The sequence below is a fragment of the Rhodococcus sp. NPDC059179 genome, assembly GCF_042754885.1.
Taxonomy (GTDB): domain Bacteria; phylum Actinomycetota; class Actinomycetes; order Mycobacteriales; family Mycobacteriaceae; genus Rhodococcus_G.
Map to the genome: position 1 here is coordinate 55,970 of NZ_JBHZBV010000010.1, position 85,798 is coordinate 141,767.

Below are 85,798 nucleotides of genomic sequence, written 5' to 3' on the forward strand. Positions count from 1 at the left end.
GGCGGCGTCGAGCGGTCCGGCGATCTCGAAGGCCGTGCCGAGCCACGATCCGTGTTCGGGCACCGTGGTGCCGGCTGCCTCGCGAAGTCGGGCCTCGTGGACGTACGACACGGGCCTCGGATCGTCGAACCACGGTGACGATCCGGCGTCGAAGGGCGCGGACGGGAGCCACTCGGTGAGGGTGCCCGCGGAGATGGGGTAATCGACGAGTTCGGTGAATTCCATTGGCAGCATCCAATTCTTGCGAGTGGTGTGCTGACGGATGGGTAGGGCGACGCTGCCCCGCCCGCCGGGAAGTCTACCGGCGGGCGGGGCAGTGTGCAGGTTTCGATCAGACCGTGAGGTGCCGCTTGATCCGGGTCAGCATCGCGGACATGCCACGAAGTCGGAGCGGGCTCACCGCCTCCGCGAGGCCAAGCGCCGAATAGAAGTCGGCGGGGACATCGAGAATCGCCTTGGCGCTCTGTCCGTCGAGGCCCTGATGCAGGATCGACGCGAAGCCCCTCGTGGTCGGCGCCTCGGGCGGAGCACTGAAGTGCAGGCGCACGTGCTCCCGATCGGTGGCGTCGACCGAGAGGAACAGCGGCGACTGGCACTCCGGTACCGGCTCCATCGCCGCCTGTTCGAGCTCGGCGGGCAGATCGGGCAGTTCGCGGCTGAACTCGAGCAGCAACTGCAGCTTCTGCTGGCCGTCGACGGCCGCGAAGTCATCGACGATCTCGGCGAGCGGATCGGGCAGGCTCATGCGGAAACGGGGACCTCTCCGGGCTGGTCGCCCTTGGCGATCGGGACCCGCACCGCGTTGCCCCATTCGGTCCAGGAGCCGTCGTAGTTGCGGACGTTCTCGAAGCCGAGCAGGTGCGTGAGCACGAACCAGGTGTGGCTCGACCGCTCGCCGATCCGGCAGTACGCCACCACGTCGTCGGTCGGCGCGTAGGCCCCGTAGATCTCCTCCAGCTCAGCCCGCGTGCGGAATCGGCTGTCCGGCGCCGCGGCCTTTGCCCAGGGGATCGACGCGGCGGTGGGGATGTGGCCGCCGCGGAGCGCGCCCTCCTCCGGGTAGTCGGGCATGTGGGTGCGCTCACCGGTGTACTCCTGGGGCGAGCGCACGTCGATCAGCGGTCCCTTGCCGAGGTGCCCGAGGACGTCGTCCTTGAAGGCGCGGATCGCGACGTCGTCACGCTCGACCACCGGGTACGAGGTGGGAGTGTTCTCGGGCACGTCGAGGGTGGTGCCGCGGTCCTCCGCGATCCACGCATCCCGTCCGCCGTCGAGCAGGCGCACGTCCTCGTGGCCGAAGAGGGTGAACACCCACAGCGCGTAGGCCGCCCACCAGTTGCTCTTGTCGCCGTAGATCACGACGGTGTCGTCACGGCTGATGCCCTTGCGGCTCATCAGCTCCGCGAAGGCCTCGCCGTCGATGTAGTCGCGGGTAACCGGATCGTTGAGGTCCAGGTGCCAGTCGATCTTCACCGCGCCGGGGATGTGGCCGACGTCGTAGAGCAACACATCCTCGTCCGACTCGACGATCTTGACGCCCGGCGCCCCGATGTGAGCGCCCAACCACTCGGACGTGACCAGTCGGTCGGGATGGGCGTACGCCGCGAAGGAGGGGTTGGGGTCGGGCGCTACGGGCACTGTGGATCTCCTGAGGCAGTGTCGGATGGTGCAGGTCCGCCGTCGATTCTAGACGTGGCGGAGCCGCAGTACCGACTGAGCGGTCCGGGGACGCTAGCGAGACCCCCACAGCTCGGACACGCCGATCCCGACGTCACCGAGCAGTCGTCGCACCAGCGGCAGCCCGATGCCGATCACACTCGAGGGATCGCCCTCGATCCGGTCGATGAACCAGCCGCCGAGGCCGTCGAGGGTGAAGGCGCCCGCGACCTGCATCGGTTCGCCCGATTCCAGATAGGCCTCGAGGTCGTCGCCGGACGGGGTCCCGAAGTGCACCACGGTGGCACTGTCCGCGCTCGCCTCGCCGACGGTCACGCCGTCGCGGACCCGCAGCACGCAGTGTCCGGTGAGCAGGGTGCCGCTGCGGCCCATCATCGAACGCCAGCGGGACCGGGCGATGTCGGCGGTGTGCGGCTTGCCCTGGAGGGTGCCGTCGATCAGCAGCATCGAATCGCAGCCGATCACCACCGCGTCCGCGGCGACGTCCGGCGGCAGCTCCTGGAGCACTGCCGTGGCCTTGGCCCGCGCGAGCTCGGTGACCACCCGCGACGGCGTGGCCGACGGCCCCAGTCCCGCCTGGACTGCGTCCTCGTCGACGCCGGAGACCAGTACAAATGGCTCGACCCCGGCCTTGCGCAGCACGGTCAACCGTGCCGGCGAGGCCGAGGCCAGGACGAGCGTTGTCACCGACGGTTCGGGTACGCGTACGGGGACAGGGGGGCAGCGCCCCGGTGCATGCCTGCGGGGTCGCCCCAGCGCTCGGCAGGACGGGTGTCGGCCGGAGATTCCTCGGCGCCGGAGGCGGCGGCGAAGACCGTCACGAGTGCTGCCACCTCGACGTCGGTCGGTGCGCCCTTGACCACCTTGATGACCGGCAATTGAGAGCCTTCGCTGTCGGCAGCCACGATGTCGACCGTAGCGGAGTCCACGGCCTCCGCGGCTGCGGAGAGCACCTCGACGTCTTCGAGTGTCGTTTCCCTCGTCGCTGTCATAGCGGGATGTTCCCATGCTTCTTGGGCGGAAGGGAAACCTGCTTGCGTTCGAGCAGGCGAAGCGCCGCCACGATCTGACCGCGGGTGTGGCTCGGCGGGATGACCGCGTCGATGTAGCCGCGCTCGGCCGCGACGTACGGGTTCACCAGGGTGTCCTCGTACTCGTTCTGCAGCTTCAGGCGCAGGGCGTCGACGTCGGCGCCGGTGGCCTCGGCCTCCTTGAGCTGCTTGCGGTAGACGAAGCCGACGGCGCCGGAGGCACCCATGACCGCGATCTGCGCGCTCGGCCACGCGAGGTTCAGGTCCGCGCCCATGTGCTTGGAGCCCATGACGTCGTACGCGCCGCCGTATGCCTTCCGGGTGATGACCGTGATCTTGCCGACCGTGGCCTCGCCGTACGCGTAGAGCAGCTTGGCGCCGCGGCGGATGATGCCGTTGTATTCCTGCTCCGTGCCGGGCAGGAAGCCGGGCACGTCGACCAGGGTGATGATCGGGACGTTGAAGGCGTCGCAGGTGCGGACGAACCGGGCGGCCTTCTCGGAGGCGTCGATGTCGAGGCAGCCCGCGAACTGCATCGGCTGGTTCGCGACGATGCCGACGCTGCGGCCGTCGACGCGGCCGAAGCCGACGATGATGTTGGCGGCGCGCTCGGCCTGGACCTCGAGGAACTCGTCGTCGTCGAGCAGGCGGCGGATGACCTCGTGCATGTCGTACGGCTGGTTCGCCGAGTCCGGGATCAGGGTGTCGAGCTCGAGATCCTCGGCGGTCAGCGAGTCCTCGATCGAGCCGACGATCGGATCGGACGGGGCCAGGCGCGGCGCGGCGGCCTGGTTGTTGCTCGGCAGGTAGCTGAGCAGGTCCTTGACGTAGTCGAGGGCGTCCTGCTCGCCGGAGGCGACGTAGTGGGCGACGCCGGACTTGACCATGTGGGTGTGCGCGCCACCGAGGTCTTCCATGGTGACGTCCTCGCCGGTGACGGTCTTGATCACGTCGGGTCCGGTGACGAACATCTGGCTGGTCTGGTCGACCATCACGACGAAGTCGGTGAGCGCGGGGGAGTAGACGTGTCCGCCCGCGGCCGGACCCATGATCAGCGAGATCTGCGGGATGACGCCGGAGGCCTGCACGTTGCGGTGGAAGATCTCGCCGTAGAGGCCGAGCGAGACCACGCCCTCCTGGATGCGGGCGCCCGCACCCTCGTTGATGCCGACCAGCGGCCGGCCGGTCTTGAGGGCCAGGTCCATGACCTTGACGATCTTCTCGCCGTAGATCTCACCGAGGCTGCCGCCGAACACGGTGGCGTCCTGGGAGAAGACGCAGACATCGCGACCGTCGATGGTGCCGTAGCCGGTGACCACGCCGTCGCCGAACGGGCGGTTCTCGGCGAGGCCGAAGTTCACACTGCGGTGCCGTGCGAGGGCATCGAGCTCCACGAAGGAGCCCTCGTCGAGCAGCGCGGTGATGCGCTCGCGGGCGGTCAGCTTGCCCTTCGCGTGCACGCGCTCGACGGCGGCTTCACCGCTGGGGTACTTCGCCTCTTCCTGACGTCTGCGCAGGTCGGCGAGCTTTCCGGCCGTCGTGTGGATATCAGGGGTGTTTGTCGCCTCTGGCGCAGTGGGCTCCTGGACACTGGTCATGGGGACAGAGCTTATCCAGCCGGTCTCAGGGCCCGTTGACCGAGGTCACGTTGCGTTCAATCATTGAACCCAAGCTACTGGCCAGTACGAAATTGTGATCCCTGTCGCCGCGGGCCGAGTCCTAGGCTGAGCGGCATGTACACCGATCTGAACCGGCCCCCGCTCGTCGTCGATGCGTTGCGCAAAGCGCTGGTGCGCGGGACCGGTGGCGACCCCGACGCCTTCTATTCGACTCTGGACGTGGTCGCCGAGACCGGTTCGACGAACGCCGACCTGTTGGCGAGGGCGGCGGACTCCGCCCTCGACCGCGCGGTGCTGATCTCGGAGTTTCAGGACCACGGTCGCGGCAGGCACGCCCGCGCCTGGGTGGCGCCGCCGCGGTCGTCGGTCTCCGTCTCGGTGTTGCTGCGGATGCCGGGGATCGACCCCGCCGACCTGGGCTGGCTCCCGCTGCTCGCGGGGGTGGCCGTCGTCGACGCGCTGCGCTCGGTGGCCGAGGTGGATGCCGCGCTGAAGTGGCCGAACGACGTGCTGATCGGCGGCAGCAAGGTGGCGGGCATCCTCGCCGAGGTCGCCTCGACCGCGCCGGTCCCGTCGGTGGTGCTCGGCATCGGCCTGAACGTGAGCCTCACGGAGGCGGAGTTGCCGGTGCCGACCGCGACCTCGCTCGCGCTGGCGGGCGCCGCGACCACCGATCGGGACACCGTCGTGCGTGCCCTCCTGCGCGCGCTTGCCGCGGAATGGTCGAGGTGGCATCGGAATGGTTGGGACACAAAGGCGCTCGCCGTGGCATACCGCGAGCGGTGCGCCACCATCGGGCAGCGCGTTCGTGCCGAACTGCCGGGCGGCCGCGAACTCGTGGGCACCGCGAGCGGGATCGACGGGCAGGGCCGGATCGTGATCAGCCCGGACGGCGGGCGGGAGCCGGTCGCGGTTTCCGCGGGCGACATCACCCACCTGCGTCCGCACGAATGACGCGGGGATGACAAAAGAATGAGGGTGCGGGCCAACGGGCCCGCACCCTCATTTCGATTGCCGCAGTGGGGCTAGTCGTTGTCCCACGTCGCGATGGCCCAGATGACGACCACGTCGAGGGCGATGATCAGGATCGACCACCACGGGTAGTAGGGCAGCCACATGAAGTTGGCGATGATCGACAGTGCCGCCAGGAAGATGGCCGCGATCCGCGCCCAGGTCGCGCCGGTGAGCAGGCCGAAGCCGGTCAGCGCGATGAGGATGCCGACGATCAGGTGAATCCAGCCCCAGCTGGTGGTGTCCAGCTGCCAGGTGTACTCCGGCCCGACGACCAGGACGTTGTCCTTGGCCAGCGCGGAGATCCCCTGGAAGACCTGGAGGATGCCCACGGTCAGCAGCAGGACCGCCGCCGCGATCGAGCCTCCTGCCGCGAATCCCTGCTTGACGCTGTTGTCCGCGCGGTTTGCCGTCATAGCTGTTCCTCTCTCATATCTGGGAGTGGTGCTTCGACAAGCAGTGTGGGTCCTGATCTGCGTTCCTGCCTCATCCGTGGTGGGTGAAGCGTGCGTGGCGCGGTCGGTGCGAGGCTCACTGCGAACGACGGTGCGATCCAGGAAGGGACACTGATGACGAGCTATCCGGGAGGACCGGCAATGCCCGGCACCCCAGGGGCGCCCGCGGGCTGCACGCGCGGTATTGCGGCGGGCAAGTTCTGGGCGGGCGCCGGCGCCGCGGCGCTGGTCGCCGCGCTGAGCGCGCTGGTGGTCACGGTGGTCTTGCGGGTCTTCGACCTGATGCCGCTCGCGCCTGCCTGGCTGCCCGAGACGACGGTCGCGGTCCGGTTCGCCGTCCTGGGATTCGTCGGCGCGCTGATCGCCGCCGCGCTGCTCTACGTGCTGTTGCTGACCACCCCGGGTGGTGATTCTTTCTTCGGCTGGATCGTCGGACTCGTCACCCTCGCGCTGGCGGTCCTGCCGTTCGCCTACGACGCGGCTACCGGCGACCAGATCGCCACGAGTCTGGTCCACCTCGCCATCGGGCTGCCGATTCTCGGCCTGCTCCCCGGTGTCGCCGATCGAGCCGCGGTGTGGCAGTGAGTCAGTCTGTCGCCAAGACGCTCGTGTCCGCTCCACCCTCCCCGGTGCCGCCCTCGACCCTGCCGCGCGGTCTGATCGTGCTGCTCGGCCTCGCGGCGGCGGTGGTCGCGATCGCGGGAACCAGGGCCTTCGCCGGGATCGTCGGGCCGGTGTTCCTGGCGCTGATGTTGGTGGTCGCGGTGCAGCCGCTGGGCGACTGGTTGCAGCGCAAGGGCGCCCCCAAATGGGTCGCGGCGCTCGCGTCCCTGACCGCGGTCAACCTGATCCTGTTCGGTCTGGTCGCGGCGCTGGCCTTGTCGGTGGCTCAGTTGGCCACGCTGTTGCCGCAATACGCCGACAAGGCCAACGCGCTGATCGCCGATGTGCAGGGGTGGCTCGCCACGCTCAACGTCGGATCGGAAGAGGTCGACAAGGCGCTCTCCCACATCGACTTCGGCAAGGTCGTCGGGCTGCTCGACGACATCCTGGCCGGGCTGCTTGGCGTGTTCTCGAACCTGTTCTTCATCTTGGCGCTGTTGATCTTCATGGCGATGGATGCAAGCTCGTTCGGTGAGCGGATGCGTGCGGTGGCCTACTCGCGCCCCGATATCGCCTACGCCTTCTCGTCCTTCGCGAGCGGCACCCGCAGCTACCTCGTCGTCTCGACGGTGTTCGGGCTCATCGTCGCCGTGATCGACGCGGGCGCGCTGTGGGCGATGGGCATCCCGCTGCCGATCCTGTGGGGACTGCTGTCCTTCATCACCAACTACATCCCGAACGTCGGCTTCGTCGTCGGGTTGATCCCGCCCGCCCTGATCGCCCTGTTGGAGGGCGGTCCGATGCTGATGCTCTGGGTGATCGTGGTCTACAGCGTCATCAACGTCATCATCCAGTCGGTGATCCAGCCGAAGTTCGTCGGTGACGCCGTTGGGTTGTCGGTGACGCTGACCTTCTTGGCGCTGGTGTTCTGGGGGTGGGTACTCGGCCCGCTCGGCGCACTGCTCGCCATCCCGATGACCCTGTTGGTCAAGGCGCTGCTCCTGGACATCGATCCGTCGACGCGGTGGGCCAACGCCCTGATCGCCGGTTCGCCGCCGACCGCGGAGGAGCTGGCGACGGCCGAGGCGGAGGCCGCGAAGGAGGCCGAGAAGCTGCATTCGCAGGCCGAATCCGCGGTCAAGGATGCGGTCGGCGGCAGCGCCTAGTCGATACGATTCCGCCATGGGATACCCGGAGGACGCCCTCGCCTCGGACGAGGAACTACTGCTGCATCGACACCCGCATTGGAAGATGCTGGTGCTGCCCGCGGTGACGTTCATCGTGGCGACGGCGCTCGCCGGGTTCGCGCTCGGGCTCGCCCAGGATCGACTCGACGGGACCGCACGTTCCGTCGCGCTGATCCTGGTGGCGGTCGCCTGGGTCGGGATCGTCGGATGGCGGTGCGTCGGACCGCTGTTGAGTTGGAAGTTCACCCATTTCATCGTCACCGACCGCCGGGTGTTGATCCGGCACGGCGTGATCACCCACACCGGGATCGACATCCCGATGGGACGGATCAGCAACGTGCAGTTCCGACACGGGCTGGTCGACCGGATGTTGCGGACCGGCACCCTGGTGATCGCCTCGGCGGCGGACGATCCGCTGGAGTTCGACGACATCCCGGACGTGCAGCGAGTGCACTCGCTCCTCTATCACCAGGTATTCGACGCGATGAATCTTGATTTCGGTCCGCCGACGGATCGCGGAGTGGGCGCTCCGTAGGCTGGGGTGGTGACAGCCGTATTGCTTGCCGAAGACGACGAGGCGATCGCCGCTCCGCTTTCCCGCGCCCTTGGCCGGGAGGGCTACGCGGTTACCGTCGAACCGACGGGTCCGGGGACCTTGGAGCTCGCGTTGAGCGGGTCGTTCGATCTGTTGGTCCTCGACCTCGGCCTGCCAGGGATGGACGGGCTCGAGGTGTGCAGGCAACTGCGCGCGGGCGGCTCGGACCTCGCGGTACTGATGCTGACGGCGCGTACCGATGAGGTCGACTTCGTGGTTGGCCTCGACGCAGGCGCCGACGACTACGTGGGCAAGCCGTTCCGGTTGGCCGAGCTGATGGCCCGGGTCCGGGCGCTGATGCGCCGCAGCGGTGCCTCCGAGGACACCGCGATCGCGGTGGGTGACATCCGGCTCGAACCGGCCGCCCGGCGCGTGCTCGTCGGGGGCTCCGAGGTCATCCTCGCGAACAAGGAATACGAGCTCCTCAAGGTCTTGCTCGACCACGCGGGGGAAGTCGTCTCACGCGATGTCATCCTGCGGGAAGTGTGGGGCGATGCGGATCTGCGCGGATCCAAGACCCTCGACATGCACATGTCGTGGCTGCGCCGGAAGATCGGCGACGAGGGTCCGGTTGCCGAGCGGCGAATCGCGACCGTGCGGGGCGTCGGCTTCCGGCTGAACACCTAGCCGGGCGCAGACGTGCGCCGTCGAATCCTGCTCTCGATCCTGGCCGTCGTCATCCTCATCGCGCTCCTGCTTGGGTTGCCGCTGATGTACACCGCCTGGTTGTGGGTGGAGGACCTCGCCAGGGGAGACATGCAGCACAGGCTCGACAGGCTGGCCGCGGAGATCGTCTCGCAGGAGGGCGAGCAGGGGGTGATCGTCGGCGCCCTCGACGCGGCACCGCTCCGGTTGGCGGTCCCGGACGGGGCCAAGCTCACGGTCATCTACCCGATCCCCGGCGACGTCGAGGTGCAGGTCGACATCGGCGAGTCCACGGTCGAGAACCCCTTGATCGAATCGCTGTCGATGGGCCGGTCCGGTGCGCTGCGCCTCGAGGCGTCGTCGGATTGGATGCGGTCGATGCAGCGCCAGGCGGTCGGGGCGGTGGCGCTGGTCGTGCTGGCCTCACTCGGGGCGGGGGCGGCGGTGGCGTCGGTGACCGCCCGGCGGCTCGCCGATCCTCTTCGGGACGTCGCGGACCGGGCGGCCAGGCTGGCGGAGGGCGACTTCCGCAAGGACCCGCGCAGGCACGGCATCGCCGAACTGGATCGCGTGTCGGACGTGCTCGATGCCGTCACCGTCGAGATCTCGGGGCAGCTGCAGCGCGAGCGGGCGCTGGTCGGTGACGTCTCCCATCAGCTCCGCAGCCGGCTCACCGCGGTGCGGCTGCGGCTCGACGAGCTGTCCGGGCACCCGGATCCGGCGGTGGTCGACGAGGCGACGGAGGCACTGGCCCAGGTGGACCGTCTGACGGAGGCCATCGACGAGCTGGTGCGGACGTCCAGGACGGCGGGCGGCGGCCCCGAACCCATCGTGGTGCTGCGGGAGCTGGCCGCCGTGGTCTCCGAATGGCAGCGGCCCTATCAGGACGTCGGCCGCGCGTTGGTGCTGCGCGGCGAGCCGGCGGTGATGTCGACGGCCAGGTCCTCACGGCTGCGCGAGGCCGTGTCCGTGCTGGTCGACAACGCGTTGATGCACGGCGGTGGCGCCTGCACCGTGTCGGTCCGGTCGGTACCGGGGGCGCCCGGACACGAGCCGATGGTCTGTGTGGAGGTCTCCGACGATGGCGAGGGCGTCAGCGACGTACTGGCCCCGCACATCTTCGACCGCGGGTTCTCCGGCGGCGGCTCGACGGGCGTCGGTCTGGCACTGGCCCGTGCCCTGGTCGAGGCGGACGGCGGCCGCCTCGACCTGCAGCGCAGGCGTCCCGCGGTGTTCGCGGCGTTCCTGCCTGTCGCGCCGGACGCGGAGCCCCGCTAGCGCGCCTTCGGCGCCTCAGCTGTGGCCGAGCTCTTCCTCGGCGAGTTCCTCCGGCGTCGGATCGAAGTCGGTGGAGCCGCCTGCCGCGCCCCTGGCGTTCTCCTCGGGGAACGCGAACCGCCGCAGGGCCCAGAACCGGAAGACCATCTGCAGCAGGTTGCCGATGATGTAGTTGAGCACGAAGTCGACGAACAGCAGCGTGGTCAGGTTCTCCTGACTCTCGCGGATGTCGAAGACGTTGTTCGCGATCCACAGCGGCGCCGCGGCGATCAGCACGCCGACGCCGCTGATGGTGAAGAACAGCAGCGCCTCGTGATGGCGTTCGCGGCCGCCGCGGTTCTTGAAGGACCACTCGCGGTTGAGGATGTAGCTCAAGATCGTGGCCATCACGCCGGAGATGATCTTGGCGACGACGGGCTTCTGTTCGAGGATGGTCAGGCTCAGCGAGTAGAAGATCGCGAGGTCGAAGACCATGGTCGTGCCGCCGACGATCGCGAACTTGATCAGCTCGTGATGGCGGAGGACCACGTCCCGGAAGGGCTGGGGTACGCGGCTGACCGCCTGATCGACTAAAGACACAACGACTGAGTGTACGAAAGCGGACAGCGAACCGGCGAACTGACACTCCGATCGCAGGTTCGGACGCTGCCATGACACCATTGACTGCCGTGAGCGTCGATTCCGGATCCCAGCACCGCCCCAGCACCCCCCGCGGCCCGAAGGCCGGATTGCCGGTGGTCGCGATGATCGGCGGCGGGCAACTCGCCCGGATGACCCATCAGGCCGCGATCGAACTCGGGCAGAGCCTGCGAGTGCTCTCCGGCGGCCCCGACGAGCCCGCGGCGAAGGTGTGCGCGGACGTCGTGCTCGGCAGCCACACCGACCTGGACGCGCTCCGGGCGGTCGCCGTCGGTTCCAGCGCGCTGACCTTCGACCACGAACACGTGCCGACCGAGCACCTCGAGGTCCTCGTCGCGGAGGGCGTGAACGTCCAGCCGCCCCCGCGGGCGCTGATCTTCGCGCAGGACAAGCTGAAGATGCGGCGCAGGCTGGCCGAGCTCGGAGCCCCCGTGCCTGCCTTCGCGGAGGTCACCTGGCCGGGCGACGTCGTCCGCTTCGGGGACGAGCACAACTGGCAGGTCGTGATCAAGGCGGTCCGCGGTGGCTACGACGGGCGCGGCGTGTGGATGCCAGCCGACTCCGACGAGGCCGAGGCGATCGTCACCGAGCAGCTCGACATGGGCGTGGCCCTGATGGTCGAGCAGAAGGTGTCGATGCGGCGCGAGCTCTCCGCGATGGTCGCGCGGTCGTCGTTCGGGCAGGGTGCCACCTGGCCGGTGGTCGAGACGGTGCAGCGCGAAGGGCAGTGCGCCGTGGTGATCGCGCCCGCACCGGAGCTGTCCAATGCCCTCGCCATGCAGGCCGAGCAGTTGGCGCTGCGCATCTCCTCGGAGCTCGGCGCGGTCGGGTCGATGGCCGTGGAGCTGTTCGAGACCACCGACGGCCGGCTGGTGGTGAACGAGCTGGCGATGCGCCCGCACAACTCGGGGCACTGGACCCAGGACGGCGCGCGGACCTCGCAGTTCGAGCAGCACCTGCGGGCGGTTCTCGACTACCCGCTCGGCGACACCAGCCCGACGGCGCCGGTCACGGTGATGGCGAACGTGCTCGGCGCGGACGCCGTCCCGGAGATGAGCATGGACGAGCGCCTGCATCACCTGTTCGCCCGGATGCCCGACGTGAAGGTTCACCTCTACGACAAGGGTGAGCGTCCGGCGCGCAAGATCGGGCACGTCAACGTGGTCGGCGGCGCGCAGGGTTCGATCGCGGACGAGGCGTACGTGGCGGCGGTGCGCGAGCGCGCCGAGCGGGCGGCGCACTGGCTGTCGCACGGGGAATGGACCGACGGATGGGATGTACACGGTGAGTGATTCGAATGGGCCCGCAGTCGGCCTGATCATGGGCAGCGACTCGGACTGGCCGACGATGGAGGCGGCCGCGGAGGCCCTCGCCGAGTTCGGGATCCGGTTCGAGGTCGGAGTCGTCTCGGCGCACCGGACCCCACAGCGCATGCTCGATTACGCACGCGACGCCGCCGACCGCGGCATCAAGGTGATCATCGCTGGCGCGGGTGGGGCAGCGCACCTGCCCGGCATGGTCGCGTCGGCCACCCCGCTCCCGGTGATCGGGGTGCCGGTGCCGCTCAAGTACCTCGACGGAATGGACTCGTTGCTGTCGATCGTGCAGATGCCTGCCGGTGTGCCGGTCGCGACGGTGTCGATCGGTGGCGCGCGCAACGCCGGGCTGCTGGCGGCGCGGATCCTCGGCGCCTCGGACCCGGCGCTGCGCGCCGCGATGGCGAAGTTCCAGGCTGGGCTCGAGTCGATGGTGCTGGAGAAGGACGCGGCGCTGCGCGCGAAGTTGTTGGACTGAGGCAGGTTCGGTCAATCGGCTGACCGGGGCGCACCCACCGGGTTAGATTGCGTTGCCTGATTACGTTTGACGTTGCAACGAATCTCCCGGGAGTGTCCTCATGCCTGCGCCGCTTGACGAATACCCGATCCACCAGACGCCGCTGTCGATGGCGCGGGTCGCCTCCAGTGACAAGAACTTCTACGACCGGTCCTACTTCAACGCGATCGACACCGAGGGCGAGCTGTTCCTGGTGAGCGGGTTCGGTGTGTACCCGAACCTCGGCGTCACCGACGCGTTCGCCACCGTCCGCAAGGGTGATCGGCAGTGGGCGGTCAAGTTCTCCGATGCGCTCGAGCAGCGGTCGATGAACCTTGCGGTCGGCGGCTATCGGATCGAGGTGCTCGAGCCGCTGCGCAGGCTGCGGATGGTCTGCGAGGGCGACGGCGAGGGCGGCCTCGGGTTCGACCTCGCCTGGGAGGGCTCCGGTCCCGCCGTCGAGGAGCAGCCGCACCTGCTGATGAGCAAGTTCCGGCCGACCCTGGACGCGTGTCGCTTCGCGCAGACCGGCACGTGGAGCGGCGTGCTGGCGGTCGACGGTGAGGACGTCGTGGTCAGTCCGGATCGGTGGATCGGCACGCGGGACCGGTCCTGGGGTATCCGCCCGGTCGGCGACGGGGACCCCGCCGGTCGGCTCGCCGACGAGCCGTCCGAGGGCTTCTGGTGGATGTACGTGCCGCTGCGATTCGAGGAGTTCTCGATCATCGTGATCCTCCAGGAGAATCCCGACGGCTTCCGCACGCTCAACGATGCGACCCGAGTGTGGAACGACGGTCGGATCGAGCAGCTCGGCTGGCCGCGCTACGACATCAAGTACCACTCCGGGACCCGTCGGCCGTTCGCGGCCACGCTGCATCTGACGGCCGCCGACGGCAGCCCGCTGACCGTCGAGGTCACCCCGCGCAACGGTCTCGCGCTGCACGTCGGCGCGGGCTATGGCGGCGACCCGGAGTGGACGCACGGGCAGTGGCGGGGTCGCAACTGGAGCTCGCGATCGGTCTACGACCTCACCGATCCGGCGATCGCGGCACGAATTCCCTACGGCGTCAACGAGTATCCGGCCAGCGTCACCTGCAACGGGGTGCCGGGGGCCGGCATGTTCGAGCACGCGAGCATGGGCAGGCACGATCCGACCGGCTTCGCGGACTGGTCCTAGGCGGCTTCGCCGCCTGTGAGTACTTCTGGCCCTCGTGCGGGCCAGAAGTACTCACAGGTGCGTAGCGCCTTTACGCTGTGCTCATGCCCGACGACACAGACCGGTTCCGGCTCCAGGTGGTGTCGGAGGCGCTGCGGCTGTTCGCCGAGAAGGGCTACGAGGCGACCAGCGTCGACGAGATAGCCGAGGCGGCGGGCATCTCACGGCGGACCTTCTTCCGGCAGTTCCGGTCGAAGGAAGACGTGGTGTTCGCCGACCACGAGATCCTGCTGGATCAGGCGCAGGAGTACCTCGCCGCCGAGCATGACGATCCGTGGGATGCGGTCTGTCACGCGGCCATGCTGGTGTTCGAGCGGTTCTCGCACTGGCGCGACATCGCGCAGCGGCGATATGCGGTGGTGCACGAGGTGCCCACGCTGCGGGATCGGGAGATCGTGACCGGGTTCCGGTACGAGCGATTGTTCGTCGACTATCTGCGCCGCGCGCTGCCCGACGAGCCGGATCTGTCGATGGTGCAGTTCTCCGCGTCGGTGACCGCCACGCACAACTACCTGCTGCGGCGGATGGTGCGCGACGGCGCCGAGACCACCTCCCAGGATCTGCGCGCGGCGTTGGCCGACATCCGGAGGGGCGTCGGTCACGGCGGCGAGCCGCCCGTCGGTCACGGCGGCGAGGCGGCCACCGACACGGACGGCGAGATGGTGGTGGCGGTGTTCCCGCGTGGCACCTCGCCGCGCCTGGTGGCCGAGCTGCTCCGGCGCAGGCTCGAGGGGGAGAACTAGGTCGTGGCACTCGGTGCCGCGACGTGGCACGTCGTACCCCGGCGTGGGTCGGATGCGTGCGGTATGATGACCCGTGAATGGCACTGAGTGCCGCGCCCCGAGACTTTCACGAGGAGCATCCAGATGGCTGGCAACCCCGACTTCGACCTGTTCAAGCTCGCTGACGAGCACGACGAGCTGCGAGCCGCGATCCGCGCACTGTCGGAGAAGGAGATCGCGCCGTACGCGAAGGACGTCGACGAGAACTCCCGGTTCCCCGAGGAGGCGCTCAAGGCGCTCGTCAACTCCGGCTTCAACGCCATCCACGTCCCCGAGGCATACGACGGCCAGGGCGCCGATTCCGTGGCCACCTGCATCGTGATCGAGGAGGTGGCCCGCGTCTGCGGTTCGTCCTCGCTGATCCCCGCCGTGAACAAGCTCGGCACCATGGGCCTGATCCTGAACGGCTCGGAGGAGCTCAAGCAGCAGGTGCTCCCGTCGCTCGCCGCAGGCGAGGCGATGGCCTCCTACGCGCTGTCCGAGCGGGAGGCGGGCTCCGACGCCGCCAGCATGCGCACCCGCGCCAAGGCGGACGGCGACGACTGGATCCTCAACGGGTCCAAGTGCTGGATCACCAACGGCGGCAAGTCGACCTGGTACACCGTCATGGCCGTGACGGATCCCGACAAGGGCGCCAACGGCATCTCCTCCTTCATGGTCCACAAGGACGACGAGGGCTTCGTCGTCGGACCGAAGGAGAAGAAGCTCGGCATCAAGGGCTCGCCCACCGCGGAGCTGTACTTCGAGAACTGCCGCATCCCCGGTGACCGCATCATCGGTGCGCCCGGCACCGGCTTCAAGACCGCGCTGCAGACGCTGGACCACACCCGTCCGACCATCGGCGCGCAGGCCGTCGGACTGGCGCAGGGCGCGCTCGACGCCGCCCTCGCGTACACCAAGGACCGCAAGCAGTTCGGCAAGTCGATCGCCGACTTCCAGGCCGTGCAGTTCATGCTCGCGGACATGGCGATGAAGGTCGAGGCCGCTCGACTGATGGTCTACACCTCGGCGGCCCGCGCCGAGCGTGGCGAGAAGAACCTCGGGTTCATCTCCGCCGCAGCCAAGTGCTTCGCCTCCGACGTCGCGATGGAGGTGACCACCGACGCCGTACAGCTGTTCGGCGGCGCCGGCTACACCACCGACTTCCCGGTCGAGCGGATGATGCGCGATGCCAAGATCACCCAGATCTACGAGGGCACCAACCAGATTCAGCGCGTCGTGATGTCGCGCGCGCTGCTCAAGTGAGCTGACGGGTAAGAGTCCCTGTGGCCGGTGAGCGAGCTCACCGGCCACAGGTGTCTACGCTGGATCCATGTCCCGATTCCCGCTGAGCGAGCGCTGGTACCAGTGGAGCGCCGAGCACGTCGTCGGGATCGACCGCACCATCGCCGGGCTCCTCGCGCTCCTCGGTGTGGCGGCGTCGGTCGGCGTCGGGTGGGACGACGTGGTGATAGCCCTGGGCCTCACGGTGCCATTGGCCTGGCGTCGCATCCGGCCGGTCGCGGCCGCGGCGGTGGTCGCGCTCTTCTCGGTGGCGTATCTGATCATCACGAGTGATCAGACCAATCTCGTCCTGCCCGGCATCTGCGTTCCGATCGCGCTGTACGCGCTCGCGGCATACGGGCCGAGGTGGGCGAGCGGATGGGGCCTGGCCTCGGCCATCGTGGGTGTGACCGTGGCCGGCTTCCGGTATTTCGGCGGCGAGCAGTCCACGTGGCAGGCGCATGCGTTCCTGATCGCGTTCCTGATCGTGTATGTCGCTGCGGTGTGGGCGTTCGGCGACCTGCGCCGGGTGCGCAACCAGGAGGTCGAGGGGCTGACCGAGCGGGCGCGACTGCTCGAGCTCGAACGCGCGCAGGAGGCGGAGATCGCCGCGATCAATGAACGCACCCGGATCGCGCGGGAGATGCACGACATCGTCGCGCACTCGCTGACGGTCGTGATCGCGCAGGCGGACGGGGGCCGCTACAGCGCCAAGTCCGACCCCGAGGCCGCGATCAGCGCGCTGGAGACCATTTCTCAGACCGGAAGGCAGGCGCTGACGGACATGCGCGCGCTGCTGTCCGTGTTGCGCGAGGACCGCCCGCGTGAGTACTCCTCCACCCCAGGGGTTTCCGATATCGACTCGCTGATCGAGGAGGTCGGCAGGGGTGGACTGGAGGTGCAGCATACGGCCGAGGGCGCGCGTCGCGCGTTGTCCACCGGCGCCGAGCTCACGGCCTACCGGATCGTGCAGGAATCGCTGACCAACGTGCTCAAGCATGCGGGTCCTGCGGCCAGGGTGCAGGTCACCGAGCGCTGGACCGATGATGTGCTCGAGCTGACGGTGGTCGACGACGGCAGGGGAGCGGCCGGTGCGCTGATCGAGCCCACGGCCGGCGGACAGGGCGTGCTCGGGATGCGCGAACGGGCTGAGTTGTACGGCGGGAGTTTCGAAGCGGGGCCCTCGGTCGGCGGCGGCTACCGGGTGCACACAGCGTTGCCATATTCGAGAGGGGCATGACATGTCCGATCCCGCACCGGGTCCGATCAGGATCGCGATCGTGGACGATCAGCAGCTGGTCCGGGCCGGCTTCCGGATGGTGATCGACTCTCAGCCCGACCTGAGCGTCGAGGTGGAGGCCTCGGACGGCGAGCAGGCGCTGCGTGAGCTCGCCCGCACCCCGGTCGACGTGGTCCTGATGGATGTGCAGATGCCGAACCTGGACGGGATCGAGGCCACCCGACGCCTGACGGCACTCGAGCACTCGCCAAAGGTGGTCGTACTGACCACCTTCGACAACGACGAGTACGTGGTCGCCGCGATCTCCGCGGGCGCCAGCGGATTCCTGCTCAAGGACGCGCAGCCCGAGGATCTGCTCGCCGCGCTGCGGACCGTGTACCGCGGTGACGCGGTGATCGCCGCCCGGTCCACTCGGCGGCTGCTCCAGCATGTGGGTCCGATGCTGGCAGGGGCGTCCACCGCCGTGCGGCCCCGGCTGCCCGACGACCTGACTCCCCGGGAGTCGGAGGTACTCGAGGCGATGGCGCACGGATTGTCGAACACCGAGATCGCGGAGAAGTTCTTCGTGTCCGAGGCGACGGTGAAGACGCACGTGGGACGGGTGCTGGCGAAGACCGGGTCCCGGGACCGCGTGCAGGCGGTGGTGTTCGCGTATCAGACCGGTCTGGTGCAGCCGGAGGACCTGCTGCGACGACCGGACTGACCTCACCACTCTTAACCCGGAGATCACCTCCTCGCGCGTCGACGCCTCCGCACAACCCGGACCGCCTCGTCCGCGACTTCGTCCAGGTGCCGGTACACGTCGTACGCGGCATACCGCAAGACGAGCCAATCATCGAGAAGGAGCCAGTTCTGGCGCCTTCGATCCTTGCGGAACACCTCGGGTTCGCTGTGAAACTCGCGGCCGTCGATCTCGACAATCGTGCGAGAGCGCTCGTCGACGAAGTCGCAAAAGTACGCGCCGACGGGGTGGTTGGGTTCCAGCTTGCAGCGGCGGGCGGCCAACGCGCGGCCGAACATTCGCTCCGGTTCGGAAGCTGCCCAGCCGGCGGCGGCGTACAGCTGCCTGCGCTGCTCTCGAACGCCGACGCGGCCGTCGTCCTGCTCGCACATCAGTTGCAGCTTTCTGGGGTTCACCGAGGTCCGGATGTGCGCATCGACCAGGGCATCTGCCTCGCGCGGGGGCAACACCACCACCGAATCCAGCATGGCGCGTTCGGGATCCACCGTCGGCATGGCCCACGCCGTGGTGACATTCTCTGCCGAGACCGCTCGTCGGTAGAGCCGGAGCCAACTCGGCGGCCGGACGCTGACGGGGGAGGGCACGGACGCCTCGATGGTGGTGGGGGCCGGAAGCATGTTCCAGATCCAGGCCGCTGTGCGGTGGCTCAGCACCGCAGTGGGCTGCCACAGAAGGACCGCCGAACAAAGTGCGTGCGGGGTGGTTTCGGTGATGCAGTAGATCCCCGGCAGCAGGCGCGTGTAGCGGCCACTGCGGCATCGGTCGTGGATGGTGCTACTGGCGACGCCTGCATCGAGCAGTTCGTCTCGGGTCCGTACTCCGAAGGGATTCATGGTGTGACCTTCGCGCCTCGGTCGGATGTCGAAGGGTGGCGCCCTGGGCCGATGCGCGCGCCTGTGGATGAATTCCGGGGTGTGGATAAGCCGGACTGAGCTCACACTTCGTTGCGGAATTGGCAGCTTTCGCGCATCAAGGCGACAAAGTGTGAGGATTCTCCGGCCCCGCGTCCTACCCCGGTATGACGCCGCCGCACCGAGAATCCGACCCCACGCCGACGCGCCCGGACGGCAGTCGTTCGTAGCGTCGAATCCATGAACGCACCCACCATCACACGTACCGCCGCCGTCCGTGCGGTCGGCCTGAGCAAGAGCTACGGCGAGGGAGAGGCGGCCGTGCACGCCCTCGACGGTGTGCACACCGAGTTCGCGGGCTCCGCCTTCACCGCGATCATGGGGCCGTCGGGCTCCGGCAAGTCCACCCTCATACACTGCCTTGCGGGGCTCGACACGGCGAGCTCCGGCCGGGTGTACCTCGGGGAGACCGAGCTGACCGGGCTGACCGATCGGGAGCTGACCGAATTGCGTCGCTACCGAATCGGATTCGTGTTCCAGTCCTTCAACCTCCTGCCGGTGCTCACGGCGGAGGAGAACATGCTGCTTCCCATGCGGTTGGGCGGGGTGGACCCCGACCCTGCATGGTGGTCGGAGGTGGTGGGGCGGCTCGGGCTGGGCGAGCGGTTGGCCCACCTTCCGCACGAGCTGTCCGGAGGCCAGCAGCAGCGTGTCGCGGTCGCGCGGGCGCTGCTGCCCCGACCGGACGTCATCTTCGCCGACGAGCCGACGGGCAACCTCGACTCGCGATCGGGCACAGAGGTTCTCGGGCTGCTGCGGTCGAGCGTCCGGGAGTTCGGCCAGACGGTGGTGATGGTCACCCACGACCCGGTGGCGGCGTCCTACTCGGACCGTGTGGTGCTGATCGCGGACGGGCGGATCGCAGGCGAGATCGACAGCCCGACCACCGATTCGGTGATCGAGACGATGCGCGAGCTCGGGGCCCGCACATGCTGAGGCTGACCATCGCCCAGGCCCGCGCGCATTTCGGGCGGTACCTCGCCGCGATGCTCGCGGTGCTGATCGCGGTGGCCTTCGTCGTCGCGACCCTGGTGTTGAGTTCGACGGCCACCGCAGGCGTCACCAATTCACTTGCCGGACAGTACCGGAGCACCGACCTCGTGGTCACCGGCCTCGGGGACGGCGCGCAGGCCCAGCGGGCGGCGGAGGCGGTCCACTCGGTGCCCGGCGTGCGGGCGGTGACCATTGACGTCAGTACTCCGGTGAAGGTGACGGGGGCAGGAGAGGGGAAGTCGTTCGGTACGGCCACCTCGTTGGCCGCGGACGCGGGCCTGCGCTGGCAGAATTTGTCCGACGGCCGCTTCCCGAGTGCCGCGGGGGAGATCGCGGTCGGCTCGAATGCCGACCTGCCCATCGGAACCCGCGTCTCGGTGACGGCGCAGGGCGAATCCGCCGGCTCGGATGTGGCCCAGGCCACTGTCGTCGGCGAGGTGGACCTCGACGGCACCGCGCAGCGGATGGAGGGCATCTCCGTCTATGCGGCGGCGGCGGATATCGAGGCGTGGACCGCGGGACAGGCCGGCCGTGAGTTGCGCGTCGCGGGCGGAGACGAGGCGACCGTCGCCGCGGCACTGCCGCCCGGCGTCACGGTGACGACCGGTGCCGAGCGGTCCGCGGAGGTCTCCGCGACCTTCCTCGGCAGCAGCGACATGCTGCGCAACGTCCTGCTGGCGTTCGGTGCGCTCGCCGTGGTGGTCTCCGGTCTGGTCATCGCGAATACGTTCGCGGTGCTGCTGGCCGCTCGAACCCAGGAGTTGGCCTTGCTCCGCTGCGTCGGCGCGACCAGCGATCAGATTCGCCGCAGCGTGCGCATCGAATCGCTGGTGGTGGGTCTGGTGGCCTCGGCGGCGGGTCTTGCGGCGGGGGTGGTCATGGCGTGGACCGTCACCAAAGTCGCAGGCGCACTCGATGTTCCCGTTCCGCTGGACCATCTCTCCGTTCCGCCCACCGCGCTCGCGGTCGGCCTGCTGGTCGGTGTGGTCGTGACCTATCTGGCGGCGGTCGCGCCTGCCCGTGCGGCCACCGGCGTGTCGCCACTGGCCGCCCTGACACCCGCCGAGGCCAAGCCCGAACCCGTGCGGACGTCACGGTTGCGGCGGCTCGGGGGCGTGGCTGGGCTGCTCGGCGGCACCGCGGTGCTGACCGGCGGGGTGCTCGGGAAGCAGGTGCTGGTGGCTGCCGCGGGTGCGCTGCTCTGTTTTGTCGCGGTGGTGCTGTTGTGCCGGTACATCGTTCCGGCGACGGTGGCCGCGTGCGGCAGGGCGCTGGGGCGGGTGTCGGGCCCGTTGGGGCAGTTGGCGGCGGGGAACGCCGGACGTAATCCTCGTCGCACCACGGCCACCGCGACCGCGCTGCTGATCGGCGTCACCGTGACCGCGACGATGATCGTCGGGATCGCGACCGTCAAGGCCAGCGCCCCCCGCGCGCTGGACGAGCAGTTCCCCGTCGACGTCACGGTGAGCGGGTCCGGGTTGCCGGCAGGCCTGGGTGGCCGGCTCGACGGGGTGGACGGGGTCACCGCGGTCGCGGGGCTCTCACGGGGTGACGTCAGCACCTCGTCGGGTCGAGAGCTTGCGGTTTCCGGGGTCGACCAGGACGAGGTGGCGGCGGCGTTGCGCGTGTCGATCGCGCTACCGAAGCCCGGCCAGATCGCGCTGTCGCCAGACCTACTCGGGGAGCTGGGTGCGCGCCAAGGGGAACCGTTCGAGGTCCGCGGCGACGGCGCCGTCCGGACCCTGACGGTGGTGTCCGGCGTGGAAGGACAACCGTCCCTGATGGCACGCGAGGATCTGGCGGCGATGTCGCCGAGCACCACGGTGGAGTCGCTGTGGATCCGGCTCGCGGACGGTCTTTCCGACGACCAGATCGCCGCCGCGCAGAGAGACGTCGCGGACCTTGCCACCGACGTCGTTCCGACAGCGGAGATCGGTGGTGCCGTTTCCATGCGCGCCGCCCTGAGTTCGGTGCTCGACACGATGCTGATGATCGTGGTGGGCCTGCTGTCGGTGGCGATCCTGATCGCGGTGATCGGGGTCGGCAACACGATGGCACTGTCGGTGATCGAACGGCGGCGCGAGAGTGGGCTGCTGCGTGCGATCGGTGTCACCCGGGCGGGACTGCGGTCGCTGCTGATCCAGGAGGCGGTGCTGGTCTCGGTGGTCGCGTCGGTGCTCGGCGTCGTGCTCGGACTGGTCTTCGGGTTGGCGGGCACGGCTTCGGTGTTCGGCGTCGAAGACCTGGTGTTGCCGTCGCTGCCCTGGCTGCAATTGGCGGCGACCGTTCTGATCGGCGGGATCGCCGGCGTCATTGCGGCGCTGCTCCCGGCCAGGACCGCGGCGAAGGCGTCCCCGGTGCAGGCCATGGCGGCCTAGGGCGTGTCTCCCAATCCCCATTTCGGCGCCCCTGACGTCCAATCGCCGCCCTGCGGCGTTGTCGTCGTCGCCGATACAACAGCGGTATCGGCTCCTCCTCCGCCTTGCCGGACGACGATTGTCTCGTCAGGTGCATCCGAGAGGGATTAGGAGACACGCCCTAGCCTGGACGGGTGCCCGCTGCTCTCCGCTCACTGCGACGCGAGGCCCGGATCGGTCGACTTCGACTGGTCCGGGCCTCGCGGGGCAGCGCGGGGGCGATGGTGGCGACGGTGGCTGCGTTGGTCTACGCGGCGGCGCTGCGCGCCCGGATCAGCTTCGACGAGGAGTTCGACCTGTTCGTCTGCGCCGGAATGCGTTTCGGTTTCGCGAGGGGTGGGACCACCATCGGTGGGGTCTACCTCACCCGCAGGAACACCGGTACCGCAACACTGCGTCACGAGGCGGTCCACGCCGAGCAGTGGGCCCGGCACGGCCTGGGATTCGCCGTCCGGTACCTCATCGAGGAGATCCGGCATCCGATGCACCGCAACCGGTTCGAGATCGAGGCCGGGCTGGTCGACGGGGGTTACGGCCGCCAACCCAAGGGGCGGTCGACCTAGGGCATGGTCCTCGCCGGTTCCCGCGCGGTAACTCGGTGTCGCCGAAGTGCCGTCTTCCCATTCTCGCGCGACCGTCGCATGCTGGCATCGGTTACGAAAAGGAACTAGGGCGGGAGCTGGTTGTGAAGGTGACGTCGTTCGCTGAGCTCGAGGAAGAATTCGCCGCGTTCGTCGGGTCCATCGTCTACGCGACGATGGTCACGGTGGACCGCAAAGGTCGGCCGAGGACGCGGGTGCTCATCCCGGTCTGGGAGGTCGTCGACGGCCGTCCGGTCGGCTGGTTGGCCACGTACAGGACTCCGGTCAAGGCGGCGCACATCGCCGGGAACCCGCACACGAACTTCTCTTACTGGGCGCCCGGCAACAATTCCGTCGCGGTCGACACGGTCGCGGAATGGGTCGAGGACCCTGCCACCAGACGCCACGTGTGGGACCTCTATCGCAAGACCAGTCCGCGCGGGGCAGGATACGACCTCGGCAACTTCTGGCGGTCTCCCGACGATCCGACGCTGCACGTCCTGAGGCTGGATCCGTGGCGGATCCAGGTGATCCGGGGACGGGACCTGCGCGGCCGGATCTGGACGCCCAGTCACGCCACGGATCGACTCAGCGTCGCACCGTGATCTTCTCGGTGGCCACCCGGCGGGCCATCGCGTCGTCGCTGGGGTTGGCGACCTGGACCAGCGAGGCACCCACACCCAGGACGGCGATCATGCCGTCGATCAGTTCCGTCGCGGTGTCCCAGCCGGAACTCGAGAGCACGCGATCCGCGCGGGCGATGGACTGGGCAGCGGCGGAGTCCGTTGCCGCCGTGAGCACCTCGGCGATCGACAACCCGTCGAGCGCCGACCGGGCTCCACCGTCGGGCCGGAACTGGTCGCCGTGCACCCGCACCGAGGTGGCGTAGTCGGTGACCCCGACAGGCAGCCCCTCCGCGGGGCGACCGAACGCGTCCAGCGAGAGCACCGCGACCTCCGGCACATCCTCGACCTCGGCGAGTCGGTCCGCCGAGACCATCGCGAGTTCCGCGTCGTCGTCGGGGGAGAGGAGCACCTCGGCGCCCGCCCACCAGCAGCCGAGCAGCACGGCCGCGCTCTGCCAGTGCGCGGGTAGCAGCACGCAGATCCGGGCGCCAGGCAGCAGACCGAACTCGTCGCGAATCAGGTTGGCGGTCTTGGCGGCCCAGTTGGCGAGGGTGAGCGCGGACAGTTCGATCCGCTCACCGCTGGCGTCGTCGTAGTAGGTGATGCGCGGGCCTGCCGGGTCCTGCTGCAGGATCGGATCGAGGAGGGCCGCAGTCAGGTTGGTCACGGACGTGTTGGGGTCGGGCACTTCCGCCGCCGTTCTCGCTAGTTGACGCACCGGGGACCCTTGGTCCCGGCGTCGATTGCCGGGCCTGGGGGTGCGGGGGTGGGGCTGGTGCCCATGTCGACGATATCCGAGGTCGGTGCCGCGGCGGAGTCGGAACCGGGACCGGTGTAGTCGGCGGCGATGAGAACTTTGACGGCGCCCGTGGAGAGCGAGTCGTCGGCGACGATCTGCAGGCCACCGAGCGCGGCCGCGACGGCCTTCGCCGCGTCGGAATCGGTGTCGGCTGCGAGGACACGGCTCGTGCTCACCGTGGTTCCGGTGTTGTTGCCGACGACACCCTGCGCGTAACCCTGCGCGGTCAGTGCCTCGGACACCCGGGACGCCAGCCCGCCGATCCCACTGTCGTTGGACACGTCCACGGTGACCTTCGAGGTGTCGATCGACGGCGGTTCGGCGCTGTCTGTGGTGTCGACCTCGCTATCGCCCACCAGTCCGGCTACGAACGTGCGGACGGCCTTCGGATCGACCTGCACGATCGATTCGCCGTAGTCGGTCATCGCGTTGAGATCGACCACCGGGATGGTCTGGAACTTGACCTCGCCGCCAGCCAGCCCCTGCAGTTGGCGAGCGAAATCGATGATGTCCCAATCCTCGTCGAGGACGACCGAACGCTGCACCGCCGAGCTCAGCTGTGCGAGCTTGCCCGGATTGCTCAGCGTCTTGGCACCCAGGACCTCGTGAACCAGCGACGCCATGAACACCTGCTGGCGCACGATGCGGTCGAGGTCGCCGCGCGGCAGGTCGTGCCGCTGCCGGACGAACGACAGTGCGTTCGATCCGGTGAGGGTCTGTTCGCCCGCAGGGAATTTCGCGCCGGACATCCACTCGTCGACCGGGTTGTTCAGGCACACGTTGACGCCGCCCACCGCGTCGGTGAGCAGCACGAAGCCCAGCAGCCCGACCTCGGCGTAGTGGTCGACGGTGATGCCGGTGAGATTGGCAACCGACTTGATCAACGCCTCACGGCCGGCCTGGGTGGCGCCCGTGTCGGCGGCGTCCTCGGACTCGCCCTCGTCGATCAACCGCTGTCGTTCGGTGGCCCTGGTGGCGCCGAAGGCCGCGTTGATCTTCGAACGGCCGATGCCGGGGACCTCGACGTAGGAATCGCGTGGGATCGAGACGGCGGTCGCCGAGCTGCCGTCGGTCGGCACTCGGATCAGCACGATGGTGTCGGTGTTGTCGGCCTCGGCCTCGCCTGCCCTGAGTGAGGCGAGTTCGTCGGCAGAGAGCGGATTGCCGTGCGCGTCGGTACGACTGTCGGTACCGACCATGAGGATGTCGACCGCGCCGTCCTTGCCGCCGTCGCCAAGCGCCAACCGGGCGGTCGCGAGATTCGACGCGAGCGCATCGACACTGCGCCACGCGAATCCGGTGATCAGAAGTACCAGGACGGAGGCGGCGGCGACGGCGATCTGGACCCGGCCGAAGGCGGGACGCCTCGCCGTCTGAGCTCCTTCATTGTCCGGCACCTGATGCCCCCCTCTTCCACGCATGTGGTTGTCCCGACCGAGGTCCAGGCTACTTGTGGGGACGCGCCGTTCCGGTGTCCGTGCACCGGCGTGCCAGACTTTCCGGTGTGAGAAAGATCGTTGTAACAGGCGCAGGTGGCCAGCTCGGCACGCAGTTGCTGCGACGCGGAAGCGCGGCCGGCCTGGACGTCGTCGGATTCGGGTCGCGAGAACTGGACATCACCGATGGTGGGGCGGTCGACGAGGTGGTCGAGCCCGGCACAGTCGTCATCAATTGCGCGGCATACACCGCCGTCGATGCGGCCGAGTCGGACGAACAGGCCGCGGGGCGGGTGAACGCCGTCGGGCCGCGGAATCTGGCGACGGCGACCGCGCGTGTCGGCGCCCGTCTGATCCACATGTCGACGGACTACGTGTTCGCGGGCGACGGGATCACTCCGTACGAGTCCGACGCGGCGACCGCGCCCCGGACCGCCTACGGGCGGACCAAGCTCGACGGCGAGCGCGCGGTCCTCGCAGTGGATCCGAATGCCCTTGTGGTGCGCACCGCCTGGGTGTACACCGGCGTGGGTGCCGACTTCGTCGGGGCGATGCTGCGACTGCAGCGCGAACGCGACACCGTCGACGTGGTCGACGACCAGGTCGGGTCGCCGACCTTCGCGGGCGACCTCGCCGACGGGTTGTTGCAGTTGGCGGGCATTCCGGAGGTGCCGGGCGGGGTGCTGCACGCCACGAACGCCGGACAGGCGAGCTGGTTCGACCTGGCCAGGGCGGTGTTCGCCGGGGTCGGAGCCGACCCGGAGCGGGTGCACCCCTGCACCAGTGCCCAGTTCGTGCGGCCCGCGCCGCGTCCGGCGTATTCGGTGCTGTCGGACGCGTCCTGGGTGCGCGCCGGACTGACCCCGCTCCGGCCGTGGCAGGAGGCGCTGGAAGCGGCCCTGGCGCAGTTGCCGCCGGCCAGCGACTAGTCTTGCCGGCGTGAGTTCGCAGCTGGCCGTGGTGACGGTGACCTATTCGCCGGGCAAGCATCTTCAGAGTTTCCTGGACACCCTCGAGGGGGCGACCGAGTCGAAGACCCAGGTCATCATGGCCGACAACGGGTCGACCGACGGTGCTCCCGAGGCGGCCCTTGAGGCCAACTCGAATGTGCGGCTGCTGCGCACCGGGGGGAACATCGGCTACGGCGGTGCCATCAACCGCGCGGTTGCCGAGTTGGACTCCGACGTCGAGTTCGTGGTGATCGCCAATCCCGACCTTCGCTGGGGCGCAGGCTCCATCGACGTGCTCCTCGAGGCGGCGCAGCGTTGGCCGCGCGCGGGCGCGTTGGGCCCGCTGGTGCTGGAACCGGATGGCAGCGTGTACCCGTCGGCGCGTCAGGTGCCCGGCCTCGTCTCGGGTGCAGGCCACGCCGTCCTCGGCAGCGTCTGGCCCTCGAACCCGTGGACTCAGCGGTACCGGCAGGAGAACGAGCAGGTGTCCGAGCGACCGGTGGGGTGGCTCTCGGGATCCTGCCTGCTGGTGCGTCGAGCCGCGTTCGACTCGATAGGCGGATTCGATTCCCGCTACTTCATGTACATGGAGGACGTGGACTTCGGCGATCGGCTCGGCCGTGCGGGCTGGCACAACGTGTTCGTGCCGTCGGCCGAGGTGACCCATGCCAAGGGACATGCGGCAGGGCGGCATCCCGAGCTGATGCTGCCCGCGCATCACCAGAGCGCCTACCGCTTCCAGGCCGATCGGCACCCGCACTGGTGGCAGGCGCCGTTGCGATGGGCGCTGCGGGGCGGTTTGGCCGTGCGGTCGAAGGTGGCCGTCGCAGCGGCGGTACGGAGCAGGGCAAAGAACGAGGGGACCGCAGACGATGGGGAGTGACGCAGTGGAGAACCAGTCGAACGTGGATGCGGTAGTCCTGGTCGGGGGCAAGGGCACACGGCTGAGGCCGCTGACCCTGTCCGCGCCGAAGCCCATGCTGCCGACGGCAGGGCTGCCGTTCCTGCAGCATCTGCTGGCGCGTATCGGTGCGGCCGGGATCAAGCATGTGGTGCTCGGCACCTCCTTCAAGGCGGAGGTCTTCGAAGAGTACTTCGGCGACGGGTCGTCGATGGGTCTGGAGATCGAGTACGTCACCGAGTCCGAGCCGCTCGGCACCGGCGGCGGCATCAGGAACGTGCTGCCCAAGCTCCGCGCGGACAACGTGATCGTGTTCAACGGCGACGTGCTCGGCGGAACCGACCTGCGGGCCGTGCTCGACACGCACACCCGCACCGAGGCGGACGTGACGATGCACCTGGTCCGGGTGGGGGACCCGCGGGCCTTCGGGTGCGTACCGACCGACGAGGACGGTCGCGTCACCGATTTCCTGGAGAAGACGCAGGATCCGCCGACCGACCAGATCAACGCCGGCTGCTACGTCTTCAAGCGCGAGATCATCGAGAAGATCCCCGCCGGACGCCCGGTGTCGGTGGAGCGTGAGGTTTTTCCCGGGCTGCTCGGCGACGGACGTCGCGTCTTCGGGTACGTCGATGCTTCGTACTGGCGCGACATGGGCACGCCGGAGGACTTTGTGCGCGGATCTGCCGACCTGGTGCGCGGGATCGCGCCGTCGCCCGCGCTCGAGGGCCCGCGCGGCGAGTCGCTGATTCATCCCGGCGCCGGGATTGCACCAGGCGCGTTGCTGATCGGCGGCACGGTGGTCGGCCGCGGCGCCGAGATCGGTGCCGGGGCGCGACTCGACGGCGCGGTGGTGTTCGACGGCGCCGTCATCGAGGCGGGTGCGACGGTCGAGCGATCGATCGTCGGTTTCGGTGCCCGAATCGGTCCGCGGGCCTTGGTGCGCGACGCGGTGATCGGGGACGGCGCGGACGTCGGCGCCCGCTGCGAATTGCTGCGCGGCGCGCGGGTGTGGCCTGGCGTGGCGCTGCCCGACGGCGGGGTGCGGTTCTCCACCGACGTGTAGCCCAGAACGGTGTGACCTGGCCCATGCTGGCAAAATCGATGCGGTGAACTCGCCGGAACCTGCCTTTCATCGTTACGTCGCCCTCGGGGATTCGTTCACGGAGGGACTCGGCGACCACGACCCGGCGCGGCCGAACGGACTCCGTGGCTGGGCGGACCGGGTCGCCGAGCAGCTCGCAAGCAAGAACGAGAACTTTCGGTACGCCAACCTCGCGGTGCGAGGCAAGCTGCTCGGGCAGATCATCGACGAGCAGATAGATCAGGCGCTCGCCCTCGGCCCGGACCTGGTGACGATCTACGGCGGCGGAAACGACCTCATGCGTCCGTCGGTGGACATCGACGCGATGGTGGAGCGCTACGACGACGCGGTCGGCAAGCTGACCGCCAGCGGGGCGCGGGTTGCGATGTGGACGGCGTACGACGCCGGGTGGTCCGCGGTGTTCGGCAAGATCCGCGGCCGCACCGCGATCTACAACGAACTGGTGCGCGAGGTCGCGGATCGGCATGGTGCCACGGTCGTCGACTTCTGGCGGTTCGACGGCTACGACGACGACCGGATGTGGGATTGGGACCGGCTGCACATGTCGACTCCCGGGCATCAGCGGATGGCGGTGGAGGCACTCGACGCGCTCGGCGTCAGTCACGACCTCGAGGCCCCCGACCTGGGGCCGGCCCCGGTGCTGGGCAAGGCCGAGCAGCGGCGTGTGAACTACATCTGGGCAAAGGACTTCGTCGGGCCGTGGATCGGGCGGCGCCTGACGGGCAAGTCGTCGGGCGACACGGTGCCCGCGAGACGACCTGTGTTGGAGCCGATTTCCGCGGAGGGCTAGGCCGTTCACCCTCGCCGGGTGATGCGGGTTCGTGGCGACGTATGGGGTAATGCGCCAATGGACAGCGTTGGCGCATCACCTTCCGCCCGATCGGCGATCCCGGAGCCGTTCCCTCCGTTCGAGGGCGCGATCGGCAAGACCTACAAGGAGTCGACGGCCGCGTGGCCGAAGGTCCCGACTGCGGCGGAGGGCGCGCCGAATATCGTGGTGATCATGCTCGACGACGTCGGGTTCGGGCAGACCTCGACGTTCGGCGGACTGATCCCCACACCGAACCTCGACAGGCTCGCTTCGGAAGGGCTGCGGTACAACCGGTTCCACACCACCGCGGTGTGCGGCCCGTCCCGGGCGGCGCTACTGACCGGCCGAAACCATCACGACGCGGGTAACGGGTTCCTGATGGAGTGGGCAACCGGCTTCCCGAGCTACACCACGATGATCCCGCGCACCACGGCCACGGTCGCCGAGGTGCTGCGGGGCAACGGCTACTCGACGTGGTGGTACGGCAAGAACCACAACACCCCGGACTGGGAGACCAGCGTCGCCGGCCCGTTCGACCGGTGGCCGACCGGCATGGGATTCGACTACTTCTACGGCTTCAATGCCGGCGAGACGCACCAGTACTACCCGGTGCTGTTCGAGAACACGACCCCGGTCGAACCCGACAAGGGCCCCGAGGACGGGTACCACCTGGTGACCGACATGACCGACCGCGCGATCTCGCGGATGCGGTACGCCAAGTCGGTCGCGCCGGACAAGCCGTTCTTCATGTACTTCGCCCCCGGCGCGATGCACGCCCCGCATCACGTCACCAAGCAGTGGCGCGACAAGTTCAAGGGCGCCTTCGACATGGGCTGGGAGAAGTACCGGGAGATCGTCTTCGAGAACCAGAAGAAGATGGGCATCATCCCGCCCGACACCGAGCTCACTCCGCGCCCCGACTGGGTGCAGGAGTGGGACACGCTCAGTGACCAGCAGAAGCAGGTCTACTGCGCCCTTTTCGAGAACTATGCCGGGTACTTCGCGTTCACCGACCACGAGGTCGGCCGCTTGCTCGAGTCCATCAAGGACCTGCCCGACGCCGAGAACACCATGGTGATGTACATCGTGGGTGACAACGGCGCATCCGCCGAGGGCGGCCCCGACGGCACGCTCGACGAGATCAAGAACCTCGGCGGGATGATGCCCACGATCGAGGACATCATCGCCGACCTCGACAAGCTCGGCGGTCCGGAGACCGAGCCGCACTACCCGGTCGGGTGGGCCTGGGCAGGCAACACTCCGTTCCAGTGGGTCAAGCAGGTCGCCTCCCATCTCGGCGGGTCGCGGAACCCGATGGTCGTCAGCTGGCCGGCGAAGATCACGCACGACGACGCCCCGCGCGATCCGTTCCTGCACCTCGTCGACGTCGCCCCGACGATCTACGAGGCGGCGGGGGTCACGATGCCCGACACGGTGAACGGCATCGAGCAGCTACCGCTGGCCGGCGAGTCGTTCCTGACCAGCTTCACCGATCCGGCATTCGAGGGCCGGACCGATCAGTACTTCGAGATCCTCAGCAACCGCTCGATCTACGAGGACGGCTGGAAGGCGAACGCGCAGCACACCATGCCGTGGCGACAGGATCTCGCCCCCGGCGACTGGGACAACGACCGCTGGGAGCTCTACCACCTCGACGACGACTTCTCCGAAGCCCGCGATCTGGCCGGCGCGATGCCCGACAAACTCGAGCAGATGAAGGCCAAGTTCGACGAGGCAGCGGAGAAGTACCACGTGTACCCGCTCGACGACCGCGGCGTCGCCCGGGCGATCCTCCCGAAGCCGACCCCGCCCGGCTCGGACCCGAAGGCGACCTCGTTCACCTTCTACGCCGGCGCGACCCGGCTCCCGGAGAGTGCCGCGCCGTCGATGAAGAATCGAAGTTGGAAGCTCGCCGCGCGCATCGGCACCGACGGCGCCGCGACCAACGGCGTCGTCATGGCCATCGGCGGTGTCGCGGGCGGCATGTCGCTCTACCTGAAGGACGGTGTGCTGACCTTCGACTACAACTACTACGGCGACCACACCACCGTGCGGGCGGCGCAGCCGATCGAGGCGGGCGACGCGGTCGTCGGCGTCGAGTTCGACTACGACGGCGGCGGCATCGGCAAGGGCGCGGGTCTCACGCTGACGGTCGACGGAGCGCCGGTCGGGCAAGGGCGGATGGCGGCAACCGTTTTCGCCCGCTTCGGTGTCGACACCTTCGGCATCGGTGAGGACACCGGCCAGCCTGTCACCACCGACTACCGGCCACCGTTCCGGTTCACCGGCACCATCGACAGGGTCGACATCGAACTGGCCCCGCTGAACCTCAGCCCCGACGACCTGCAGGCGGTGCACCACACCGAGGTCAAAGCGGCACAGCGCAGGGAGTAGACGGTTTGCGACCAACCCCGCCTACAGGGCGGGGTTGGTCGGTGACTGATTTCTGTCGGTGCACCCGGCCGACTTACCGCCGACCCTCGCCGACCTCACCACCATCACCGACCCGAACCACCTCGCACAATGCGCACGACTCCGCGCCCACCACGACGAACATCAGGCGATCCTGCGCGAACGCTTCCGTCACCAGCCCCCACCGTTCTAGGACGAGCGCAGCGCCGCCAACCCCACCAGGTGGTCGATGGTCTCCCGCTCGGCCGTCTCGGGCAGCGCATCGACCGGCCACCACCGCAGGTCGGTCGACTCGTGGCTGCGAACGATCGGCGCACCGGTCTCGGCGCGCACGAGAAACCGCAAATCCAGGTGCCGTGTCGGCAGACCCAGCGAGCAGGTGATCGGATGCGTGTGCGCGGAGAGCAGGACCGGATCGATCCGCAGGCCCTCGATGCCGGACTCCTCGGTCGCTTCCCGGAGCGCCGCGTCGATGACGGTCTCGTCCGCAGCCTCGCAGTGGCCGCCGAGCTGGATCCAGCGCCCGACCCGCGGATGCAGGGTCAGCAGCACCTGCCGGCCATCCTCGCTCAGGACCAGCGACGATGCGGTGATGTGGCCGGGCGCGTGCTCACGCAGGCAGCCAAGCGGCGCCGAGTCGAGGAATGCGAGCATGGTGTGCCGCAACGATTCGTCGGCAGCGTTCGGCGTCTGCCAGCCGAGCAGCGCCTCGCGCGCCGAGCGGTGCAGGGACTCGGCGCTCACATCTCCACCAGCAGGTCGTCGGGCGTACCGGGCGTGCGCGGCGTCAGCGGCTCGAGAGGATGGCCGACGGCGATGGCGCCGAGCGCCTGCCAGTCCGCACGCAAGCCGAGTTCGGCCCGCACGAGGTCCGCCGCGAAGATGGTCGACCCGATCCAGCAACTGCCGATTCCCTTGGTGGCCAACGACACCAGCAGTCCCTGCACGGCAGCGCCCGCGGCGACGGTGAACATCGTCTGCTCGGCCCTGGTCCTGGCCTCGTCCGGGTAGCTGTGCGCGCCCTCGGGCACACAGAACGGGATCACCAGTTCCGGCGCGTCGAACAGGATGTTGCCCCGGTCGAGCCGCGCGTTGATCTTCTCCAGGCTCAGCCCGTCCGCGGTGAGGTCCGCACGCCACTGTTCCCGCATCGCGTTCAACAGTCCCCTGCGGGTCGCGGCCGTGCGGATCCAGACGAACCGCACCGGACGGGTGTGGTGCGGCGCAGGCGCCGTCAGGGCTTCCGCGATGGCGTCGCGAAGGGCATGCGGATCAATCGATTCGGCGGAGAACTCACGCACCGATCGGCGCAGCAGGAGGGCCTCGCTCCTGCCCCGCTCCAGCGCCTCGTTGGAGCCGAGCCAGAACAGGTCGTCCTCGCCCGGCCTCAGCAGGTCCCGCGCGACCGAACCGTCGTCCTCGAAGTCGAATCCGCGCACCACGGCGATCGGCACGCTGCCGACCTTGCCCTTGACCAGATCGCCCGCCGCGGCGAGCTCGTCCGCGACGGCGACCGCCGTCACGTACAGCTCGTTCCCCTGGGCGTCAACGGATCCCGCGTAGCCGTGCAGCACCGGAAGTCCGGACGAGCCGATCGCGGCGTCGGTCTGGCCGACCCGCCAGGCGCGGCCCATGGTGTCGGTGATGACCACCGCGACGCTGACGCCCAGCAGTTCGGCCAACCGCTCCCGCAACTGTCGGGCGCTCGCGTCGGGGTCCTCCGGCAGCAGCGCCAGTTCCGCCGGGTCCACGTTCGACCCGTCGATGCCGGACGCCGCCTGGATGATGCCCAGCTTGTTCTCGGTGATCAGGGTGCGACCCTTGCGGGCGACTACGCGGACCGCCTCCTGATCGACCAGTCGCCTGCGAACGGCATCGCGCTCGTCGGCGTCGGTGGGGGAGGCCACGATCCGGCCCTCGACCTTGGAGACGATCTTGCTCGTGACGACCAGTACGTCGCCGTCGACGAGCCACGGTGCCTGCGCCGCGATCGAGGCGGCCAGGTCATCGCCCGGCCGGAACTCGGGAAGGCCTGGCACGGGCAGGATCTCGATCGAACCGCCCGCTCCGTGATCGCCGATCACATTGTCCTCGCTCACGCAGTGACCCCGGCCAGGCGCAGTGCGGCCCTGGCCATCTCCGCGGTCGCTTCCGGGTCTGTCATCAGCAGCGGGACGGACTCGACCTGCACTCCTGGCACCTGCGCGGTATCGGTCTCGTGGACGAGCCAGCCGTCGAGGATCCCGGTCTCCGACCTGGCGCCGTAATGCCGTCCGATCGCCTCGGCGGTGGTTTCCACCCCGATGACCTCGAGGCATTCATCGGCCATGCCGCGCAACGGCTTTCCGCCGATGACCGGGGACAGGCCCACGACCTTCGCCTTACCGGTTCGCAGTGCGCCACGGATCCCGGGCACCGCGAGGATGGCGCCGACGCTGACCACCGGGTTGGACGGTGCGAGCAGAACCGCGTCCGCGTTCTCGATCGCGTCGATGACACCGGGTGCCGGGGTGGCCTTGTCGGCGCCGACATACGCGAAGCTGTGCGTCGGAACCTGGGCGCGGTGGCGGACCCACCATTCCTGGAAGTGGATCGCGCGTTGCGCGTCGTCGGCCGGATCGGTGATGACAACGTGGGTCTCGCTGCGGTCGTCGGTGACCGGCAGCAGTCGGACCCCGGGTTGCCAACGGTTGCACAGTGCCTCGGTGACCGCCGAGAGCGGATACCCGGTGCGCAGCATCTGACTACGAATGAGGTGCGTGGCGATGTCGCGGTCGCCGAGGCCGAACCAATCCGGCTTGGCGCCATACGCCGCGAGTTCCTCTTTCGCGTTCCAGGTTTCGCCGACGTGACCCCAGCCCCGCTCGGGGTCGATTCCGCCTCCGAGCGTGTACATGCAGGTGTCGAGGTCCGGGCAGATGCGCAGCCCGTGCATCCACACGTCGTCGCCGACGTTCACGACCGCGGTGATCTCGTGTGTGCCCTCGGCATCCGATTCTCCGAGCAGGCTCCGCACTCCTTGCAGGAAACGAGCTCCACCGACGCCGCCGACCAATACTGTGACTCTCACAGCTGAAGAGCCTAGGCGTCGGGCGCCGGTGTGTCGGACTTGCACCGGTCGATCGGCGGCGGCCGGTGCGACACGCGGGTGACGCGCACGAATGCGCCGCCGAGGCGATTCCGGTGCGGGTGGTGGTAAGGGGAATTGGCCAACAGCTTGACCCCAGCGCTCCGTGCCGTGTCTAATCACAGGTATGTCATTCCAGCTTCGCCACGCGAGATCAGTTGTGGCGAACCTTGATTCGAACGTTCGTTCGGAGTGGGTGGCAGTGTCGGGGGACGCAAGAGACCGGAAATTTCTGCGCAATCCAATGTGAGGAGGCGGAACGATGCCCAACCAGTACGAGGGATCACGACTTCTGAACGCGCTTGATTACGAACCGCAGACCGATTTCACAGCGAACACAACGGAGGGGGTTGGCGAGCTTTTGGGGGAGAGTGAGCCGGTACGGCCGCAGCTGAGCTTGGTCACCGGATTTGACGAGATGTTCGAGAACATCGAAGACCAGTGGCAAGAGCGGGCGCTGTGCGCTCAGACCGATCCCGAGGCGTTCTTCCCCGAGAAGGGCGGCTCGACCCGCGAGGCGAAGCGAATCTGCCTCGGGTGCGAGGTGCGCGACGAGTGCCTCGAGTACGCGCTCAACAATGACGAGCGATTCGGCATCTGGGGCGGACTCTCGGAGCGCGAGCGCCGCCGGCTCAAGCGCGGGATCATCTAGGGCGCAAGCTGTTTTCAGTCCTCGGGTTCTCCGCCGAGCTCCGGGTCGATGACCTCCGGGTCGACCCCGAGGTAGGTGGCGACCTGCCGGACCAGTACCTCGTTCAGTAGATCGACGAGGTCTTCCTGGCGCTTGGCGCGCAATTCGAGCGGCCGGCGGAACAGGACCAGGCGCGCCCTCGTGGCGGCGCCGTGCCGGTCCACGCCTGCCGGCACCAGCCGCGAGAGCGGCACGGGTCCCTCGGCCACCACCTCCGGCGGCCAGGTGACCGAATCCGGGTCGAGGGCGCGGATCTTGGGCACCTCGTCCACCGCGATGTCGAGCTTGGTGATCCGTTCGTGCCAGCGGGCGTCGATGGGGGCGAACGCCTCCAGGACCAGCATGTCGAACTTCTCTGCCCGGCTGCGCCATGCGGGCACGCTCTCCGGGAGCACCGGCCCGCGGATGCCGCGTCCGCGTCGAGCCGCTGATCGTGAGGTCAACGGTCGTCCGTGTCGGGCTCTGCGCATGAAGGTCAATCCTACCGACACCCATCGGCTTCCGGTGTGTCCGAGTAGGAGCCTGGGGGTCCGCCAGCTACCCTCATCTGCGTGAGAGCACTGCGTCGATGCTGCCGGCCCGGGTGTAAGAACCCCGCCGTTGCGACGCTGACGTATGTCTATTCGGACTCGACGGCAGTTGTCGGTCCGCTCGCGACCGTCGACGAGCCGCATTCCTGGGATCTGTGCGAGACGCACGCGTCCCGGATCACCGCGCCGAAGGGCTGGGAGCTGGTCCGCTACGAGGGCGGATTCTCCTCGAGCACCCCGGACGAGGACGATCTCACGGCCCTCGCCGAGGCCGTCCGCGAGGCGGGCATGCCCGAACGCGGATCCGTCGACTCCGCGACGTCGCATCCCGTGGATTCGGCGCACGCGCCGATGCAGGCACCGCGCACCGGTCGTCGCGGCCATCTGCGGGTTCTGCCCGATCCCACGAACTGACTCGCGCGGCACCGGGCACTAGGCTTGCGGTGCACCGATCGAGACCGTCCCCGAACGCAGGAGTTATCGCAGTGGCACGTCCCGCAGAATCCGTCCATGCCGTCATCAAGGCATATGACGTACGCGGAGTGGTCGGCGAACAGATCGATGTCGACTTCGTGCGTGACGTCGGTGGCGCATTTGCCCGCCTGGTCCGGGACGGAGCCGACCGCGTTGCGATCGGTTACGACATGCGGGAATCGTCGCCGGAACTGGCGAACGCGTTCGCCGAGGGCGTGACGGCGCAGGGCCTCGACGTCGTCCTGATCGGCCTCGCCTCCACCGATCAGCTGTACTTCGCGTCCGGCCTACTCGACTGCCCTGGCGCCATGTTCACCGCGAGCCACAACCCGGCGAAGTACAACGGGATCAAGCTGTGCCGCGCAGGCGCGAAGCCGGTCGGACAGGACACCGGGCTGGCGACGATCTCCGCCGAGGTCATCGAGGGAGTGCCCGGATTCGACGGTGCCCCCGGCTCGGTCAGCGAGCAGGACGTGCTCGTGGAGTACGCGGACTTCGTGCGCGGGCTCGTTGACCTGTCGTCGATGAAGCCGATGGCCGTCACGGTGGACGCGGGCAACGGGATGGGCGGGCACACCGTTCCGGCCGTGCTCGAACCGCTGCCGCTGACCGTGGATCCGATGTACTTCGAGCTCGATGGAAACTTTCCGAACCACGAGGCCAACCCGCTCGACCCGAGGAACCTGGTCGACCTGCAGGCGCGGATCCGCGAGACCGGTGCGGACATCGGGCTCGCCTTCGACGGCGACGCGGACCGCTGCTTCGTCGTCGACGAACTCGGCAACCCGGTGTCCCCGTCCGCGGTGACGGCGCTGGTCGCCGAGCGGGAACTGGCCAAGGAGCCCGGCGCCACGATCATCCACAACCTCATCACCTCCAGGGCTGTGCCCGAGTTGGTGACCGAGCTCGGCGGTACCCCCGTCCGGACGCGGGTCGGGCACTCCTTCATCAAGCAGCAGATGGCGGAGACCGGCGCGATCTTCGGCGGCGAGCACTCGGCGCACTACTACTTCCGCGACTTCTGGGGCGCCGACTCCGGCATGCTCGCCGCGCTGCACGTGCTCGCGGCGCTCGGCGAGCAGGACCGGCCGCTGTCCGAACTGATGAGGAGCTACGAGCGCTACGAGGCGTCCGGCGAGATCAACTCCACCGTCGCGGACGCCGCCGAACGGACCGCCGCTGTGCTGGCCGCATTCTCGGGGCGCACGAAGTCCGTGGACCGGCTCGACGGCGTCACCGTCAACCTCGGGGAGGGTGCGTGGTTCAACCTGCGGGCCTCGAACACCGAGCCGCTGCTGCGCCTGAACGTGGAGGCGCGGACGGCTGAAGTGGTCGATGCGCTGGTGGCTGAGATACTTGGTGTCGTGCGCGCCTAGCGGACACGGGAACAGCCGTAGAATTCTTGCCCCGGGGCAGAGCGAGAGAGGAAGGACGCCATGACGGCTCCGTCACACCTTCTCGACCTCGATGACTCCGCAAGCGTGACCGCAGCCGATTCCGAGGGGTCCCTGCGATCCGCCGCACTCGGTGGGGCGCAGGTGCGAGCCACTGCGGAGTCGGTCAACGAGGGTGCCCTCGATCGGATCAGGGATCTGCGCCCGCGCAGCATCGTCCTGGTGACCGCGGGAGGCCGCGCGGGCCGGGCAGCGTCGGTGCTCACGAGTGCCGTCGGCGGCAGGATCGGCGTGCCGATCCTGCACCTGCCCGCGGTACCGCCGTGGGTCGGCTCCCTGGATGTTGTCGTCGTCGCGGGTGAGGACGCGGGCGATCCGCGGCTGCTCATCGCGGTCGACTCGGCGCTGCGCCGCGGCGCCGAGGTGGCGATCGCCGCCCCCGACGAAGGACCGTTGCGTGCGGCAGGCGCCGGTCGCGCGATGGCGCTCCCGCCGCGCATTCGGGTTGCCGACCAGCACGGGTTCCTGCGGTACCTGTCCGCAGGCGTCGCGGTGCTGACCGCGCTCGGGCCTGCCCGAGCCGACAACATGCTCCCGGACCTGCATGCCCTCGCCGACGCGGTGGACGCGGAGGCGTTGCGCGGACACCCGACCAACGAGGTGTTCCACAATCCGGCGAAGTCGTTGGCGGTCCGGATGCGGGCGCGCCGGGTGGTGCTGGCCGGGGATGGTCCGGCTACCACGGCGCTGGCGCGGCACGGCGCCGAGATGCTCATGCGCACCGCGGGGGCGGTGGCCGCGGCGGCCGATCTCAGCGATGTAGTGGCCTCGGCCACACGATTCGCGACCGACGAATCCGCCGGTCAGGCAGGTGGATACGATCCGATCTTCCACGACGAGGAACTCGATGGTCCGCCGCCGAGCAATCCGGTGCGGGTCTTCGTGCTGTCGAGCGCGGCCACCCGGCCGGCCACGTCGCGCCGGATCGCCGCCCTGTCGGACGCCGAGCTCGTGCTCGCGATGGGGGAAGAAGAACAGGTCGACAAGGGGGGCCAGGAGATGGCTGGGGAGCGCAGCGAGATCGAGCAGCTGGCGGTGACGGCCGTGCGGCTGGAGATGGCCGCGGCCTATCTGCAGTTGATCGGTGGTAGCTAGTGCGACAGCTTCAGGGTGCGCTGCGCACCTACGCATGGGGCTCGCGCACCGCGATCGCGGAACTGTGCGGCAGGCCCGTGCCGTCGAACCATCCGGAGGCCGAGGTCTGGCTCGGTGCTCATCCGGCCGACCCGGCGCGACTGCTCGGCGCCGCAGGCCCCGTCTCACTGCTCGAGGCGGTCGACGCCGACCCGGCGGGCCAGCTCGGGGACCGGGCCAGGGCCGAGTTCGGCGACCGGTTGCCGTTCCTGCTCAAGCTCCTCGCGGCCGAGGAACCGCTGTCGCTGCAGGCTCACCCGAGCGCCGTTCAGGCCAAGGAGGGCTTCGAGCGGGAGGAGGCGGCGGGGATACCGCTCGACTCGCCGGTGCGTAACTACCGCGACGACAGTCACAAGCCGGAACTGGTGGTGGCACTGACCACGTTCGAGGTGCTCGCCGGCTTTCGGGATCCGCACAGGACCGTCGACCTGCTCAGGGCCCTCGAGGTGCCCGCGCTCGACCACTACATCGCTCTTCTTGCGGGACAGCCCGATTCGTCGGGGCTGCGGGCACTGTTCACCACCTGGATAACCCTGCCGCCGCCCGCGCTGCGGGCGCTGCTCCCTCAGATTCTCGAGGGTTGCGTGCGGTATCTGTCCGGCGCGCGCGGCACCCGCCCCTATACCGCGGAACTGCGGACCGTGCTTGGCTTGGGCGAGTCCTATCCGGGCGACGCGGGCGTGCTGGCCTCGCTGCTGTTGAACCGGATCACCCTGCAGCCGGGCGAGGGCCTCTACGTCGCGGCCGGGAACCTGCACGCGTACCTGCACGGGCTCGCGGTCGAGATCATGGCGAACTCGGACAACGTGTTGCGCGGCGGGCTCACGCCCAAGCATGTCGACGTCCCCGAGTTGTTGCGGGTGCTCGACTTCGAACCGCTCACCGGTCCGGTGCTGACGCCGTCCGCGGTCCCGGGCGCCGCCACGGTCGTCTACGAGACGCCCGCGCCCGAGTTCGCCCTGACCCGGGTGGATCTGGACCGGGCGGGCGATCGGCACCCGGCCTCGGTGGCGTTCGAACTCGCTGGTCCGCGGATACTGCTGTGCACCTCCGGATCGGTCACGCTTCGGAGCGGCGAGAACGTCCTGGAGCTCGAGCAGGGCTGTGCGGCGTGGATCGCGGCCTCGGATCCCGAGGTCGTGGCGCTCGCGCGGACCTCGACCGCACAGGTGTTCAGCGCCGCCGTCGGGTGATCCCCGACGCGCCACCGGGGCGAAACCTCGTGTGAGGCACGCCGGGCGCAATAGGCTTGGCTGCATTCTCATCAGGAGGCAGCGATGGCAAACCGCGGGATCTTCCGAACCAAGTCCGTCGAGCAGTCGATCGCGGACACCGACGAGCCGGACAGCAAGCTCCGTAAGGACCTGACGGCCTGGGATCTCACCGTCTTCGGTGTCGCCGTGGTCGTGGGTGCCGGCATCTTCACCCTCACCGCGCGGACGGCGGGCAACGTGGCGGGGCCGTCGGTTTCGCTCGCGTTCGTGCTCGCCGCCATCGCGTGTGGCCTGGCGGCGCTGTGCTACGCAGAGTTCGCCTCGACAGTCCCGGTCGCGGGAAGCGCGTACACCTTCTCGTACGCCACCTTCGGTGAGTTCGTCGCGTGGATCATCGGCTGGGACCTGATCCTGGAGTTCGCGTTGGCGGCCTCGGTCGTGGCCAAGGGGTGGTCGCTCTACCTCGGCAACGTGATCGGGGCCGAGGGGTCGACGGTGATCTCCCTGGGTTCGGTCGATTTCGACTGGGGGTCGGTCCTGCTGATCGCGGTGCTGACCGCGATCCTCGCGACCGGGACCAAGCTGTCCTCCCGTGTCTCCGCGATCATCACCGCCATCAAGGTGGGCGTGGTGCTGCTGGTGATCGTGGTCGGGGCGTTCTACATCAGCAAGGACAACTATTCGCCGTACATCCCGCCGTCGCAGCCGGGCGACACCGGCGAGGGCATCCACCAGTCGCTGTTCTCGTACCTCACCGGCGCCGGGGGCAGCACCTACGGTTGGTACGGGCTGCTGGCCGCCTCCAGCCTGGTCTTCTTCGCCTTCATCGGGTTCGACGTGGTGGCCACCACGGCGGAGGAGACGAAGGATCCGCAGAAGTCGCTGCCCAGGGGCATCCTCGGATCCCTCGCGATCGTCACCGTGCTCTACGTCGCGGTCACCCTGGTGCTCACAGGGATGGTGAAGTACACCGACCTCGCCGGTGAGGGATCAACCCTCGCAACGGCATTCGAGATCCACGGGATCACCTGGGCGCAGTGGGTGATCAACCTGGGAGCCCTTGCGGGCCTCACGACGGTCGTGCTGGTGATGCTGCTCGGTCAGACCCGGGTGCTGTTCGCGATGTCCCGCGACGGGCTGATGCCCAGGAAACTCGCGCACACGGGGCCGCACGGGACCCCGGTGCGGATCACCGTCATCGTCGGCGTGGTGTCCGCCGTGCTGGCCGGGTTCTTCCCGATGGGAACGCTCGAGGAGATGGTCAACATCGGCACCCTGTTCGCGTTCGTGCTGGTGTGCATCGGCGTCATCGTCCTGCGCCGCACCCGCCCCGACCTGCCGCGCGGCTTCACGGTGCCGCTGGTGCCGCTGGTGCCGATCCTCGCGGTGCTCGCCTGCCTGTGGCTGATGCTGAACCTGTCGGTGGAGACCTGGATCCGGTTCGTGGTCTGGATGGCCATCGGCATCGTCGTCTATTTCCTCTACGGCTACCGGCATTCGATGGTGGGCCGCCGGGCCACGCCCCCACCGGGTGTGGAGGCCGAGGCGCTCGGGCGTCTCGGCGGACCCGAGGGGCCGGGCGGGGTCGGGCTCTAACCCTGGCCGACCGCCTCGTGTACAAATCTCGTCTTTTGTATAGACAGCAGACATCGAGTGGCATATCGTCCATATCTACGTGGTTCACCTCACAGTTGTGGGCCCGCCCGTAGAGGAGACAGTCGTGGCGATGCAGGTCGATCCCGGGGCGCAGGCGCCCGCCGAGCAGTGGCGAGACAAGAAGCGGCATCTCTGGTTGCTGGGTCTGATCCCGCCGACCGCCGTCTTCCTCGCGGCCGGACTGGTCTGGGCATTCAACGAGCTCGGCTGGGCCGCGGTCTCGCCGGTGTGGTGGTGGATCGGGCCGATCCTCGTCTACGGGCTGCTGCCGGTTCTCGACATCTTCTTCGGGCCGGACGGACAGAACCCGCCCGAGGAGGTGATGGAGCGGTTGGAGAACGACAAGTACTACCGCTACTGCACGTACGTCTACATCCCCTTCCAGCTCGCGAGCCTGGTGTTCGCGTGCTACCTGTGGACCGCCGACAGCCTGAGCTGGCTGGGCGTCGAGGGCGGACTGGGGCTGGTGTCGAAGATCGGGCTCGCGCTCAGCATCGGCGTGATGGGCGGCATCGGCATCAACACCGCGCACGAACTGGGCCACAAGAAGGACGAGCTCGAGCGGTGGCTGTCGAAGGTCACCCTGGCCCAGACCTTCTACGGGCACTTCTACATCGAGCACAACCGTGGCCACCACGTCCGGGTGTCCACCCCGGAGGACCCGGCGAGCGCCAGGTTCGGCGAGAGCTTCTGGGCCTTCCTGCCGCGCAGCGTCTGGGGCAGTCTGACCTCCTCCTGGGAACTGGAGAAGGCGCGGATGCAGCGACTCGGCAAGAGCGCGTGGAGCATTCACAATGACGTCCTGAACGCCTGGCTGATGTCGGTGGTGCTGTGGGTGGCGCTGGTGGCGGTCTTCGGGTGGGAGGTGCTGCCGTTCCTGGTCCTCCAGGCCGTCTATGGCTTCTCACTGCTCGAGACCGTCAACTACCTCGAGCACTACGGGCTGCTCCGGCAGAAGACCGCGAGCGGACGCTACGAGCGCTGCGCCCCGGCGCACAGCTGGAACTCCGATCACATCTGCACCAACATCTTCTTGTACCACCTGCAGCGGCACAGCGACCATCACGCCAATCCGACGCGGCGCTACCAAACGCTGCGCAGCATGGACGGCGCGCCGAACCTGCCGAGCGGCTACGCCAGCATGATCTCCCTGGCGTACTTCCCGCCGATCTGGCGCGCGGTGATGGACCGCCGCGTTCTGGGGCACTACGACGGCGACATCACCCGAGTGAACGTCCAGCCGGCCAAGCGAGAGCGGATCCTTGCCCGCTACGGGGCGGCGTGATCATGGCTGCGTATCGGTGTCCCGTGTGTGACTACGTCTACGACGAGTCGAAAGGTGCCGCGCGTGAGGGCTTTCCGGCTGGAACTGCCTGGGATGCGGTTCCCGACGACTGGTGCTGCCCGGACTGCGGAGTGCGGGAGAAGATCGACTTCGTGAGGAGCGCGTGATGAAGCTGTACCGCTGTGTCCAATGTGGGTTCGAGTACGACGAGGAGCTGGGCTGGCCCGAGGACGGCATCTCGCCCGGTACCCGCTGGGATGACATTCCCGATGACTGGAGCTGCCCCGACTGCGGTGCGGCCAAGGCCGATTTCGAGATGGTCGAGGTTGCCCGCCCGTGAGCTCGATCGTGATCGTCGGCACCGGGATCGCCGGGATCACCGCCGCCGAAACGCTGCGGGCGGACGGCTTCTCGGGGGCAGTGACCGTCATCGGCGAGGACGCCGCCCACCCCTACCGCAGGCCGGCCCTGTCGAAGGACCTGTTGCTCGGCACGATGCCGGCGGAGAAGGCCCGGCTACGCGGAGCCGAGTACTGGAGTGAGCGCGGGATCGAGTTCCGCACGTCGGTGGCCGTCACCTCGATCGAGGTGGACGCGCGCACGGTCCGGCTCGAGACGGGTGAGGAGTTGCCTTACGACGCGCTGCTTCTCGCGACCGGCGGCCGGGCTCGTCAGATCGAGCATTCGGGCGGGGACGCGGTGCGCGCGCTGAGGTCGATGGACGATGTCGCACCGCTGCGGGCCGCCATCGAGCGAACGAACTCGATCCTGGTGATCGGGGCCGGGCTGATCGGCTCGGAGGTCGCGGCAACCGCACGGGGTCTCGGCGCCGAGGTGACGATGCTCGAGGCGGCGTCCGGGCCGCTGAATCGGGTGCTCCCGCCCCAGGTCGGCGCGCTGTATGAGCAGATCCACCGCGAGCACGGCGTGGCGCTGCACACCTCGGTGCGGCTCACCGAACTCGCCTCGGACGGCGCGGGCGGGGTACGGGCCACCGCCGCGGACGGCAGGACGTGGTCCGCAGGCGCGGCGCTGCTCGCGGTCGGCATGGTGCCGAACACCCTCCTGGCGGAGCAGGCCGGGCTGGCCATCTCGGAGGGGATCGTGGTGGACGAGGGATTCGCCACCTCGGCGCCGGGCGTGTACGCGGCAGGCGACGTGGCCAACTGCCCGAATCTGGTCCTGGGTGGTCGGCATCGAACGGAGCACTGGAACTCGGCGCAGGAGCAGGGCGCCTCGGCCGCGCGCGCGATGCTCGCCGGCCTGGCCGGTGCGGCCGCCGAACCGGTTCGCGAGGTGCCGTGGTGCTGGTCTTCGCAGTACGGGCTGAATCTCCAGGTCGCCGGGTGGCCGCAGGCCGACGACGAGATCGTCGTCCGGGGCAGCATCGCCGAGCGCGACTTCACCGTGCTCACGCGGCGGGCCGGCCGATTGGTCGGCGCGGTGACGCTCGGCAGGCCAAGAGACCTACGTGCGGCGCGGGTGCTGATCGGGCAGAGCCCGACGATCGATCCGGTGCTCCTGGCGGACGAGGGCGAAGACCTGACGGCATTGAGTCTGAGGGTTTGAAGTTTGACGCCCCGGACGCTTGCTGCCACTCTCGCCACCATGGCTACGACGAATCGAGTCCCGTTTCAACAGGCGACCCGTGCGCTGCTGCGGGATTCGATTCTCGGCGCCATGCGGGACCTGCTGTCGGTCAAGGACTGGTCCGAGGTGACCATGACCGCCGTCGCGGCCGGTGCCGGGGTCAGCAGGCAGACCGTCTACAACGAGTTCAAGTCCAGGCAGGGTCTCGCGCAGGCGTATGCGCTGCAGCTGGCGGACCGATTCGTCGGGGCCATCGACGACGCCATCTATGCCAATGCGGGCCAGGCGCAGACCGCGCTGGTCGAGGCGTTCACCACGTTCTTCCGGCAGAGCGCAGCCGATCCGTTGGTCCGGTCGTTGCTGACCGGGGACGCCAAGCCGGACCTGCTGCGCCTGATCACCACCGACAGCGCCCCGTTGCTCGAGCGCGCCTCGGCCAGGCTCGCGGAAACGTTGGAGCGCAGCTGGATTCAGGCCTCGCCGACGGACGCCGGGATCCTCAGCCGGGGAATCGTGAGGCTGGCGATCAGTTACATCTCGATGCCGCCGGATTCGGATCGCAATGTTGCCGAGGATCTGGCCCGGATCTTCGTGCCGTTCATCGAGGTGATCGTCGGAGCCGACGCCTAGTAGCCTTAGCCGAGAAATCGGCGACCAGGAGAGGCAGATGACGACCAGCGTGTCTGAGAACAAGCTCGAGGCGGATACCCGCAACGGAATCGACTACAAGGTGGCGGACCTTTCGCTCGCCGAGTTCGGCCGCAAGGAGATCCGTCTCGCCGAGCACGAGATGCCGGGCCTGATGGCCCTTCGCCGTGAATACGCCGAGGTCCTGCCGCTCAAGGGTGCCCGCGTTTCCGGGTCCCTGCACATGACGATCCAGACCGCCGTGCTGATCGAGACGCTGACCGCGCTCGGAGCCGAGGTCCGTTGGGCGTCGTGCAACATCTTCTCCACCCAGGACCACGCCGCCGCGGCCATCGTCGTCGGACCGCACGGCACCGAGGAGGAGCCCAAGGGCATCCCGGTCTTCGCCTGGAAGGGCGAGACGCTCGAGGAGTACTGGTGGGCGGCCGAGCAGATGCTGACCTGGCCGGGCGAGCCCGCGAACATGATCCTCGACGACGGCGGCGACGCCACCATGCTGGTGCTCAAGGGCGCGCAGTTCGAGAAGGCGGGCGTGGTGCCGCCCACCGACGAGGACCACGACTCCGACGAGTACAAGGTGTTCCTCGCGCTGCTGCGTCAGTCGCTCGAGGCCGACAAGGGCAAGTGGTCCAAGGTCGCCGAGTCCGTCAAGGGCGTCACCGAGGAGACCACCACCGGCGTGCTGCGCCTGTACCAGGTGGCCGCGGCAGGCGAGCTGGTGTTCCCGGCGATCAACGTCAACGACTCGGTCACCAAGAGCAAGTTCGACAACAAGTACGGCACCCGGCACTCGCTGCTCGACGGCATCAACCGCGGCACCGACGTCCTCATCGGTGGCAAGGCGGCGCTGGTCTGCGGTTACGGCGACGTCGGCAAGGGCTGCGCGGAGGCGCTGCGCGGCCAGGGCGCGCGCGTGGCGGTCACCGAGGTCGACCCCATCAACGCCCTGCAGGCACTGATGGACGGCTTCGAGGTCAAGACCGTCGAGGAGGCGATCGGCTGGGCCGACATCGTCATCACCTCGACCGGCAACAAGGACATCATCACCTTCGAGCACATGAAGCAGATGAAGCACCAGGCGATCCTGGGCAACATCGGTCACTTCGACAACGAGATCGACATGGCAGGCCTCGAGCGGGCCGCCGACGTCACCCGCGTCAACATCAAGCCGCAGGTCGACGAGTTCACCTTCGCGGACGGCCACTCGATCATCGTGCTGTCCGAGGGACGCCTGCTGAACCTGGGCAACGCCACCGGCCACCCCTCGTTCGTGATGAGCAACAGCTTCTCCAACCAGGTCATCGCGCAGATCGAGCTGTGGACCAAGCCGGAGGAGTACGACAACGAGGTGTACCGCCTGCCCAAGCACCTGGACGAGAAGGTGGCGCGGATCCACGTCGAGGCGCTCGGTGGCTCGCTGACCAAGCTCAGCAAGGATCAGGCGGAGTACATCGGTGTGGACGTCGAGGGCCCGTACAAGCCCGAGCACTACCGGTACTAGGCGGCTCCGCCGCCCGTGAGTCCTTCTGGTCCACAGTGGGGCCAGAAGGACTCACGGGCGCGCAGCGCCTAGGCTGGCCCGCCGTGGGCACACTCATCGCGTTGGAAGGTTTGGACGGCGCCGGAAAGCGGACGCTCGTGGACAAGGTCGTGGCCGAGTTGGCTGCGGCTGGGCTGCGGGTCGCCGTGCGCGCCTTTCCCCGCTACGGCAGTTCGATTCACGCGGACCTCGCAGCCGAGGCCTTGAAAGGGTCGAACGGGGACCTCGCCGATTCGGTTTACGGGATGGCCTCGATGTTCGCCTTGGATCGTGGCGGTGCGGTCGACGAACTGCGGAAGTTGTTGTCCGTCAACGACCTCGTACTGCTCGACCGGTACGTGGCCTCCAACGCGGCCTACGGGGCGGCGCGGTTGCATCAGGGGCCGGACGGCGAGTTCGTCCGGTGGGTGACCGAGCTGGAGTTCGACCGCCTCGGCCTACCGCGACCGGCTCTGCAGATGCTGCTCGACGTGCCGGTCGAACTGGCGCGGGCGCGGGCGCTTGCCAGGGAGGCGTCGGACTCGACCCGGGAACTCGACGCCTACGAGCGGGACTCCGACCTGCAGACCCGCACCGGTGCGGTGTACCGGGGCCTGGCGCAGCGGGACTGGGTCTCGAGCTGGAAGCTGATCGAACCGAACGTCGATCCGGCGGCACTGGCCGCGGATCTGGCACAGTGGATATGAGCGACACACTGCGCCGGACCTGACGCAACGACGGGTTCCGGCGTCCCGAGATGACACGATAGGGATATGAAGCCACGCATTCTGGTTGTCGATGACGACACGGCTCTGGCCGAGATGCTCACCATCGTGCTCCGTGGGGAGGGCTTCGAGCCCTTCGTCGTCGGGGACGGCACGCAGGCGCTGACCGCGGTCCGAGAGATCAGGCCGGACCTGGTGCTGCTCGATCTGATGCTGCCGGGCATGAACGGCATCGACGTGTGCCGGGTGCTGCGGGCCGATTCCGGGGTTCCGATCGTGATGTTGACCGCCAAGACGGACACCGTCGACGTGGTGCTCGGTCTCGAGTCGGGCGCCGACGACTACATCATGAAGCCCTTCAAGCCGAAGGAGCTGGTGGCCCGGGTGCGGGCACGGCTGCGGCGTACCGAGGACGAGCCGGCCGAGCTGCTCAGCATCGCGGACATCGTCATCGACGTGCCCGCGCACAAGGTCACCAGGGAGGGCCAGCTCATCGCCCTGACCCCTCTCGAGTTCGACCTGCTCGTCGCCCTGGCCCGCAAGCCGCGCCAGGTCTTCACCCGTGAGGTTCTGCTCGAGCAGGTGTGGGGCTACCGCCATGCCGCGGACACCCGCCTGGTCAACGTCCATGTCCAGCGGCTGCGCGCCAAGGTCGAAACCGATCCGGAGAATCCTGAAGTGGTGCTCACGGTCAGGGGGGTCGGCTACAAGGCCGGACCGCCGTGATCCGTTTCTCTCGTACGCGGCGGCGTATCAACGGAACGTTCACGCCGCTGCTGCGCCGCTTCAGGAACCTGAGTCGTTCGCTCGGGCATCTCTGGCGGCGCTCACTCCAGCTCCGGGTCGTGGTGTCGACCCTCACGCTGTCGCTGGTGGGCATCACCATTCTCGGTGTCGTGTTGACCAGCCAGATCACCGATCGGTTGCTCGAGGCGAAGATCAGCGCCGCCACCGAGGAGATGGATCGGGCGCGGGCCACCGTGCAGGCCGAATTGGCGGGCGCCGACGACAGCACCTCGCTCAGCACCCGGCTCGAGAGTGCCCGCGCGGCCCTGACGAACCGGGGCACCGATGCGGGGGCGGCGTCGGGCGCGGCAGGCACCTTCGACTCCGTTCTTGTGGTGCCGGCCGAGCCGCCGCGTGAACCCACATCGAGCGGGCCGATCGAACAGATCCCGGCGAACCTCCGCCAGTTCGTCAAAGGGGATCAGGTCAGCTACCAGTTTGCGACGGTGTCTGACCCAGACGGCTATTCCGGTCCTGCGCTGATCGTCGGCAGCCCGGCGGCAGCCGACGTCTCCACCCTGCAGCTGTACCTGGTGTTCCCGCTCGCGGCCGAGGAGAAGAGCCTGTCGCTGATGCGCGGCACCATGCTCATCGGCGGCGCCGTGCTGCTGGTGCTGCTGGCCGCGATCGCGATGCTGGTCGCGCGCCAGGTGGTGCTCCCGATCCGGTCCGCGTCGCGGATCGCGGAGCGTTTCGCCGACGGCAGGCTCAAGGAGCGGATGCCGGTCCGCGGCGAGGACGACATGGCCCGGCTCGCCGTCTCCTTCAACGACATGGCGGAGAGCCTGTCCAAGCAGATCACCCAGCTCGAGGAGTTCGGCAACCTGCAGAAGCGGTTCACCTCGGACGTCAGCCACGAGCTGCGGACCCCGCTGACCACGGTGCGGATGGCGGCGGAGCTGATCCACGACGGCAGCGCCGACCTGGATCCCGCGTTGCGCCGTTCGTCGCAGCTGCTCGTCGCAGAGCTGGACCGGTTCGAGACCCTGCTGAACGACCTGTTGGAGATCAGTCGCCACGACGCGGGCGTCGCCGAACTGGCCAATGAGCAACTGGACCTGAGGATGAGCGCGCGTGCCGCGGTGTCGACGATTCGCCACCTCGCCCGCGAGTCTTCGACCGAGCTGATCCTCGATCTGCCGGACGAGCCGGTGATCGCCTCGGTCGACCCACGCCGAGTGGAGCGGATCCTGCGGAATCTGCTGGCCAACGCGATCGACCACGGGGAAGGCAAGCCGGTGCTGCTGCGGCTGCGCGCGGATGCCGACGCGGCCGCGTTCATCGTGCGGGATCAGGGGATCGGACTTCGTCCCGGCGAGGAGAAGCTGGTGTTCAACAGGTTCTGGCGGTCGGATCCCTCCCGGGTGCGCAGGTCCGGCGGCACCGGTCTCGGCCTGGCGATCAGCGTCGAGGACGCGCGGTTGCACGACGGCAGACTGGAAGCGTGGGGAGAGCCGGGGGAGGGCGCCTGCTTCCGGCTGACGCTGCCCCTCGTGCGCGGCCACCGGATCACCAGCAGTCCGCTGCCGCTCAAGCCGACAACGCGCAAACACTCACAGGGTCAGCCGATTCCGGGGACCGCGCACACCGACGACGGGCTCGAGGCACGGAGTGAGGCGCTCGACCCCGATGAGGCGAGCAGTGTGCCGATGCTCAGGGAGCGGCCATGAGGGCGCGCATCGCCGCGGCCATGGCGGCGGTCTTCCTGCTCGCCGGGTGCGCCAGCCTTCCCGACTCGTCGACCCCGCAGGCGATCGGCACCATCGCGCCCGGCCCGGTGACGGGGGAGGTCCCCGTGCCGGCCCCTGGACGCGAGCCGGACCTGTTGCTGCGGGACTTCTTCGGCGCCAGCACGGACCCGTTGAACCGGCATTTCTCGGCGCGTCAGTTCCTCGCCCCGGACACGGCAGCACAGTGGGACGACGCCGCGAGCACGACGATCGTCGACAAGGTGGACGTGCTCCCGGATCAGCGCACCGGCGACGCGGCCACCTACACGATCCGCGCGAACAAGGTCGGCCAGCTCGAGTCCGGCGGCGCCTATATTGCGGACGAGGGCAGTTTCGAGACCAAGATCCACCTGCGCAAGACCGACGGACAGTGGCGGATCGACCAGCTCCCGCCCGGCGTGATCATGGACCGGCCGCAGTTCCTCAAGACCTATCAGCGCCAGGCGCTGTACTTCCTCGATCCCGCCGAGACGGCGGTCGCCCCTGACCTGCGCTGGATCTCGATCCGGACGCAGAACCTGCCGGAGCGACTCGTCGACCTGCTCATCACCGGCCCCAAACCGGCGTTGGCGAATGCGGTCGGGAACCAGCTCGGGAACCTGACGTTGCGCGCGCCCATCACCAAGGCCGACGGCCGGACCGACGGGGTCGGCATCGGGTTCGGCGGCGTGCGAATCGATTTCCAGGGTGCCCAGGACCTCGACCAGCGTCGCCGCGAGCTGCTGGCGGCGCAGGTCGTCTGGACCCTTGCCGAGGCCGAGATCGCCGGTCCGTACGTGCTGCTCGCGGACGGCAAGCCGCTGGACGAGCGATTCCCCGGTGGATGGACCACCGCCGACGTGGCCTCGACCAACCCGATGTCCTCCGCGAGCTCCGCCATCGGGTTGCACGCGTTGAGGGAGGGCGCGCTGGTCAGCGTGACGGAGACCGGCGTGCTCCCGCTGCCGGGCTACTTCGGCACGGCGACGGACCTCGAGTCGATCGCACTGTCCCGCGACGGGAAATGGGCCGCCGGGGTGTCGGCCACGGGGCAGGCGTCGGGCGCGATCCGGACCCTGATGTCGGGGCCGATCGCGGGCGACGCCGTGCCGGTGCTCCAGGGCGGCTCCATCACCAGGCCCACGTGGTCGCCCGCCGACGCCTCCCTGTGGGCTGTGGTGGACGGTTCCCAGGTGATCCGGGCGGTGCGGGACGCGAACTCCCCTCAGGTGTCCGTCCAACCCGTCGACTCGGCCGCGATCGCGGGGCTGGGTGGCTCCATCACCGAACTGCGGCTGTCCCGAGACGGGGTGCGGGCGGCGATCATCGTGGACGGCAAGGTGTACGTGGCGGTCGTCGAGCGACATCCGGACGGCCGGTATCAGCTCATGAATCCGCGGCCTGCCGCGGTCGGTCTCGGTAGCCCCGCGGTGGCTCTCGACTGGAGCGGCGGTGACTCCGTGGTGGTGGCCAGGGCGGCATCGGACATCCCGGTGGTCATGGTGTCTCAGGACGGCTCCCGGATGGACGCGCTGCCGAGCCGGAACCTGACGCCGCCGGTCGACTCGGTCGATGCCTCCCCGACGACGGTGTTCGTCGGCGATGCGCGCGGGGTGTTCCAGCTCAACAACAACGACCCGGCGGGTGACCGCTACTGGCGCGAGGTGCCTGGTCTGACCGGGGTCAAGGCCACGCCGGTTCTGCCGGGCTGACTGTCGTAGCGCGGGTGCACACTGCAGTGCATGCGCGCGCTCGTCGACCTGATCCTGCCCCGCGAATGCGGCGGCTGCGGGGCTGCGGGCACCGACTGGTGCGGCCGGTGCCGGGCGGAGCTGTCGGGCGACCCGGTGCGGCTCGTGCCCCGGATCGATCCAGGGGTTCCGGCCTGGGCGCTCGGCCGGTACACGGGTCCGCGTCGGAGCGCGGTGATCGCCGCCAAGGAGCGCGGACGCCGGGATCTGGCCGGTCCGCTCGGGCAGGCGCTTGCCGGTGCGCTGCAGCGGCTACGGGAGCTCGGTGAGATCGATCCGCCGGAACTGGCGGCATTGATCTTGGTGCCTGCGCCGACCAGGGCACGGGCGGCGCGGGCGCGTGGGGGAGACCCGGTGACCAGGGCCGCACTGGCAGCGGTGGCCGCGCTGTCGCCCGAACCGGCCGCGGTGGTTCCGATGCTGAAATTTGCTCGGGGAGTTCAGGATTCGGTTGGACTCTCGGCCCGGGCGCGCGCCGCGAACCTGTCGGGACGGATCGGGATGGTGTCGGGTACGCGAACCTGTCGGTCTGCATGCGTGGTGCTCGTCGACGACGTCTTGACGACAGGGGCGACGGTCGCGGAGTCCGTTCGGGTCCTGTCCGGGGGTGGCGTCGCGGTCGATTCCGTGCTTGTGATCGCCGCCGCATGAATCAATCTCCGGGAATGCTGGCACTCCCGTCCAAGTCGGACTAGCGTCGCCAACACAGCCGACGACACGGTGGGAGGTGATACCCCAAACCTGGCGCCGGGCGGTCCCCTCCCGACGCAGATCACCCGCCGACAGCCACCGCGGTGGCTCGGCCGTAACCTGGAGGTACCGTGACGACCCCTTCAAAAGCCTCGGTTTTTTTCGAAGAAGAGACGGACTCGGCCGGGCAGCCTGACGGCCCGCGCGCCGACATCGTGGTGAAGGGCCGCAATGTCGAGGTCCCCGACCACTTCCGTGTATATGTCTCAGAGAAGCTGGCTCGACTCGAGCGCTTCGACCCCACGATCTACCTCTTCGACGTGGAGCTCTATCACGAGCGCAACCGAAGGCAGGCCAAGAGCTGCCAGCGCGTCGAGATCACCGCAAGGGGCAAGGGCCCCGTCGTCAGGGCTGAGGCCACCGCCGACAGTTTCTACGCGGCATTCGAGGGCGTCACCGCCAAGCTCGAGAGCAGACTGCGACGAACCAAGGATCGGCGCCGCGTCCACTACGGCGACAAGACCCCGGTCTCGGTGGCGGAGGCCACCGCGGCCCTCGCCGAGGACGATTCCCTCGCGATCTCGCCCGAAGTGTCGCTCGATTCCGAGAACGCCCCGGCCGACGGCCCGGGTCAGGTCGTCCGGACCAAGGTGCACACAGCGGCGCCGATGAGCGTCGATGACGCCTTGTACGAGATGGAACTCGTCGGTCACGACTTCTTCCTGTTCTACGACAAGGAGTCGGATCGACCCTCGGTCGTCTACCGACGGCACGCGTTCGACTATGGCCTGATCCGGCTGGCCTGAACCCGGTCGAATGAGTTAGCGCCTACCATGGGAGCCGGTCGGGGGAGAACTCTCCCGACCGGCTCCACCGTGTACACCCCTGCCCGCCGAGGATTGAGGACGTTTAAGCCCGTGCCGTCGTTGTCGCTGTCGAAGCTGCTCCGTGTTGGTGAAGGTCGCATGGTCAAGCGGCTCAAGCACATCGCCGAGCACGTATCCACCCTCTCTCCCGACGTGGAAGCACTGTCCGACGCCCAGCTCCACGCGAAGACGGCGGAGTTCAAGGAGCGGTACGCGAGCGGGGAGACCCTCGACGAGCTGCTGCCGGAGGCGTTCGCGGTGGCGCGGGAGGCCTCCTGGCGGGTGCTCGGCCAGAAGCACTACACCGTCCAGGTCATGGGCGGCGCGGCCCTGCACTTCGGGAACGTCGCCGAGATGAAGACCGGTGAGGGCAAGACCCTGACCTGTGTGCTCCCCGCCTACCTCAATGCGATCGCGGGCGATGGCGTGCACGTGGTCACGGTCAACGACTACCTGGCCAAGCGTGACTCCGAGTGGATGGGCCGAGTGCACCGCTTCCTCGGCCTCGACACCAGTGTGATCCTGTCGGGGATGACCCCGGCCGAGCGCCGCACGGCGTATGCCGCCGACATCACCTACGGCACCAACAACGAGTTCGGCTTCGACTACCTGCGCGACAACATGACGCATTCGCTCGACGACCTCGTCCAGCGCGGGCACAGTTTCGCCATCGTCGACGAGGTCGACTCGATCCTCATCGACGAGGCGCGCACCCCGCTGATCATCTCGGGCCCCGCCGACGCGTCCTCGAAGTGGTACGGCGAATTCGCCCGGATCGCACCGCTGCTCAAGCGCGACGTGCACTACGAGGTGGACATCAAGAAGCGCACCGTCGGCGTGCACGAGGCGGGTGTGGAACTGGTCGAGGACCAGCTCGGCATCGACAACCTCTACGAGGCCGCGAACTCGCCGCTGGTCAGCTACCTGAACAACGCGGTCAAGGCCAAGGAGCTCTACCAGAAGGACAAGGACTACATCGTCCGCGACGGCGAGGTCATCATCGTCGACGAGTTCACCGGTCGAATCCTGGTCGGTCGGCGCTACAACGAGGGCATGCACCAGGCCATCGAGGCCAAGGAAAAGGTCGAGATCAAGGCCGAGAACCAGACCCTCGCCACCATCACCCTGCAGAACTACTTCCGGCTCTACGACAAGCTCTCCGGCATGACCGGTACGGCCGAGACCGAGGCCGCCGAGCTGCACCAGACCTACGGCCTCGGCGTGATCCCGATCCCGACCAACCGCCCGATGGTCCGCGTCGATCAGGGCGACCTGATCTACAAGACCGAGGAGGCGAAGTTCGCCGCCGTCGTCGACGACGTGGTCGAGCGCCACCAGAAGGGCCAGCCGGTCCTCATCGGTACCACCAGCGTCGAGCGGTCCGAGTACCTGTCGAAGCAGTTCACCAAGCGCGGCGTCGCGCACAACGTCCTCAACGCGAAGTTCCACGAGCAGGAGGCGACCATCGTCGCCGAGGCCGGCCGCACCGGTGCGGTCACCGTGGCCACCAACATGGCAGGCCGCGGCACGGACGTCGTGCTGGGCGGAAACCCGGACATCCTCGCCGACCTGCACCTGCGCAAGCAGGGGCTGGACCCGGTCGAGACCCCCGACGAGTACGAGGCCGCGTGGGAGCCCGCCCTCGAGGAGGTCAAGACCCAATCCAAGGCGGACGCGGACGACGTGCGCGAGGCGGGCGGCCTGTACGTGCTCGGCACCGAGCGGCACGAGTCCCGCCGCATCGACAACCAGCTGCGTGGCCGCTCCGGCCGCCAGGGCGATCCGGGCGAGTCCCGCTTCTACCTCTCGCTTGGCGACGAGTTGATGCGACGGTTCAACGGCGCGGCGCTGGAGTCGATCATGACCCGGCTCAACCTGCCCGACGACGTGCCGATCGAGGCGAAGATGGTCTCCAAGGCCATCAAGAGCGCGCAGACCCAGGTCGAGCAGCAGAACTTCGAGATCCGCAAGAACGTACTGAAGTACGACGAGGTGATGAACCAGCAGCGGACCGTCATCTACGCCGAGCGTCGCCAGATCCTCGAGGGCGAGGACATGGAGGGCCAGGTCGAGGGCATGATCACCGACGTGGTGACCGCCTACGTCGACGGCGCCACCGCCGAGGGTTACGTGGAGGACTGGGACCTCGAGCAGCTCTGGACGGCGCTGCGCACGCTGTACCCGGTCGGGATCGATCATCTGGAGCTGACCGGCGAGACCGAGGTCGGTGAACGTGGTGACCTCACGCGTGACGAGCTGCGCGAGGCGCTGCTGACGGACGTGCGGGCGGCCTACGACGCGCGCGAGCGGCAGATCGACGAGATCGCGGGCGAGAACGGGATGCGTGAACTCGAGCGTCGCGTGCTGCTCTCCGTGCTCGACCGCAAGTGGCGCGAGCACCTCTACGAGATGGACTACCTCAAGGAGGGCATCGGCCTGCGCGCGATGGCCCAGCGCGACCCGCTGGTCGAGTACCAGCGCGAGGGCTTCGACATGTTCACCGCGATGCTCGACGGGCTCAAGGAGGAGTCCGTCGGCTTCCTGTTCAACCTGCAGGTCGAGGCCGCACCTGCGGCGGAGCCGCAGCAATCGGGTTGGACGGCGGCCGCCACCGCCGCACGTCAGGCGCCCGCCACGCTGCCGACCGAGGAGACCGCGCCCGCGGCCCCCGCGGCCCCGGCCGCGCTGCGCGCCAAGGGACTCGATGCGTCGGACGAGACCAGGCTGACCTACTCGGGTCCGAACGAGGACGGCAAGGCGCAGGTCCGCCGGACCGCGGCGGACGCGGGCGACGGTTCCCGGCGCGAGCGCCGACAGGCGGGACGGTCGAAGCGCAAGAAGTGACGGGCCTAACCGACCTGAAGTGACGTGACACGCCAGCCGCCGAGACTCTCGGCGGCTGGCGTGCGTTCGAGGCGGGCCGCGACGGCGAACATCCGCGGTCCGCGGGAGTAGCTGCCGAACACCTCGACGGTGTCGAGGTCGCTCGGTCGCAGGTGCACCCGGAGCAGGGAGGCGACGCCGAGCCTGCGGGCAGCCAGGGGGCGCCGGGACAACGCGGCGACGAGGTCGACCAGCGCGGGCGCCAGCAGTGGTCGTAGCTGTGCGGGCGGACGGCGGCGGTCGAGCACCTCGAGGGTCAGCCGCAGCGCGTGCTCGGCGAACCGCTGCGCCTCGGGGTCGGTGGCGAACACCTCGGCCGGGTGCCGCCCGGGACCGCGCGTTCTGACGGGTGACCGACCGCTGTGCGGCGAACGGGTTGGGGTGCGGTGCGCGGCGGTCCGCGATTCCGGCTGCCCCGCGATCGGCGGTTCGCAGTGCGGAGCCTGGGTCAAGAACCTGTGGGTGTCATGCATGAGGGACGTCTCCTGCCTCGACCGGGGCGGCTCGTGACGAGCCGACGGACAGCGGTGCCGAGTCCGTGGAGAGTCCGGACGGTCTGAAGGATCGCACGGATCCCTCAAGCGCGGGAGGATTCTCGCGAACCTTTGTCAGGCGCGGACGTTCCCCGAGCCATAGGGTGGGCGGATGCGAGGGTTGGTGGTGGACTTCGGTGGGGTGCTGGCCGGGCCGGGCTCGGACCGTGCGGGACTGACCGCGATCATCGCGGCCCTGCGCGCGGTCGGCGTCCGATCGGCCATCCTCAGCAACGACCCCGGGGGCCGCGCTTGTGCGGACCTGCGTGGCCTGGGCGGCGGGGAACTGGTTGACGAGGTGGTGCTCTCCGGTGATGTCGGAATGGCGAAGCCGGACCCGCGGATCTATCGGCTGGCCGCGCGGCGGCTCGGCCTGACGGCCGCGGAATGCGTGTTCGTCGACGATCTCGCGGTCAACGTGCGCGGCGCCGTCGCGGCCGGGATGGTCGGGGTACATCACGTGGATCCGGAGACCACGGCGAGCGAACTGCAGATACTCTTCGATCTCGGGCAGGGGGCGCCGGCACCATGGTGAACAGGTTGACCACGCTCGACGCGTCGTTCTATTTCCTCGAGGCGAGCAACACCCCGATGCACCTCGGTTCGCTGGCGATCCTGCAGCCGCCGCGGTCGGGGCTCGACTACGAGGATCTGCTGACCCGCGTCGAGAATCGGCTCGCGCTGGTGCCGCGGTATCGGCAGCGGGTGCGCGAGGTGACCTTCGGCCTGGCCAGACCGGTGTGGGTGGACGACCGGGACTTCGACATCACCTATCACGTCCGGCGCTCGGCGCTGCCGAAGCCGGGATCCGACGAACAGCTGCACGATCTGGTGGCGCGGCTGACGTCGCGGCCCCTGGACCGGACCCGGCCGCTGTGGGAGATGTACCTGGTGGAGGGGCTGTCGAAGAACCGGGTGGCGATCTTCACCAAATCGCACTCCTCGCTGGTCGACGGCGAGCACGCGCTCGAGATCAGTCAGGTGTTGCTCGACCCGACGAAGACACCGCCGCCCGCGACCGAGGAACTGTGGATGCCGCGACGCGAGCCGCGCGAGGCCGAACTCGTGCTCGACGCCGTCGCCGAGATGGTCGCGCGACCGAGCGAGGGCGCGGCCACCCTCCGGATGGCGGTAGGCGACCTGATGGGCACGGCCGCCGAGGTGATCGGCAACATCGCCGCGGTGGTCCGGACGGCGGCACACACGGCGCCGACGAGCCCGCTGAATGCGCACATCTCGCGGAACCGGCGGTTCGCGGTCGCGAAGACGACGCTGGCGGACTACCGGAGAATCCGGGACAAGTACGCGTGCACGGTCAACGACGCGATCCTGGCGGTGCTGACCGGGGCGCTGCGGAACTGGCTGCTTTCGCGCGGCGAGCCGGTCACCGCGTTCACGACGGTGCGCGCCTTGGTGCCGATCGCGGTCGATTCCAGCGTGGCCGAGCGAGGGGTGTCCTCGTTCCTGGTTGACCTGCCGGTGGGGGAGCCGAATCCGGTGGTCCGGCTCTCGCACATCGCGCACGCCACCGAGGCCAACGCCAAGCAGAGCCGGTCGGCCGCGTTGCCGCTGGCCCGGATGTCCGGTCTCGCGCCCGCGACTCTGCACGCGATGGGCCTGCGGGTCGCGAGCGGGCTCTCCCAGCGGGTGTTCAACCTGATGATCACGAATGCGCCTGGGCCACAGACTCCGCTGTACCTGGGTGGGGCGAAGGTGCTCGAGATGTACCCGGTGTCGCCGTTGCTGAAGAATCAGGCGCTCAGCGTCGGCCTGACGTCATACAACGGTCACGTCTACTACGGTTTGAATGCCGACCGCGATGCGATGTCCGACGTGGATGTGGTGACGGCGCTTCTGTACGAGTCGCTCGAGGAGCTGTTGGATGCCAGTACGTAAGGATTACGCATGAGGGTCTATATCCCGGCGACCATCGCGATGTTGCACAGGTTGGTGGCGGAGCAGGAGTTCGATCCGGTGAGCCGCACCGCTTTTGCGGTCACCCCGTCGCTGCGCGAGGCGTATGCCTCCGGCGACGACGACGAGCTGGCCGAGGTCGCGATGACAGAGGCGGCGCGCGCCTCGCTGCGGCTGCTCGCCGCCGAGTCCGACGACGCGAGCGCGTCGACGGTTCATCGTCGTGCGGTCATCGCCGCGGACGTGGACGAGGCGAAGCTGCGGCCCGATCTCGACGACGCCGTGGTCCGATTGGCTGCGCCGGTGACCCTGGCCCAGGTAGCGTCCGTCCACGTGGATCTCGCCGAGGCCGAGGCGGCGATCGCCAAGGCCGTGGAGGCGATCGACGCGGCCGATCTGGGGGATGTGGACGCCGAGTTCGTGCTCGGGGACGCCGAGGATCACGAGCTGGCCTGGTATGCCACCCAGGAGCTGGCGTTCCTGCTCGATCTGTTGTGATGGTCCGCGTGACAGCGGGGCACGCGTGTAGGTAACCTACGGTTCCGTAACCTACGCGAGTGGATGGATTGTTGATGGGTTTGAGGAACTGGCTCGAGGCGCCAGCCGCTGATATCTCGGCGCCCCGCCGGCCGAAGCTGAACATGCTGCGTGGAGCGGTGACGCGGGTGACCACCCCCTTGCTGCCGGATGACTTCCTGCACCTGGCGAACCCGTTGTGGTCGGCGCGCGAGCTGCGCGGCAAGGTCATCGAGGTCCGTAAGGAGACCGCAGACTCGGCGACGCTGGTGATCAAGCCCGGATGGGGCTTCGATTTCGACTACCAGCCGGGCCAGTACATCGGCATCGGTTTGCTGGTGGACGGTCGGTTCCACTGGCGGTCCTACTCGCTGACCTCCCCGCCGAACTGGGAGAAGAAGCGGATCTCGATCGCGGTCAAGGCGATGCCGGAGGGTCAGCTCTCGAGCCACCTGATCAACGGCGTGCCCTCGGGAACGGTGATCCGGCTGGCCGCGCCGCAGGGCAACTTCGCGCTGCCCGAGCCGCCGCCGGAGAAGATCCTGTTCCTCACCGCGGGCAGCGGCATCACCCCGGTGATGGCGATGTTGCGCGCGATGGTGCGCCGCGACGAGCTGCCGGACGTCGTGCACGTGCACTCCGCACCGACCGCCGAGGACGTGATGTTCGGCGAGGAACTGTCGGCGCTGCACGAGGCGCATCCGAACTTCGTCTCCAAGGTTCAGCACACCAGGACCGGCGGCAGGTTCCGGCTGGCTGACCTCGACGCGCTGTACCCGGACTGGCGTGAGCGCCAGACCTGGGCCTGCGGTCCGGCACCGATGCTCGACGAGATCGAGCGGGTCTGGCGGGAGGCGGGCCTGTCCGACCGGCTGCACACCGAGCGGTTCACGATCTCGCGTGCGGACGACGCGGGGCAGGGCGGCACGGTCACCTTCGCCAAGACGGGCCGCAGCATTGAGATCGACGGCGCGACCACCCTGCTCGAGGCCGGCGAGAAGGTCGGAGTCCAGATGCCGTTCGGATGCCGGATGGGCATCTGTCAGACCTGCGTGGTCCCGCTCGTCGCGGGCCACACCCGCGACCTGAGGTCGGGCCGTGAGCACAGCGAGGGGGAGCGGGTGCAGACCTGCATCGCGTCGGCGGCAGGCGACTGCACCTTCGATCTCTGAGTCAGCTCGTGTTCACAGATGTCGGCTATCGTTGTCGGCATCGGATACGCCGCGCGGGGGCCTCCGCAGGCAATCTATCTATCCCTAACGGAGGGCCCTGATGGCCATCACGGACATCAAAGAGTTTTCACACCTCACCGAGGCCGACATCGAGGCGCTCGGGCGTGAGCTCGACGAGATCCGGCGCGATGTCGAGGATTCTCGCGGCGAGCGCGACGCGCGGTACATCCGCCGCGTCATCCGTCTGCAGCGAGCCCTCGAGGTCGGCGGCAGGCTGACGCTGTTCGGCAGCAAGTACCGGCCGGCCTGGCTCGCGGGCACCACCATGCTGACCCTGGCCAAGTGCATCGAGAACATGGAGCTGGGCCACAACGTGGTGCACGGCCAGTGGGACTGGATGAACGACCCGGAGATCCACTCCACCACGTGGGAGTGGGACATGACCGGCCCGTCCTCGCAGTGGAAGCGGGCGCACAACTACTCGCACCACACCTACACCAACATCGTCGGAATGGACGACGATGTGGGATTCGGGATCCTCCGGATGACCCGCGACGTGCCGTGGCGGCCGATCAACTTGCTGCAGCCGGCGGCGAACGTGCTGCTCGCGACCACCTTCGAGTGGGGCATCGCAATGCACGATCTGAGCTGCGCCAAGACCGAGGACAGCAAGCGCGGCGGCGCGAACATCGCCCAGCTGAACCGGGAGTTCTACGCGAAGGCGGCCAAGCAGGTCGGCAAGGACTTCGTGTTGTTCCCGGCGCTGACGGGTCCGGCGTGGAAGCACACGCTCGCCGCCAACGCGACGGCGAACCTCGCCAGGAACCTGTGGGCGTACGCGGTGATCTTCTGTGGACATTTCCCGGACGGGGCGGAGAAGTTCACCGTCGAGCAGTACCGCAACGAGACGAAGGCCGAGTGGTACCTGCGGCAGATGCTCGGCAGTGCCAACTTCAAGGCAGGCCGGGTGATGGCGTTCATGAGTGGCAACCTCAGCTTCCAGATCGAGCATCACCTGTTCCCGGATCTGCCGAGCAACCGGCTCCGCGAGGTGTCGGTGCGCGTGCAGGCGCTGTGCGACAAGTACGACCTGCCGTACACGACCGGGTCGCTCGCGAAGCAGTATTCGTTGGCGCTGAGGACGATTCACAAGCTCGCCCTGCCGGATCGGCTCCTCACGGCCGGCGCCGACGATGCGCCGGAGACCTGTTCCGAGCGAAAGTTTCGCGATGGTGACGCGTCGGTCAATCCGCTCCGGGTGGACCCGGTCACCGGGCGCCGCATCGGTTTGAGGTCGGCACTGCGGCAGCTGCGCGAGCGACGCCGCTAGCTTGTCGTGAGTTGAATCACACCTTCGTCGATGTAACCTACGGCGCCGTAACTTACGGTACGGTAGGTCCCGACTAAGGGAACTGATCGACTGCGGGGAGAGCCGGAATGGCGATTGCGGACGTCAAGGAATACGCGCACCTGACCGAGGCGGATGTGGAAGCGCTCGGCTTCGAGCTGGACGCGATCCGCCGCGACATCGAGGAGTCGCGGGGCGAGCGGGATGCCCGCTACCTGCGCAACACCATCCGACTCCAGCGCGGCCTCGAGGTCGCGGGCCGGGCGGTGCTCTTCGGCAGCCGCAAGCGCCCGCTGTGGCTGCTCGGCGCAGGCCTGCTCGGCACGGCGAAGATCATCGAGAACATGGAGCTCGGCCACAACGTCATGCACGGCCAGTGGGACTGGATGAACGATCCCGAGGTGCATTCGAGCGGCTGGGAATGGGACGTCGTCGGCCCGTCGGCGCACTGGAAGCAGACCCACAACTACATCCATCACAAGTACACCAACATCCTCGGCATGGACGACGACGTGGGATACGGCCTGCTGCGGGTGACGCGTGACCAGCGCTGGAAGCCGTTCAACATGGCGAACATCCCGTTGAACGCGCTGCTCGCGCTGTTCTTCGAGTGGGGCATCGCCGCCCAGCACCTCGAGCTCGGCAAGGTGGCCAAGGGCCGCGTCGACATGGAGGAGTTCAAGGTCAAGCGCGGCGAGGTGCTCGAGAAGATCGGCAAGCAGGCCCTCAAGGATTACGTGGTGTTCCCTGCGGTCACCGGCAAGGCCTGGAAGAGCACGCTGACCGCGAACTTCACCGCGAACATCATTCGCAACGTGTGGACCAATGCGGTCATCTTCTGCGGCCATTTCCCGGACGGCGCCGAGAAGTTCACCAAGGAAGACATCGACACCGAGACCCACGAGCAGTGGTATCTGCGGCAGATGCTGGGCAGTGCGAACATCAGCGGTGGGCGCGTCATGGACTTCATGACCGGCAACCTGAGCTACCAGATCGAGCACCACATCTTTCCCGACCTGCCGTCGAACCGGTATGCCGAGATCGCGGTAAGGGTGCGGGCGCTGTGCGAAAAGTACGACCTGCCCTACACCACCGGTCCGCTGCTGGTGCAGTACGGCAAGTCCTGGCGCACCATCGCGAAGTTGTCGCTGCCCAACAAGTACCTGCGCGCCACCGCCGACGACGCACCGGAGACCGCCTCCGAGCGCAGGTGGGCAGGCACGAACCCGACGCTCACCCTCGACCCGGCGACCGGGCGTAGCCGCGGACTCCGGAGCGCGATCCGGGAGGCGAAGCGCAGGCGCGGGTTGCGCGGTTTGCTGGCCAGCTGATCGGCCCGGTCGGAGTTCGTGACATGCGCGTGATGTGCGACCGCGAGAAATAGAATCAACATTATGCGCCCGATGGCCGGCAGAACCGGCCATCGGGCGCGTGGTGATTGATGGGCTATTCGTCGGAGCCGAGAACGCTGGAACCCAGGTCGATGGCCTGCCCGATCAGCGCGATGATGCCGGTGAGCAGTTCTTCTACTGAACCCATGGAAACTCCCTATTGTCGTTGCCAATGTTGGTGATGTGAATCACATCGAACGCACCCAGTAAACAGCAACATCAGTGTGATTTCGCTGATTCGGATAAATGTGTCACATACAAGTGATAACGAAAAGGAAACTACGCGAACCGTTTGTTGCGGATGTTTTACGTCACCACGCCTCGTTCGAATTCAGCGCTACCAGCAGCAACCTGACGGCGGCGGCCCGGCGCGCGGCCTCGCCCTCGAGCCGGTCCAGCGCGCACTCGGGGTCGGCGGGCGGGCCCAGGTGGCTGCAGCCGCGCGGACAGTCCTCGATGGCCGCGGCGAGGTCGGTGAACGCGCCGAAGACATCATCGGGCGAGATGTGCGCCAGGCCGAACGAGCGGATGCCCGGGGTGTCGATCACCCAGCCGCCGGAGCGGCCGCCGCCAGCCGGGTCGGGCAGCGGCAGGGCCACCGACTGGGTCGAGGTGTGCCGTCCCTTGCCGACCCCCGACACCACACCGGTGGCCCGATCCGCGTCGGGCACAAGACGATTGACGAGAGTCGACTTTCCGACCCCCGAATGGCCGATCAGTGCGGTGACCTTCCCGGTGAGCACGGCCTGTGCCGCGTGCAGTGGGTCGTCCTGGCCGGCCAGGATGACCGGTACGTCCAGGTCGGCGAAGGCTGCTGCGAACTCCGTGTGGTCGGCGAGGTCGCCCTTGGTCAGGCAGAGGATCGGCGCGAGCCCGCCGACGTAGGCCGCGACGAGCGCCCGTTCGACGAATCCGGTGCGGGGCGGCGGGTCGGCGAGGGCGACCACGATCAGCAGCTGGGAGGCGTTGGCCACCACGATCCGCTCGAACGGGTCGGTGTCGTCGGCTGTGCGCCGCAACACGGTGGTGCGCTCCTCGACGCGCACGATGCGGGCGAGGGTGTCCGTCCGGCCGGAGATGTCGCCGACCACACCCACCTGGTCTCCCACCACGATGGGGGTCCGGCCGAGTTCGCGGGCGCGCATCGCCACCACGAGGCGGTCGGGGTCATCGCCGATCACGCACCCCCACCGGCCGCGATCGACGGAGACCACCATTCCGGTCTCGGCGCTCTTGTGCTCGGGCCTGGTCTTGGTGCGCGGACGCGAGCCCTTGCCGGGGCGGACCCGGACGTCGGACTCGTCGTACCTGCGCGCAGTCAGGAGGGCGCTCCCGTCGGCGTCAGCATCGTCTCCCACAGGTTCTCGAACCCGGGCAGGGTCTTGGCGGTGGTGCCGATGTCCTCGATCTCCACGCCAGGCACCACCAGGCCCAGGATCGCCCCCGCGGTCGCCATCCGGTGGTCGGCGTAGGAGTGCCAGGCGCCGCCGTGCAGCGGGCGCGGCTCGATTCGCAGGCCGTCCTCGGTCTCGGTGACGGCCCCACCCAGGTTGTTGATCTCGGTGCGCAGCGCGGCGAGCCGGTCGGTCTCGTGGCCCCGCAGGTGCGCGATCCCGCGCAGCGTCGACGGCCCGTCCGCCAGCGCGGCCAGGGCCGCGACGGTGGGGGTGAGTTCGCCGATGTCGTGCAGGTCCACGTCGATGCCACGAAGGCTACGCGGCCCGCGCACGGTCAGCGTCGAATCCGTCAGCGACACTTCGGCGCCCATGTCGGTGAGGATGCCGCGGATGGCGTCGCCCGGCTGGGTGGTACTGGCCGGCCACAGCGGCACGCTGACCGAGCCGCCGGTGACCGCGGCCGCGGCGAGGAAGGCGGTGGCGTTGGACAGGTCGGGCTCGATGACCCAGTCGACCGGGTCGACCGGCCCGGGGGACACGCGCCAGGTGTCGGCGTCGCCGTCGGCCGGGGTCTGGACCCGGACACCCGCCTCCCGCAGCATCTCCACCGTCATGTCGATGTGTGGCATCGAGGGAACCGAGCGGCCCTCGTGGCGCACCGTGATCCCGTCGTCGAAACGCGCGGCGGAGAGCAGCAGTCCGGAGACGAACTGGGACGACCCGGAGGCGTCGATGGTCACGACGCCGCCGGAGACCTTGCCGTGCCCGTTCACGGTGAACGGCAGGCCGTCGCCGTCGATGTCGACGCCGAGGCCGCGCAGCGCATCGAGGATGGTGTTCAGGGGCCGAGTCCTGGCCTGCTCGTCGCCGTCGAACGCGACGGTGCCGTCGGACAGCGCGGCCACCGGCGGCAGGAAGCGCATCACCGTGCCCGCCAGGCCGCAGTCGACGGTGGCGGATCCGAGCGACCCGGGGCTCACGCGCAGGGTGGTGGCGTCGCCGTCGTCGTCGATCCGCACGCCGAGCGCGCGCAGGGCGTCGATCATCAGGTCGGTGTCGCGGCTGCGCAGCGCGCCGGTGATCGTCGACGGGCCCGAGGCGAGCGCGGCGAGGATCAGGGCCCGGTTGGTGATCGACTTGGACCCGGGCAGGGTCACGGACGCGTGCACGGGCGATGCGGCGACGGGCGCCTTCCACAGACTCACGTGCACCATCTTCCCAGAGTGTCGGTGGTCGGAGACACAATGGTCGTATGTGCGGCAGATATGCGACGACGGTCGACCCGGCGCTGCTGGCGGTCGAGTTGGACGCGCTCGACGAGACGTCCGGTCCTGGTGGTGCACGGGAGCCGGCCGAGAACTACAACGTGGCGCCGACCGATCCGGTGCTCGTCGTGGTGAACAGGCACTCGCGCGAGCATCCGGACGACGATCCGGTCCGCCGCATCCGGCGGATGCGCTGGGGACTGGTGCCGCCGTGGACCAAGGCGGGCGAGGGTGGTGCGCCTGCGAAGGGAGCTCCGCTTTTCAATGCCCGCGCCGACACCGCCGCGACCAAGCCGGCGTTCCGCACCGCGCTGAAGACCAAGCGTGCGCTGGTGCCGATGGACGGCTGGTACGAGTGGCTGACCGAACCGTCGGCGGCGGGCAAGGCCGCGAAGGTTCCGTACTTCATGACCCCCGCGGACGGCTCACGGCTCTATGCGGCCGGCCTGTGGTCGGTGTGGCACGCCCGCGACGCGCGTGAGTCCGCGCCGCTGCTGAGCGCCACGATCCTGACCACCGACTCCGTCGGCGCACTGCAGACCATTCACGACCGGATGCCGCTGATCCTCACGCCCGACCGGTGGCAGGCCTGGCTCGACCCGGACGCGGATGCGCCCGCCGACCTGCTGGACCCGGTCGACGAGGCGGTCGCGGCCGGCATCGAGATACGGCGGGTGTCGGACCGGGTGAACAGCGTCCGCAACGACGGCCCCGAGCTGATCGTGCCCGCGGGCCCTGCCGGGTCCGGCGTGGGCGAGCAGATCACCCTGCTGTGACCAGCCCGCTGACCTCGGCGACCAGTTCGAGCGAGCGAAGCCAGGCCGCCCTGTCCGTGGCCGAGGAGACGACCATCAGCTCGTCCGCTGCGGTCTCCGCCGCGAAGCGGTCCAGATAGTCGCGCACCACGGTGGGCGTGCCGACGGCGGAGTACCGCACCATTTGAAGAACCTGTTGCCCGGCGGGGGATTCGAGGATCATGTCCGCCTCGTCCTGGGTGAACGTCCGGCCTCGGCCGACGAACAGCCCGACCCGCTTGCGCTTGGTCTCGAGGAAGAGCCGGTCCGCCTCGTCCTGCGTGTCCGCCGCGATCACGTTGACGGCGGCGATCACGTACGGCTGCGCGAGCTGGGCGGACGGCCGGAACTCGCGCCGGTAGATCGCGACCGCGTCCAGCAGCGCGTTCGGCGCGAAGTGTGACGCGAAGGCGTACGGGAGTCCCAGTGCCGCAGCGAGTTTGGCGCCGAACAGCGAGGATCCGAGGATGTAGAGCGGGATGTCGGTGCCCCTGCCAGGCGTCGCCTCGATCCCCGGTATCCGGGAGGGGCCGGTCAGGTAGCCCTGCAACTCCAGCACGTCCTGGGGGAAGGATTCCGCCGAGCTGGGGTCGCGGCGCAGCGCCCGCATCGTCTTCTGGTCGCTGCCAGGCGCGCGGCCGAGCCCGAGGTCGATCCGGCCCGGGTGCAGCGACTCGAGGGTGCCGAACTGCTCGGCGATGGTCAGCGGCGCGTGGTTGGGCAGCATGATGCCGCCCGCGCCCAGCCGGATCCGCTGCGTGTGCGCCGCGACGTGGGCGATCAGCACGCTGGTCGCCGAGGACGCGATGGACGGCATGTTGTGGTGCTCGGCGTACCAGATGCGACCGTAGCCCCACTGCTCGGCGCGCTGCGCCATCTCCACGCTGGACCGGAAGCTGTCGCCTGCGCTCTCGCCCTCGCCGATGTGCGCCAGGTCGAGGATGGAGTAGGGGACTGTCACGGGAGTACCGGCCTTCGTTCGCGGGGATGGCTGCCTAGTGATGCAACCGCCGCGCCCGCCCGAGTATTTCTGCTCAGCCCGCCGTGATCGGGGCGAGCACAGCGCCGGTCAGCCGGACCAGGTCGGCCGGGTCCAGGTCGATCTCCAGCCCACGCCTGCCCGCGCTGCACAGCACCCGGTCCCAGTTCGCGGCGGAGGCGTCGATCACGGTCGGTAGTCGCTTGCGCTGACCGAGCGGGGAGATGCCGCCGAGTACGTAGCCGGTGGAGCGCTGCGCCTCGGCCTGCTCGGCCATGACGGCCTTGCTGGCCCCCAGCGCGGCCGCCGCGGCCTTGAGGGAGAGCTTCTCGGGGACGGGCAGCACCGCGACCGCCAGCTTGCCGTCGGAGGTCTTGATCACCAGCGTCTTGAGGATCTGCGCAGGCTCGAGGCCCAGCTGGCCTGCCAGGGCGTCGACCGCCTCGGCGCCGTAGGACGCGCTGGTCGCGTCGTGTTCATAGCTGTGCACGCGGTGCGCGATCTTGCCCTTGGCGAGCGCCTGCGTCGCGGGGGTTGAGGTTCCGGCCATGGCACAGACCCTAGTTCTGGGAACACAACACAGACGGCCGGCGTTGCACCGAGCACGTTGGTCCATCCCGAAAAGGAGTCGTCGGTGTCGGTGCAGTGCCTCGAGCGTCCCGCTGGCCGCAGTCCCGTCGACCGGGTAGCGGTAGCCTTGATCCCTATGGCGAGCGAAGGGATCAGCGTGCCTGACGACCGGCCCGAGAACGATCAGCCTCCGAAGGACGAGTCGAGCGGCGATCTGACCGCGCGGTTCGAGCGCGATGCGCTCCCGCTGCTGGACCAGCTCTACGGCGCAGCCCTGCGGATGACCCGCAACCCGGCCGATGCGGAGGACCTGGTCCAGGAGACCTATATCAAGGCGTACTCGGCGTTCCGTTCCTTCAAGGAGGGGACGAACCTCAAGGCCTGGATGTACCGGATCCTGACAAACACCTACATCAACTCGTACCGCAAGAAGCAGCGTCAGCCTGCGCAGTACCCGACGGACGAGATCACCGACTGGCAGCTCGCGGCGACCGCCGAGCACACCTCGCAGGGCCTGCGGTCCGCCGAGGTGGAGGCGCTCGACTCCCTGCCCGACGACGACATCAAGGCGGCGCTGCAGGAGCTGCCCGAGGAGTTCCGGATGGCGGTGTACTACGCCGACGTCGAGGGCTTCCCGTACAAGGAGATTGCGGAGATCATGGGCACGCCCATCGGTACCGTGATGTCGCGCCTGCATCGCGGACGCAAGCAGCTGCGCGGGCTGCTGGCTGACGTGGCACGAGAACGTGGATTCAACCGGAGCGGCGCCGTGTCGGCGGCGGCCCAGGAGCAGGAGGCGACCCGGTGAGCGAGCAGGACGAGTTCGAGCGGTTGGACTGCTCCGCGGTGATCGCGGACGTGTGGCTGATGCTCGACAACGAGTGCGACGAGACGACGCGCGCCCGGCTGCGGCGGCACATGGAGGACTGCGGTTCCTGCTTCGAGGCCTACGGCATCGAGGAGAAGGTCAAGTCGCTGCTCTCGCGCAAGTGCGGCGGCGAGCACGCACCGGAAGGGCTGAAGGAGCGGCTGACGATTCAGCTGCGCAGCACCACGATCATCACGCGGGTCGACCCGGACCAGTAGGCATAAGCACGGCGAGGGCCGCCCGGGAACTCCCGGGCGGCCCTCGCCGGTGCATTCAGCTCCCGAAGAACAGTTCGGCGGAGCCCGCGGGGCTGCCGAGCCGGCAGCCGAGTGCACAGCTCACGGTGACGCCGGTCGGGGACCAGGTGAGGGTGTTGAGGCTGTCAGCACTGACGAGCAGGAGAGCGTCGAGGTTGACTCCCGCCGCGCCGGCGTCGGAGCGCGTGACGGGGTCGGTCGTTCGACCGCATCCGACAGCGGGTCCGAGGTTCGGGTTCTGGAGCGCGTAGACGGTGTCGTAGACGACGGTGGAACCAGCGGTGGGGTCGACGGTCCATGAGCCCGCGGCGCCCCCGTAGAGGTTCGTCGAGTCGGTGACGCGTTCGCCTGTCGGGTTGGTGTACGTCACGGTCCCGGAAACCGGAATCTGCCACTTGCGGATGCCGCAAGGGTCGGCCGTCTCGTTGACCTGCTGGATCGCGGTGACCTGCCGGGCGGGGCCGTTGGTTGCGGAGATGGTTGTGCGGTAGTGGATTTCGTCGCCGGCGAATCCGATGTTCGGCCCGATGGCCTCGTGGGTGACGGCGAGATTGTCATGCGTCGTGGTCGCGTGTGTGGCGGAGGCGTCGTGGCCGGGTGCGGCCGCGGATCCGACTGCGTCAGCGGATTGAGCAGTCGCGGTGCCGGTGACGCCGGCGGCGAGCAGGGCGGCGGCCGCGGCGGCGGTGGCAACTCGGGCGGCGATGCGGCGGGTGGGTGTGGACGAGAGCGACACGGGACTCCGTTCGAAAGGAGACAACTGGGAGCGCGTGTCGGGAGAGTCGACTCTGCGCGTGCCCCCCGACGGCGTGGGCCTCATCGTAGGGTTCGTGCCGGATTTGCGAGGAGGATTCCGAAATGTGTTGTGTATAACTGTATTTCAGAGACACTGACCCTCAAGGACGGCCCTCGTTGCGGCCTCGTCTGCCGTTCAGCGTCCGTTGTTGAAGACCCGGGCATTGCGAGGGCAAATGCGCCCATGCAGAGAGGGTCAGGTCAGCTCGCGAACGTTTCGGAGCCGAGCACCATGTCGACCGAACCGGCAGGGCTGCCGGGAACCATGCAGTAGAAGGCGCAGGTCGCGGTGACGCCGGTCGGGCGCCAATCGAGCGTGTCGAGACCGTCCACTCGGACTTTCAGCGAGGCGTCGATGTTCGACGGGCTCGCGTCGCCGGCCCAGTCGCAACCCACGGCGAATCCTCCGCCCGCGGTCTGGAACTTGCGGACGGTGTCGTAGACGACGGTTGTTCCCGCTGCCGGGTCCACGGTCCACGACCCGACCGCCGGGTATTGGTAGCCGTTGATGTACCTGTTGTCGATGGGCATGGGTTCGGTCACCTGCTTACCGGAATCGTTTGTGTACGTCACGGTCCCGGACTTCGCCGTCGTCCACGTGCTGTAGCAGCCCACCAGATCCCAGATGAATTCTTCGATCCCGGTGACCTGTCGCGCGGGTCCGTCGGTAGCCGAAACGGTGGTGCGGTAATGGATTTCGTCGCCCACCATTCCGATGTTGCTTCCGATGATCTCGTGGGTGACGGTGAGGTTGTCGTGGGTCGTGGTGGCGCGCTTTGTGTTCGCGGACCCGGTCTCGGCGGACTGGGCTGTGGCGATGCCGGTGACACTCATGGTCATGAGTGCTACGGCTGCGGCGGTGGAGGCGGTGGCGGTGGCGAGTCGGGCGGCTGCGCCGCGTCGCCGCTGCGAGGTGTGGGGCATCGGTTCTCCTGGGTGGTCGCGCGGTGAAGGGTCAGGAGGCGGGGCAGGGCGACGCCGAAACATACCGATTGGTCCCCGACTCTGGCGCGGAACTATAGCCCCGTTCGCGGTGGTCGGGCGGGCGAATTGACGGATACGTTCCGGCTGGCGAGGAGCGGAGACGACGCAGGGCCAGACACCCGAAGGTGTCCGGCCCTGTGTGAGGCTTCGTCTACGACGCGTCAGCTGTTGGGACGCTTGCCGTGGTTGGCCTTGTTGCCCTTGCGGCTGCGCTTCTTGCGACCACGCTTACCCATGGTTGTCTCCTTCCCTCAGATCTCGCTCGGGGACATTCTTCCACGTGTGGTTGGCTGTACTTCCATTGGCAGGTCTATACAAGCGAGGTGCTCGATGGCAGAAGACGTGCGTGCCGAGATGGTTTCCACCGTCTTCCAGGTGGTTGTCGCGGAAGGCGACGAAGTGAAGGAGGGTGACACCCTCGTGATCCTGGAGTCGATGAAGATGGAGATCCCGGTCCTGGCCGAGGTGAACGGCACCGTGACCTCGGTTGGCGTCACCGTCGGCGACGTCATCCAGCAGGGCGACCTGATCGCCGTCATCTCCTGACGTTCGCGCACTGACCGATGTCCACCCTCAGCGACCTGCTGGCGGAATACACCGACCTGCCGGGTAGCGCCGTCGACCACCTGCAGCGGGTGGTCGGGGAATGGCAGCTGCTGGCAGACCTGTCGTTCGCGGACGTCCTGCTGTGGGTGGGCTCCGACAGCGGCAATCCGGACGCCGCCGGTGACGGTGAAGTGGTCTGTGTCGCGCAGTGCAGGCCGACCACCGCACCGACCGCGTTCGCCGAGGACGCCGTCGGCACCGTGGTCTCGGACACCGAACATCCGCACGTGCGGCAGGCGCTGACGGAATGGCGGATCGTGCGCGTCGAGGACGGCCCGGCCGGCGAGGGGACCCCGGTCCGCCGGGAGGCGATCCCCGTCCGATGCGCGGGCGACGTCATCGCCGTCCTGAGCCGCGACACCAACCCCACCCAGCAGCGGCAGTCCAGCCCGCTGGAGGTCGCCTACCTCGACTGCGCCGCAGACCTGTGCCAGATGATCAGCGAGGGGACGTTCCCGACCCCGGAGGAGCACAGCGAGATCCTGTCCAGCCCGCGGGCGGGCGACGGTTTCATCCGGCTCGACTCCGACGGGATCGTGGTCTACGCCAGCCCGAACTCGCTCTCCGCGTACCACCGCATGGGCCTGACCACCACGACCCTGAAGGGCAGCGACCTGGCGTCGGTGACCCGGACGCTGGTGACCGACCCCTTCGACTCGCAGGACGTCACCAACGACATCAGGGCCGCGCTCGCGGGCAAGGCGGGCAAGCGGATGGAGGTGGAGGCGGGCGGGGCGATCGTGTTGCTGCGCACCCTGGTGCTGCGGCCGGGCGGTCAGCCCGCAGGCGCCGCGGTGCTCATCCGTGACGTCACCGAGGTCAAGCGCCGCGACCGCGCGCTGCTGAGCAAGGACGCGACCATCCGGGAGATCCACCACCGGGTGAAGAACAACCTGCAGACCGTGGCGGCGTTGCTGCGGCTGCAGGCCAGGCGCACGAACAACGACGAGGCACGTCAGGCGCTGAGCGAGTCGGTACGCCGGGTGACCTCGATCGCGCTGGTGCACGACACCCTGTCGATGTCGGTGGACGAGGAGGTCAATCTCGACGAGGTGGTCGACCGGCTGGTGCCGATGATGGCCGACGTCGCGATGGTGGGCAGCGCGGTCCAGGTGCGCCGCGAGGGCAGCCTCGGGGTGTTCCCCGCCGAGCGTGCGACCCCGCTGGTCATGGTTCTCACCGAACTCGTGCAGAACGCCATCGAGCACGCCTTCGAGCCGGGGGAGGCGGGCACCGTGACGTTGCGTGCCGAGCGATCGGCGCGGTGGCTGGACGTGGTCATCCACGACGACGGCAGCGGCCTGCCGCCCGGGTTCAGCCTGGAACGGTCCGAACGTCTCGGCCTGCAGATCGTCCGGACCCTGGTGTCGGCGGAGCTGGGCGGTTCGCTCGGCCTGCATCCCGCGGAGGGCGGCGGCACGGACGCCGCGCTGCGGGTGCCGCTCGGCCGCCGGGCCAACCGCGTGTAGCCCCAGAAACGACTGGTCCCCAGAAACGACTGAGGCCCGGCACCATCAAGGTGCCGGGCCCGTTCGTACGGTGCTGTGTTGCTAGACCGTGGTGCGGGCGCGGGTCCGCGCGTTGCGACGCTTGAGCGCGCGACGCTCGTCCTCGCTCATGCCGCCCCAGACGCCTGCGTCCTGGCCGGACTCGAGTGCCCACGACAGGCAATCGGCGGTCACGGGGCACCGGTTGCACACCAGCTTGGCGTCCGCGATCTGGGCGATGGCCGGACCGCTGTTGCCCACGGGGAAGAACAATTCCGGGTCTTCGTCCCGACAAATTGCGTTGTGGCGCCAGTCCATCCTTCTGCTCCTTAACCGGGTGCGTTCTGCACCGTTTCGTATCGCTGAGTTCATGCGCACGGTATGAATTGTTTCCGCGCTGTTGCTTGTGAATGCTTTCACGAACTAGCGGGATGTCAATGGAATCAGACCGCTTCGTGGGGTAACTCACTCTGTTAGGTTGCCCTATGTGGTCTGGGCTACTTTCTACCCCGGTTGCGGCGAGAATGCACTAGTGCCGTAAGGTTTCTTGGCATTTTCTCATGTTTTGAGGGTCTCAGGCGCCGCTCGGCGCGACGACGGAGAGGGCGTCGGGGACCGAGACGAACTCGACCTCGGTGCGCATTCCGATGTAGTCGCCGTCCATCTGTAGCGCGATCGGAGTGCTCGACCGGATCTGCACCCGCGGCACGTCGTCGACACGAAAAAGATTGCGCCCCTTGGGCTGTGCGCCCGGCGTGAGGAGTTGCCGGACCATCATGAGGGTCGTCGGTACGCGCATGGTGGTCATCGCGAAGACGCCGAGGCCGGTATCGAAGTCGGTCTCCGGGTTGATCCGGACGGGGCGTTCGTTCAGGTACGTCCACGGGCTGGAGTTCGACACGAACGCGTAGTGCACGCCCTCGACGGGATCGCGACCGGGCACCTGGACGGTCAACGCCGGTTCGGTGCCCCGGTTGCGGAAGAAGGCACGGATCGCGGTCCGGACATAGCGCGACGGCGTCGCCGGATGGCCGTTGCCGCGGCTCGCGTCGATCGCCTCGCACACCTGCGCGTCGAGCCCCATGCCGGCATTGAATGTGAACCAGCGATTGTCGCAATGGGCGAGCCCGATCCGCCTGCTCTGCCGCAGCGCGAGGAGTTCGATGAGCTGATTCGTCGCCGTCACCGGGTCGGGGCTGATGCCGAGCGAGCGGGCGAACACGTTTGCCGAGCCGCCGGGGACCACCGCGATGAGCGGGGTGGGGCCGATCGGGACCTCGCTCATCGAATCCGGGTGCGGCGCGCCGAGCAGTCCGTTGATGACCTCGTTGACGGTGCCGTCGCCGCCGTGCACGACGATCAGGCCGATGCCCTCGACGGCCGCCCGCCGGGCGAGTTCGCCTGCGTGACCGCGGTGGGTGGTGTGCGCGACCCGGACCTGGACCCTGCTCGACACCGCGTGCGCGAGCAGATCACGCGCCGCGGGGGTCGTCGAGGTGGCATTCGGGTTGACGATCAGCAGCGCGCGCACGGGACACCACCCTAGCCGGGAGTCGGGGGTTCTATAGGCTGGCTCGGTGCCAGAGCAGTCCTCACGACCCCGCCCGCCCGCCACCATCCGCTGGGCCGGAGCGCTGGTGACCCTCCAGGGCGCCGTCGCCGTCGGCATCGCGCTCGTGCTGGTGATCCGCGGCCTCCTCGGTCACGACCAGACCGCGACCAGTGGATACGGGACCGCGGCGTGGTTCGTGATCCTCGGCGGCGCGGTGCTGGCCGCGGGCATTGCGCTGATCACCGGCAGGCGCTGGGGCCGCACGATCGCCGTCCTCGCCCAGCTGCTGCTGCTCCCGGTGGCCTGGTCGCTGCTCACCGCCTCCCACCAGACGGCGTACGGGGTACTGCTCGGCGCGGTGGTGATCGCCGCTCTGGTGCTGCTCTTCAGCAGCCCCTCGTCGCGGTGGATGGCCGACGAGTACGGCGACGAGGCTTCCTAGTCACGCCCGCGCGGCGAGGCTCTTCAGGGCGTCGCCGGACAGCCGGTAGGTGGTCCATTCGTCCTGAGCGGCCGCCTCGAGCGACTCGTAGAACGCGATCGACGGGGCGTTCCAGTTCAGCACCGACCAGCTGAGCCTGCTGTAGTCGTTGTCGGCGCACTCCCTCGCGAGCGCGGCCAGCAGCGCCGTGCCGTGGCCCGCGCCGCGCCGCGCCGGCTGGACGAACAGGTCCTCCAGATAGATCCCGTGAACGCCGTCCCAGGTGGAGAAGTTGCGGAACCACAGCGCCATCCCGACGACGGCTCCGGCCTCCTCGGCCACGTGGCAGAAGGCCGACGGGTTCTCGCCGAACAGCGCGGTGGCGATCTGCGTCTCGGTCACCGTGCACTCGTGCCGCGCCTTCTCGTACTCGGCAAGGTCGTAGATCAGGCCGGTGATGGCCGCGGCGTCGTCGGGGGTGGCCCGCCGGATCATGGGTTGCTCGCTCTCGGTTCGAATCAGTTGGTGGCGTTGTGGGAAATGATCTGCTGGACGCCGCGATCGAAGCCGAGCACGGAGATCGACGCCGGGTCCATCGCGAATCGCCTGCCCTCGGCGACCGGGAGTTCGGCCCACCGGGCGAGCAGAGCGCGGGAGAAGTGGGCGTGGCCGACCAGGATGACATCGCGTTCGGCGAGTTGTGACAGCGCGGTCCCCAGGACCATGTCGGCCCGCGCCGCGACGGACTCTGCGCTCTCCCCGCCGGGGCACGGGTGCGACCACACCGTCCAGCCCGGCACGCTCTCGCGGATCTGGGGAGTGGTCAGGCCCTCGTACTGGCCGTAGTCCCACTCGGCCAGCGCGTCCCACTCGGTGGCGCTGCCGAGACCGGCGAGCGCGGCGGTCCTGGCCGCCCGGCTGCGTGGACTGGTCAGGACGAGTGGGGTCCGCAGGCCGAGCCGGGCGATCCGCTTCCCGGCGTCGCGGGCCTGCTCCTCACCCGTCGCGGTGAGCGGGATGTCGGTGTGGCCGGTGTGCCTGCCGTTCAATGCCCACTCCGTCTCGCCGTGTCTGACCAGGGCGATGCGGGGGCGCATGGTGCTCATGCCGCAATGATGCCAGGGCGATCTCGGCGCGAGCGCTCGCCACATCCGTCGAAATGCGCAAAGATCACCGGCGTGACAACTGTGCTCGCTGTGGCGAATCAAAAGGGTGGGGTCGCAAAGACCACGACGGTTGCCTCGCTGGGGGCCGCGCTCGCGGGACTCGGGCGCAAGGTGCTCGTGGTGGATCTGGACCCGCAGGGGTGTCTGACGTTCTCGTTGGGTCACAACCCGGATCGGGTCGAGTCGTCGGTGCACGAGGTGCTCACCGGTGAGGCGGCGCTGCGCGATGTGATCCTCGAGACCGAGGAGGGCATCTCGCTGGTCCCCGCAACGATCGACCTCGCGGGTGCGGAGGCGATGCTGCTGATGCGCCCGGGCCGGGAGTTCGCCCTCAAGCGCGCACTGGCGACGCTGGACAACGACTTCGACATCGTTCTGATCGACTGCCCGCCGTCCCTCGGTGTCCTGACCCTCAACGGGCTGACCGCTGCCGACTCGGTGTTGGTGCCGTTGCAGTGCGAGACGCTGGCGCATCGGGGTGTCGGCCAGCTGCTGCGCACGGTCGGCGAGGTGCAGCAGATCACCAACCCGGACCTGCGGCTGCTCGGCGCGTTGCCGACCCTGTACGACGCCCGCACCACGCACAGCCGCGACGTGATCTCCGACGTCGCCGACCGCTACGAGATGCCGGTGCTGGCGCCGCCGATCCCGCGCACGGTGCGGTTCGCGGAGGCCAGTGCCTCGGGGGCGACGGTGCTCGCGGGCAGGCGCAACAAGGGCGCGCTCGCGTACCGGGAGCTGGCCGAGCAGCTGGTGGCGCACTGGGACACCGGTGCGGAGCTGGTGACCTTCAGCCCCACGGTCTGACCCGTCAGCGCAGGGCGACGAGCTCGTCCCCGCGCTGCTCGAGCAGCATCGTCCCGAGCACCGCGCTGGTGACCGGCGCTCGTTCGCCGTCGCGGTCGACGGCGATCCGGCGTACCTCGGCTCCGGTCACCGTGTCGTGCACGGCGATGGCGCCATCGACGGGGATCAGGATCTGGCCTGCCATCAGCGCGCCGGGACCGATGGCGCCCTCGACGGTCCATCGAGGAGCGAAATCCGTTGCGCCGAGGGCGATCACCCGAGAACCGGTCCACCACGAGAACACCGAGCCGACCTTGACCACCCGGGAATCAGGGGAGACGTCGGCGGGCACCGGATGCACGGCCAGGGGCGTGCCGGAGCCGTCGAAGACCCCGACCCGGGCGCCCGTGGTGGGTCCGGCGGGCAGGAAGACGGCGGTGCGCTCGCCGGTGACGGCGAGCACCTTCGCGCCGGTGGCGCCGGGATCGAGGTCGGCCAGCACGCTCGAGCCGTACTCGTCCGGCTCGGAGTTGTCCTTGGGAGCGGGATTGAGCACGCTGAGGCGATCGGCTGGCTCGCCCTCGCAGCGTTCGAGCACCGCGAGCCGGGTGCTGCTCGAGGCAGACGAGAGCAGTTCGCAGCCCGAGCGGGGCTGCGTGTTGGGGTTCACCGGCGCATCGACGCGGCCGAACTCCAGGGTGCGCACCAGATCGGAACGCCACAGCTCCATCCGGTGCAGCCCGCGTGAGGTCACGTAGGTGCCGTCCTCGGACAGCGTCACGGCGTCGTCGGCGTCGCTCGTGCGCTGGGCGACGCGAGATCCGTCCGCGCCCTGCAGTTCGGTGACGGCGCCGCAGCCGCGGCCGTCGCGGTACACCGAGACTACGGAGTTCCACGCCCCGATCACCCCGCACAGCGGCTGGTCCCGGGTGTAGCTCCACAACGGCGCGCCGGTGTCCCGGTCGTGGCCGGTGACCGCGCCGTCCCGCGCGGTCACCACGGCGCCGCCCGCGGTCACCGGACGAGGGGTGGCGGGGCTGTCCGCGCGCCAGATCTCGGCAACGCGTTCCGGGACGGACAGTGCCGTATCTGCCGGTGTGGCAGGCGTTTCCGCCGTGATCGACGTGGTGCCCCTGGCGTCGCTGCGCAGCCAGATCACACCGGCAGCGAGCACCACGACGACCGCGATCGCGACTGCGGCGATGAGGTCGGCGCGGGTGCGCCGCTCCGGTGCGACCACGGCGGGCGGCTACTCCGAGGCCACGGCCACGGAAGGTGCGGCACCCGCTGCCGCGGGCTTGCGCCGACGGCGGCGACGTCGCGCCGGCGCCGTTCCGTCGCCCGAGGGCGCGGTCGTGTCCGTGGCAGGGGCATCGGAAACCGCTGCGGTGGTGTTGGTTTCGGCGGTGCTGCGACCGCCGCGGGTGCGCTTGCGGGGGGACCGCGTGCGGGCGGGGCGCTCGGACTTCTCGGTGCGGCCTTCGACCGCGTCGTCGGAGCCGCCCGCGTTCTCGGTTGCCCGCTCGGCCTTGGCCCGCTTGATCGTGCCCTTGGCGTCGGTCGGGATGTTCAGCTCCGAGTACAGGTGCTCGGAGCTGGAGTAGGTCTCGGTCGGATCGGGGATACCGAGACCGAGCGCCTTGTCGATGAGCTGCCAGCGGGGGATGTCGTCCCAGTCGACCAGCGTGACGGCGATGCCGGTGCGGCCAGCGCGACCGGTCCGGCCGATCCGGTGCACGTAGGTCTTCTCATCCTCGGGGCACTGGTAGTTGATGACGTGGGTGACGTCGTCGATGTCGATGCCGCGCGCGGCGACGTCGGTGGCGACCAGCACGTCGATCTTGCCGGTGCGGAAGGCCTTGAGGCCCTTCTCGCGGGCCACCTGGCCGAGGTCGCCGTGCACGGCGCCCACGGAGAACCCGCGCTCGGCCAGATCGTCGGCCACCTTCTGTGCGGTCCGCTTGGTGCGGGTGAAGATCATGGTGGCGCCGCGGCCATCGGCCTGCAGCACGCGGGCGACCATCTCGGCCTTGTCCAGCGCGTGCGCCCGGTAGATGTGCTGGCTGGTGCGGTCGTGCACAGCGGACGATTCCGGCTCCTCGGCGCGGATGTGCGTCGGCTGGGTCAGGAACGTTCGCGCGAGGGTGATGATCGGGCCCGGCATGGTGGCCGAGAACAGCATGGTCTGGCGCTTGTCGGGGACCATCCCGAGGATGCGCTCGATGTCGGGAAGGAAGCCCAGGTCGAGCATCTCGTCGGCCTCGTCGAGGACGAGGACGCCGATCTTGCCGAGGATCAGGTGGCCCTGCTTGGCCAGGTCGAGCAGCCGGCCGGGGGTGCCGACGATGACGTCGACGCCCTTCTGCAGCGCGGCGATTTGGGTCTCGTACGGGCGTCCGCCGTAGATCGAGAGCACCTCGAGCTTGCGGTCGCCCGCCTTGAGGTACTTGCTCGCGTTGACCAGGTCCTCGGTCACCTGGATGCACAGCTCGCGCGTCGGCACGATGATCAGCGCGCGGGGGGTGCCGTCCAGCGGGGAGGTGCCGGAGTCGGCACTGCTGGCGCGATGCAGCAGCGGGACGCCGAATCCGAAGGTCTTGCCCATGCCGGTGCGGGCCTGGCCGATCAGGTCGTCGCCTGCCAGCGCGAGCGGCAGCGTCAGCTCCTGGATGGCGAAGGTGCGCTCGATGCCGATCTCGTTCAGGGCACGGACGATCTCGTCCCGGACGCCGAGTTCGGCGAAGGTCGGGGCGGTGTGGGTCTCGTCGAGCTGTGCGGAGAGCGTTGTTTCGGTCGCGTCGTCTTCATGGTCGATCGTGATCTTGCTCAGGGGTCTGGCCTTCCTCGTTGGCACGCGCGCACGAGGTGGGGCCAGGCCGATTGTCGGCCGATGTCGGTGCCCTCGTCCGTGAGTCGCGCTTCCTGCTGCCTGAGCGCGGAAATCGTGGGATCTCGACGCGGCGCGGGAAGGGACTTCAAGATCAGGTGCGCGCACATTATCTGCGGGTCGCCGCGTGGTTGTGTCGGCCCGTTTGTTCGGGCGACGGGCGGCTGCCCGCGTCCATGGTAGCTTGCGCGACCTGCTACGCCCGTATTTGCATGGCCAATCTCACCCGGGCGTGCGGCCGCGCGGCCGGGATCTGTGTGCGCTCCCATCCGTCTAGGCTGTCCGCATGGGAGCCAATTCCTCGGATTCTTTGACGCCAGCCATCGCCGCCGACCACCCGGGAGTGGGCGAACTCTTCGCCGTTCTCGCGTACGGCGAGATCTCCGCTTTCTATCGCCTCGCGGAGGACGCGCAGATGTCGCCGACCCTGCAGGGCAAGGTCGCGCTGGCGAGCATGGCGGCGGCGGAGATGAGCCACTTCGAGACCCTCCAGTCCGCGCTGACCGCGCGGGGGCACGATGTCTACGCCGCGATGGAACCGTTCGTGGCGCCGCTGGACGGCTATCACGCGTCGACGCACCCGTCGACCTGGCTGGAATCACTGGTCAAGGCCTACGTCGGGGACGGCATCGCCGCCGACTTCTACCTCGAGATCGCGGACTCGCTCGACCCGTCGGTTGCCGCCGTCGTGCGTGAGGTGCTGGCCGAGACCGGGCACTCGGAGTTCGTGGTGCACGAGGTCAGCGCGGCGGTCCGCTCGAGCAAGCAGGACAAGGACCGGTTGATGCTGTGGGGACGCCGACTCCTCGGTGAGGCGATCACCCAGGCGCAGTTCGTGATGGCTCAGCGCCAGGACCTGACGGAGCTGGTGATCACCGCCAGCGGCGACCTGACCGGCATCGCGGCGATGTTCGACCGGATGCAGGAGCGGCACGCCGAGCGGATGACGGTGCTGGGACTCGTGTAGCGCTGTTCGCTCTCAGCACGCGCGCAGCGCGGGCGCGTGGGCGAGTCGCTGCACTAGCCTGGGCTTCGGTAGTGATGGCACGAGGATTTCGGAGGTTGGCCGTGGAGGTCAAGATCGGCGTTTCTGACAGCCCGCGCGAGCTCATCGTGAACAGCGAGCAGACCCCCGACGAGGTCGAGGCACTGGTCGCCGCCGCACTCGGCGGCGAGGGTGGCGTGCTCGCGCTCGTCGACGACAAGGGGCGCAAGTTCCTGATCCAGGCCAACAAGGTGGCGTACGTGGAGATCGGACCGTCGGACAGCCGCAAGGTCGGGTTCGCGGCGTCCAGCTAGGTCGCCTGAGACGAAGAAACGGGGCGCGGTGATCCGCGCCCCGTTCTCGTGTCCGGAGCTTCTAGTGCTGCAGCGGCACGTGCGACAGGCCACCCCAGGCGAGCACGACGGTGGTGTCGACGGCCTCTTCCTTGGGAATCGGCCGGTTCGCCTGCAGCCAGTAGCGCGCGGTGAACTGGCTGGTGCCGACGAGGCCGACCGCGAGGATGCGGGCCCGGTAGGGATCGAGTCCCGAGTCGTGGCTGACCAGGTCGAAGACGGCATCCACGCAGGCCTCGGTGGCCTGGTCGACGCGGGCCAGTACCTGCGGGTCGCCCATCACGTCGGACTCGAACACCAGTCGGTAGCCCTGGCTGTCGTTGTCGACGAAGTCGAAGAAGGCCTGCACGGCGGCCCGGACGCGCTGCCGGTTGTCGGTGGTCGAGCGCAGGGCCTGCCGCACTCCCGAGATCAGGCTGTCCACGTAACTCTGCAGCACCGCGAGGTAGAGGTCGAGCTTCCCGGGGAAATGCTGGTACAGCACGGGCTTGCTGACGCCCGCGCACTCGGCGATCTCGTCCATGCCCGCCGCGTGGTAGCCCCTGGTGACGAAGACCTCGCTCGCGGCCTGGAGCAGCTGCAGGCGGCGCGCGTCACGGGGGAGACGGGTGCTGCGTTTGGTGGTCTGGGCGGCGGGCGCTGCGGCCCGGTCCGCGAGTTCTGTCATCGTGCTCCCAATCTGCTGCCAATCCACCATCGCTGACTCGTGCGGCGCGGTGAGGGTGCTCACTGCACTGAGTGCACAAAGTCATCGAACGATACCCGGACGATCGTCGGGTCGCCCTCACAATGGCGCATGCTGTGTAGGTGAGTATTCCAGGTGTTGCGGTCGGCGTCGGCATGTCGTCCTCCGGCGCCCGCTCGGGACGCGTTCGGCGCGCCGAATCGCCGTGGCGCCGGTCTGTGAGATTCTGACGTCGTGACAGATCGAGGTGGACCGCGGTTGCGGGGCGACGCACCGCGTCGCTCCGGCGACGGCGACTACCCCGATCATCCCGACTACCCAGACGATCGTCACCCCGACGAGGACCGTTACGGCAGCCGTGAGCCGGGCGGCAGCGGCTCCCATCAGCCGCTGCGGGCGCAATGGGATCCCACCAGTCGCGAGCTCGGGCGCCCCCGCGCCCCGCGACCGGAGCGGGCGGCTCGAAAGCAGACCAAGCTCGGTAAGTTCGTCTCCGCATACGGTTGGCGGGCATATGCGATCCCGGTCCTACTGGTGGTCACCGTGCTGGTCGGCGTCGACGCGATCCGCGGCGGCGGCGGCACGTCGCCAGAATCGGAGACCGGTGATGGTCCCGGCCTCGGCGCGCTGAGCACCGAAACCGACGGCACCGCCGTGATCGGGGTACCGCCGCAGGGCGACGGCAGCTTCGCCGCGACCATCCCGTCCGGGGCGCTCCCCGACGGCGGGCCGTTCACGGTGGCGGGCGCAGGCGCGTGGCATGTCATCCCGGGTACCACCGCGCAGGCCGGGCAGGGCACCGAGCAGGTCTTCACCTACACCGTCGAGGTCGAGGACGGCGTCGACACCGCCGGTTTCGGCGGCGACGAGGCGTTCGGGCGGATGGTGGACCAGACGTTGTCCAACCCGAAGAGCTGGACCAAGGACCCGCGGTTCGCGGTCCGGCGGATCGACAGCGGGGAGCCGACCTTCCGGATCTCTCTGACCTCCCAGATGTCGGTGCGTCAGGCCTGCGGGTACGACATCGAACTAGAGGTGTCGTGCTACAACCCGTCGATCGACCGGGTGATCCTCAACGAGCCGCGTTGGGTTCGCGGCGCCGTCGCCTTCCAGGGCGACATCGGCTCGTACCGGCAGTATCAGATCAATCACGAGGTCGGCCACGCCATCGGCTATCAGGATCACCAGCCGTGTGAGTCGGACGGGGGACTGGCGCCGGTGATGATGCAGCAGACCTTCGGCACGTCGAACAACGACATCGCCAGGCTCGATCCGGAGGGCGTGGTGCCGATGGACGGCAAGACCTGCCGGTTCAATCCCTGGCCGCACCCGCGGGGGTAGGGCGACCGCGGTCGATCGGGGGAAGAATGGACCCGAACGGAGCGTTGTAGCTGCGTGAGCGCGTAGACCGTAGGAGCCGTCGTGTCTGACCTGAAGTCCAAGAACTCGTTGCCGCCGCTGGTCGAACCCGCGGGCGAACTGAGCCGCGCCGAGGTGGCGCGCTACAGCAGGCACCTGATCATCCCCGACGTGGGGATGGTCGGTCAGAAGCGGATCAAGAACGCCCGGGTGCTGGTGATCGGCGCGGGCGGGCTCGGGTCGCCTGCGCTGCTCTACCTGGCGGCCGCGGGCGTCGGCACCATCGGCATCGTGGAGTTCGACGAGGTCGACGAGTCCAACCTGCAGCGGCAGGTCATCCACGGTCAGGCCGACGTCGGCAGGCCCAAGGGGGAGAGCGCCCGCGACTCCATCCTCGAGATCAACTCCAACGTCGAGGTGCGACTGCACCCGCTCCGACTCGAACCCGACAACGCGGTGGACCTGTTCGCGCAGTACGACCTGATCCTGGACGGCACCGACAACTTCGCCACCCGCTACCTCGTCAACGACGCCGCCGTGCTCGCGGGCAAGCCGTACGTCTGGGGTTCCATCTACCGTTTCGAGGGTCAGGCGTCGGTGTTCTGGGAGGACGCCCCGGACGGCCGCGGGCTGAACTACCGCGACCTGTACCCGGAGGCCCCGCCGCCGGGCATGGTCCCGTCGTGCGCCGAGGGCGGCGTGCTCGGTGTGCTGTGCGCATCCATCGGTTCGATCATGGCGACCGAGGCGATCAAGCTGATCACCGGCATCGGGGAAACCCTGCTCGGCCGGCTGATGGTGTACGACGCGCTGGAGATGAGCTACCGGACCATCAGGCTCCGCCGTGATCCCGCACGTCAGCCGATCACCGAGCTCATCGACTACGACGCATTCTGCGGCGTCGTGTCCGAGGACGGAGTGGTGGCGGCCGCGGATTCGACGATCACCGCGCCCGAACTGGCCGCGATGCTGGAAGCGGGCACGGAGATCGAGCTCATCGACGTCCGTGAACCGGTGGAGTGGGAGATCGTGCACCTGCCGGGCGCGACCCTGATCCCGAAGGATCGCATCCTGTCGGGGGAGGCGCTCGCGGAGTTGCCGCAGGATCGGCCGATCGTGTTGCACTGCAAGACCGGTATCCGGTCGGCGGAGGCGCTGGCCGCGTTGAAGAAGGCGGGCTTCGCCGACGCGACCCATCTGCAGGGCGGGGTCATCGCGTGGGCGAACCAGGTGGATCGCTCGCTGCCGGTGTACTGACGCGTCCGCGGCGCGTCTGGGGCGGCGGACACGCCTGTCAGCGGTAGCGTTGGCCCCGTGAGCTCTGTCGAACCTCCCGAGCATGTGCGCTCCACCTTCGGTCTGCGCGAGTCGGAGCCGATACCGCTCGGCGCCGACTGGGACGGCGGCTGGCGCTGCGGCGATACCGTGCTCTCGCCGGTGGCCGACCATGCCCGCGCCGCGTGGTCAGCGAAGGTGCGCGAGACGCTGACCGCGGACGGGGTGCGGATCGCGAGGCCGGTCCGAGCCACGGACGGACGGTACGTCGTATCCGGCTGGCGGGCAGACACATTCATCGAGGGGTCTCCGGAACCGCGGCACGACGAGGTGGTCTCGCTGTCGATGCGGCTGCACGCGGCGACCGCGACCCTCGAGCGTCCGCGCTTCCTGGTGCAGCCCCCGGTGGCGCCGTGGGCCGACGTCGACGTGTTCGTGGCGGCGGATCGAGCCGCGTGGGAGCAGGTCCCGTTGCGTGCGGTGAAGGGTCAGTTCGAGGCGGTCTCCGAGGACGGCCGCACCAGCGTCGAGCTGATCGGGCAACTGGCGACGCTGCGCAAGCCGGTGCGCAGTCCCGACCAGCTGGTGCACGGTGACCTCTTCGGCACGGTGCTCTTCTCCGGTTCGGAGGCGCCGGGCATCACCGACATCACCCCGTACTGGCGGCCCGTGGCCTGGGCTGCCGGTGTCGTCGTGGTGGATGCGCTGTCCTGGGGCGGAGCCGACGCGGAACTGATCGCCCGCTGGGAGGATCTGCCGGAATGGCCACAGATGTTGCTGCGCTCCTTGATGTTCCGCCTGGCGGTCCATGCGCTGCATCCGCGTTCGACGGCCGAGGCGCTGCCCGGTCTGGTGCGCACCGCGGACCTGATCCGGCTGATGCTCTAGATGTACCCGGCCATCAGGTTGGTGCCAGGCGGCTGACCGGTGGGAGCCCTCCGAGTGCGCTGTGGCGGCGTCGAGTGTTGTAGTACTCGAGCCAGG

90 protein-coding genes (1 of these 90 only partly in view) are annotated in these 85,798 nt (G+C 68.7%); 59 read left to right on the forward strand and 31 right to left on the reverse strand.

All coding sequences use genetic code 11. The features are described 5' to 3' along the window. The 6 genes from ACFXMV_RS17910 to ACFXMV_RS17935 all read right to left on the reverse strand — a co-directional run. On the reverse strand, positions 1-225 hold the beginning of the coding sequence (locus tag ACFXMV_RS17910; RefSeq protein ID WP_378499317.1) for a condensation domain-containing protein. It extends 1,188 nt beyond the left edge of the window; only the first 225 of its 1,413 coding nucleotides appear in the window; it begins with the start codon at positions 223-225; its stop codon lies off the left edge, out of view. A gap of 106 nt (positions 226-331) precedes the next feature. Continuing rightward, the gene (locus tag ACFXMV_RS17915) at positions 332-745 is read right to left on the reverse strand and encodes a SufE family protein (protein ID WP_378499316.1); all 414 of its coding nucleotides are present in this window, start codon (positions 743-745) and stop codon (positions 332-334) included. Further along, positions 742-1,638 carry a sulfurtransferase gene (locus ACFXMV_RS17920; protein WP_378499315.1) on the reverse strand — a complete coding sequence of 299 codons (897 nt, stop codon included), beginning with the start codon at positions 1,636-1,638 and terminating at the stop codon, positions 742-744. The genes ACFXMV_RS17915 and ACFXMV_RS17920 overlap by 4 nt, the downstream gene beginning before the upstream one ends. 93 nt (positions 1,639-1,731) lie before the next feature. Then, the gene (locus ACFXMV_RS17925) at positions 1,732-2,364 is read right to left on the reverse strand and encodes a Maf family protein (protein WP_378499314.1); all 633 of its coding nucleotides are present in this window, start codon (positions 2,362-2,364) and stop codon (positions 1,732-1,734) included. Then, on the reverse strand, positions 2,361-2,669 hold the full coding sequence (locus ACFXMV_RS17930) for an acyl-CoA carboxylase subunit epsilon (protein ID WP_378499313.1): 309 nt from the start codon (positions 2,667-2,669) through the stop codon (positions 2,361-2,363). Before ACFXMV_RS17930 ends, ACFXMV_RS17925 begins: the two co-directional genes overlap by 4 nt. Next, positions 2,666-4,306 carry an acyl-CoA carboxylase subunit beta gene (locus ACFXMV_RS17935; RefSeq protein WP_378503114.1) on the reverse strand — a complete coding sequence of 547 codons (1,641 nt, stop codon included), beginning with the start codon at positions 4,304-4,306 and terminating at the stop codon, positions 2,666-2,668. The genes ACFXMV_RS17930 and ACFXMV_RS17935 overlap by 4 nt, the downstream gene beginning before the upstream one ends. 135 nt (positions 4,307-4,441) lie before the next feature. Between ACFXMV_RS17935 and ACFXMV_RS17940 the strand changes: the two genes are divergently transcribed. After that, on the forward strand, positions 4,442-5,281 hold the full coding sequence (locus tag ACFXMV_RS17940; RefSeq protein WP_378499311.1) for a biotin--[acetyl-CoA-carboxylase] ligase: 840 nt from the start codon (positions 4,442-4,444) through the stop codon (positions 5,279-5,281). 71 nt (positions 5,282-5,352) lie between these two features. Here the strand turns inward: ACFXMV_RS17940 and ACFXMV_RS17945 are convergent, their stop codons facing one another. Next, the gene (locus tag ACFXMV_RS17945; RefSeq protein WP_378499310.1) at positions 5,353-5,754 is read right to left on the reverse strand and encodes a hypothetical protein; all 402 of its coding nucleotides are present in this window, start codon (positions 5,752-5,754) and stop codon (positions 5,353-5,355) included. A gap of 180 nt (positions 5,755-5,934) precedes the next feature. Here ACFXMV_RS17945 and ACFXMV_RS17950 point away from each other — a divergent pair, with 180 nt between their 5' ends. From ACFXMV_RS17950 to ACFXMV_RS17970, 5 genes are read left to right on the forward strand one after another with little or no spacing between them, the layout of a single operon-like run. Further along, on the forward strand, positions 5,935-6,378 hold the full coding sequence (locus ACFXMV_RS17950) for a DUF6069 family protein (protein WP_378499309.1): 444 nt from the start codon (positions 5,935-5,937) through the stop codon (positions 6,376-6,378). Further along, positions 6,375-7,562: an AI-2E family transporter gene (locus ACFXMV_RS17955; protein ID WP_378499308.1), complete on the forward strand. Its 1,188-nt coding sequence runs from the start codon at positions 6,375-6,377 to the stop codon at positions 7,560-7,562. The genes ACFXMV_RS17950 and ACFXMV_RS17955 overlap by 4 nt, the downstream gene beginning before the upstream one ends. 16 nt (positions 7,563-7,578) lie before the next feature. Continuing rightward, positions 7,579-8,118 carry a PH domain-containing protein gene (locus ACFXMV_RS17960; RefSeq protein ID WP_378499307.1) on the forward strand — a complete coding sequence of 180 codons (540 nt, stop codon included), beginning with the start codon at positions 7,579-7,581 and terminating at the stop codon, positions 8,116-8,118. Between the two features lie 9 nt (positions 8,119-8,127). After that, the gene (locus tag ACFXMV_RS17965; RefSeq protein ID WP_378499306.1) at positions 8,128-8,805 is read left to right on the forward strand and encodes a response regulator transcription factor; all 678 of its coding nucleotides are present in this window, start codon (positions 8,128-8,130) and stop codon (positions 8,803-8,805) included. A gap of 12 nt (positions 8,806-8,817) precedes the next feature. Beyond that, on the forward strand, positions 8,818-10,101 hold the full coding sequence (locus ACFXMV_RS17970) for a sensor histidine kinase (RefSeq protein ID WP_378503115.1): 1,284 nt from the start codon (positions 8,818-8,820) through the stop codon (positions 10,099-10,101). A gap of 15 nt (positions 10,102-10,116) precedes the next feature. On the opposite strand, the gene ACFXMV_RS17975 is transcribed toward ACFXMV_RS17970, so the two are convergent. Then, positions 10,117-10,680 (reverse strand): GtrA family protein, encoded by a 564-nt coding sequence (locus ACFXMV_RS17975; RefSeq protein ID WP_378500903.1) that lies wholly within the window; start codon positions 10,678-10,680, stop codon positions 10,117-10,119. Between the two features lie 71 nt (positions 10,681-10,751). Between ACFXMV_RS17975 and ACFXMV_RS17980 the strand changes: the two genes are divergently transcribed. The 7 genes from ACFXMV_RS17980 to ACFXMV_RS18010 all read left to right on the forward strand — a co-directional run bounded on the left by ACFXMV_RS17980 (position 10,752) and on the right by ACFXMV_RS18010 (position 17,756). Next, complete coding sequence (locus ACFXMV_RS17980; RefSeq protein ID WP_378500902.1) at positions 10,752-12,032, forward strand: 5-(carboxyamino)imidazole ribonucleotide synthase; 1,281 nt, start codon at positions 10,752-10,754, stop codon at positions 12,030-12,032. After that, a complete protein-coding gene (gene purE / locus ACFXMV_RS17985; RefSeq protein WP_378500901.1) occupies positions 12,016-12,534 on the forward strand; it encodes a 5-(carboxyamino)imidazole ribonucleotide mutase in 519 nt (172 codons plus the stop codon). The genes ACFXMV_RS17980 and purE overlap by 17 nt, the downstream gene beginning before the upstream one ends. Positions 12,535-12,634: 100 nt before the next feature. Then, positions 12,635-13,729, forward strand: a complete 1,095-nt coding sequence (locus tag ACFXMV_RS17990; protein ID WP_378500900.1) for a hypothetical protein — start codon at positions 12,635-12,637, stop codon at positions 13,727-13,729. An 83-nt stretch (positions 13,730-13,812) separates the two neighbouring features. After that, a complete protein-coding gene (locus ACFXMV_RS17995; RefSeq protein ID WP_378500899.1) occupies positions 13,813-14,511 on the forward strand; it encodes a TetR family transcriptional regulator in 699 nt (232 codons plus the stop codon). A 123-nt stretch (positions 14,512-14,634) separates the two neighbouring features. Further along, the gene (locus ACFXMV_RS18000) at positions 14,635-15,795 is read left to right on the forward strand and encodes an acyl-CoA dehydrogenase (protein ID WP_378500898.1); all 1,161 of its coding nucleotides are present in this window, start codon (positions 14,635-14,637) and stop codon (positions 15,793-15,795) included. 67 nt (positions 15,796-15,862) lie between these two features. Next, positions 15,863-17,053 (forward strand): sensor histidine kinase, encoded by a 1,191-nt coding sequence (locus ACFXMV_RS18005; RefSeq protein ID WP_378499597.1) that lies wholly within the window; start codon positions 15,863-15,865, stop codon positions 17,051-17,053. 1 nt (position 17,054) lies between these two features. Then, the gene (locus ACFXMV_RS18010) at positions 17,055-17,756 is read left to right on the forward strand and encodes a response regulator (RefSeq protein ID WP_378499596.1); all 702 of its coding nucleotides are present in this window, start codon (positions 17,055-17,057) and stop codon (positions 17,754-17,756) included. 23 nt (positions 17,757-17,779) lie between these two features. Here ACFXMV_RS18010 and ACFXMV_RS18015 read toward each other — a convergent pair whose 3' ends face one another. Continuing rightward, positions 17,780-18,628, reverse strand: a complete 849-nt coding sequence (locus tag ACFXMV_RS18015) for a DUF559 domain-containing protein (protein WP_378499595.1) — start codon at positions 18,626-18,628, stop codon at positions 17,780-17,782. 258 nt (positions 18,629-18,886) lie between these two features. On the opposite strand from ACFXMV_RS18015, the gene ACFXMV_RS18020 reads away from it, so the two are divergent. The 4 genes from ACFXMV_RS18020 (at position 18,887) to ACFXMV_RS18035 (ending at position 23,302) form a co-directional block, all read left to right on the forward strand. Then, positions 18,887-19,642: an ABC transporter ATP-binding protein gene (locus ACFXMV_RS18020; RefSeq protein ID WP_378499594.1), complete on the forward strand. Its 756-nt coding sequence runs from the start codon at positions 18,887-18,889 to the stop codon at positions 19,640-19,642. Further along, positions 19,636-22,077 carry an FtsX-like permease family protein gene (locus tag ACFXMV_RS18025; protein WP_378499593.1) on the forward strand — a complete coding sequence of 814 codons (2,442 nt, stop codon included), beginning with the start codon at positions 19,636-19,638 and terminating at the stop codon, positions 22,075-22,077. Before ACFXMV_RS18020 ends, ACFXMV_RS18025 begins: the two co-directional genes overlap by 7 nt. Before the next feature lie 260 nt (positions 22,078-22,337). Next, complete coding sequence (locus ACFXMV_RS18030; RefSeq protein ID WP_378498704.1) at positions 22,338-22,679, forward strand: hypothetical protein; 342 nt, start codon at positions 22,338-22,340, stop codon at positions 22,677-22,679. 128 nt (positions 22,680-22,807) lie between these two features. After that, on the forward strand, positions 22,808-23,302 hold the full coding sequence (locus tag ACFXMV_RS18035; RefSeq protein ID WP_378498701.1) for a pyridoxamine 5'-phosphate oxidase family protein: 495 nt from the start codon (positions 22,808-22,810) through the stop codon (positions 23,300-23,302). Here ACFXMV_RS18035 and ACFXMV_RS18040 read toward each other — a convergent pair. Both ACFXMV_RS18040 and ACFXMV_RS18045 read right to left on the reverse strand, forming a co-directional pair. After that, positions 23,286-24,011, reverse strand: coding sequence for a TIGR03089 family protein (locus ACFXMV_RS18040; protein ID WP_378503116.1), 726 nt, complete (start codon positions 24,009-24,011; stop codon positions 23,286-23,288). The two genes, ACFXMV_RS18035 and ACFXMV_RS18040, sit on opposite strands and share 17 nt — an antisense overlap. 17 nt (positions 24,012-24,028) lie before the next feature. Continuing rightward, positions 24,029-25,462, reverse strand: coding sequence for an LCP family protein (locus ACFXMV_RS18045; protein ID WP_378498703.1), 1,434 nt, complete (start codon positions 25,460-25,462; stop codon positions 24,029-24,031). A 164-nt stretch (positions 25,463-25,626) separates the two neighbouring features. Between ACFXMV_RS18045 and rfbD the strand changes: the two genes are divergently transcribed. The 5 genes from rfbD to ACFXMV_RS18070 are packed head-to-tail and all read left to right on the forward strand — an operon-like array spanning position 25,627 to position 31,719. Beyond that, positions 25,627-26,487 (forward strand): dTDP-4-dehydrorhamnose reductase, encoded by an 861-nt coding sequence (rfbD, locus tag ACFXMV_RS18050; protein ID WP_378498699.1) that lies wholly within the window; start codon positions 25,627-25,629, stop codon positions 26,485-26,487. Between the two features lie 10 nt (positions 26,488-26,497). Continuing rightward, the gene (locus ACFXMV_RS18055) at positions 26,498-27,391 is read left to right on the forward strand and encodes a glycosyltransferase family 2 protein (RefSeq protein ID WP_378503117.1); all 894 of its coding nucleotides are present in this window, start codon (positions 26,498-26,500) and stop codon (positions 27,389-27,391) included. Further along, entirely contained in the window at positions 27,381-28,475 is a 1,095-nt protein-coding gene (locus tag ACFXMV_RS18060) for a sugar phosphate nucleotidyltransferase (RefSeq protein ID WP_378498697.1), read from the forward strand. The genes ACFXMV_RS18055 and ACFXMV_RS18060 overlap by 11 nt, the downstream gene beginning before the upstream one ends. A gap of 43 nt (positions 28,476-28,518) precedes the next feature. Next, positions 28,519-29,304 carry an SGNH/GDSL hydrolase family protein gene (locus ACFXMV_RS18065; protein WP_378498696.1) on the forward strand — a complete coding sequence of 262 codons (786 nt, stop codon included), beginning with the start codon at positions 28,519-28,521 and terminating at the stop codon, positions 29,302-29,304. 57 nt (positions 29,305-29,361) lie between these two features. Beyond that, a complete protein-coding gene (locus ACFXMV_RS18070; protein ID WP_378498695.1) occupies positions 29,362-31,719 on the forward strand; it encodes an arylsulfatase in 2,358 nt (785 codons plus the stop codon). A 207-nt stretch (positions 31,720-31,926) separates the two neighbouring features. Here the strand turns inward: ACFXMV_RS18070 and ACFXMV_RS18075 are convergent, their stop codons facing one another. The 3 genes from ACFXMV_RS18075 to cofD are packed head-to-tail and all read right to left on the reverse strand — an operon-like array spanning position 31,927 to position 34,807. Beyond that, positions 31,927-32,481, reverse strand: a complete 555-nt coding sequence (locus ACFXMV_RS18075) for an NUDIX hydrolase (protein ID WP_378498694.1) — start codon at positions 32,479-32,481, stop codon at positions 31,927-31,929. Beyond that, entirely contained in the window at positions 32,478-33,836 is a 1,359-nt protein-coding gene (locus ACFXMV_RS18080) for a coenzyme F420-0:L-glutamate ligase (RefSeq protein WP_378498693.1), read from the reverse strand. Before ACFXMV_RS18080 ends, ACFXMV_RS18075 begins: the two co-directional genes overlap by 4 nt. Further along, positions 33,833-34,807, reverse strand: a complete 975-nt coding sequence (gene cofD / locus ACFXMV_RS18085; protein WP_378498692.1) for a 2-phospho-L-lactate transferase — start codon at positions 34,805-34,807, stop codon at positions 33,833-33,835. Before cofD ends, ACFXMV_RS18080 begins: the two co-directional genes overlap by 4 nt. A gap of 475 nt (positions 34,808-35,282) precedes the next feature. Between cofD and ACFXMV_RS18090 the strand changes: the two genes are divergently transcribed. After that, positions 35,283-35,516, forward strand: a complete 234-nt coding sequence (locus ACFXMV_RS18090; protein ID WP_378498702.1) for a WhiB family transcriptional regulator — start codon at positions 35,283-35,285, stop codon at positions 35,514-35,516. A gap of 14 nt (positions 35,517-35,530) precedes the next feature. Here ACFXMV_RS18090 and ACFXMV_RS18095 read toward each other — a convergent pair whose 3' ends face one another. After that, entirely contained in the window at positions 35,531-36,025 is a 495-nt protein-coding gene (locus tag ACFXMV_RS18095) for a metallopeptidase family protein (protein ID WP_378503118.1), read from the reverse strand. Positions 36,026-36,106: 81 nt separating this feature from the next. On the opposite strand from ACFXMV_RS18095, the gene ACFXMV_RS18100 reads away from it, so the two are divergent. The 18 genes from ACFXMV_RS18100 (at position 36,107) to secA (ending at position 56,430) form a co-directional block, all read left to right on the forward strand. Then, a complete protein-coding gene (locus ACFXMV_RS18100) occupies positions 36,107-36,499 on the forward strand; it encodes a DUF3499 domain-containing protein (RefSeq protein ID WP_378498690.1) in 393 nt (130 codons plus the stop codon). A 71-nt stretch (positions 36,500-36,570) separates the two neighbouring features. Then, the gene (locus tag ACFXMV_RS18105) at positions 36,571-37,935 is read left to right on the forward strand and encodes a phosphomannomutase/phosphoglucomutase (protein ID WP_378498689.1); all 1,365 of its coding nucleotides are present in this window, start codon (positions 36,571-36,573) and stop codon (positions 37,933-37,935) included. Between the two features lie 60 nt (positions 37,936-37,995). Beyond that, the gene (locus tag ACFXMV_RS18110; RefSeq protein ID WP_378498688.1) at positions 37,996-39,108 is read left to right on the forward strand and encodes a tobH protein; all 1,113 of its coding nucleotides are present in this window, start codon (positions 37,996-37,998) and stop codon (positions 39,106-39,108) included. After that, positions 39,108-40,340: a mannose-6-phosphate isomerase, class I gene (manA, locus tag ACFXMV_RS18115; protein WP_378503119.1), complete on the forward strand. Its 1,233-nt coding sequence runs from the start codon at positions 39,108-39,110 to the stop codon at positions 40,338-40,340. The genes ACFXMV_RS18110 and manA overlap by 1 nt, the downstream gene beginning before the upstream one ends. 84 nt (positions 40,341-40,424) lie before the next feature. Further along, positions 40,425-41,957, forward strand: coding sequence for an amino acid permease (locus tag ACFXMV_RS18120; protein ID WP_378503120.1), 1,533 nt, complete (start codon positions 40,425-40,427; stop codon positions 41,955-41,957). A 130-nt stretch (positions 41,958-42,087) separates the two neighbouring features. Continuing rightward, entirely contained in the window at positions 42,088-43,302 is a 1,215-nt protein-coding gene (locus ACFXMV_RS18125) for an alkane 1-monooxygenase (RefSeq protein ID WP_378500055.1), read from the forward strand. A 2-nt stretch (positions 43,303-43,304) separates the two neighbouring features. After that, positions 43,305-43,469 carry a rubredoxin gene (locus ACFXMV_RS18130; protein ID WP_378500054.1) on the forward strand — a complete coding sequence of 55 codons (165 nt, stop codon included), beginning with the start codon at positions 43,305-43,307 and terminating at the stop codon, positions 43,467-43,469. Beyond that, positions 43,469-43,642 carry a rubredoxin gene (locus ACFXMV_RS18135; protein WP_378500053.1) on the forward strand — a complete coding sequence of 58 codons (174 nt, stop codon included), beginning with the start codon at positions 43,469-43,471 and terminating at the stop codon, positions 43,640-43,642. Before ACFXMV_RS18130 ends, ACFXMV_RS18135 begins: the two co-directional genes overlap by 1 nt. Further along, a complete protein-coding gene (locus ACFXMV_RS18140; RefSeq protein ID WP_378500052.1) occupies positions 43,639-44,871 on the forward strand; it encodes an NAD(P)/FAD-dependent oxidoreductase in 1,233 nt (410 codons plus the stop codon). Before ACFXMV_RS18135 ends, ACFXMV_RS18140 begins: the two co-directional genes overlap by 4 nt. 39 nt (positions 44,872-44,910) lie before the next feature. Then, positions 44,911-45,522: a TetR family transcriptional regulator gene (locus ACFXMV_RS18145; RefSeq protein WP_378500051.1), complete on the forward strand. Its 612-nt coding sequence runs from the start codon at positions 44,911-44,913 to the stop codon at positions 45,520-45,522. 37 nt (positions 45,523-45,559) lie between these two features. Continuing rightward, the gene (gene ahcY, locus ACFXMV_RS18150) at positions 45,560-47,041 is read left to right on the forward strand and encodes an adenosylhomocysteinase (RefSeq protein WP_378500050.1); all 1,482 of its coding nucleotides are present in this window, start codon (positions 45,560-45,562) and stop codon (positions 47,039-47,041) included. Between the two features lie 83 nt (positions 47,042-47,124). Then, positions 47,125-47,766 (forward strand): dTMP kinase, encoded by a 642-nt coding sequence (locus ACFXMV_RS18155; RefSeq protein ID WP_378500049.1) that lies wholly within the window; start codon positions 47,125-47,127, stop codon positions 47,764-47,766. A gap of 66 nt (positions 47,767-47,832) precedes the next feature. Next, positions 47,833-48,510, forward strand: coding sequence for an MtrAB system response regulator MtrA (gene mtrA, locus ACFXMV_RS18160; RefSeq protein WP_097210558.1), 678 nt, complete (start codon positions 47,833-47,835; stop codon positions 48,508-48,510). Next, on the forward strand, positions 48,507-50,240 hold the full coding sequence (gene mtrB, locus ACFXMV_RS18165) for an MtrAB system histidine kinase MtrB (RefSeq protein WP_378614325.1): 1,734 nt from the start codon (positions 48,507-48,509) through the stop codon (positions 50,238-50,240). The genes mtrA and mtrB overlap by 4 nt, the downstream gene beginning before the upstream one ends. Continuing rightward, positions 50,237-51,991, forward strand: coding sequence for an MtrAB system accessory lipoprotein LpqB (gene lpqB, locus ACFXMV_RS18170; protein WP_378503122.1), 1,755 nt, complete (start codon positions 50,237-50,239; stop codon positions 51,989-51,991). Before mtrB ends, lpqB begins: the two co-directional genes overlap by 4 nt. A gap of 30 nt (positions 51,992-52,021) precedes the next feature. Further along, positions 52,022-52,681 (forward strand): ComF family protein, encoded by a 660-nt coding sequence (locus ACFXMV_RS18175; RefSeq protein ID WP_378502254.1) that lies wholly within the window; start codon positions 52,022-52,024, stop codon positions 52,679-52,681. A 170-nt stretch (positions 52,682-52,851) separates the two neighbouring features. Continuing rightward, positions 52,852-53,526, forward strand: a complete 675-nt coding sequence (hpf, locus tag ACFXMV_RS18180) for a ribosome hibernation-promoting factor, HPF/YfiA family (protein ID WP_378503123.1) — start codon at positions 52,852-52,854, stop codon at positions 53,524-53,526. 111 nt (positions 53,527-53,637) lie between these two features. After that, the gene (secA, locus tag ACFXMV_RS18185) at positions 53,638-56,430 is read left to right on the forward strand and encodes a preprotein translocase subunit SecA (RefSeq protein ID WP_378502024.1); all 2,793 of its coding nucleotides are present in this window, start codon (positions 53,638-53,640) and stop codon (positions 56,428-56,430) included. Between the two features lie 5 nt (positions 56,431-56,435). On the opposite strand, the gene ACFXMV_RS18190 is transcribed toward secA, so the two are convergent. Continuing rightward, on the reverse strand, positions 56,436-56,780 hold the full coding sequence (locus ACFXMV_RS18190) for an Rv3235 family protein (protein WP_378503124.1): 345 nt from the start codon (positions 56,778-56,780) through the stop codon (positions 56,436-56,438). 334 nt (positions 56,781-57,114) lie between these two features. Here ACFXMV_RS18190 and ACFXMV_RS18195 point away from each other — a divergent pair, with 334 nt between their 5' ends. From ACFXMV_RS18195 to ACFXMV_RS18220, 6 genes are all read left to right on the forward strand, one after another. Further along, entirely contained in the window at positions 57,115-57,537 is a 423-nt protein-coding gene (locus tag ACFXMV_RS18195) for an HAD-IA family hydrolase (protein ID WP_378501119.1), read from the forward strand. After that, entirely contained in the window at positions 57,531-58,898 is a 1,368-nt protein-coding gene (locus ACFXMV_RS18200; RefSeq protein ID WP_378501118.1) for a wax ester/triacylglycerol synthase family O-acyltransferase, read from the forward strand. Before ACFXMV_RS18195 ends, ACFXMV_RS18200 begins: the two co-directional genes overlap by 7 nt. A 9-nt stretch (positions 58,899-58,907) precedes the next feature. Continuing rightward, positions 58,908-59,414, forward strand: coding sequence for a DUF6912 family protein (locus ACFXMV_RS18205; RefSeq protein WP_378501117.1), 507 nt, complete (start codon positions 58,908-58,910; stop codon positions 59,412-59,414). A 74-nt stretch (positions 59,415-59,488) separates the two neighbouring features. After that, positions 59,489-60,604, forward strand: a complete 1,116-nt coding sequence (locus ACFXMV_RS18210; RefSeq protein ID WP_378501116.1) for a ferredoxin reductase — start codon at positions 59,489-59,491, stop codon at positions 60,602-60,604. A 100-nt stretch (positions 60,605-60,704) separates the two neighbouring features. Further along, complete coding sequence (locus tag ACFXMV_RS18215) at positions 60,705-61,934, forward strand: fatty acid desaturase family protein (RefSeq protein WP_378501115.1); 1,230 nt, start codon at positions 60,705-60,707, stop codon at positions 61,932-61,934. Positions 61,935-62,041: 107 nt separating this feature from the next. Continuing rightward, positions 62,042-63,283, forward strand: coding sequence for a fatty acid desaturase family protein (locus tag ACFXMV_RS18220; RefSeq protein ID WP_378503125.1), 1,242 nt, complete (start codon positions 62,042-62,044; stop codon positions 63,281-63,283). 371 nt (positions 63,284-63,654) lie between these two features. Here the strand turns inward: ACFXMV_RS18220 and rsgA are convergent, their stop codons facing one another. After that, positions 63,655-64,701, reverse strand: a complete 1,047-nt coding sequence (gene rsgA / locus ACFXMV_RS18225) for a ribosome small subunit-dependent GTPase A (protein ID WP_378503126.1) — start codon at positions 64,699-64,701, stop codon at positions 63,655-63,657. Beyond that, on the reverse strand, positions 64,662-65,954 hold the full coding sequence (gene aroA / locus ACFXMV_RS18230) for a 3-phosphoshikimate 1-carboxyvinyltransferase (RefSeq protein WP_378503127.1): 1,293 nt from the start codon (positions 65,952-65,954) through the stop codon (positions 64,662-64,664). Before aroA ends, rsgA begins: the two co-directional genes overlap by 40 nt. 38 nt (positions 65,955-65,992) lie before the next feature. Here aroA and ACFXMV_RS18235 point away from each other — a divergent pair, with 38 nt between their 5' ends. Next, complete coding sequence (locus ACFXMV_RS18235) at positions 65,993-66,781, forward strand: SOS response-associated peptidase (RefSeq protein WP_378500544.1); 789 nt, start codon at positions 65,993-65,995, stop codon at positions 66,779-66,781. On the opposite strand, the gene ACFXMV_RS18240 is transcribed toward ACFXMV_RS18235, so the two are convergent. Both ACFXMV_RS18240 and ybaK read right to left on the reverse strand, forming a co-directional pair. Continuing rightward, positions 66,768-67,760 (reverse strand): LLM class flavin-dependent oxidoreductase, encoded by a 993-nt coding sequence (locus ACFXMV_RS18240; RefSeq protein WP_378500545.1) that lies wholly within the window; start codon positions 67,758-67,760, stop codon positions 66,768-66,770. The genes ACFXMV_RS18235 and ACFXMV_RS18240 overlap by 14 nt on opposite strands. A 73-nt stretch (positions 67,761-67,833) precedes the next feature. Continuing rightward, positions 67,834-68,328, reverse strand: a complete 495-nt coding sequence (ybaK, locus tag ACFXMV_RS18245; RefSeq protein WP_378500546.1) for a Cys-tRNA(Pro) deacylase — start codon at positions 68,326-68,328, stop codon at positions 67,834-67,836. 156 nt (positions 68,329-68,484) lie between these two features. On the opposite strand from ybaK, the gene ACFXMV_RS18250 reads away from it, so the two are divergent. Both ACFXMV_RS18250 and rsrA read left to right on the forward strand, forming a co-directional pair. Next, positions 68,485-69,156, forward strand: a complete 672-nt coding sequence (locus ACFXMV_RS18250; RefSeq protein WP_378500547.1) for a sigma-70 family RNA polymerase sigma factor — start codon at positions 68,485-68,487, stop codon at positions 69,154-69,156. Continuing rightward, positions 69,153-69,434, forward strand: a complete 282-nt coding sequence (gene rsrA, locus ACFXMV_RS18255) for a mycothiol system anti-sigma-R factor (protein ID WP_378500548.1) — start codon at positions 69,153-69,155, stop codon at positions 69,432-69,434. Before ACFXMV_RS18250 ends, rsrA begins: the two co-directional genes overlap by 4 nt. A gap of 55 nt (positions 69,435-69,489) precedes the next feature. Here the strand turns inward: rsrA and ACFXMV_RS18260 are convergent, their stop codons facing one another. The 3 genes from ACFXMV_RS18260 to ACFXMV_RS18270 form a co-directional block, all read right to left on the reverse strand. Then, the gene (locus ACFXMV_RS18260; protein ID WP_378502312.1) at positions 69,490-70,209 is read right to left on the reverse strand and encodes a hypothetical protein; all 720 of its coding nucleotides are present in this window, start codon (positions 70,207-70,209) and stop codon (positions 69,490-69,492) included. Between the two features lie 260 nt (positions 70,210-70,469). After that, positions 70,470-71,192, reverse strand: a complete 723-nt coding sequence (locus tag ACFXMV_RS18265) for a hypothetical protein (protein ID WP_378502313.1) — start codon at positions 71,190-71,192, stop codon at positions 70,470-70,472. A gap of 221 nt (positions 71,193-71,413) precedes the next feature. Further along, positions 71,414-71,488, reverse strand: coding sequence for a 50S ribosomal protein bL37 (locus tag ACFXMV_RS18270; protein ID WP_115967926.1), 75 nt, complete (start codon positions 71,486-71,488; stop codon positions 71,414-71,416). A gap of 94 nt (positions 71,489-71,582) precedes the next feature. On the opposite strand from ACFXMV_RS18270, the gene ACFXMV_RS18275 reads away from it, so the two are divergent. Together ACFXMV_RS18275 and ACFXMV_RS18280 are read left to right on the forward strand one after the other, a co-directional pair. Next, positions 71,583-71,798, forward strand: coding sequence for a biotin/lipoyl-binding carrier protein (locus ACFXMV_RS18275; protein ID WP_378502270.1), 216 nt, complete (start codon positions 71,583-71,585; stop codon positions 71,796-71,798). A gap of 17 nt (positions 71,799-71,815) precedes the next feature. Further along, positions 71,816-73,327 carry a sensor histidine kinase gene (locus ACFXMV_RS18280; RefSeq protein ID WP_378503128.1) on the forward strand — a complete coding sequence of 504 codons (1,512 nt, stop codon included), beginning with the start codon at positions 71,816-71,818 and terminating at the stop codon, positions 73,325-73,327. A gap of 81 nt (positions 73,328-73,408) precedes the next feature. On the opposite strand, the gene ACFXMV_RS18285 is transcribed toward ACFXMV_RS18280, so the two are convergent. Together ACFXMV_RS18285 and ACFXMV_RS18290 are read right to left on the reverse strand one after the other, a co-directional pair. After that, positions 73,409-73,663, reverse strand: coding sequence for a WhiB family transcriptional regulator (locus ACFXMV_RS18285; RefSeq protein WP_027500159.1), 255 nt, complete (start codon positions 73,661-73,663; stop codon positions 73,409-73,411). A gap of 256 nt (positions 73,664-73,919) precedes the next feature. After that, positions 73,920-74,876 (reverse strand): diacylglycerol/lipid kinase family protein, encoded by a 957-nt coding sequence (locus ACFXMV_RS18290; protein ID WP_378503129.1) that lies wholly within the window; start codon positions 74,874-74,876, stop codon positions 73,920-73,922. Between the two features lie 46 nt (positions 74,877-74,922). Between ACFXMV_RS18290 and ACFXMV_RS18295 the strand changes: the two genes are divergently transcribed. Beyond that, positions 74,923-75,339, forward strand: a complete 417-nt coding sequence (locus ACFXMV_RS18295) for a hypothetical protein (protein ID WP_378501478.1) — start codon at positions 74,923-74,925, stop codon at positions 75,337-75,339. Here ACFXMV_RS18295 and ACFXMV_RS18300 read toward each other — a convergent pair whose 3' ends face one another. Then, positions 75,340-75,813: a GNAT family N-acetyltransferase gene (locus tag ACFXMV_RS18300; protein ID WP_378501477.1), complete on the reverse strand. Its 474-nt coding sequence runs from the start codon at positions 75,811-75,813 to the stop codon at positions 75,340-75,342. A 23-nt stretch (positions 75,814-75,836) separates the two neighbouring features. Beyond that, positions 75,837-76,424 carry an acid phosphatase gene (locus ACFXMV_RS18305; RefSeq protein ID WP_378501476.1) on the reverse strand — a complete coding sequence of 196 codons (588 nt, stop codon included), beginning with the start codon at positions 76,422-76,424 and terminating at the stop codon, positions 75,837-75,839. Positions 76,425-76,496: 72 nt separating this feature from the next. On the opposite strand from ACFXMV_RS18305, the gene ACFXMV_RS18310 reads away from it, so the two are divergent. Continuing rightward, positions 76,497-77,291, forward strand: a complete 795-nt coding sequence (locus ACFXMV_RS18310; protein WP_378501475.1) for a ParA family protein — start codon at positions 76,497-76,499, stop codon at positions 77,289-77,291. A 4-nt stretch (positions 77,292-77,295) separates the two neighbouring features. On the opposite strand, the gene ACFXMV_RS18315 is transcribed toward ACFXMV_RS18310, so the two are convergent. Both ACFXMV_RS18315 and ACFXMV_RS18320 read right to left on the reverse strand, forming a co-directional pair. Continuing rightward, positions 77,296-78,510 (reverse strand): PQQ-binding-like beta-propeller repeat protein, encoded by a 1,215-nt coding sequence (locus tag ACFXMV_RS18315; protein WP_378503130.1) that lies wholly within the window; start codon positions 78,508-78,510, stop codon positions 77,296-77,298. A 9-nt stretch (positions 78,511-78,519) separates the two neighbouring features. Next, positions 78,520-80,124 carry a DEAD/DEAH box helicase gene (locus ACFXMV_RS18320; protein WP_378500514.1) on the reverse strand — a complete coding sequence of 535 codons (1,605 nt, stop codon included), beginning with the start codon at positions 80,122-80,124 and terminating at the stop codon, positions 78,520-78,522. A 319-nt stretch (positions 80,125-80,443) separates the two neighbouring features. On the opposite strand from ACFXMV_RS18320, the gene ACFXMV_RS18325 reads away from it, so the two are divergent. Both ACFXMV_RS18325 and ACFXMV_RS18330 read left to right on the forward strand, forming a co-directional pair. Then, a complete protein-coding gene (locus ACFXMV_RS18325) occupies positions 80,444-81,124 on the forward strand; it encodes a ferritin-like fold-containing protein (RefSeq protein ID WP_378500515.1) in 681 nt (226 codons plus the stop codon). 101 nt (positions 81,125-81,225) lie between these two features. Further along, positions 81,226-81,456, forward strand: coding sequence for a DUF3107 domain-containing protein (locus tag ACFXMV_RS18330; RefSeq protein WP_378500516.1), 231 nt, complete (start codon positions 81,226-81,228; stop codon positions 81,454-81,456). A 61-nt stretch (positions 81,457-81,517) separates the two neighbouring features. Here the strand turns inward: ACFXMV_RS18330 and ACFXMV_RS18335 are convergent, their stop codons facing one another. Next, positions 81,518-82,162, reverse strand: a complete 645-nt coding sequence (locus ACFXMV_RS18335; RefSeq protein WP_378500519.1) for a TetR/AcrR family transcriptional regulator — start codon at positions 82,160-82,162, stop codon at positions 81,518-81,520. Positions 82,163-82,414: 252 nt separating this feature from the next. Between ACFXMV_RS18335 and ACFXMV_RS18340 the strand changes: the two genes are divergently transcribed. The 3 genes from ACFXMV_RS18340 to ACFXMV_RS18350 all read left to right on the forward strand — a co-directional run bounded on the left by ACFXMV_RS18340 (position 82,415) and on the right by ACFXMV_RS18350 (position 85,702). After that, positions 82,415-83,521 (forward strand): DUF3152 domain-containing protein, encoded by a 1,107-nt coding sequence (locus ACFXMV_RS18340; RefSeq protein ID WP_378500517.1) that lies wholly within the window; start codon positions 82,415-82,417, stop codon positions 83,519-83,521. 90 nt (positions 83,522-83,611) lie between these two features. Further along, positions 83,612-84,796 carry an adenylyltransferase/sulfurtransferase MoeZ gene (gene moeZ, locus ACFXMV_RS18345; protein ID WP_378500520.1) on the forward strand — a complete coding sequence of 395 codons (1,185 nt, stop codon included), beginning with the start codon at positions 83,612-83,614 and terminating at the stop codon, positions 84,794-84,796. A 57-nt stretch (positions 84,797-84,853) separates the two neighbouring features. Further along, positions 84,854-85,702: a TIGR02569 family protein gene (locus ACFXMV_RS18350; protein WP_378500518.1), complete on the forward strand. Its 849-nt coding sequence runs from the start codon at positions 84,854-84,856 to the stop codon at positions 85,700-85,702. A gap of 13 nt (positions 85,703-85,715) precedes the next feature. Here the strand turns inward: ACFXMV_RS18350 and ACFXMV_RS18355 are convergent. Further along, positions 85,716-85,798 (reverse strand): integrase core domain-containing protein (locus ACFXMV_RS18355; RefSeq protein ID WP_378500521.1); only part of this gene is annotated, 83 nt, incomplete at its 5' end.

What these genes read in the sequence shown, in the direction of transcription:
- purE (WP_378500901.1), top strand. Translation starts at nt 12,016, where the DNA reads ATGTACACGGTGAGTGATTCGAATGGGCCCGCAGTCGGCCTGATCATG.
- ahcY (WP_378500050.1), top strand. Translation starts at nt 45,560, where the DNA reads ATGACGACCAGCGTGTCTGAGAACAAGCTCGAGGCGGATACCCGCAAC.
- ACFXMV_RS18280 (WP_378503128.1), top strand. Translation starts at nt 71,816, where the DNA reads ATGTCCACCCTCAGCGACCTGCTGGCGGAATACACCGACCTGCCGGGT.
- ACFXMV_RS18305 (WP_378501476.1), bottom strand. Translation starts at nt 76,424, where the DNA reads ATGAGCACCATGCGCCCCCGCATCGCCCTGGTCAGACACGGCGAGACG.
- ACFXMV_RS18325 (WP_378500515.1), top strand. Translation starts at nt 80,444, where the DNA reads ATGGGAGCCAATTCCTCGGATTCTTTGACGCCAGCCATCGCCGCCGAC.
- ACFXMV_RS18015 (WP_378499595.1), bottom strand. Translation starts at nt 18,628, where the DNA reads ATGAATCCCTTCGGAGTACGGACCCGAGACGAACTGCTCGATGCAGGC.
- ACFXMV_RS18250 (WP_378500547.1), top strand. Translation starts at nt 68,485, where the DNA reads ATGGCGAGCGAAGGGATCAGCGTGCCTGACGACCGGCCCGAGAACGAT.
- ACFXMV_RS18145 (WP_378500051.1), top strand. Translation starts at nt 44,911, where the DNA reads ATGGCTACGACGAATCGAGTCCCGTTTCAACAGGCGACCCGTGCGCTG.
- ACFXMV_RS18285 (WP_027500159.1), bottom strand. Translation starts at nt 73,663, where the DNA reads ATGGACTGGCGCCACAACGCAATTTGTCGGGACGAAGACCCGGAATTG.
- ACFXMV_RS17950 (WP_378499309.1), top strand. Translation starts at nt 5,935, where the DNA reads ATGCCCGGCACCCCAGGGGCGCCCGCGGGCTGCACGCGCGGTATTGCG.
- ACFXMV_RS18125 (WP_378500055.1), top strand. Translation starts at nt 42,088, where the DNA reads ATGCAGGTCGATCCCGGGGCGCAGGCGCCCGCCGAGCAGTGGCGAGAC.
- ACFXMV_RS18335 (WP_378500519.1), bottom strand. Translation starts at nt 82,162, where the DNA reads ATGACAGAACTCGCGGACCGGGCCGCAGCGCCCGCCGCCCAGACCACC.
- ACFXMV_RS18215 (WP_378501115.1), top strand. Translation starts at nt 60,705, where the DNA reads ATGGCCATCACGGACATCAAAGAGTTTTCACACCTCACCGAGGCCGAC.
- ACFXMV_RS18000 (WP_378500898.1), top strand. Translation starts at nt 14,635, where the DNA reads ATGGCTGGCAACCCCGACTTCGACCTGTTCAAGCTCGCTGACGAGCAC.
- ACFXMV_RS18195 (WP_378501119.1), top strand. Translation starts at nt 57,115, where the DNA reads ATGCGAGGGTTGGTGGTGGACTTCGGTGGGGTGCTGGCCGGGCCGGGC.
- ACFXMV_RS18205 (WP_378501117.1), top strand. Translation starts at nt 58,908, where the DNA reads ATGAGGGTCTATATCCCGGCGACCATCGCGATGTTGCACAGGTTGGTG.
- aroA (WP_378503127.1), bottom strand. Translation starts at nt 65,954, where the DNA reads ATGGTGCACGTGAGTCTGTGGAAGGCGCCCGTCGCCGCATCGCCCGTG.
- ACFXMV_RS18095 (WP_378503118.1), bottom strand. Translation starts at nt 36,025, where the DNA reads ATGCGCAGAGCCCGACACGGACGACCGTTGACCTCACGATCAGCGGCT.
- ACFXMV_RS17935 (WP_378503114.1), bottom strand. Translation starts at nt 4,306, where the DNA reads ATGACCAGTGTCCAGGAGCCCACTGCGCCAGAGGCGACAAACACCCCT.
- ACFXMV_RS18070 (WP_378498695.1), top strand. Translation starts at nt 29,362, where the DNA reads ATGGACAGCGTTGGCGCATCACCTTCCGCCCGATCGGCGATCCCGGAG.
- ACFXMV_RS18005 (WP_378499597.1), top strand. Translation starts at nt 15,863, where the DNA reads ATGTCCCGATTCCCGCTGAGCGAGCGCTGGTACCAGTGGAGCGCCGAG.
- ACFXMV_RS18130 (WP_378500054.1), top strand. Translation starts at nt 43,305, where the DNA reads ATGGCTGCGTATCGGTGTCCCGTGTGTGACTACGTCTACGACGAGTCG.
- ACFXMV_RS17980 (WP_378500902.1), top strand. Translation starts at nt 10,752, where the DNA reads ATGACACCATTGACTGCCGTGAGCGTCGATTCCGGATCCCAGCACCGC.
- ACFXMV_RS18300 (WP_378501477.1), bottom strand. Translation starts at nt 75,813, where the DNA reads ATGATCCGGCGGGCCACCCCCGACGACGCCGCGGCCATCACCGGCCTG.
- ACFXMV_RS18060 (WP_378498697.1), top strand. Translation starts at nt 27,381, where the DNA reads ATGGGGAGTGACGCAGTGGAGAACCAGTCGAACGTGGATGCGGTAGTC.
- ACFXMV_RS18025 (WP_378499593.1), top strand. Translation starts at nt 19,636, where the DNA reads ATGCTGAGGCTGACCATCGCCCAGGCCCGCGCGCATTTCGGGCGGTAC.
- ACFXMV_RS17915 (WP_378499316.1), bottom strand. Translation starts at nt 745, where the DNA reads ATGAGCCTGCCCGATCCGCTCGCCGAGATCGTCGATGACTTCGCGGCC.
- ACFXMV_RS18265 (WP_378502313.1), bottom strand. Translation starts at nt 71,192, where the DNA reads ATGCCCCACACCTCGCAGCGGCGACGCGGCGCAGCCGCCCGACTCGCC.
- ACFXMV_RS18010 (WP_378499596.1), top strand. Translation starts at nt 17,055, where the DNA reads ATGTCCGATCCCGCACCGGGTCCGATCAGGATCGCGATCGTGGACGAT.
- ACFXMV_RS18275 (WP_378502270.1), top strand. Translation starts at nt 71,583, where the DNA reads ATGGCAGAAGACGTGCGTGCCGAGATGGTTTCCACCGTCTTCCAGGTG.
- ACFXMV_RS18135 (WP_378500053.1), top strand. Translation starts at nt 43,469, where the DNA reads ATGAAGCTGTACCGCTGTGTCCAATGTGGGTTCGAGTACGACGAGGAG.
- ACFXMV_RS17995 (WP_378500899.1), top strand. Translation starts at nt 13,813, where the DNA reads ATGCCCGACGACACAGACCGGTTCCGGCTCCAGGTGGTGTCGGAGGCG.
- ACFXMV_RS18090 (WP_378498702.1), top strand. Translation starts at nt 35,283, where the DNA reads ATGTTCGAGAACATCGAAGACCAGTGGCAAGAGCGGGCGCTGTGCGCT.
- ACFXMV_RS18235 (WP_378500544.1), top strand. Translation starts at nt 65,993, where the DNA reads ATGTGCGGCAGATATGCGACGACGGTCGACCCGGCGCTGCTGGCGGTC.
- ybaK (WP_378500546.1), bottom strand. Translation starts at nt 68,328, where the DNA reads ATGGCCGGAACCTCAACCCCCGCGACGCAGGCGCTCGCCAAGGGCAAG.
- ACFXMV_RS17990 (WP_378500900.1), top strand. Translation starts at nt 12,635, where the DNA reads ATGCCTGCGCCGCTTGACGAATACCCGATCCACCAGACGCCGCTGTCG.
- ACFXMV_RS17940 (WP_378499311.1), top strand. Translation starts at nt 4,442, where the DNA reads ATGTACACCGATCTGAACCGGCCCCCGCTCGTCGTCGATGCGTTGCGC.
- mtrA (WP_097210558.1), top strand. Translation starts at nt 47,833, where the DNA reads ATGAAGCCACGCATTCTGGTTGTCGATGACGACACGGCTCTGGCCGAG.
- ACFXMV_RS18110 (WP_378498688.1), top strand. Translation starts at nt 37,996, where the DNA reads ATGACGGCTCCGTCACACCTTCTCGACCTCGATGACTCCGCAAGCGTG.
- ACFXMV_RS17945 (WP_378499310.1), bottom strand. Translation starts at nt 5,754, where the DNA reads ATGACGGCAAACCGCGCGGACAACAGCGTCAAGCAGGGATTCGCGGCA.
- ACFXMV_RS18200 (WP_378501118.1), top strand. Translation starts at nt 57,531, where the DNA reads ATGGTGAACAGGTTGACCACGCTCGACGCGTCGTTCTATTTCCTCGAG.
- ACFXMV_RS18220 (WP_378503125.1), top strand. Translation starts at nt 62,042, where the DNA reads ATGGCGATTGCGGACGTCAAGGAATACGCGCACCTGACCGAGGCGGAT.
- ACFXMV_RS18210 (WP_378501116.1), top strand. Translation starts at nt 59,489, where the DNA reads ATGGGTTTGAGGAACTGGCTCGAGGCGCCAGCCGCTGATATCTCGGCG.
- ACFXMV_RS18175 (WP_378502254.1), top strand. Translation starts at nt 52,022, where the DNA reads ATGCGCGCGCTCGTCGACCTGATCCTGCCCCGCGAATGCGGCGGCTGC.
- ACFXMV_RS18020 (WP_378499594.1), top strand. Translation starts at nt 18,887, where the DNA reads ATGAACGCACCCACCATCACACGTACCGCCGCCGTCCGTGCGGTCGGC.
- lpqB (WP_378503122.1), top strand. Translation starts at nt 50,237, where the DNA reads ATGAGGGCGCGCATCGCCGCGGCCATGGCGGCGGTCTTCCTGCTCGCC.
- ACFXMV_RS17930 (WP_378499313.1), bottom strand. Translation starts at nt 2,669, where the DNA reads ATGACAGCGACGAGGGAAACGACACTCGAAGACGTCGAGGTGCTCTCC.
- ACFXMV_RS18030 (WP_378498704.1), top strand. Translation starts at nt 22,338, where the DNA reads ATGGTGGCGACGGTGGCTGCGTTGGTCTACGCGGCGGCGCTGCGCGCC.
- ACFXMV_RS17960 (WP_378499307.1), top strand. Translation starts at nt 7,579, where the DNA reads ATGGGATACCCGGAGGACGCCCTCGCCTCGGACGAGGAACTACTGCTG.
- ACFXMV_RS18120 (WP_378503120.1), top strand. Translation starts at nt 40,425, where the DNA reads ATGGCAAACCGCGGGATCTTCCGAACCAAGTCCGTCGAGCAGTCGATC.